Source organism: Sphingobacterium sp. 18053, assembly GCF_902706145.1.
GTDB lineage: Bacteria > Bacteroidota > Bacteroidia > Sphingobacteriales > Sphingobacteriaceae > Sphingobacterium > Sphingobacterium paramultivorum.
Genome location: NZ_CACSJW010000008.1, coordinates 115344 through 230686, shown reverse-complemented (window position 1 = coordinate 230686; position 115343 = coordinate 115344). Strand labels below are relative to the sequence as shown.

At 38.1% G+C, this 115343-nt stretch carries 116 protein-coding genes and 1 pseudogene (2 of these 117 cut by a window edge); 67 read left to right on the top strand and 50 right to left on the bottom strand.

Going from position 1 to position 115343, the window contains the following annotated elements; translation table 11 throughout:
- From GVK91_RS19575 to GVK91_RS19560, 4 genes are all read right to left on the bottom strand, one after another.
- Positions 1-445: the 5' portion of an AMP nucleosidase gene (locus GVK91_RS19575; RefSeq protein ID WP_120332702.1), read on the bottom strand. Its footprint begins 389 nt before the window's first position; only the first 445 of its 834 coding nucleotides appear in the window; it begins with the start codon at positions 443-445; the stop codon falls past the left edge of the window.
- Positions 446-569: 124 nt separating this feature from the next.
- A complete protein-coding gene (clpX, locus tag GVK91_RS19570) occupies positions 570-1820 on the bottom strand; it encodes an ATP-dependent Clp protease ATP-binding subunit ClpX (protein WP_070565518.1) in 1251 nt (416 codons plus the stop codon).
- Between the two features lie 2 nt (positions 1821-1822).
- Positions 1823-2524, bottom strand: coding sequence for an ATP-dependent Clp endopeptidase proteolytic subunit ClpP (gene clpP / locus GVK91_RS19565; RefSeq protein WP_046674530.1), 702 nt, complete (start codon positions 2522-2524; stop codon positions 1823-1825).
- 169 nt (positions 2525-2693) lie between these two features.
- Positions 2694-3155 (bottom strand): type I restriction enzyme HsdR N-terminal domain-containing protein, encoded by a 462-nt coding sequence (locus GVK91_RS19560; protein ID WP_153846354.1) that lies wholly within the window; start codon positions 3153-3155, stop codon positions 2694-2696.
- 415 nt (positions 3156-3570) lie between these two features.
- Between GVK91_RS19560 and holA the strand changes: the two genes are divergently transcribed.
- From holA to GVK91_RS19530, 6 genes are all read left to right on the top strand, one after another.
- Positions 3571-4578: a DNA polymerase III subunit delta gene (gene holA / locus GVK91_RS19555; protein WP_159730962.1), complete on the top strand. Its 1008-nt coding sequence runs from the start codon at positions 3571-3573 to the stop codon at positions 4576-4578.
- Between the two features lie 170 nt (positions 4579-4748).
- Complete coding sequence (locus GVK91_RS19550) at positions 4749-5366, top strand: TetR/AcrR family transcriptional regulator (protein WP_075993267.1); 618 nt, start codon at positions 4749-4751, stop codon at positions 5364-5366.
- On the top strand, positions 5356-6666 hold the full coding sequence (locus GVK91_RS19545) for a TolC family protein (RefSeq protein WP_120332703.1): 1311 nt from the start codon (positions 5356-5358) through the stop codon (positions 6664-6666). Before GVK91_RS19550 ends, GVK91_RS19545 begins: the two co-directional genes overlap by 11 nt.
- Before the next feature lie 14 nt (positions 6667-6680).
- A complete protein-coding gene (locus GVK91_RS19540) occupies positions 6681-7784 on the top strand; it encodes an HlyD family secretion protein (RefSeq protein WP_159730960.1) in 1104 nt (367 codons plus the stop codon).
- 2 nt (positions 7785-7786) lie between these two features.
- The gene (locus tag GVK91_RS19535) at positions 7787-9370 is read left to right on the top strand and encodes an MDR family MFS transporter (protein ID WP_153846350.1); all 1584 of its coding nucleotides are present in this window, start codon (positions 7787-7789) and stop codon (positions 9368-9370) included.
- 357 nt (positions 9371-9727) lie between these two features.
- Complete coding sequence (locus GVK91_RS19530) at positions 9728-10957, top strand: sterol desaturase family protein (protein ID WP_200845666.1); 1230 nt, start codon at positions 9728-9730, stop codon at positions 10955-10957.
- Between the two features lie 74 nt (positions 10958-11031).
- Here GVK91_RS19530 and GVK91_RS19525 read toward each other — a convergent pair whose 3' ends face one another.
- From GVK91_RS19525 to GVK91_RS19515, 3 genes are read right to left on the bottom strand one after another with little or no spacing between them, the layout of a single operon-like run.
- On the bottom strand, positions 11032-12186 hold the full coding sequence (locus GVK91_RS19525) for a glycosyltransferase family 4 protein (RefSeq protein WP_227550200.1): 1155 nt from the start codon (positions 12184-12186) through the stop codon (positions 11032-11034).
- On the bottom strand, positions 12173-13174 hold the full coding sequence (locus tag GVK91_RS19520; protein WP_153846349.1) for a lysylphosphatidylglycerol synthase transmembrane domain-containing protein: 1002 nt from the start codon (positions 13172-13174) through the stop codon (positions 12173-12175). Before GVK91_RS19520 ends, GVK91_RS19525 begins: the two co-directional genes overlap by 14 nt.
- A complete protein-coding gene (locus GVK91_RS19515) occupies positions 13162-14337 on the bottom strand; it encodes a glycosyltransferase family 1 protein (RefSeq protein WP_159730958.1) in 1176 nt (391 codons plus the stop codon). Before GVK91_RS19515 ends, GVK91_RS19520 begins: the two co-directional genes overlap by 13 nt.
- A 203-nt stretch (positions 14338-14540) precedes the next feature.
- Between GVK91_RS19515 and GVK91_RS19510 the strand changes: the two genes are divergently transcribed.
- Positions 14541-15527 carry an endonuclease/exonuclease/phosphatase family protein gene (locus tag GVK91_RS19510; protein ID WP_159730956.1) on the top strand — a complete coding sequence of 329 codons (987 nt, stop codon included), beginning with the start codon at positions 14541-14543 and terminating at the stop codon, positions 15525-15527.
- Positions 15528-15659: 132 nt separating this feature from the next.
- Here the strand turns inward: GVK91_RS19510 and GVK91_RS19505 are convergent, their stop codons facing one another.
- Positions 15660-17285 carry an ABC-F family ATP-binding cassette domain-containing protein gene (locus GVK91_RS19505; RefSeq protein ID WP_153846346.1) on the bottom strand — a complete coding sequence of 542 codons (1626 nt, stop codon included), beginning with the start codon at positions 17283-17285 and terminating at the stop codon, positions 15660-15662.
- 274 nt (positions 17286-17559) lie between these two features.
- On the opposite strand from GVK91_RS19505, the gene GVK91_RS19500 reads away from it, so the two are divergent.
- The 3 genes from GVK91_RS19500 to GVK91_RS19490 all read left to right on the top strand — a co-directional run bounded on the left by GVK91_RS19500 (position 17560) and on the right by GVK91_RS19490 (position 21763).
- The gene (locus tag GVK91_RS19500; RefSeq protein ID WP_153848359.1) at positions 17560-18540 is read left to right on the top strand and encodes a hypothetical protein; all 981 of its coding nucleotides are present in this window, start codon (positions 17560-17562) and stop codon (positions 18538-18540) included.
- A 587-nt stretch (positions 18541-19127) separates the two neighbouring features.
- Positions 19128-20315, top strand: a complete 1188-nt coding sequence (gene nhaA / locus GVK91_RS19495) for a Na+/H+ antiporter NhaA (protein WP_159730954.1) — start codon at positions 19128-19130, stop codon at positions 20313-20315.
- A gap of 221 nt (positions 20316-20536) precedes the next feature.
- Positions 20537-21763 carry a DEAD/DEAH box helicase gene (locus GVK91_RS19490; protein ID WP_159730952.1) on the top strand — a complete coding sequence of 409 codons (1227 nt, stop codon included), beginning with the start codon at positions 20537-20539 and terminating at the stop codon, positions 21761-21763.
- An 81-nt stretch (positions 21764-21844) separates the two neighbouring features.
- Here GVK91_RS19490 and GVK91_RS19485 read toward each other — a convergent pair whose 3' ends face one another.
- The 14 genes from GVK91_RS19485 to GVK91_RS19425 form a co-directional block, all read right to left on the bottom strand.
- Positions 21845-22210, bottom strand: coding sequence for a VOC family protein (locus GVK91_RS19485; RefSeq protein WP_153848362.1), 366 nt, complete (start codon positions 22208-22210; stop codon positions 21845-21847).
- A 173-nt stretch (positions 22211-22383) separates the two neighbouring features.
- Positions 22384-22965, bottom strand: coding sequence for a DMT family transporter (locus GVK91_RS19480; RefSeq protein WP_235032964.1), 582 nt, complete (start codon positions 22963-22965; stop codon positions 22384-22386).
- A gap of 60 nt (positions 22966-23025) precedes the next feature.
- A complete protein-coding gene (locus GVK91_RS27530) occupies positions 23026-23253 on the bottom strand; it encodes a hypothetical protein (RefSeq protein WP_235032963.1) in 228 nt (75 codons plus the stop codon).
- 291 nt (positions 23254-23544) lie between these two features.
- Positions 23545-24981, bottom strand: a complete 1437-nt coding sequence (locus GVK91_RS19475; RefSeq protein WP_159730950.1) for an efflux transporter outer membrane subunit — start codon at positions 24979-24981, stop codon at positions 23545-23547.
- A gap of 1 nt (position 24982) precedes the next feature.
- Complete coding sequence (locus tag GVK91_RS19470; protein WP_153848365.1) at positions 24983-28144, bottom strand: efflux RND transporter permease subunit; 3162 nt, start codon at positions 28142-28144, stop codon at positions 24983-24985.
- Between the two features lie 118 nt (positions 28145-28262).
- Complete coding sequence (locus GVK91_RS19465) at positions 28263-29381, bottom strand: efflux RND transporter periplasmic adaptor subunit (protein ID WP_159730948.1); 1119 nt, start codon at positions 29379-29381, stop codon at positions 28263-28265.
- Positions 29382-29622: 241 nt separating this feature from the next.
- The gene (locus tag GVK91_RS19460) at positions 29623-30384 is read right to left on the bottom strand and encodes a LytTR family DNA-binding domain-containing protein (protein WP_153848367.1); all 762 of its coding nucleotides are present in this window, start codon (positions 30382-30384) and stop codon (positions 29623-29625) included.
- A complete protein-coding gene (locus GVK91_RS19455; protein WP_159730946.1) occupies positions 30384-31487 on the bottom strand; it encodes a sensor histidine kinase in 1104 nt (367 codons plus the stop codon). Before GVK91_RS19455 ends, GVK91_RS19460 begins: the two co-directional genes overlap by 1 nt.
- Before the next feature lie 384 nt (positions 31488-31871).
- A complete protein-coding gene (locus GVK91_RS19450; RefSeq protein ID WP_159730944.1) occupies positions 31872-32354 on the bottom strand; it encodes a DUF4822 domain-containing protein in 483 nt (160 codons plus the stop codon).
- A 286-nt stretch (positions 32355-32640) separates the two neighbouring features.
- On the bottom strand, positions 32641-34068 hold the full coding sequence (locus tag GVK91_RS19445; RefSeq protein ID WP_159730942.1) for an efflux transporter outer membrane subunit: 1428 nt from the start codon (positions 34066-34068) through the stop codon (positions 32641-32643).
- A 24-nt stretch (positions 34069-34092) separates the two neighbouring features.
- Positions 34093-37281 (bottom strand): efflux RND transporter permease subunit, encoded by a 3189-nt coding sequence (locus tag GVK91_RS19440; RefSeq protein WP_159730940.1) that lies wholly within the window; start codon positions 37279-37281, stop codon positions 34093-34095.
- Positions 37282-37295: 14 nt separating this feature from the next.
- Positions 37296-38498: an efflux RND transporter periplasmic adaptor subunit gene (locus GVK91_RS19435; protein ID WP_153848371.1), complete on the bottom strand. Its 1203-nt coding sequence runs from the start codon at positions 38496-38498 to the stop codon at positions 37296-37298.
- Positions 38499-38576: 78 nt separating this feature from the next.
- Positions 38577-39176: a TetR/AcrR family transcriptional regulator gene (locus tag GVK91_RS19430; protein WP_088162102.1), complete on the bottom strand. Its 600-nt coding sequence runs from the start codon at positions 39174-39176 to the stop codon at positions 38577-38579.
- 90 nt (positions 39177-39266) lie between these two features.
- Positions 39267-40580, bottom strand: a complete 1314-nt coding sequence (locus GVK91_RS19425) for an ATP-binding protein (RefSeq protein ID WP_159730938.1) — start codon at positions 40578-40580, stop codon at positions 39267-39269.
- Positions 40581-41081: 501 nt separating this feature from the next.
- Here GVK91_RS19425 and GVK91_RS19420 point away from each other — a divergent pair.
- The 4 genes from GVK91_RS19420 (at position 41082) to GVK91_RS19405 (ending at position 45479) form a co-directional block, all read left to right on the top strand.
- Entirely contained in the window at positions 41082-41537 is a 456-nt protein-coding gene (locus GVK91_RS19420) for a DinB family protein (RefSeq protein ID WP_153848373.1), read from the top strand.
- A 55-nt stretch (positions 41538-41592) separates the two neighbouring features.
- Positions 41593-42018: a GNAT family N-acetyltransferase gene (locus tag GVK91_RS19415; protein WP_153848374.1), complete on the top strand. Its 426-nt coding sequence runs from the start codon at positions 41593-41595 to the stop codon at positions 42016-42018.
- A 90-nt stretch (positions 42019-42108) separates the two neighbouring features.
- Positions 42109-44664 carry a BamA/TamA family outer membrane protein gene (locus tag GVK91_RS19410; RefSeq protein ID WP_159730936.1) on the top strand — a complete coding sequence of 852 codons (2556 nt, stop codon included), beginning with the start codon at positions 42109-42111 and terminating at the stop codon, positions 44662-44664.
- A gap of 35 nt (positions 44665-44699) precedes the next feature.
- Positions 44700-45479, top strand: coding sequence for a helix-turn-helix transcriptional regulator (locus GVK91_RS19405; RefSeq protein WP_159730934.1), 780 nt, complete (start codon positions 44700-44702; stop codon positions 45477-45479).
- 45 nt (positions 45480-45524) lie between these two features.
- On the opposite strand, the gene GVK91_RS19400 is transcribed toward GVK91_RS19405, so the two are convergent.
- A complete protein-coding gene (locus tag GVK91_RS19400; RefSeq protein WP_075993244.1) occupies positions 45525-46187 on the bottom strand; it encodes a DUF1349 domain-containing protein in 663 nt (220 codons plus the stop codon).
- Positions 46188-46453: 266 nt separating this feature from the next.
- On the opposite strand from GVK91_RS19400, the gene GVK91_RS19395 reads away from it, so the two are divergent.
- Both GVK91_RS19395 and GVK91_RS19390 read left to right on the top strand, forming a co-directional pair.
- Positions 46454-47062, top strand: coding sequence for a bifunctional 2-polyprenyl-6-hydroxyphenol methylase/3-demethylubiquinol 3-O-methyltransferase UbiG (locus tag GVK91_RS19395; RefSeq protein WP_159730932.1), 609 nt, complete (start codon positions 46454-46456; stop codon positions 47060-47062).
- Between the two features lie 10 nt (positions 47063-47072).
- Positions 47073-47981, top strand: coding sequence for an NAD(P)/FAD-dependent oxidoreductase (locus GVK91_RS19390; RefSeq protein WP_159730930.1), 909 nt, complete (start codon positions 47073-47075; stop codon positions 47979-47981).
- Positions 47982-48088: 107 nt separating this feature from the next.
- Here GVK91_RS19390 and GVK91_RS19385 read toward each other — a convergent pair whose 3' ends face one another.
- The 3 genes from GVK91_RS19385 to GVK91_RS19375 all read right to left on the bottom strand — a co-directional run bounded on the left by GVK91_RS19385 (position 48089) and on the right by GVK91_RS19375 (position 50145).
- Positions 48089-49174 (bottom strand): DUF418 domain-containing protein, encoded by a 1086-nt coding sequence (locus tag GVK91_RS19385; protein ID WP_159730928.1) that lies wholly within the window; start codon positions 49172-49174, stop codon positions 48089-48091.
- A gap of 73 nt (positions 49175-49247) precedes the next feature.
- On the bottom strand, positions 49248-49814 hold the full coding sequence (locus tag GVK91_RS19380) for a Crp/Fnr family transcriptional regulator (RefSeq protein ID WP_159730926.1): 567 nt from the start codon (positions 49812-49814) through the stop codon (positions 49248-49250).
- Positions 49815-49848: 34 nt separating this feature from the next.
- Positions 49849-50145, bottom strand: coding sequence for a helix-turn-helix domain-containing protein (locus GVK91_RS19375; protein WP_198385931.1), 297 nt, complete (start codon positions 50143-50145; stop codon positions 49849-49851).
- A 142-nt stretch (positions 50146-50287) separates the two neighbouring features.
- Here GVK91_RS19375 and GVK91_RS19370 point away from each other — a divergent pair, with 142 nt between their 5' ends.
- A complete protein-coding gene (locus tag GVK91_RS19370) occupies positions 50288-50887 on the top strand; it encodes a nitroreductase family protein (protein WP_159730924.1) in 600 nt (199 codons plus the stop codon).
- A gap of 42 nt (positions 50888-50929) precedes the next feature.
- Here GVK91_RS19370 and GVK91_RS19365 read toward each other — a convergent pair whose 3' ends face one another.
- The 3 genes from GVK91_RS19365 to GVK91_RS19355 form a co-directional block, all read right to left on the bottom strand.
- A complete protein-coding gene (locus GVK91_RS19365) occupies positions 50930-51874 on the bottom strand; it encodes an MBL fold metallo-hydrolase (protein ID WP_159730922.1) in 945 nt (314 codons plus the stop codon).
- Between the two features lie 63 nt (positions 51875-51937).
- Positions 51938-55204 (bottom strand): TonB-dependent receptor, encoded by a 3267-nt coding sequence (locus tag GVK91_RS19360; RefSeq protein WP_159730920.1) that lies wholly within the window; start codon positions 55202-55204, stop codon positions 51938-51940.
- A 189-nt stretch (positions 55205-55393) separates the two neighbouring features.
- Positions 55394-55762, bottom strand: a complete 369-nt coding sequence (locus tag GVK91_RS19355; RefSeq protein ID WP_120332728.1) for a DUF1801 domain-containing protein — start codon at positions 55760-55762, stop codon at positions 55394-55396.
- Positions 55763-55885: 123 nt separating this feature from the next.
- Between GVK91_RS19355 and GVK91_RS19350 the strand changes: the two genes are divergently transcribed.
- The 4 genes from GVK91_RS19350 (at position 55886) to GVK91_RS19335 (ending at position 58030) form a co-directional block, all read left to right on the top strand.
- Positions 55886-56428, top strand: a complete 543-nt coding sequence (locus GVK91_RS19350) for a DUF4269 domain-containing protein (protein WP_153848384.1) — start codon at positions 55886-55888, stop codon at positions 56426-56428.
- A 17-nt stretch (positions 56429-56445) separates the two neighbouring features.
- Complete coding sequence (locus GVK91_RS19345) at positions 56446-57003, top strand: Crp/Fnr family transcriptional regulator (protein WP_120332730.1); 558 nt, start codon at positions 56446-56448, stop codon at positions 57001-57003.
- A gap of 78 nt (positions 57004-57081) precedes the next feature.
- Positions 57082-57399, top strand: coding sequence for a multidrug efflux SMR transporter (locus tag GVK91_RS19340; protein WP_153848385.1), 318 nt, complete (start codon positions 57082-57084; stop codon positions 57397-57399).
- 160 nt (positions 57400-57559) lie between these two features.
- On the top strand, positions 57560-58030 hold the full coding sequence (locus GVK91_RS19335) for a hypothetical protein (protein ID WP_075993232.1): 471 nt from the start codon (positions 57560-57562) through the stop codon (positions 58028-58030).
- Between the two features lie 75 nt (positions 58031-58105).
- Here the strand turns inward: GVK91_RS19335 and GVK91_RS19330 are convergent, their stop codons facing one another.
- The 3 genes from GVK91_RS19330 to GVK91_RS19320 all read right to left on the bottom strand — a co-directional run bounded on the left by GVK91_RS19330 (position 58106) and on the right by GVK91_RS19320 (position 60293).
- Complete coding sequence (locus GVK91_RS19330; RefSeq protein ID WP_153848386.1) at positions 58106-58564, bottom strand: hypothetical protein; 459 nt, start codon at positions 58562-58564, stop codon at positions 58106-58108.
- A 132-nt stretch (positions 58565-58696) separates the two neighbouring features.
- Entirely contained in the window at positions 58697-59179 is a 483-nt protein-coding gene (locus GVK91_RS19325) for an outer membrane beta-barrel protein (RefSeq protein WP_153848387.1), read from the bottom strand.
- 382 nt (positions 59180-59561) lie between these two features.
- Complete coding sequence (locus GVK91_RS19320; protein WP_075994866.1) at positions 59562-60293, bottom strand: DUF1080 domain-containing protein; 732 nt, start codon at positions 60291-60293, stop codon at positions 59562-59564.
- A gap of 682 nt (positions 60294-60975) precedes the next feature.
- Between GVK91_RS19320 and GVK91_RS27665 the strand changes: the two genes are divergently transcribed.
- The 9 genes from GVK91_RS27665 to GVK91_RS19280 all read left to right on the top strand — a co-directional run bounded on the left by GVK91_RS27665 (position 60976) and on the right by GVK91_RS19280 (position 70113).
- Positions 60976-61098: a hypothetical protein gene (locus GVK91_RS27665; protein WP_259254088.1), complete on the top strand. Its 123-nt coding sequence runs from the start codon at positions 60976-60978 to the stop codon at positions 61096-61098.
- 27 nt (positions 61099-61125) lie between these two features.
- Complete coding sequence (locus GVK91_RS19315; protein WP_153846693.1) at positions 61126-61503, top strand: hypothetical protein; 378 nt, start codon at positions 61126-61128, stop codon at positions 61501-61503.
- A complete protein-coding gene (locus GVK91_RS27775) occupies positions 61504-61581 on the top strand; it encodes a potassium-transporting ATPase subunit F (RefSeq protein ID WP_075994865.1) in 78 nt (25 codons plus the stop codon). It begins immediately after the preceding gene.
- 141 nt (positions 61582-61722) lie between these two features.
- Positions 61723-63408: a potassium-transporting ATPase subunit KdpA gene (gene kdpA / locus GVK91_RS19305; RefSeq protein ID WP_159730918.1), complete on the top strand. Its 1686-nt coding sequence runs from the start codon at positions 61723-61725 to the stop codon at positions 63406-63408.
- Positions 63409-63433: 25 nt separating this feature from the next.
- A complete protein-coding gene (kdpB, locus tag GVK91_RS19300; protein ID WP_153846695.1) occupies positions 63434-65443 on the top strand; it encodes a potassium-transporting ATPase subunit KdpB in 2010 nt (669 codons plus the stop codon).
- 25 nt (positions 65444-65468) lie between these two features.
- A complete protein-coding gene (locus tag GVK91_RS19295; RefSeq protein WP_159730916.1) occupies positions 65469-66035 on the top strand; it encodes a K(+)-transporting ATPase subunit C in 567 nt (188 codons plus the stop codon).
- 47 nt (positions 66036-66082) lie between these two features.
- A complete protein-coding gene (locus GVK91_RS19290) occupies positions 66083-67168 on the top strand; it encodes a porin (protein WP_159730914.1) in 1086 nt (361 codons plus the stop codon).
- 62 nt (positions 67169-67230) lie between these two features.
- On the top strand, positions 67231-68352 hold the full coding sequence (locus GVK91_RS19285) for a histidine kinase (protein WP_075993224.1): 1122 nt from the start codon (positions 67231-67233) through the stop codon (positions 68350-68352).
- A gap of 24 nt (positions 68353-68376) precedes the next feature.
- Entirely contained in the window at positions 68377-70113 is a 1737-nt protein-coding gene (locus GVK91_RS19280) for an ATP-binding protein (RefSeq protein ID WP_159730912.1), read from the top strand.
- A gap of 128 nt (positions 70114-70241) precedes the next feature.
- On the opposite strand, the gene GVK91_RS19275 is transcribed toward GVK91_RS19280, so the two are convergent.
- Together GVK91_RS19275 and GVK91_RS19270 are read right to left on the bottom strand one after the other, a co-directional pair.
- Positions 70242-71243 (bottom strand): aldo/keto reductase, encoded by a 1002-nt coding sequence (locus GVK91_RS19275; RefSeq protein ID WP_159730910.1) that lies wholly within the window; start codon positions 71241-71243, stop codon positions 70242-70244.
- Between the two features lie 82 nt (positions 71244-71325).
- Positions 71326-72234 carry an AraC family transcriptional regulator gene (locus GVK91_RS19270; protein WP_153846701.1) on the bottom strand — a complete coding sequence of 303 codons (909 nt, stop codon included), beginning with the start codon at positions 72232-72234 and terminating at the stop codon, positions 71326-71328.
- A 183-nt stretch (positions 72235-72417) separates the two neighbouring features.
- On the opposite strand from GVK91_RS19270, the gene arsC reads away from it, so the two are divergent.
- Positions 72418-72768 carry an arsenate reductase (glutaredoxin) gene (gene arsC, locus GVK91_RS19265; RefSeq protein WP_159730908.1) on the top strand — a complete coding sequence of 117 codons (351 nt, stop codon included), beginning with the start codon at positions 72418-72420 and terminating at the stop codon, positions 72766-72768.
- 160 nt (positions 72769-72928) lie between these two features.
- Here arsC and GVK91_RS19260 read toward each other — a convergent pair whose 3' ends face one another.
- From GVK91_RS19260 to GVK91_RS19235, 6 genes are all read right to left on the bottom strand, one after another.
- Complete coding sequence (locus GVK91_RS19260; RefSeq protein WP_159730905.1) at positions 72929-73303, bottom strand: hypothetical protein; 375 nt, start codon at positions 73301-73303, stop codon at positions 72929-72931.
- 18 nt (positions 73304-73321) lie between these two features.
- The gene (locus GVK91_RS19255; RefSeq protein WP_159730903.1) at positions 73322-73837 is read right to left on the bottom strand and encodes an alpha/beta fold hydrolase; all 516 of its coding nucleotides are present in this window, start codon (positions 73835-73837) and stop codon (positions 73322-73324) included.
- A 40-nt stretch (positions 73838-73877) separates the two neighbouring features.
- Positions 73878-74504, bottom strand: coding sequence for a hypothetical protein (locus GVK91_RS19250; RefSeq protein ID WP_153846703.1), 627 nt, complete (start codon positions 74502-74504; stop codon positions 73878-73880).
- A 166-nt stretch (positions 74505-74670) separates the two neighbouring features.
- Entirely contained in the window at positions 74671-75063 is a 393-nt protein-coding gene (locus GVK91_RS19245) for a DinB family protein (protein ID WP_159730901.1), read from the bottom strand.
- Positions 75044-75226 (bottom strand): DinB family protein, encoded by a 183-nt coding sequence (locus tag GVK91_RS27660; RefSeq protein WP_159730899.1) that lies wholly within the window; start codon positions 75224-75226, stop codon positions 75044-75046. Before GVK91_RS27660 ends, GVK91_RS19245 begins: the two co-directional genes overlap by 20 nt.
- A gap of 51 nt (positions 75227-75277) precedes the next feature.
- Entirely contained in the window at positions 75278-75802 is a 525-nt protein-coding gene (locus tag GVK91_RS19235) for a Crp/Fnr family transcriptional regulator (protein ID WP_153846705.1), read from the bottom strand.
- Between the two features lie 224 nt (positions 75803-76026).
- Here GVK91_RS19235 and GVK91_RS19230 point away from each other — a divergent pair, with 224 nt between their 5' ends.
- From GVK91_RS19230 to GVK91_RS19210, 5 genes are all read left to right on the top strand, one after another.
- Complete coding sequence (locus GVK91_RS19230; protein ID WP_200845665.1) at positions 76027-76674, top strand: hypothetical protein; 648 nt, start codon at positions 76027-76029, stop codon at positions 76672-76674.
- A gap of 33 nt (positions 76675-76707) precedes the next feature.
- Positions 76708-77466 (top strand): DUF1266 domain-containing protein, encoded by a 759-nt coding sequence (locus GVK91_RS19225; RefSeq protein WP_153846707.1) that lies wholly within the window; start codon positions 76708-76710, stop codon positions 77464-77466.
- 10 nt (positions 77467-77476) lie between these two features.
- Entirely contained in the window at positions 77477-77644 is a 168-nt protein-coding gene (locus GVK91_RS19220) for a hypothetical protein (protein ID WP_159730897.1), read from the top strand.
- A 17-nt stretch (positions 77645-77661) separates the two neighbouring features.
- Complete coding sequence (locus GVK91_RS19215) at positions 77662-78156, top strand: hypothetical protein (RefSeq protein ID WP_159730895.1); 495 nt, start codon at positions 77662-77664, stop codon at positions 78154-78156.
- An 89-nt stretch (positions 78157-78245) separates the two neighbouring features.
- A complete protein-coding gene (locus tag GVK91_RS19210) occupies positions 78246-78686 on the top strand; it encodes a hypothetical protein (RefSeq protein ID WP_153846710.1) in 441 nt (146 codons plus the stop codon).
- A 134-nt stretch (positions 78687-78820) separates the two neighbouring features.
- On the opposite strand, the gene GVK91_RS19205 is transcribed toward GVK91_RS19210, so the two are convergent.
- Entirely contained in the window at positions 78821-79267 is a 447-nt protein-coding gene (locus tag GVK91_RS19205) for a hypothetical protein (protein ID WP_153846711.1), read from the bottom strand.
- Between the two features lie 305 nt (positions 79268-79572).
- Between GVK91_RS19205 and GVK91_RS19200 the strand changes: the two genes are divergently transcribed.
- Positions 79573-80007, top strand: a complete 435-nt coding sequence (locus GVK91_RS19200) for an SRPBCC domain-containing protein (RefSeq protein ID WP_153846712.1) — start codon at positions 79573-79575, stop codon at positions 80005-80007.
- Between the two features lie 45 nt (positions 80008-80052).
- A complete protein-coding gene (locus GVK91_RS19195; protein ID WP_153846713.1) occupies positions 80053-80838 on the top strand; it encodes an alpha/beta fold hydrolase in 786 nt (261 codons plus the stop codon).
- A 34-nt stretch (positions 80839-80872) separates the two neighbouring features.
- On the opposite strand, the gene GVK91_RS19190 is transcribed toward GVK91_RS19195, so the two are convergent.
- Positions 80873-81073: a YqaE/Pmp3 family membrane protein gene (locus GVK91_RS19190; RefSeq protein WP_075994862.1), complete on the bottom strand. Its 201-nt coding sequence runs from the start codon at positions 81071-81073 to the stop codon at positions 80873-80875.
- A 285-nt stretch (positions 81074-81358) separates the two neighbouring features.
- On the opposite strand from GVK91_RS19190, the gene GVK91_RS19185 reads away from it, so the two are divergent.
- Positions 81359-81562 carry a hypothetical protein gene (locus tag GVK91_RS19185; RefSeq protein ID WP_153846714.1) on the top strand — a complete coding sequence of 68 codons (204 nt, stop codon included), beginning with the start codon at positions 81359-81361 and terminating at the stop codon, positions 81560-81562.
- Between the two features lie 111 nt (positions 81563-81673).
- Here GVK91_RS19185 and GVK91_RS19180 read toward each other — a convergent pair whose 3' ends face one another.
- Positions 81674-82219: a hypothetical protein gene (locus tag GVK91_RS19180; protein ID WP_153846715.1), complete on the bottom strand. Its 546-nt coding sequence runs from the start codon at positions 82217-82219 to the stop codon at positions 81674-81676.
- A gap of 248 nt (positions 82220-82467) precedes the next feature.
- Between GVK91_RS19180 and GVK91_RS19175 the strand changes: the two genes are divergently transcribed.
- Positions 82468-82914, top strand: a complete 447-nt coding sequence (locus GVK91_RS19175) for a GNAT family N-acetyltransferase (RefSeq protein WP_075993209.1) — start codon at positions 82468-82470, stop codon at positions 82912-82914.
- Between the two features lie 60 nt (positions 82915-82974).
- Here GVK91_RS19175 and GVK91_RS19170 read toward each other — a convergent pair whose 3' ends face one another.
- Both GVK91_RS19170 and GVK91_RS19165 read right to left on the bottom strand, forming a co-directional pair.
- Entirely contained in the window at positions 82975-83427 is a 453-nt protein-coding gene (locus tag GVK91_RS19170) for a DUF1569 domain-containing protein (protein ID WP_153846716.1), read from the bottom strand.
- A 75-nt stretch (positions 83428-83502) separates the two neighbouring features.
- The gene (locus GVK91_RS19165) at positions 83503-84702 is read right to left on the bottom strand and encodes a transglutaminase family protein (protein ID WP_159730893.1); all 1200 of its coding nucleotides are present in this window, start codon (positions 84700-84702) and stop codon (positions 83503-83505) included.
- 446 nt (positions 84703-85148) lie between these two features.
- On the opposite strand from GVK91_RS19165, the gene GVK91_RS19160 reads away from it, so the two are divergent.
- From GVK91_RS19160 to GVK91_RS19110, 11 genes are all read left to right on the top strand, one after another.
- The gene (locus GVK91_RS19160) at positions 85149-85934 is read left to right on the top strand and encodes a hypothetical protein (protein WP_235032962.1); all 786 of its coding nucleotides are present in this window, start codon (positions 85149-85151) and stop codon (positions 85932-85934) included.
- A 105-nt stretch (positions 85935-86039) separates the two neighbouring features.
- Positions 86040-87179, top strand: a complete 1140-nt coding sequence (locus GVK91_RS19155) for an acyltransferase (RefSeq protein ID WP_159730889.1) — start codon at positions 86040-86042, stop codon at positions 87177-87179.
- A gap of 295 nt (positions 87180-87474) precedes the next feature.
- The gene (locus GVK91_RS19150) at positions 87475-88725 is read left to right on the top strand and encodes a site-specific integrase (protein ID WP_159730887.1); all 1251 of its coding nucleotides are present in this window, start codon (positions 87475-87477) and stop codon (positions 88723-88725) included.
- A gap of 107 nt (positions 88726-88832) precedes the next feature.
- Positions 88833-90008, top strand: coding sequence for an ImmA/IrrE family metallo-endopeptidase (locus GVK91_RS19145; RefSeq protein WP_159730885.1), 1176 nt, complete (start codon positions 88833-88835; stop codon positions 90006-90008).
- A gap of 10 nt (positions 90009-90018) precedes the next feature.
- The gene (locus GVK91_RS19140; RefSeq protein ID WP_159730883.1) at positions 90019-90510 is read left to right on the top strand and encodes a hypothetical protein; all 492 of its coding nucleotides are present in this window, start codon (positions 90019-90021) and stop codon (positions 90508-90510) included.
- 31 nt (positions 90511-90541) lie between these two features.
- Positions 90542-91552, top strand: a complete 1011-nt coding sequence (locus GVK91_RS19135; RefSeq protein WP_159730881.1) for a YhcG family protein — start codon at positions 90542-90544, stop codon at positions 91550-91552.
- 24 nt (positions 91553-91576) lie between these two features.
- Positions 91577-92884 carry an SIR2 family protein gene (locus GVK91_RS19130; RefSeq protein ID WP_159730879.1) on the top strand — a complete coding sequence of 436 codons (1308 nt, stop codon included), beginning with the start codon at positions 91577-91579 and terminating at the stop codon, positions 92882-92884.
- The gene (locus GVK91_RS19125) at positions 92871-94655 is read left to right on the top strand and encodes an ATP-binding protein (RefSeq protein WP_159730877.1); all 1785 of its coding nucleotides are present in this window, start codon (positions 92871-92873) and stop codon (positions 94653-94655) included. Before GVK91_RS19130 ends, GVK91_RS19125 begins: the two co-directional genes overlap by 14 nt.
- Positions 94652-94873: a KTSC domain-containing protein gene (locus GVK91_RS19120; RefSeq protein WP_159730875.1), complete on the top strand. Its 222-nt coding sequence runs from the start codon at positions 94652-94654 to the stop codon at positions 94871-94873. The genes GVK91_RS19125 and GVK91_RS19120 overlap by 4 nt, the downstream gene beginning before the upstream one ends.
- Positions 94874-94875: 2 nt before the next feature.
- Entirely contained in the window at positions 94876-95901 is a 1026-nt protein-coding gene (locus GVK91_RS19115; protein WP_200845664.1) for a hypothetical protein, read from the top strand.
- Between the two features lie 13 nt (positions 95902-95914).
- Positions 95915-98878 carry a DEAD/DEAH box helicase gene (locus GVK91_RS19110; protein ID WP_235032961.1) on the top strand — a complete coding sequence of 988 codons (2964 nt, stop codon included), beginning with the start codon at positions 95915-95917 and terminating at the stop codon, positions 98876-98878.
- A gap of 24 nt (positions 98879-98902) precedes the next feature.
- On the opposite strand, the gene GVK91_RS19105 is transcribed toward GVK91_RS19110, so the two are convergent.
- Both GVK91_RS19105 and GVK91_RS19100 read right to left on the bottom strand, forming a co-directional pair.
- On the bottom strand, positions 98903-99184 hold the full coding sequence (locus GVK91_RS19105; protein ID WP_159730873.1) for a helix-turn-helix domain-containing protein: 282 nt from the start codon (positions 99182-99184) through the stop codon (positions 98903-98905).
- Positions 99181-99477 (bottom strand): helix-turn-helix domain-containing protein, encoded by a 297-nt coding sequence (locus GVK91_RS19100; protein ID WP_056070316.1) that lies wholly within the window; start codon positions 99475-99477, stop codon positions 99181-99183. The genes GVK91_RS19105 and GVK91_RS19100 overlap by 4 nt, the downstream gene beginning before the upstream one ends.
- A 902-nt stretch (positions 99478-100379) precedes the next feature.
- Here GVK91_RS19100 and mobA point away from each other — a divergent pair.
- The 3 genes and pseudogenes from mobA to GVK91_RS27655 all read left to right on the top strand — a co-directional run bounded on the left by mobA (position 100380) and on the right by GVK91_RS27655 (position 101153).
- Positions 100380-100817, top strand: a complete 438-nt coding sequence (mobA, locus tag GVK91_RS19095; protein ID WP_159730871.1) for a conjugal transfer protein MobA — start codon at positions 100380-100382, stop codon at positions 100815-100817.
- Positions 100818-100819: 2 nt separating this feature from the next.
- Positions 100820-100996: pseudogene (locus tag GVK91_RS19090) on the top strand (relaxase); the annotation flags it as partial.
- A gap of 34 nt (positions 100997-101030) precedes the next feature.
- Complete coding sequence (locus GVK91_RS27655) at positions 101031-101153, top strand: hypothetical protein (protein ID WP_262886214.1); 123 nt, start codon at positions 101031-101033, stop codon at positions 101151-101153.
- A gap of 161 nt (positions 101154-101314) precedes the next feature.
- Here GVK91_RS27655 and GVK91_RS19080 read toward each other — a convergent pair whose 3' ends face one another.
- Positions 101315-102433 carry an FAD-dependent monooxygenase gene (locus GVK91_RS19080; protein ID WP_159730869.1) on the bottom strand — a complete coding sequence of 373 codons (1119 nt, stop codon included), beginning with the start codon at positions 102431-102433 and terminating at the stop codon, positions 101315-101317.
- Positions 102434-102540: 107 nt separating this feature from the next.
- Between GVK91_RS19080 and GVK91_RS19075 the strand changes: the two genes are divergently transcribed.
- From GVK91_RS19075 to GVK91_RS19040, 8 genes are all read left to right on the top strand, one after another.
- A complete protein-coding gene (locus tag GVK91_RS19075; RefSeq protein WP_159730867.1) occupies positions 102541-103479 on the top strand; it encodes an AraC family transcriptional regulator in 939 nt (312 codons plus the stop codon).
- Positions 103480-103667: 188 nt separating this feature from the next.
- The gene (locus GVK91_RS19070; protein ID WP_159730865.1) at positions 103668-104240 is read left to right on the top strand and encodes a Crp/Fnr family transcriptional regulator; all 573 of its coding nucleotides are present in this window, start codon (positions 103668-103670) and stop codon (positions 104238-104240) included.
- A 76-nt stretch (positions 104241-104316) separates the two neighbouring features.
- Positions 104317-104985, top strand: coding sequence for a metal-dependent hydrolase (locus GVK91_RS19065; protein ID WP_159730863.1), 669 nt, complete (start codon positions 104317-104319; stop codon positions 104983-104985).
- Positions 104986-105345: a DUF4260 domain-containing protein gene (locus tag GVK91_RS19060; protein WP_159730861.1), complete on the top strand. Its 360-nt coding sequence runs from the start codon at positions 104986-104988 to the stop codon at positions 105343-105345.
- A 2-nt stretch (positions 105346-105347) separates the two neighbouring features.
- The gene (locus GVK91_RS19055; protein ID WP_159730859.1) at positions 105348-105758 is read left to right on the top strand and encodes an ester cyclase; all 411 of its coding nucleotides are present in this window, start codon (positions 105348-105350) and stop codon (positions 105756-105758) included.
- Positions 105755-106606 carry a helix-turn-helix domain-containing protein gene (locus GVK91_RS19050; RefSeq protein WP_159730857.1) on the top strand — a complete coding sequence of 284 codons (852 nt, stop codon included), beginning with the start codon at positions 105755-105757 and terminating at the stop codon, positions 106604-106606. The genes GVK91_RS19055 and GVK91_RS19050 overlap by 4 nt, the downstream gene beginning before the upstream one ends.
- 80 nt (positions 106607-106686) lie before the next feature.
- The gene (locus tag GVK91_RS19045) at positions 106687-107880 is read left to right on the top strand and encodes an NAD(P)/FAD-dependent oxidoreductase (protein WP_159730855.1); all 1194 of its coding nucleotides are present in this window, start codon (positions 106687-106689) and stop codon (positions 107878-107880) included.
- A gap of 305 nt (positions 107881-108185) precedes the next feature.
- Positions 108186-109013 (top strand): RteC domain-containing protein, encoded by an 828-nt coding sequence (locus GVK91_RS19040; protein ID WP_159730853.1) that lies wholly within the window; start codon positions 108186-108188, stop codon positions 109011-109013.
- A gap of 962 nt (positions 109014-109975) precedes the next feature.
- Here GVK91_RS19040 and GVK91_RS19035 read toward each other — a convergent pair.
- Both GVK91_RS19035 and GVK91_RS19030 read right to left on the bottom strand, forming a co-directional pair.
- Positions 109976-110659 (bottom strand): dihydrodipicolinate reductase C-terminal domain-containing protein, encoded by a 684-nt coding sequence (locus tag GVK91_RS19035; RefSeq protein ID WP_159730851.1) that lies wholly within the window; start codon positions 110657-110659, stop codon positions 109976-109978.
- A 140-nt stretch (positions 110660-110799) separates the two neighbouring features.
- Positions 110800-111855: an SDR family oxidoreductase gene (locus GVK91_RS19030; RefSeq protein WP_159730849.1), complete on the bottom strand. Its 1056-nt coding sequence runs from the start codon at positions 111853-111855 to the stop codon at positions 110800-110802.
- Positions 111856-111928: 73 nt separating this feature from the next.
- Between GVK91_RS19030 and GVK91_RS19025 the strand changes: the two genes are divergently transcribed.
- The 5 genes from GVK91_RS19025 to GVK91_RS19005 form a co-directional block, all read left to right on the top strand.
- On the top strand, positions 111929-112732 hold the full coding sequence (locus tag GVK91_RS19025; protein ID WP_159730847.1) for a helix-turn-helix transcriptional regulator: 804 nt from the start codon (positions 111929-111931) through the stop codon (positions 112730-112732).
- Positions 112733-112981: 249 nt separating this feature from the next.
- Complete coding sequence (locus GVK91_RS19020; RefSeq protein WP_153846722.1) at positions 112982-113569, top strand: TetR/AcrR family transcriptional regulator; 588 nt, start codon at positions 112982-112984, stop codon at positions 113567-113569.
- A gap of 152 nt (positions 113570-113721) precedes the next feature.
- Positions 113722-114015: a hypothetical protein gene (locus GVK91_RS19015; protein ID WP_153846723.1), complete on the top strand. Its 294-nt coding sequence runs from the start codon at positions 113722-113724 to the stop codon at positions 114013-114015.
- A 7-nt stretch (positions 114016-114022) separates the two neighbouring features.
- The gene (locus tag GVK91_RS19010; protein WP_046674596.1) at positions 114023-114253 is read left to right on the top strand and encodes a hypothetical protein; all 231 of its coding nucleotides are present in this window, start codon (positions 114023-114025) and stop codon (positions 114251-114253) included.
- A gap of 242 nt (positions 114254-114495) precedes the next feature.
- Positions 114496-115343: the 5' portion of an NAD(P)-dependent alcohol dehydrogenase gene (locus GVK91_RS19005; RefSeq protein WP_153846724.1), read on the top strand. The gene runs 208 nt beyond the window's last position; the window shows 848 of its 1056 coding nt (coding positions 1-848); the start codon lies at positions 114496-114498; its stop codon lies off the right edge, out of view.

Genomic DNA, 115343 nt, shown 5'->3' with positions numbered 1-115343 from the left:
CTTCGGGTGGAAAGTAGTCATTCGATGTTCCCTCGCCGCGGATAGCGGCAATTGGAAGAATCAATTCACCTACAGGAATTTTTTTCTTGATACCCCCGGTCTTACCCAAGAATAGAACGGCTTTTGGTGCAATTGCTGATAATAGATCCATAATGGTTGCGGCCATTGGACTTCCCATTCCGAAATTGATAATGGTGATGCCTCCGGCAGTGACGGATTGCATCGGTTTGTCTTCCCCGTAAATAGGAGCATTATCATGCATTTCAGAAAACAGGTGGATATATTTTGAAAAGTTCGTTAAAAGGATATACTCCCCAAACTCTTCCAAAGGCCTTCCCGTATAACGAGGAAGCCAGTTGTTCACGATTTCTTCTTTGGTTTTTAAACCTGGTGTGATCGGACTATTTACGGTATTCTTTGCACTTTTCTTTGTTGTCATAGTCATTAAATTTAATTTCTTGAATCTCTTATCTTCCTGTCAACATTCCGTTATGGCTATGTTATTATTGTAATATAAGATTTTTAATTCTTTTCTAAAAAAAAATCCCGTTCAGCGAACGGGATTTTTTTTAAGCGACTTTAAGCTTTTTCAAATCGGACTTTTCGAATTTTTTCTTCGCATAGTCCAAGGTAATTTCTAATGCTTTCTGTCCCGTTTGCTCTTTTGTTGACGGAATCTCAAACATGGCGTCCAGCATAATGGCTTCGCAGATACTGCGGAGGCCACGGGCTCCAAGTTTAAATTCGTCAGCTTTATCAACAATAAACGTATATACGTCAGGATCAAATTTTAGTTCGATGCCTTCGTATTCAAACAACTTCTTGTATTGTTTTACCAATGCATTTTTTGGTTCAGTCAAAATGCTCAGTAAAGTTTCCTTATCCAGTGGATTTAAGTAAGTCAATACAGGAAGACGGCCAATTAACTCCGGAATTAAACCAAAGTTCTTTAAGTCTTGAGGTGTAATATACTTGTACAGATTGTTCAAGTCGATTTCCTCTTCGTCTTCGTTCATTTTATAACCTACTGTTTGCGTGCGCAGACGGTTTGCAATTTTCTTTTGAATACCGTCGAATGCACCACCACAGATAAATAGAATATTACTTGTATTGACTGCGATCATTTTTTGATCCGGGTGTTTACGGCCGCCTTGAGGTGGAACGTTTACAACTGTACCTTCGAGAATCTTCAATAAAGCTTGCTGCACACCTTCACCCGATACATCTCTCGTAATGGAAGGATTGTCGCTTTTACGTGCGATTTTATCAATCTCATCGATATAGATGATACCGCGCTCTGCAGAGGCTACATCATAATCCGCCGCTTGCAATAAACGTGTCAATATACTTTCTACATCTTCCCCTACATAACCTGCTTCTGTCAATACAGTTGCATCTACGATACAGAATGGTACATTTAATATCTTAGCAACAGTTTTTGCCAGCAAGGTTTTACCTGTACCCGTTTCACCAACGATAATCAAATTGGATTTTTCGATTTCAATTTCGTCTTTATCCACTTTCTGATTTAAACGTTTATAGTGATTATAAACTGCTACTGAAATTACTTTTTTAGCATCATCCTGACCGATTACATATTGATCCAGGTGAGTTTTAATCTCCAAAGGACGGATCAACTTTAAAGCAGTCTGTAAAGTTTTACTTTTTCGTTGTTTTAATTCTTCTGCCAAGATTTCGCCTGCCTGCTGGATACATCTGTCACAGATGTGTGCTCCATTGCCTGCAATGAGCATCTGAGCTTCATTTTTGCTTATGCCACAAAACGAACAGTGAATGTCTCTATCGTTATTCTTTGCCATTGTTATTTAATAATCTCCTTCTTAGGAAGTAAAATTTCGTCAATCATACCGAATTCTTTGGCTTCATTGGCTCTCATCCAGTAATCGCGATCTGAAGATTTTTCTACCCATTCGTAAGTTTGTCCAGAGTGATCTGAAATAATGGTGTATAATTCTTCTTTCAATTTCATCATCTCACGTAAGTTGATTTCCATATCGGCAGCAACTCCTTGTGCACCACCGGAAGGTTGGTGAATCATGACGCGTGAGTGACGTAAGGCTGCACGTTTGCCTTTTGCACCAGCAACCAAAAGAACAGCTCCCATAGACGCAGCAATACCTGTACAGATCGTCGCTACATCTGGCGTGATATATTGCATGGTATCATAAATTCCTAGTCCAGCGTATACGCTTCCGCCTGGTGAATTGATATAGATTTGGATATCACGTTGTGCATCGGTAGATTGCAGGAACAAGAGCTGTGCCTGAATAATGTTGGCTACCTGATCATCAATACCGCTGCCTAAAAATATGATACGGTCCATCATCAAACGCGAAAACACATCCATCTGTGCAACGTTCAGTTGACGTTCTTCCACGATGTAAGGTGTAAGGTTTGTAGGAATGCTTGTTTCTGTGCGAGCAATGAAGCTATCAACATGTTGACTTCCAATACGGTGATGCTTTACTGCATATTTTCTGAATTCGTTTTTATCTATATTCATCTTTTTATTTTTTTCTATTCTGTAGGACTAATATAAAACTATATTTTAAAAATCAAATAAATTGAAAAGATGTTTTACATCTACTTTACATTTTTTTGGTGATCCCGCTCCAAGAACTCTTGATACCGTATATTTGGGCTATTTTTTTATCTGTTTCATGTATAGCCCCTTAGCTAATTTCGTTATAGTTTGGGAGGTCTTCTAAAAATTCATAGGACTCCGTATTAAAATCAATTTTACAATAGTAATGATTCATGCCGTTGCTCACTAACAAGTATGGTATGCGGTGCACCGTATTATAATTTGCAATTTGCTCAAATACTTGCTGTGTGATTTTTATATGTGGCGCCTTAAACTCGGCTAAAACGACCTTATTTCCGCTGCTATTGTAAATTAACAAATCACTCCGTTTCTGAAGGTTATTTAATTTCAATCCGCCCTCAATATGCATCAGTGATTTGGGGTAATTTTTCATGAGTGACAAATAATTGATCCAATGCTGTCTAACCCATTCCTCCGGTGTTAATACCAAGTCCTTTTTTCTGAGCTCATCAAAGATGTAAATCGCATTGTTCTTTTTGGATATTTTAGCTTTAAATGGCGGTAAGTTCAGTGGAGTCGGTGAAAACATACACAAATATACTAAAATTTTAGCAAAAGAAATAAATTCGTGAAGTCCGAAATACAGTGTTTTTTTTTGACTTGTCTGATTTTTTAGGCTGTGGGGAACCCTATGTCTGCATTTATGACACGATTGCTTAACCAAATTGTGAAAGTTATGTTGCTGAATGTTCAAGGCTTTAAACCAATAGTTTAATGTAATGGCGGTGCAGGAGTCAATTATAAAAGCGTAATTTTATGGAGTTTTACTCGGTTGAATTGCCATTAAAATCGTAATTTTGCTTCTCATAAAATGCCCATGCTCGAGCTCGATAGACATTTTGATGTGCGGTGACATGGGAGGATTTTAGCGCTAGCAGATCGCTTGGATGCCGGAAACAAATAGGGGGCAACTGATCTACAGCCGACGAATAAATAGACTACATATGAACATAAATCCGATCTTATCCGATATTAAGAACAGGTCTTTTAAACCAGTGTATTTATTGCAAGGGGAGGAGAGTTATTTCATTGATACCATTGCCGACGCTTTGGAAGCAACAGTATTGAACGAAGCGCAGAAGGGCTTTGATCAATCGATTTTCTACGGAAAAGATATTGATATGTCTACCGTTGTCAATGCAGCAAAACGGTATCCCATGTTGAGTGATTATCAGGTGATTATTATCAAGGAGGCACAGGAGCTAAAATGGAAATCGGATACGGAAGAACTGTTGACTAAATACCTGGAGCATTTTACACCGACAACCATTCTTGTGTTTTGTTTTAAACATGGGAAATTTGACAAACGCAAAAAGATCTATAAAGTCTTTGAAAAAAAAGGGCTGGTTGTTGATGCGGCTAAACTATACGACGATAAGGTGGGCCCTTGGATTGGAGCGTATGTGAAAGATACCGGCTGGCGCATTCATCCGCAAGCTACGATGATGATTGCGGACTATCTCGGTAATGACCTGTCCAAAGTGTCCAATGAACTTGACAAGCTGATGCTTAATGTTCCAAAGAGCCAAGAGATAAGCATGGAAGATGTTGAACGAAATATTGGTATTTCCAAAGATTATAATGTTTTTGAATTAAATACTGCATTGGCTAAACGTAATGCCCTAAAAGCTTATCAAATAGTCGATTATTTTGTAGCGAACCCCAAAAATAATCCGCTGGTGATGGTTATTGGACAAATTGCTACCTACTTCACGAAGATTCTCAAATACCATTATCTGATCGACAAATCGGTCGCGGCAAAAGAATTGGGCGTACATCCTTTCTTTCTGAAGGAATACGAGCTTGCTGCAAGAAATTACAACCGGCGGAAAACTTTCGATGTGCTCAATGTGTTGAAGGAGACTGATTTAAAATCCAAAGGTGTCAATGTGCCGAGCAATTTCAATAGCGAAGAGATTTTAAAAGAAATGATCTATCGAATACTTAACTAATCCCATCCAACAGCAAGAACACCAGCAGTGGTGTTTTTTTTTACACAAATTTAATAATTAAACACTTGTTTAAATTAAACGTTTGTTTAACTTTGTCGCGCATTTAGCGAGAACGTATTTTATAATCGCTATGAATATGCGATTGTATCTTTAAAAGATCGAGGTTTAAAATGGAATTTAACGAGAAACAGATTGATATTCTGCTTGCAGCAGAGCGTCTTTTTGCAACAAAAGGATTTGATGGGACTTCCGTTCGTGACATCGCCAATGAGGCGAATGTGAATGTTGCGATGATCAACTATTATTTTGGATCTAAGGACAAGCTACTGGATACGTTTTTTGAATGGCGTGTTCCTGATTTTATGATCAATGTGGATGAGTTGGCGCTTGTCGATAATGCGTTGGATAAAATTGACGCTATGGTGGATAAATCGTTTAAGTCCATGAACTCCCATCGCAAACTGTATCATATCATTACCATTGAAAGTTCGTTAAAGCAACGCATGCTGATCTCGGAGGCTTTTCGCAAACTCAAGTTGCACAATCTTGAAGTGATATCGTCTGTCATCAATGCGGGGGTAGAGCAGGGAGTATTCAAAGCGGGTTATGATCCCATCTTGATCCACTCCATGATGATGGGCGTATTTATGAATTTTCAGATGAATCATTGTTTTTTACAGGATCAGTTGCATATCGATAACGATGAGGACTATGCAAATTATATAGAAACAACTTTAACAGAATTTATACAGAAAACAATTAAAGCTTTATTGACATATGAAAAATAAGTTGGCCAATTTGAGTGCTTTATTGCTTTTAAGTCCTATGGGTCTGTTGGCGCAAGACAACAAACACATGACTTTGGAAGAGATAATTCACTTGGCCGCAAATCAAAGCGTGGAAGCAAAGTCTACCGATACCAAGATATTGGGGAGACAGCTCGAAGTCGAAACTGCCAAATCGAAACAGCTTCCTGATGCAAAATTGAGTGGACAATACATGGCTATGACTACTCCAAATGTGAATTTAAAGTTGGCTTTAGGTGAGGGGGGCTCTGCTCCGGATATTGCTGCAAACCAATTGTGGTTAGGACAGGCATCGGTGAGCATGCCAATCTATACAGGTGGACGTATTAAAGGGGGAATTAATATTGCAAAAGATGTATTAAAAGCCGAGGAATACAACGCTGTAGCAAGTAAAGAGCAACTGGCTATACGTGCAGTGAATCTTTATTTAAGCCTTTATAAGGCTCAGCAAACCAACTTGTTGATTGCTGAAAATATCAAGCAGTCTGAGCAGCGTGTTTCGGATTTTAAAGCGATGCTTGACAATGGTTTGATCGCGCGTAACGACCTGTTAAAAGCAGAACTGCAGCTTTCAAATTATCAGGTTTCGCTTCAGGAAGCACAGAAAAATATCAAGGTGCTGAATTATCAATTGGCAAATTTTTTAAAAATTGATGAGGATACGCAGCTGGATCAGATCAATCTGGCTGAGGTGAACGGTGTTGATTTGGGTTTAAAAGCATCTTATGACGCTGCGAAAACCTCACGTTCTGATGTGAAATCTTTGGAGTCACAACGGTTGGTTGCAGAGGACCAGTTGAAGGTAACAAAAGCATCTACATTGCCACAGGTTTCTGCAACGGCAGGTTACAATGCTTTTGGTTTGCAAAAAGTGGTTACCGTAACAAATGCGGCCATGGTAGGTGTAGGTGTATCCTACGACATCGGTTCACTTTATAAAAACAAAAGAGAAGTGAATGTTGCGAAAAATCATATCAGGGAAATTGATGAGCACATTGAATTATTAAACGATAAGGTGAAAGTGCAGGTTCAACAGGCCAATGAAAACTATATGCTGGCACAAAAGCAGGATGTGGTTTACCATCAGGCGGTGGATCAGGCGGTTGAAAATTATCGTATTACAAAAGATAAGTACGATAATGGTATCGCGGATACAGACGATTTGTTAACTGCCGACGTACAGCAGCTTCAAAGCAAAATCAATCTTGCGATCAGCAAAGCAAATACCATTGAAAAATATTATGACCTGCTGTTAGCAAATGGGTCTTTAAACATTAAATAGCAATTAATCTAGACATGGAAAATACAGTAGAAAACGCACCTGAAAAGAAAGGTACAAATAAAAAATTTACAATTGTTTTGGTGGCATTGGTCATCTTCGGAGGAGCGTACGGTGCTTATAAATATATGCATGGTCAGGCGCATGAAACGACAGACGATGCGCAGGTAGAGAAAAACATGAGTCCGATCATTCCACGCGTTGGTGGGTTTATCTCGAAAGTGTACGTAAAGGATAATGATTTGGTTAAAAAGGGGGATACCTTGTTCACTATTGAGAGCCCAGATTATCAGGTTCGTGTGGACGAAGCGCTAGCATCCTTGGCAGCAGCTCAAAGTAGCTTTGATGTTTCAAAGGCAGATGTATCTGCATCTTCGGCTAATGTAGCCATTTCAGATGCAACGATCCAATCTAATTTGGGCAGTATCGATGCGGCACGTATTCGTGCTAAGCAAGCGAACAATGATTATATCCGCTACCAAAACTTATACAACAATCAGTCAATTACGAAACAACAGTATGAGCAGGCATTAACAGCAAAATTGGAAGCTGACAAGCAGGTTGAAATTTTGCAACAACAACGTAACGCCAGTGCATCGCAACGCAATGCAGTCGTAAGTAAGACTACAGTAGCTTCAAAGCAAACTTCTGTTGCAGAGGCGAATATAAAAAGAGCAAATGCGCAACTTGAGGCGGCTAAATTGAACCTTTCTTATACTGCGGTACTTGCTTCTGTGGATGGTCAGGTATCGAATATCAAGGTACAACCGGGGCAGATGGTCAATCCAGGTCAATCTTTGTTCTACATTGTAGATAATATTGAAACCTGGGTCGTTGCTAACTTTAAGGAGACGCAATTGGAAAAAATAAAACCTGGACAAAAAGTTGGTATTAAAGTGGACGCTTATCCTGCTATTGAGTTTGAAGGTGAGGTAAACTCTTTCTCTCCAGCAACTGGTTCACGATTCTCTTTATTGCCTCCAGATAATGCAACTGGTAACTTTGTAAAGACTGTTCAGCGTTTACCTGTAAAGATCAAATTGACAAAAGACAATAAAGCAGAAAATGTGGCTTTGCTCAGACCGGGCATGAATGCTGACGTAGATGTGCATGTTCAATAACTATGGAAAATTTAAATCAACAAGATAGTCTGGTTGAATATGGTTTTCGTCGCGTTGTAATCACGATTACAGCGGTGCTTTGTGCGCTGTTGGAAATTGTGGATACAACCATTGTCAATGTGGCCCTGAACGACATGAAAGGTTCACTGGGGGCGACGTTGACGGATGTCGCATGGGTTATCACAGCTTACGCAATTGCGAATGTAATTGTGATCCCGATGACCAGCTGGTTGTCCCAACAGTTTGGGCGTAGAAATTACTTTGCGGCTTCTATTATCATATTCACAGTATCTTCATTTTTGTGCGGTAATGCAACCAATATGTGGGAGCTTGTTGCATTTCGCTTTATACAAGGGATGGGTGGGGGAGCCTTACTGGTTACAGCCCAGACTATTATCACGGAAAGTTATCCCAAAGAAAAACGTAGTATGGCCCAAGCTATCTACGGGATGGGAGTCATTGTTGGCCCTACATTAGGGCCGCCGTTGGGTGGGTACATCATCGATAACTTCTCTTGGCCGTATATCTTTTATATCAATGTGCCGCTTGGTATTATTGCGACCTTGTTGACCTTATCTTTTGTACGCAGTCCTAAATACAGTCAAAAGCAGTCTGCTAGGGAAGTGGATTGGTTCGGTATGATATTTTTGATCATGTTTATTGGCTCACTTCAGTTTGTATTAGAACACGGACAACAGGATGACTGGTTTGACGACCCCTTGATTTTAGGCTTATCGATTTTATCTGTCTTTGGATTACTGTTTTTTATATGGCGGGAGTTGGTGTACGATAAACCGATTGTTAACCTGCGCGTATTGAAGGATAAGAATTTGCAGGTGGGTGTGGTGATGAGCTTTATTCTTGGTTTTGGCTTGTTCGGATCGACGTTTATTATTCCCATCTATACGCAGTCGATATTGGGATGGACGGCAACAGATGCAGGTTTGCTCTTGTTACCAAGTTCGATTATGACCGGTATCATGATGCCTTTTATCGGTAAGATGATCCAAAATGGTGTTCCTCAGAAGTATATGGTTGCCTTAGGGCTATGTATCTTTTTTGGCTTTTGTTTTTGGATGTATAGCCTCATGACAAACGATACAGGTTCGGAACATATGTTTTGGCCATTGATTCTCCGCGGAGTTGGCCTAGGATTGTTGTTTGTACCTGTTATGACACTGTCTTTATCAACATTACATGGTAAGTCAATCGGTGAAGGGGCTGCTTTTACAGGGATGATGCGTCAATTGGGTGGTTCATTTGGAATTGCTTTGATTACGACATTTATTGCCCGTGATAGCCAAAAACATCGTGTTGATCTGGTAGCTAATTTAGACCCAAGTAAGTTTGATGTGCAACAACGGGTGCAGCAATTGCAAATGAGTTTTCAGGCGAAAGGTTTTTCGCCTAATGAGGCTTTGGCCAAAGCGCATCAAATATTGGACTTGAGTGTGATGAAGCAAGCGACCGTTTTATCTTATATGGATGTGTTTTTGTATCTAGGGATTGTCTTTTTGATTTGTGTCCCTTTTGTATTGATGATCAAACAGGGGAAAACACAGATCGATATGTCCAGTGTGCATTAGTATTGGATTCGTCTGCTGCGCTGTTATCATAGTGCAACATCAGTGAAGAACAATTTATCGTTCAATCAGAAGTCCTCAAAAAGTGTTTAACTTTTTGAGGACTTTTTTTGTGCACGTTCTTTTCTGGTAGAAAATCATGTTGAGTTGGCGTTTCTTTTTGAGTTGGCGCTTCTTATTGTCTGGACATGAGAAAGCATACATTTTTGTCCATTGAAAAACCATAAATTGAAAAACCTGATTTAGAATTGATTGTTTAATAATAAAGAGTTTGGAAGAATTGATCTTTTGGCATCAGAAAAGACGGTTCTTGTTGAATTGCGATTAAGGTAGATTTTTTGTCTTCAAAATAGCGACTGCATGTATACAGAAAAACTTAATTTTTTGGCGTTTATCATTCCCTTATTTTTAATCTTGATGGTGTTGGAATATTGGTATAGCCTCAAAAAACAGAAACGTTTTTATTCTTTTGATGAATCGATCTCAAATCTCAATGTTGGTATCGTCGAGCGTATGTGTGATATGTTTTCTGTTAGTTTATTTTACTTTTTTTTCGTTTGGGTGTATCAAAACTTTGCGATATTTCACATTGAAGCTAATTTTTGGACCTGGATTATCCTTTTCCTATTTACAGATTTTCTCTGGTATTGGTATCATCGCTATAGCCATGAAATAAACTTGTTGTGGGCGGCTCATGTTGTACATCACCAAAGTGAAGATTATAACTTTACCGTAGCAGCCCGGATCACCATATTTCAAGCCGTTTTCCGTTCGTTATTTTGGGCTTTTATTCCCCTTTTGGGATTCCCTCCCTTTATGATGACCGCTATTCTGTTGATTCATGGCGTATATCCATTTTTCTCCCATACGCAGACCGTAGGAAATTTGGGGATTTTAGAGCGTGTATTTGTAACGCCATCTCACCACCGGGTGCATCATAGCAGTAATGAAATCTATTTGGATAAGAATTATGGAGATATCCTGATTATTTGGGATAAGCTATTTGGAACATTTATCCCAGAGCAAAAAGAAGAACCTTGTGTCTATGGACTCACAAAACCCATTCACCGCTACACTTTTCTATGGCAGCATTTTCATTATTTATTTGAAATTGGTTTGTCATTTAAGCGGGCGGAAGGATTTAGGAACAAAATGCGGACTATATTTGGTAGGCCCGACGATATACAGCCTGAAATTCGCGAAGAACTGGAAGAGCGCATATTTGCAGGAGCTAGGCCGCAAGCTCATGCACAGGTGTTAAGCCGCTATATCTTTTTTCAGTCGATGTTGACGATGCTCCTGCTTTTCTTTTTTTTGCTTTACGGTAATTATCAGCAACTCATACAACTCCTTATTGGCGGAGGATTTATTCTCTGTAGCGTCATTTGTATTGGGGGGCTTCTAGAACATGAAGATTGGGTTTTTCCACTTGAGATGCTTCGGTTATTCTTATTACTGCTGTATATCGGTCTAACTTTTTATTCAACATTGGGGCTTGTTTTGGTAGGATGTTTCGCTTTGACTCAATTGATTTTTTATAAAACGTTAGCAGGTCACTATAAAAAAGTTTTGCGTCTTGAAAGATGTTGAAAATTGACTTCTGAAGAGCCATTCCCTGTGAATGGTAGACGCAGTCAAATTTGTGAGGGCGTTGTTACTGTCAATTATTTGCCTGCTGCTGTAACTAAGTCCGCAAATGATTGACAATAGGATCTGGCCATAATATCCCAGCTATATTGTTTTAGGGTATTTTGTTTAAATTGTAGGCTTAGGTTTTTATAGTGGACTGGATTTTCTAAAATGGCTTGAAGTTGTTCAATCCATTCGTTTTGGTTTTTGCTTGTCAGGAGCAGGCCATTGCAATTATGTGTCACGGCGCTTGTAATTCCTTCTAATTCGGCGGCCACAACAATGGTGCCTGCTGTGGAAGCCTCCAAACAAACGAGCCCAAAGCCTTCCATATCTCCCGCCACTTCAATATTGGGCATCAAGAAGGCCTGTGCGTTGGTCAAGAGGCTTTGCAGTTGTTGGAATGGGACTTTTCCAAGATGTTCAATTTTTTCGGGATATGCTTTCAGTAATTTTCGGATCTCCCCTTGATCGGTCGGAAATCCGAGGAATAAGGTGATTAAATGATTTATCTTTTTTGGTATAAGCTGCAATAGGCGTTCTTTCCATGTAGGTTCGTGATCGAATGGACCCACCATCAGTAATTTGAAATCACCCTGAATAGCGGGAATGACATGTTTCATCAACCACGAGAAACCCTTCCGTTTAACAGGGCGTCCCAAAGTGATGAAATAGGGCTTGTTTTCGCAGGCTGGTTCATTGTTTTGAGTGGAGTGGTGTATCGGATCTACACCGTTGGGTATAACAATAATTTTGGATGGATCGATACCACGTAACTGTGCGGCGTCGGCAGTAGCTTGGCTAACCGCAATAAGCTGATCAAATGTATTAAACCGCGGTATAATCTTACGTTGAAAATAGCTAAAGGGAAATACGATATCCAGTCCGTGAAGCGTGGCAACACGTTTTAAATGGGGATAACCTTTGTGAAAAGAGGCTAAAGACGCAATTAACCCATCATTAAAGTGAATAAGCTTGATGCCAGGGTTATCGTTAATTTTGGCTAGAATTCGGCGATTCAGCTGGAAGAAGAAGGCTAAAAGAGGTTCCCTGTTGTCATAGACTAAGGTGTGTACCTTCAAGTAAAGAGCCGCAGTATTGATCAGTTCAAAGCTTTGTTTTTCCATACCGCCAACACTTGGTGGATATTTGTGGCTGACAAATAGTATTTCTATTTCAGATGGGTACATGAACTGGTTTCTTTTTGATGCATAGATAAAATATAAAACCCAGCGCTACCCAGGTGAGCTGTCGACCGCGACGTAATAATGAAGCACTGAGCCAAATACTACCCCCTGTAATACCGATCATATGGAGAAGGAGCTTATTGGCGATTTCTTCAATACCCAGTTGCCCTGGAATAAAAGCACCGATGCTTTTCAGCACAATGACACTCATGTCCACTATTAAACCATGTATTGGTTGTACTGCAACACCCAAAAATTTTAGAATATAATAGAATTCAAGGCTGCCAATAATCCAATGTAGTGCAAAAAGTAAGTAAGAATACCAAAAAACCTTATTTTGATGTCGATAAAAGTCTTTTACACTCCAAAGTAGTGACTGAGAATGCGCTTTTGCTTTTCCAAAAAATGTTGCTGTCGAAGCCTTGGTTTGTGAGGGACTTTTTGCAGCTATTAACCAATAAAGTATCAGGATCATCAGAAGGAACAGAAATAGACAGATAATATAAATTACAGGCCCTGCGTAGTGTATAATTTCATTTTTTAAAGGAGAAAATATCAACCAAAGCATAGCAATCAAAAAGAGAGTCAATTGAGATAGTACGGCGGTAATACGGGATATAGCAACTGAATTCAATCCTTCTTTTAACGGAATGTCATAACGGGTTATCAATTGTGCCTTTAATAAGTCACCACCTATAATGCTTGTAGGATTGAATAGTCCAACGGTTTCCCCGATTTGACGGATGGCAAAGAGTTCGATCAGATTGACCTTCTTTTTTGCGGAGCCCAAGCATATCCACCAAGCTAATGTGCCTACAAAATAGGCCGCGCAAGTCGTAAACAAAATAACAATGAAGCGATAACCAACTGAGGAGAGCTCTTTTTTCAAGGCATTTAAGTCGCTTTTCGCTAAAAAGACAGTGATGGACGCCAGAATCAAAAATAGAAAAATACCTTTGATGAGTTGGCTTGGGTTTGTTAGTTTGCCCATGCCAAATCGACTTCCTGTGTTTTGTCAATCAATAGTTCAATGTCATTAAAATAGCATCCAGATAGTCTATTCCAATCCAGTTGTCCGACATAGGATAGACCTTCAGTAATGAGATTCTTTTTTAAGCTCACGTCAGAGAGAATTTTTTTGAGGTAGTAAACATATCCAGCTGCATTTTCAGGTTGACACTTAAATCCATTTTTCCCGTGCTGAATCAAGGAAGCCGAACCCCCACCATCGGCGATAACACAAGGAAGTCCGGATGCCAATGCTTCGACAACAACATTTCCGTACGTTTCTGAGACCGACGGAAAAACAAAAGCATCTGCCGAAGCATATAGAATTGCAAGCTCATCATGGCTTTTCTTTCCTAAGAAAATGGCATTAGGCATCTCTTGCATTGCAATTATTTTGGCTGTTCCTTCACCGACAACAATGAAATTATAGTCAAGATTCTGAGCTTGTATCTGTTGATAGATTTCAATAAGCGTTTTAATATTTTTTTCCCAGACGATACGACTGACAAAGAGGATTGTTGGTTTGTCATTCTTTGTGATAGTCTGCAGCTGAGATAGATTCTTTTTATTGGGATTAAACAAGGCTGTGTCTATTCCTCTTTGCCACAGTTTTAATCCTTCTTGTTGTAAGCCGATCTGCTGTAATTCGTTTAGAATAGATTTGGTGGGTACATAGACAATATCACATTTGTTATAAAAGTTATTCATTGCTTTTTTCATCCATTGTTCAGTTGGCTTGACCAAGGGGAGTATGTTTTTGAAATAATAGGCAATGTATGAAATGAAGTGTGTATGATAGATCGTAAGGACAGGAATACCTTTCCGTTTGGCATAATTTAATGCGAAAAAACCTAAAAGGGAAGGCGTAGCAATGTGGATCATGTCGGGAGCAAATTTATCTAAGGCGAGCTCAAGTTTCTTTTTAATAAGCTGTGGAATAGCGAGACAATAATCGTCGTTGACCGGTATTTTGAATGTGGGTACCTTGTAAGAATGAAAATTGCGAAATTGCGTAGGGCCGCCACCATAAATAAAAAAATAGTTGAATTTCTGCTGGTCTATACGGTTTATCAGCTGAAACATTGTCCGTGATGCACCGTCAAAATCCTCGACGAGTATCTCTGTAAAGAAGGCTACCTTTCTCATGTTATTCTTATTAGGGGTTGTATAAAAATAGCTGAAAGCTGTAACTCCTATGCTATGCAGGTATTAACCTTTTGTCATTATAGTGTTTATAAATTATTAGTTTTTAATAATTTGTGCATAATTATTAAAAATAGAATTAATTGAATATGATAACAGAGCTAATGTTGGCGCAGTAGCTTTGGAGTGAACGAAATATTCAATCCATGCTATTAGATCTATTGTTCGAAAAAAAAATTAGACCTAAGGGTTTTCGAAAGATTGTCATCTTATTTATTTGTGCGTCTGCCGGTGTTATGTTGGGTTTTAAGTTGAAGCCAAAACAACAACCGAAGCTCAGTAATGCTGTGTATGCAGCTATGCCGGAAGCGACTTACGGAAAGCTAAATTTGTTAACGTACAATATAGCAGGTCTCCCTGAATTGATTTCCAGTGCTGTAACCGAGCGGGCTTCTAGTATTACGTCGATCGGCAATCGGATCAATGGGTTTGATATTGTCAATGTACAGGAAGACTTTAACTACAACAAGTTTCTTTACAGCGAAAATACGCATAGCTACCGAACGGCAAATATGGGTGGGGTACCTTTTGGGGACGGGCTGAGTACACTTTCAAAATATCCTATTGTTGAGTTTGAGCGGATAGGGTGGACTGATTGCAATGGCGCAGATTGTCTGACTCCTAAAGGCTTTTCTTATGCTCGAATTCAATTGGCCAAAGAGGTATTTATTGATGTTTATAATGTACATGCGACAGCTCAGGATGATCAGAATGCAACGATTGCCCGGCAGAAGAATATAAATCAGCTGAAATCCTATATCAAAAAGTATTCGGCTGGCAGACCACTTTTGATTATGGGCGACTTTAATGCACATTATGCTTACGAGCTGGATAACATCGGTTCTTTTCAGAAGGACTTAGGTTTGGTAGATGCATGGGTAAGTTTACGCAACAAAGGTGATATTCCTGGGCCTCAAGTGAATTTTGAAGCGAAAACAGCATTGGAGTTGACAGAGGATTGCGAAGGTATTGATAAAATTTACTATCGCAATGATCATCATTTGCTATTTGAGGCAAAGAATTATCAGGTTCAAAAAAAGCTTTTTCAAAACGAAGAGGGACAGGATTTATCCGACCATTGTGCAGTGTCCTTACAATTAGGCTGGCGTGTTGTCAAATCTTCGGTTCAGTAAAATAAAAATAAAACTTTCTCAATTCTTTCATATCAATCGCGATTAGCACTGAACCCCTCAGTGCTTTTTTGCGTATTAAAAAAGCCCCATAAAATGAATTATGGAGCCTTTATTAAATTGGGATAAATTATCTTATTTATACATTTCTTCACGTTGTGCTTTAACCACATCGCTATTAATGTATTCATCGTAAGTCATCAATTTGTCGATGATACCTTTCGGAGTCAATTCGATGATTCTATTGGCAACAGTTTCAGTCAATTCGTGGTCACGGGATGTGAACAACATTGATCCTTTAAAATCAGACATACCGTTATTTAAAGCAGTGATAGATTCCAAATCCAAGTGATTGGTGGGCTCATCGAAAACTAGGAAATTGGCACCCTGAAGCATCATGCGAGAAAACATACAACGCATTTTTTCTCCCCCTGAAAGCACAGATACCTTTTTCATAACCTCTTCACCGGAAAACAACATTTTCCCTAAAAATCCGCGTATAAATTGTTCGTCTGCTTCTGGGTTAGTTGTATAGTCTCTCAACCAATCGACTAAATTATCATTTTTTCCTTCGAAGAATGCGGCATTTTCAATCGGCATATCGGCAGGAGTGATGGTAATACCCCATTTGAATTCCCCGCCGAAATCGGTGTCTCTACCAGTGATAATATCGTAAAATGCTGTGGTCACTAATGAATTTGGACCTAGAACAGCGATTTTGTCACCTTTATTAATCATAAACGTGATATCCTTGAAGAATACCTCGCCATTGACCGTTTTGCTTAATCCTTCGACTTGTAGCGTTTGATCTCCCGGTTCACGATTCATGGTATTGAACATGATGGCCGGATATTTACGGTTGGATGGTTTAATTTCGTCAATATTAATCTTATCCAATGCTTTCTTACGAGAAGTAGCTTGTTTGGATTTGGAAGCGTTGGCAGAGAACCGACGGATAAATTCCTGGAGTTCTTTCACTTTATCTTCCATTTTCTTATTTTGATCAGAACGTTGCTTTAACGCTAATTGAGAAGATTCGTACCAGAACGAGTAGTTACCCGTATAGATTGTCATCTTACCAAAATCAATATCCACCGTGTGCGTACATACAGCATCCAGGAAGTGACGGTCGTGGGATACAACTAAAACGATTGCTTCATAACTTGCTAAAAAATCTTCTAACCATGCAATGGTGTTGATATCCAAATCATTGGTAGGCTCATCGAGAATCAAAATATCTGGTTTGCCAAATAATGCTTGAGCCAAGAGTACACGGACTTTTTGGTTACCGTCGATTTCAGAAACTAATTTATAGTGCAGATCTTCTTTGATACCCAAACTGCTCAATAAAGTTGCGGCATTAGATTCGGCATTCCAGCCATCCATTTCAGCAAAAAGACTTTCCAGTTCGCCGGCGCGTTCGCCGTCGGCATCAGAGAAATCCTCTTTCATGTAAATGGCATCTTTCTCTTTCATGATTTTGTAAAGCTCTTGGTTACCCATCATGACAGTTTCAAGAACAGTAAACTCATCGAAAGCATAGTGATCCTGACTTAAAACAGACATGCGTTCGCCTGGCGTGAATGCCACTGAACCTGTCGAAGGATCAACTTCCCCTGAGATAATTTTTAAGAAAGTAGATTTACCTGCTCCATTAGCACCGATAATACCGTAACAGTTTCCAGGTGTGAATTTTAAATTGACATCTTCGAATAGTATACGTTTACCAAAACGAAGGGAGAGATTGGACACATTAATCATGCTGCAAAGATACGTTTTAATCTTGGATTTTTAACTATTTACGGTGATCAGTTACGTGGAGAAATTGAAGGTAGCAATGTTGCGGAATTCAGCAGTTTTCAGCACCTGTGGCAAAACAGTATTCTGTGAAATTTCAATGGGCGGAAATGATCTTTGCAATGAAGTGTGAAATGCAGTTATGTTTTGCAGATATTGGATTAATAAATTATAAATATTGTGTCAGTGATTTAAATTGGCTTCTTTTTTGTGGACAAGAGCTGAAATGAAATCAATTATGAAAAGAAATAGAATAACGGGTGTCGTTATACTTGCTGTTGCTTTTTTGTTTAATATTCAAGGAGCCTCAGCCCAGTTTGGAGGACTTTTGGATAAAGCAAGCAAAGCCGTTGCTTCCAAAGGGAGTAAGGTACTGGGATTGGATAAGTTGCTAAAGGAACCTGAAGCAATCAGTACAAGTTTTGAAGATGTAAATAGAAAAGGGGAGCAAATGCCCGATTTTCAAAATACGGCGGTTTATAAACCTTTAGAAAATTTACAAAAGAATGGTAGTGATGGTTATGTATTGGAAGCCGGTCATTTTGAAATAACCAACAAGAGCTATTGCCTGAAAGCGGGTACCTATGCACCTTCAAAAGGCGATGGATATATGTATGCGCCTACTCTTGGTAAAAAAAGAGAAGTGGTCATTGCAATTTTAAAAAGTGCTGAAAAGCACCCAGAAGTAGCACAATCTGACATACAGATGCTATTGTGGACGATCATTGCGAAGACAAAATTTATTGATTATTCGGGCCCGGTGAAAGAGACAGCCTTAAAATTGCTTACAGCTGAACAAATTTTGCATTTGGAAGGTGGTGCGCTCGGCGTTTTGCCATTTGACGTTGTCCAAAAAGCAAAAGACCAGATGCCACCGGCAGTACAGACAATCTTCGAAGCGGAAAATAATATTCGGCAGCTAGTTTCCTCAGGAAACTATTCGTACGCTGATTTTGAACAATATGCAATCTTAGCTGGTATGGCTGAGCCTCGTACAGACGTGCCAAGTGGTATTTGGACGCTTCATCCCGATGGCTACTATGTTCGCTATTTCCCAAGTGGTTATGCGATTACCAAAGTTCAGGTGTATGTCCCTCAAGAATTGATTACAAAATTGAATGGTAAGAAGCTTGTATACGATGCAACAGATGATATTGCCTGTCCGGCAAATACGGGGTCGCAACGGTTAGCGCAAACAAATGAACCGGTGCGTCATTAAGATGTGAGGTATTGAAAGTTCGATAGGAAGTGAAGGGGGGGGAGGAAATTTAATGAATAAGGGAGATCTACTGATCTCCCTTATTCATTAAATTTCCTCTTTTGCCTCCTGTATAATATATAAACAATGACAATGATAGCGATGATTGCTAAAATAATGTAATGGGAACCTGAATGTTGGGTTTTATCCTCTGTCGTCTGCGCATATGTAAAATTTGCTACGAAAAGAAGCACCATGAAAATCCACTTCTTGCACATAATAAACGGTTTATTAACTATAGTAGCAAGCTAAGTATTTTTTGCAACAAAGTCAAATTAATTCGGTAAAAAATAACTAAGATTTTTATAAAATTTTAATGCATAACCTCTGTTTCTCACATTTGATTCGTTATGTTCGAAAAATAAAAGGATAGCAGAAGAGCTTTTGTCTTTTTTATTCGCTTTTTGGTTCTTTTACCACTAATAAAACACAGCTAAATCGGCTGTCTCCCATTGGATATCGCTCGGGATATTGTCCCTGGAATTCGGTAAATGGTCCTAAAAATCGTATCTTGTGAACCTTTGTAAGCGTTTTTAGATATTCAAATCATGTCAAAACTTATCAATTTAACTGTCTTTAGAGAATTCTTAAAATCCAGCTTTGCTGGCGGAATTATACTTTTTTCCTGCGTTATTCTGGCATTGATCGTAGCAAACACGTCATTGTATGCCAGTGTAATGGAATTTTTGAACCGGGAAGTAGGCTTTGAGAGCGGTCATATTCATTTAAAATATTCGTGGTTGTTGTGGCTCAACGATGGTTTGATGGCTATTTTCTTTTTACTGGTGGGACTCGAGATAAAACGTGAAATTGTAGAGGGTGAACTCTCATCGCCAAGTAAAGCAATCCTGCCCATTTTGGCTGCGGTTGGTGGGGCGCTTTTGCCTGCCATCATTTATTTTGTATTAAATCAGGGAACCAATACTGCGAACGGCTGGGGAATCCCTATGGCAACAGATATTGCATTTGCTTTAGCGGTTATCACGCTTCTGGGAAATAAGGTACCTGCCAGTCTTAAGATCTTTTTGGCTGCACTGGCCATTGTTGACGACCTACTTGCCATATTGGTTATTGCGATCTTTTATAGCAATGGTATTCATGCGACCTATTTATTTATTGCTTTAGGTATCTTTTTGTTTTTGATCGTGTTAAATAAATTGGGCGTTAAAGCGATATGGGCTTACCTGATTCCGGGACTATTTATTTGGTACTTTGTTCACCACTCGGGTATTCATGCAACAATAGCAGGCGTGCTGGTGGCCATGACGCTACCGACAACACCGGACGCGAAAGAATCTCCCCTAGAAAAACTTGAGCATCTTTTGACCAAACCTGTCAATTTCATTATCATTCCTCTGTTTGCATTTGCGAATACACTTATTCCAATCCATGGTGAAATGATTGGAGGTTTGACTTCAAAATTGGGGATCGGTATTATCCTTGGTCTAATCGCTGGTAAATCAATTGGGATATTTTTGATCTGTTTTATTGCTAAAAAATTGAAGATTGCGCAATTACCGGAAGGGGCTGGCTGGAAACAGATTTTTGGTGTCGGCTTATTGGGCGGAATCGGTTTCACGATGTCAATCTTCATCTCGATACTGTCATTTGATGATAGCATGTTGATTGAAGAAGCAAAGTTCGCAGTTCTGATCGCGTCTTTATGCGCCGGCTTGCTAGGCTATATCGTTTTGAATGCAGTGTCAGCCACAAAGAAAACACAGGTTATTGATTAAATTTTGCATAGTTAGCAGTCGTACGTTTGGCTTACAATGTCGTACGTTTGACATACAATAATGTGTAGGACCGTTTTTTTGGTCAAATTCAGTCCTGATTCCTTCATGGATTAATCCTATCTGAGGGTTAATTTGGAAGAGGATAACGAGCTATAGGTATTAATTTTAGACTTTTATGAATTAGATTTAGTAATTTAGGGCACAACAATAAAAACAATACGTTGAGATTTGATGAATTTGGCTTTGTTCCAGCTTTGGAAGAAGGTTTAGAAAGTATGATGTTTGAGGAGGCTACGCCGATCCAAGAACAGACCATCCCGATTATTAAAGAGGGAAAAGATATGATTGCCTGCGCACAGACAGGTACAGGTAAAACAGCAGCCTATATGTTGCCCATCCTCGATGCAATAGCACGGAATTCAAGGGAATCTATTCTTGCAATTATCCTTGTCCCAACCCGGGAACTTGCCATGCAAATTGATCAGCAGATTATGGGCATGTCTTATTACACGGGTGCAACATCCATAGCCATTTATGGTGGGGGCGACGGTATGGGCTACGAACAGCAAAAACGGGCTATACGAGAGGGGGTAAATATCATTGTAGCTACGCCGGGAAGGTTGATAAGCCATCTTACCTCCATGAAGATTGATCTCTCTCATTTAAAGCACTTTGTTTTGGATGAAGCTGATAGTATGCTGGATATGGGGTTTCAAGACGATATTTTACGTATTGTAAGTTATTTACCGAAGAAAAAGCAGATGCTTTTGTTTTCGGCTACGATGCCGATGAAGATCAGATCTTTTGCCCGAAAAATTCTGCAGGAGCCTGTGGAGGTCAATATTGCCATTTCTAAACCTTCGGAAGGGATAGATCAACGTGTATATCTTGCCTATGATCAACAGAAAATGGAGCTCCTGAAGAATATACTGAAGGATCCCAATTATGTATCTGTTATTATTTTTGCATCCCAAAAAACTACGGTCAAACTTCTCGCTCAGGAATTACAGAAGCAGGGGATTGATGCGGAGGGTTTCCATTCGGATCTCGAACAGTCGAAACGGGAAGATATTATGGCCAGATTCCGGTCTCGTCAGGTGCGGGTACTGGTAGGGACAGATGTGATATCTCGCGGTATCGATGTGGTGGGGATCAGTTTGGTCGTTAATTATGATGTTCCACCGGATCCGGAAGACTACGTACACCGTATTGGACGTACTGCGCGGGCAGCAACTACAGGAACGGCCATTACCTTTGTCAATGAGAAAGACCAAAACCGTTTTGCTCAGATTGAGAATTTAATAGGTTATACGATTGAACAACTTCCATTGCCAGAGGGGTTTGAAGCAGGGCCCATTTACAATCCTGCCAAAAAGAATCCACAGCATAAGAAGAAGCGTTTCAATAGGAATAAAAATAAAAACTATCAGAAAGCTAAAAGAGCCTGATTTTAAAATGCAAAGCCCCCATATGAGAAAAATGTGGGGGCTTTGCATTTGAGTATATATTTTATTCAACAGTCCACTATTTTATTCAACAGTCCACACGGCCAATTCATATCCATCAGGATCCTGGAACTGAAATCTCTTTCCACCGGGAAAGCTAAAAATATCTTTTAATATAGTCCCGCCAGCGCGGATAACCTGATCACGCGTAGCCTGCAGATCGTCGGCATAGATAACGACGAGAATACTGCCATTTATTGGGTTGCCAAGTGTGAAACCACCATCCACATATTTCCCACCAAAAGCTGTATATGCTGGCCCGTAGTCCGTAAACTCCCAGCCAAAACTCGTTGTGTAGAATGCTTTGGCACGATCAAGGTCGCTTGATACAAACTCAAGGTATTGGATCTGCTGGTTGACAAATTTGTTTTCTGTACTGCTATTGCTCATAACGGAACTATCTATTTAATGTATGTATAATAAATTGCTTGATCGGTTGTGTCGGTTTTGGAATTAAAACCCAAACCGTTTTATAAATATAAGGCTTTGTTGAAAATGACACGCATTTTCTTTTCAACATTCATTTCCCAATCTTAGTTGGACTGGGAAATGAATGGAGGTTGTTAAGCGCTCTTTTTACTGCTGATCCAATATTGTAATAGCACAGATGAAACAACCAAAAACAGTCCTACATAGAAGGATAGGTTTAATTCTCTTGCTTCATTAAGAAATAAAAATGCAATCAAAATAGCATATACTGGCTCAAGATTTAAGCTTAAGTTCAATGTAAATGCCGATATCTTCTTTAAGATTTCTGTAAATGCGAGATAGACAGCAACTGTGCAACATAAGGATAGAATAAGCAGGTAAAAAATATCCAGGGCATTGGGAATGAAAGTGCTGATTGGATAATGCTGAATGTAAAAAGGAAGTAGACATGCCAGCCCTATTGTTCCACCGATCATTTGATAATAGTTGATGCATATTGCGTTGTACTTTTTGGTCAATTTTTCATTGTGAACCGCATAGAGTGAGGCAAAAGCCGGAGAAATTATCCCTAAGACTATGCCAAGCTGGTGTGAGGTATCGAAGTGAAATATCAGTGCAATACCGCACAACGTAAGTCCACTCAACAGAAGTTCAGACAATCTGAATTTCGTTTTATTGATCATCGGTGCAAAAATAGCGGTGAAAAAACTTGCCATACAGTAGCAGATCACGCCGATGGAAATGTTTGAATATTTGATGCTAGCATAGAATAATAGCTAGGATGCTGTCAATAGTAGCCCATTTTTTGCAATATGCAGTTTCTCTTTGAACGTAAAATCTGTAGGTATTTTATACCATTTTAGAATAAAAAATAGGATAACGGCAGCTAAAAATACACGGTACCATGTGAGTATCCCCTCGTTGAGTGAAATCACTTTTCCAAATACACCAGATAGTCCCAGGCACAACACAGCAAGGTGCAGCATGAAATATGAATGTTTCATAAGAAATTGTCTTCCAGTTCCGTCCATTAAGGACGAAAGGTGTTAAATAATAAAATTGATAGTAAATAAGAAGCACAGCAAATCAGTCCATTTCTGGCATTGTGCTTCAGTAATATTTGAGAAAAATATTACGCTACTGGAGGAGGAAGACAACTCGTTCTATTCATCATATTTGTATTTACCCGAAGATAGGGAATTTTGGGCGCAGCTGCAAAAAAGGAATGAAAAAGCCCCCAGAAAGTCTTTGCTTCTAGGGGCATATATTTAGTCCGTTGCCTTTATTTTGTGATTCTATGGCGTATTTGGCGGTAAAGCATCTGTTCCGCCACCCAATGCACGGTAAAGATCTATGGCTGCATTGAGCTTTTCCCGTTTTACTGTAATACGTTCCAAATCATTTTGGAGCGCATTGTTTTGGGCAGTTATCACCTCCAGATAGTTTGCCATCCCACTTTTGTAAAGTAAGGCGGCATCAGCGGTGGCTTTGGCGAGGGCATTTGATTTGGCATGGATAAGTTGCAGGCGCTGTTCCGTATGTTTGATTTTTGCCAAGGCATCCGAAACTTCTGAAACTGCGACCATAACCGACTGTTTAAACTGCAAAGCTATCTTCTCACGTTCGATGACCGATATTTCATAGTTTGTTTTTAAAGCACCTTTCTGGAAAATTGGCTGTGCAATATTCCCCGCTATTGTTTTTACGATCGATCCCGGTAGATCAAACCATTTGTTAAATTGAATGGAGTTTGTACCAATGGATGGTGTCAAGCTTATGGAAGGGTACATCGCTGCTTTGGCGAGTCCCATTCTGCTTGTCGCTGCCACAACCGCGTATTCAGCTGCTCTGACATCTGGTCTGCGGCTCAAGAGTTCGGCCGGCACCCCTGTGGCAAGTCCGTCTCCAACAATTGTATCATCTAAACTTGCTGTACGTTGAATGTCCTCGGGGAAACCTCCGCAAAGAATGCTTAGTGCATTTTCTTCTACAGCCATGTTTTGATGGGCTAGGGGAATCAACAATTCAGCAGTTTTCTTCTGAGCTTCGGCTTGCTCCACGGCAAGCGAACTGACCAGTGATGAGTTGTATTGCAGACGTATCATATTCAGTGTGCTGTCGCTCAATTGAACATTTCTTTGTGCGATCTTAAGCTGCTCATCCAAAGCAATCAGGTTATAATAGGACTGGATGACCTGTACAATAACCCGGGTTTTCAGAGCCGATAAATTTTCCTTTTGGCCAAAAAAATTGGCCAAGGATTCCTCTTTTTGCATTTTTACCTTTCCCCAGATATCGGCTTCCCAAGATAACCTGAGCGTGGCACTATAATCGTCCATATAAGGTGTCCCGATAAATTGGTCACTCAGCGATCCATTCAAGGAATTGCTCGATAACCAGGTTCTATTCGCTCCAATGCTTAAATCAGCTGTCGGCAGTAACCCTTTCTTAGACTGCTTGTACGCGAGTTCCAATTGTTGCATGTTGAGGAGTGCAACATTGACGTCTGTATTGTTGGATAATGCCTTCTCAATGAGTGATGTCAACAAGGGATCCTGTACAAATTTACGCCAGGATAGCTGTAGCGTATCAGACGTCAGGACAACCGCGCTGTTTTTAAAATTTTCGGGCATTGCTATCTCCTGACGTGTGTATTTTTTTCCCACACTGCATGCGGACAATAACAGGGTAGTGCTTGCGAAAATTGTTATATAGTGATGAAATCTTTTCATTTTAATCGTTTGTATTGTGTACTGTATTGTCCGTAAGTTTTTTACCCGAAACTTTTTCTTGCAAATATTGGAACACCAGGTATAGCAACGGTATGATGATTACGCCGAGGATAACACCACTTAACATACCCATTGCTGCTCCCGTACTGATTGAATGGTTACCTGTAGCTGTTCCGCCGGTCGCAAACATCAAAGGTACCATGCCGGCAATGAAAGCCAATGAAGTCATCAAGATTGGGCGTAGACGAGCTCTTGCTCCTTCTAAAGCCGAATCAATGAGTGAGGAGCCTGCTCTTCTCCGCTGTAAAGCAAATTCAACAATCAAAATGGCATTTTTTGCCAAAAGACCGATGAGCATGATCAAGCCGACCTGGACGTAGATATTGTTGTCCAATCCAATGGCACGTGTTCCTAAGAAAGAACCGATCATACCTGTTGGGATTGATAACAGGACGGCAAGGGGCAATAAATAACTTTCGTACTGTGCTGATAGTAAGAAGTATACAAATAGCAAGCTTAATGCTAGGATAAGTACGGTTTGATTGCCCGAAGACTTCTCTTCCAAGCTAAGTCCCGTCCATTCGTAGCTATAGTCTCCCGGTAACTTAGTCAATACATTTTTCTCCAATGTTTCCATGATCGCACCATTACTGATGCCAGGCGTACTAACAACGTTTATTGTGAGCGAATTGTATAAATTATAACGGGTTACCGATTCAGGACCATACACTTTACGAAGTGTGACCAAGGTATTCACCGGAACCATTTGGCCAAGATTATTCTTGACAAATATTTCGTTGAAGGCTTCTTTATCGGTTCTATAGATGCCATCTGCTTTAACTGCTATCCGATAGAATTTTCCGAAACGATTGAAATTCAATGATTGGTCACCCGCAAAGTAAGTTTGAACGGACGAAAGCATTTCACTGACATCTACGCCAAGTTGGGCAGCTTTGTCTTCATCTACTTCTAACTCCATCTGTGGATAATCTGCTCTGAACATGGTATAGGCAAACTGTACCCCTGGTTGTTTCATAATCTGCGCAATAACGGAGTCGGACATTGCTTTGAGCTCTACCGGCGATTTACCAGCTCTGTCCTGCAATACGAGTTCCGCTCCATTCATCATACCATAGCCATCAACAGGAGGGGAGCGAAAAGCCATTGCATTACCTTCTTTGACACTGGATAATTTTTGTGAGATAACTTGGTGAATCTGATCGATATCGTTCATCTCACCACGTTTCTTTTTATCTTTCAGGCGTATGAATCCTGTTGCATAGGCTGCGCTGGAGTTGTTACCGATCATATTGAATCCAGTAATACTTGTATGGCTTTCAATAGAAGGGATATCGGCAAGTAGTTTTTCGATTTTTTCTACTGCTTTTGTGGTTCGATCAAGTCCCGTTCCTGGGGGCATTTCCAAACTGTATACAACAAAGTTATCATCTTCCATTGGTACAAAACTTTTGGAAGTGCTTGTCATGAGGTATCCGGCAACGCCAATTGTCGCTAGGATCAAAAGTGCCGAAATCCATTTTTTCTTTGCCAGGAATTTTAATGAACCAACGTATCGGTTGGTCATGTTTTCGAAGCCAGCGTTAAACGCTTTGAAAAAACGTTGAGAAAATCCTGTTTTTGGGGTCTGCCCATCGTGATTTTCGGCGTGCGTATTTTTAAGCAATAATGCGCAGAGTGCCGGTGTTAAAGTCAAGGCATTAATCGCAGAGATCACAATGGCAATAACAAGGGTATAGGCAAACTGTTTATAAAACATGCCCGATGAACCTGTCATAAATCCAATGGGAATAAAAACTGCACACATAACCAAGGTAATGGAGATTACAGCCCCTGTGATTTCACTCATGGCACTATGGGTAGCCTGCTTACCGGTTAAGTTGGAAGTCTCCATCTTTCCGTGTACTGCTTCGACAACGACAATTGCATCATCGACAACAATACCAATGGCGAGTACTAGGGCAAATAACGTCAATATATTGATTGTAAAGCCAAACACCAGCAGGAAGAAGAACGTACCTACGATAGCTACTGGTACTGCGATTGCTGGAATAATAGTCGATCGTATGTCCTGCAGGAACAAAAATACAACTAAGAAAACCAATATGAAGGCTTCAATCAATGTCGAACGTACTTGAGCCGTACTTTCATCCAAGCGTTCTTTGGTACTGATCAATTTAAAAATCTTGATTCCAGGAGGGAAAGAGCGTTGCGCTATTTCAATCTGTTTGTCGATTCCGATTTCAATTTCATTGGCGTTGGAGCCTGATGTCTGGAATATACCAATGGTAACGGTATTGAGGCCGTTATTTTGCGAATTACCACTATAACTGATCGAGCCAAACTCAATACGTGCGACATCCTTTAAGCGTACGATCTGAACGTCATTGTTTTTGACGATAATGTTTTCATACTGTTCTGGAAGGTTCTTTTTCCCTTTATAGCGTATGACATATTCCAGTGGTGCTTTTGATTCTTCCCCTAATTTTCCAGGTGCAGATTCCAGACTTTGTTTGGAAATTGCAGCAATGACTTCTTGTGGCACAAGTCCATAACTCGCCATTTTTTGCGGATTCAACCATACACGCATCGAATAGTCTTTGGAACCGAATACCATGGCCTGACCAACCCCAGGTACACGCTTGATCTGTGGGATCAAGTTGATGTTCACATAATTCTGTAAAAATAGTTCATCATATTTTTTATTATCTTCTGTATAGATATTAAATATCATGATCATACTATTTTGTTGCTTGGAAGTCGTTAATCCCATTCGCACAACTTCCTGTGGCAGGATAGGAGTAGCCTGTTGTACTCTGTTTTGCACATTTACGGCCGCCTGATCTGGATTTACACCTGCTTTAAAGACAATACGCACAGAGAATGTACCATCGTTACTTGCAGTAGATGTAATGTATTCCATGTCCTCCACACCATTGATTTGCTCTTCGAGGGGTGTAACAACTGACCTCAATACTGTTTCGCTATTTCCTCCGGGATAGCTTCCGGTAACTTGGACCGTGGGCGGGGCGATATCCGGGAATCGCGTTTGAGGCAGCCTAAAAAGACCGATAACCCCCAGTATGACAAATATGATAGATATAACAGTTGCCAAAACTGGCCTGTCAATAAATTTCTTTAACATTTTAGTTTAAATTTTATAAAGCTTTTAGTACCGTTTTTTTTTCAAAAGTGAATACTGAATGTATAGGCTTGTTGCCTTTCTTTGAGCAGTTCAGCTTTTGCTATACCTGCTATCCTTGTTACATGGTGGATTTTTTAGTCGGTTGAACTTGCATTCCATCATTAAGCATGTCAATTCTATTCATAACGATTTTTTCACCAGCCGTGAGTCCCGATTTTAGTAAATAGGCGTTAGCGGTATTTCCTGCAATTTCAATCTGTTTCATGGAAATTTTATTTTTCTCACCAATAACATAAACGAAATAGCGGTCTTGAATATCCTTTACAGCGGCCATAGGTACCAACAATACGTTTTCATGCGCTTTTTTCAAGATTACTTTTGCTGAGCCACCCGAACGGAGAATTTTTTCGGGATTGATGAAACTTGCTTTAAGTGCCATGCTTCCTGTTGTTCTGTCGATGTTACCACTAGCTAACTCTACTTTCCCCGAATGGTTGTATGCTGTTCCATCAGCCAGTAATAGCGTTGCTTGTTGATTGGATGTTTTGTTATTCTGATCTTTGATAAAGGCTATAAAATCGGCCTCACTCAATGAAAAATACACATTTACGGTATTGATTTCAGATAGCGTCGTTAAAGGTGTTGCATCTGCTGCGGTAATTAAATTTCCGATCCGATTAGGGATACGGCCGATATAACCACTCACTGGTGCATTGATCAACGTAAATTTGGCATTTATTTGAGAAGAGCCGAGTGCGGCTTGTGCTTGCGCTACCTGTGCTTTAGCTGCGGCATAATTGGCCTCTGCAGTTTTTAACTGTAATTCGGTATACACTTTACCTTCGACAAGTGGTTTGATTTTTTCAATCTCCAATTTAGCGTTTTGTTCTGCCGATAAAGCAGCTTGGTAAGCTGCCTTGCTGTTGTTTACTTGTTCGTTGTAGACATCAGCTTTTATTTTGAAAAGGGGTTGACCCTGGGATACATAGTCTCCTTCTTTGACATAAATCTGATCAAGATAACCAGTTACCTGCGCTTTGACATCGACGTTGACGGTCCCCTCTAATGTACCAGGATATTTTTTTTCGGTCTCCGCGTGGGTAGGAGATAATTCGATAAAGTCAACAGTAACTGCCTGCTCTTGCGGTTGTTCTTGGTTGCCTCCACAGGACGATAATAATGCTGCTGCTGTAATAAGTGTAAGGAAAGGTTTTAAAGTCATCGTTCTTTGTGCCATTTTATCATTTTATAATGAAACAAAGAAAAGAATTCTTTTAAGCCATAAGGCAAAGAAATCTACCGAGACGTTACAATTGCTTACTGAAACGTATCAGTGATGATCTGAATTTTACGATATTAAATGGTACGATCCAATTGTGTTGAAGATATTGGTCTTATCGATTGACATTCCCTTGTTCATCGCGAAAAACTTATTTTACATTTCTGACGTAAAAGGAGCAAGCGGATCAGTTTTAACATCAATAGTCTAACCAAGTTTTCAGCAATTGAGCCTTTTCTCTGCTCACAAGGATTTCCACTTGATCGTTATTTTTAATTTCTATTTTTAGTTTTCCGTTGAAGTGGTTATGTAATCTTTTGATCGCATCTATATGTACAATGAATTGCCTGTTGGCGCGAAAAAATACTTTTGGATTTAATTGCTGTTCGAGTTCTTCCATTGTTTGAGGGACAATTTCGACAGTACCACATTTGAGTTGCGCATGGGTAAGTTTAAATTCGGAGTAGAAGTATAATATCTCTTCAACAAGAACGGTTTTATAGCCGTCTTTGAATGGAATTAGAAAGCGTGAGCGAAAATCTTTCGGATAAATAAAATCCAATAAACCTTGAAGCGGTTGTTGGTTGATCTGGATATCTTTTTGATAGTCAAGTTTTTGGATGGCATTTTCCAGCTCTGTTTTTTCTACAGGCTTAAGCAAATAATCTATGCTATTGAATTTAAAGGCCCTCACAGCGTATTCGTCAAATGCTGTTGTAAATATGATTGGGCAATCTATTTTTATAGTCTCTAATATTTCAAAGCTTAAACCATCGGATAGACGAATATCCATCATCACCAGGTCGGGAAGTTCATTGCTATTGAACCAGTTGATGCTATCAGCGATATTATCCAGGACATCTAAAATAACGATGGATGGCTTTATTTCCTTCAAAAGTCGTTTTAAACGATCGGCATTGAGTTTTTCGTCCTCGATGATTAATACTTTGGTTATATTCATTATGCTTGCGCTAAAAGTGGGAGGATAACGTTAAATGTTTTTCCATCATTCTTTATTTGCAGTTTTAAGTTGGATAGCAAATCGTATCTTTTAATGATGTTTGAAATCCCGATTCCCGATGATTCGGATACATTCTCAATAGGGATTAATATATTTTCAATAACAAGTTGATTCTGGGAGTTGGTGTATACCTTTATTTTCAGCGGTTTTTTCTTATTTGTCTGATTATGCTTTAATGCATTTTCTACCAATAATTGTAAGGTAAGGGGTGGTAATTGACAATTGCGTTTAGCGGGATTGACGTTTATTTCGAAGTTTACCCCATCGCCAAATCGGTTTTTGATGAGAAATATGTATGAATTTAGAAAGTTGAGTTCTTCTTCGAGTGAGATAATGTCCTTTTTAGAATTGACAAGAAGGTAGCGATATATTTTGGAGAAGTTTTCTGCATATTCATAGCCTAATTGTTGGTCTTCGAGGATGATTTCTGAGAGCACGCTCAGGTTATTAAAGACAAAATGGGGGTCGATCTGTAATTTTAACGATTGAAGTTCTGTTTCAAGAATGACTTGATCGAGCTTTGCCGCACGCATGGACTCATTTTTCCAGTTAGTGATCAAATGACTACCAATATTGATTCCCATTATCATGAGCGCAATCAATACACTGATTGTAATGTTTTGAATCATCCCCCTTTTTTCCTCCAAAGATGGGGCTATAGTAACATTTTGAGGTCCAAAATAATATTTTGAAATCAGGTACTCCAGCAGTAAATTGATAAAGAGTACTGCAAAAAGGTTGATGACGGTTTCAAGTAGAAGTCGCTCTGTCGGACTATCTTTCCAGGTTAAGAACTTATTAAGCTTGTCATGGACAATGATACTAAATTCGGAAATGATAAAGCTGTAAATGATTGTAAATGTCCATTCACCGAGTATTTCGAACATATTCCGTTTAAAATAGCCATCCCAGCAACTCGAGAAAGGATCAATAATATAGGCGACGAGATAAATAAGCAGAAAGGACAGAAAGGTAAATATCAGCCTTTTTTTATTTGTACTAATTAGAGTCTTATCGTTTTTATAGATCGCTATATCCTGCATTCTTTTAACTTATATGTATCGGTGAAATCTATGCAAATTTCGTAATTCCTTTTAGTATTGGACGACAAATTTCTGCTGAAGCGTATAAAGCCCCGACTGAAATATCAATTTGATACACTCAGGCGTATATTGACGAAGATCGGTAGATTATCTAGTATTGACATATCAGAATAGAATTCTTTATGAAATTCGTGTGCCCTGTTTTTTAATTGGTTGTAAATCTTGTTGTTATTTGTTTTTTGTGATCGATTGATATAACAGTTTCAAAGAATGACTCTGGATATGGGGTTCGTTTTTAGCTATAAACAGAAAGGCTTGACATCATTTCGTCAAGCCTTTCTGTTTTATTGAGGTAACTATTGTATCGATGTATTATCCTTTAAATTATTTTGGCTCTTGATGCGTTGTTGGCGTATGGATAATATCGAAATAGATCGTTTTGTCATTAGCGTTTGGATAAACTCTATACGTGAATTCTTTCGTCGTTAATACAGTAATATCAACCACACGAGTAAACAATGTTTCACCAGCAGCATTTTTAGCAACAATTGTTCTCGTTTTACCATCTGCAGATACGGTCCAGTCGCCGTGCATTTTGGGAGAATTGTCAAGATTGAACATTGTAAATGTACCGTCAGATTTGAAATAAGCAAATCCTACAAAATTTGACACGTTAGCATCTGTTAACACTACACTTTCTCCTTTATTATTCTTTGCGTTTGTTGTTTCCCAGGGGGTATTGGCCAATATTTCGCTTGGTGTAAGCTGTGGTTCAACAACAGTTTCGTCATCTTTACTGCAACTCACCGCTACTAGTGTGCTTAAGGCGATACATACCGCTAATGCAATTTTTTTTAAATCTCTCATTTTATAAAATTTATATGATCTCACAAAAGTAATCGCATTGTTTCAGCTGTATTTGTCTCTTTTATTCCAAGGTTTGAAGGATTTATAAATTGAATGAGATCGCGCTGTAGAAGAAGGTTAAACAAAAGAAAAAGCTTGCTATTAGTTTGCTTTGAAGTCTGCTTTACATGGAAACAATTAAAGGTGATGGAAGAATGGGCTTCGGATAAAAATAAAACAGGGGACCCTAAAGCCCCCCATCTACCAGATATGTATAATAAAATTAGAAAATTGCTTTTTTACAGCATTAATTGTTGCTCCATCCACCACCTAATGAACGATACAGGTCAACAACTGCAGAAAGCTCCGCTTTCTTTACCTGAGCAAGTTCGAGCTCACTTTGCAAGATATTGCTTTGTGCCGTAATTACTTCCAAGTAAGTGGCCATTCCTGTTTCAAATAAAAGATTGGCGTGCTTCGTTGCTTCCTTTAGACGCGTCGTTCTATCTGAAGTAATCTTTTGTTTTTCTTTCAATTTTTGAATTGAAATTAAAGCATCGGAAACTTCTCCAGCTGCTGAGATTACTTTTTGCTTGAAGATCAATACGTTCTTTTCTTGTTCGACACGTGCCAGTTCATATTGAGTTTTCAATTCCTTCCGCTGTAAAATAGGCTGCGTAATACTTCCTGTAATTGCCCCAAATAATGAAGCTGGTAAGTTGAACCAATTGCTTGCCTTGAATGCATTTACTCCTGCTTCGGCGCTAATAACCAAGGAAGGATACATACGTGCCTTTGCGTATTGTTGATAAGCTTGTGAAGCTGTAATAGCCAGTTCAGCTTGTTTTACATCCGGACGATGACTTAGCAAATCGGCTGGGACGCCAGTTGCTAATTCTTCGGGGAATTGAATATTCGACAATTTCTTGGCTATTTTAATCTCCTGCGGGAGTTTTCCGCTAAGAATCTGAATGGCATTTTCCTGAATACGGATCTGTTGTTCAAAGTCGGGGATCAAGGCAGCTGCAGACAATCGCTGCGCATCGACCTGTTCCAATGCAAGCAGCGTAATGTCACCAACTTCATATTGTTGCTGGACAATACGTAAAGTTGTATCGCTTAATTGCAAGTTTTGTTTGGCGATATCACGCAATTGATAAAGCATCAGTAGTTGATAATAGCCTTGCGCAACTTGTGCAATTAATTGGGTTTGAATTACTTTTTTCGCTTCTTCTGTCTGTAAATAGGAAGCTAAAGCAGCGATATTTTGATTTTTGATTTTACCCCATATGTCGGCCTCCCAGGATAAACCTAAGGATGCCGTATAATCTTCCACATGGTGTTGGCCTAAAAACTGCCCCAGGCTCAATCCATTCATGCTGTTATTGGATGGGTTGGTGCTATTTCCGCGGATCTGTAGTTGGGCCGTGGGAAGATAGTTAGCTTTTGCTTGTTTCAGGCTCAGTTGAGACGCTTCTATATTTTTTAGTGCCAGTTGCATATCTAAGTTATGTTGTATAGCACTATCGATCAAGGTTTGTAAGACTTGATCCTTAAAAAAATCACGCCATGGAATAGAACCTATGCTAGTTTCCTGCGGAGCTTTAGCCTGGTCGCGGTACTGTTCGGGTAAGTTGGGGGCAAGGTGTTGATTGCTGACCAACTTATCTGTTTTGCAAGACCATGCGACAAAAGATAAGATGAAAACCGTCAGTAATTTTGATTTACTATTCATATATTTAAATGCTGTCATGATATACTAATTGTTTGTATGCACGGGTATTTCCAACGAAACGGCATTGTTTTCATGTTGTTTTTGCTTTGGAGCACCTCCTATTTTCTCTTGGATAAATTGGAAGAAAATAAAGAGAATAGGGATAATAAAGAGCCCTAAAACTACTCCAGTAAACATCCCTCCCGCAGCGGCAATACTGATTGAGTGATTTCCTTGCGCTGATGGACCTACTGCTGTCATCATTGGAATCATACCAACGATAAAAGCTAAAGAAGTCATAATAATAGGTCTCAAACGTAATCTCGCTGCTTTAAGTGCGGCACTAGGAATTGATAGTCCCTGTTTGCGTCCTTGGATGGCAAATTCTACGATCAGAATGGCATTTTTGGCCAATAATCCAATCAACATAACGAGTGCGACTTGTACATAGATGTTGTTGGCAATATCAGTGAAGCTAATTGCTGCAAAGACCCCAAATATACCTGTAGGAATAGAGAGAATAACCGCCAATGGAATGATATAGCTTTCATATTGTGCCGCAAGCAGAAAATAAACGAATATCAGACAGAGAATAAAAATTAATGTGGATTGGCCTCCGGAGACAATTTCTTCTTTAGTCATACCTGAGAACTCATAAGTGAATCCAGTCGGCAATTGTTGTTTTGCAACTTTTTCAACTGCACGGATAGCATCTCCGGAACTATATCCTGGTTTTGGGATCGCATTTATTCCAATCGAATTGAATAAGTTGTAACGAGATGCTGTTTCCGGACCATATACACGTTCTAATTTGACTAATGTATTGATGGGAACCATGTCTCCCAATCTGTTTTTTACAAAAATACCGTCCATCGAAGTTGGTTCACTTCTATCCTTGGCATCAGCTTGGACCATCACACGATAATACTTTCCAAAACGATTAAAATCTGAGGCTTGGGCACTACCAAAATAGGCTTGCATGGTCTGTAAAATGCTTTTTGTGCTTACGCCAAGTTGTTCTGCTTTGATATCATCTACTTGAAGTTCATATTGTGGATAGTCCGCTTTAAAGGTTGTGAAAGCCATCATAATTTCTGGACGTTTCATCAATTCGCCAATAAACTTTTGGCCTATGCCACTGAATTTTCCGAGTTGTCCACCGGTCCGGTCCTGCAGTACCATATCCAGACCATCCACGTTACTGAATCCTGGTACAGTAGGGAAGGTAAAGACAAAGAAATTTGCGCCTTTGATATTTGCCAATCGCTGATTGACATCGGCCATAATTGCATTGATGTCTTTTATCTTACCACGTTCTTCATGTGGCTTAAGGAGGATAAATGCAACACCTGCTGATGGACTTGTGGATTGTGTCAAAATATTGAAACCAGCAAGTACATTTAAAGTTTTGGTAAAATCAGCATGTTGAAGTTGCTTCTCTGCTTCGGCTAATGCTCCAGAGGTACGATCCAAAGAAGCACCTGCTGGCATAGATAAGGATACAGCAATGAATCCTTGATCCTCTGATGGGATGAATCCAGTAGGTGTTTTACGGATCATAAATACAGTCAAAAGTAGGGTAATTCCCAATCCTGCAAATGCAACCCACTTATAACGGATCAAGAAGCGTAAACTACCTAAATAATTCTTCGTCAACCGATCAAATCCGACATTGAATCCAGCGAAGAAACGCTCTTTGAAATTAAGTTTCTTGGCATCAGCATGACCATGATGCGTTGGTTTTAAGAAGAGCGCACATAACGCAGGACTTAGTGTCAAGGCATTGATTGCTGAAATAACGATTGCAATCGCCAAGGTGAAAGCAAATTGTCTATAAAATACCCCGGTTGAACCTTCCATAAAGCCGATGGGAAGGAATACGGCAGACATCACCAATGTAATCGAGATGATGGCGCCTGTGATTTCACTCATGGCAGATGTCGTAGCAAGCTTAGGCGGGAGATTTTCATGCTCCATCTTGGCATGAACAGCCTCCACAACCACAATCGCGTCATCGACGACAATCCCAATGGCTAGCACCAGAGCAAACAAAGTCAGTAGGTTGATTGAAAAGCCGAAGAGCTGCATGAAGAAAAATGTTCCCACGATGGCTACCGGTACCGCAATCGCTGGTATCAATGTCGATCTAAAATCTTGAAGGAATAGAAAGACAACTAAAAATACCAGTATAAATGCTTCAACTAGTGTATGTTTTACTTGGTCAATAGATTGATCAAGTGCATCTTTTGTGTTGTATAAAACGAGATATTTGACACCTTTTGGAAAGCTTAAAGAGGCTTTCTCCATGAATTTTTGAATGGCAATCTGAATTTCATTTGCATTCGAACCTGCAAGCTGCATGACCCCAATATTCAATCCTGCTTTACCGTTGATGCGCGTATGACTCGCATAGGTATAAGATCCCAGTTCGACACGAGCGACGTCTTTGAGTTTTAGTACAGAACCGTCTGTATTGGAGCGGATAATAATGTTTTCGTAATCACTTGGCTGGTTGAGTTTACCTTTATATTTGATTACAAATTCAAAAGCTTCACTGCTGCTCTCTCCGAATTTACCCGGAGCAGCTTCGACGTTTTTATCTTGAATGGCGGCCATTACTTCCTCAGGCGTTAATTTATAGGTAGCCATTTGATTTGGATTGAGCCATACACGCATGGAGTAGTCTTTGCTACCACCAAATGGCAATGCTTGTCCAACCCCAGGTATCCGTTTCAGTTCAGGAATAATATTGATCTGGGCGTAATTGGTAATAAAGGTCTGATCGTATTTACTCTGATCTTCCGTATAAAGATCCAATACCATGATCAAGCTGTTTTGCTGTTTTGCCGTGGTGATCCCGGCTTGTACAACCTCAGCCGGCAATTGGCTGGTTGCTTGAGCCACACGATTTTGGACGTTTACAGCAGCTTGGTCAGGGTCTGTACCAAGTTTAAAATATACCGTAATCATTAACGAACCGTCGTTGCTGGCGGTAGAGCTCATGTAGCTCATATTTTCAACACCGTTGATTGACTCTTCGAGTGAGGGGGCTACGGCACGAAGCACCGTTTCGGCATTTGCCCCAGGATATAATGCCGTTACTTGCACTGCGGGCGGTGCAATATCGGGAAACTGCTGCAATGGCAGTTTGAGGATACCAATCACCCCCAATATGACAAGTAATATGGAGATAACGGTAGCAAGTACAGGTCTTTCTATAAATTTCTTAAGCATGTGATTTTCTAATATTATAATGAATTGATGCTATCTCTTGATAAGGCTTGTGGTGTAATTTTCTGACCATCCTGAAGCAAGTCAATGCCTTTGTAGACAATTCGGTCTCCCGCATTCAGCCCTTTACTTACCAGGTAATTTGCACCACTTTTTCCAATGACAGTAATAGGTTGTTGAACAACTTTATTTTCTTTACCAACGGTATAAACGAAGATTTTATCCTGCATTTCAAGGGTAGCAAGCTGCGGTACCAATAATGCTTGTGCATACTTCTTCTGTAGTCTTACACGACCGGTGTTTCCGTTGCGCAAAACTCCCTCCGGATTGTTGAATGTTGCACGAAGTGTAATCGCACCGGTATTTTTATCAAACTGCCCATCCACCATATCTATTTTTCCTTTCTGATCATAAATTGTCTGATCCGAAAGAACTAAGCTGATCGGAGGGAGGTTGTGAAGCTTTTGTTGTAAATTACTCCCTTCTGTATTGTTTTTGAATGCAATAAAGTCATTTTCTCCCAGTGAGAAATAAACATGAAGATCTCTTACATTTGACAATGCGGTAAGTGGTTGTGCGTCTGTGGGACCAACCAAACTCCCTTGTTTGCGTTGTAATCTACCGATGTATCCTTCGGCTGAAGCCCGTATTAGCGTATATCCGACATTGATTTTTGCGGTTTCAACGGCCGATAGTGCCAATTGTACATTTGCTTTAGCGGCATTACGTGCGCTAATAGCTGTTTTTAGCTGGAAGTCTGTCAGTACTTTGGTATTCACCAGCTTTGTTTTCTTTTCGACTTCTAACTCCGCATTTTCCAGACTAGCTTTTGCTGCCAGTAAATTTGCCTTCGCTTGGTTTAATTGTTCCTGATAGGGGCGGTCGTTGATCTTGAAAAGTGCCTGACCTTTAGTTACTTTGGCTCCTTCATCGACATAGATGTTTTCCAAAATTCCCTCTACCTGAGGTCTGATCTCAATATTGGCGGAAGCTTCAATAGTCGCTGGATATTCCTGGTAAACTGTCTCGCTACCATTCTCGATGGTAACGACCGGAAGGTTAACTGGTGGTGGATCAATGGGTTTACTTGTTCCGGTTGAGCAACTGTATAGAAAGATTGCACTCAACACATATGCAGTCTTTACGATATTAATTCGTTTAACACTGTTAAGTGCTGGAACGTAAATCTTTTTAAGACTTGGTGATAAATTTGTTTTCATGTGATATTAAAAATTGAAGTTTTGGTGTATTTAACGGTGTTAGATTTTTTAACGTTGTATTTTTTGTTGTAAAAAAATTTAGTCAGTCAGGGAGCGTGTGATGCCGTAAATAGCATCCTTTAATACTTCTTGATTGGTATTTTCGCCATTACCTTGGTTTACCAGATTGATCGAAATCAATCCATGTATAATAGACCAGTAGGTGAAATACTTTCTACAGATCAATTCTTCGGATGGATTTTTCTCTTTCATGATTTCACGGATGACATCACTTATCAATTTTCCGTGGGATTCTGCACATTTATATGTTTTTTCAAATCCACAACAGGCTGTTCCAACGCCGAACATTAACTGATATAATTCACGTTCTTCGAAGGCGAAATCCCAATAGCTAAACCACATTGCTTCCAATTGTTTCTCCAGATCGGTTTCAGTTGATTTCGCTTGCTTTACTTTTTTGGCAAGCAGGAGATAGCCTTGGTTGGCAAGTTCCATCAAGATGGCATCTTTATTGGCGAAATACTCGTATATCATGGGGGCAGTATATTCAATGATATCTGCAATTTTGCGCATACTCAGGGCCTGCCATCCTTCTTCTTTGACGATTTGGAGCGCAGCATCTAGAATATTGGTTCTATTCTCATCTTTGAGCCGTTGTATGCGTTCTTTACTACCCATGCTAATGCGTAAATAATTTAACAGTGTTAGGCAAAAGTGATACTTTTAATTTTATTTATTGACATCTAAAAGTCATTAAATAAAAAGGCCTTATTTTTTCGGTTCGGAAGAAGCATTTTCAGGGCTTGCAGCAAGGGTTACAATCTGTTTTATGCGATTTTTTTCTTTCTCAGTTAGGGGAAGTGCCTGTTCGATGATAGGGAGAATTTCAGTACTTTTTTCCGATTGCAATAACAGGTCGATGAAACCAAGATAGGTGCGGATAAGGTCTGTTTTAATGCCGAAGAAAATGCGTGGATCTACAATATATAATTCCTGTACTAATGCTAACAATAGGGTTTTTCTTTTTTTATCCTTTTCCGAGTTGTTGTATGCGGGTAGTAGGCCCTTTCTTTCAAGATCTGTTAATTTTACCGCGACAGCGTGCTCTAGTACATATTTTTTTTGTTTTCTATCGAGTAAATCACGTAACTCGGCAAGTAAATTTCGATAAATAACTTGTTTGGCTTTCCCCGAGAAAAGATTATCTTCTGTAGATAGGAGGATATCTTGTTGTTCGAAATGATCAAAGAAGGTAGATTCCACATAGACGGAGTGGTGGAAATTGATCGCGTTATTATTGAAACTGCTAAGTACTTTGGCAATTTCCTTTTTATCACTATTAAGAAAATAATAATAATATCGATCACCAATTTGCTGGTTCCAGCGAATGTAATTGATGGTGAAACTATAGGAAGTATCCTGGTCGGGGCTATAGCCAGTCCACGATAGTTGATCAGCTTCCTGGATTAAATGATCATAAGCCAACAGCTTTCCATTGACGCGTATGGCATAATTCCTTTCCTTATTCAAGTAGAGAAACCAACCGAATTCTTGTGCGAGGAAATTGTTAAAGTCATCGCTTTCAAAAAATGTAGCATTAAGTCCAAAAATGCCTTCAAGAGTAACTTGTGTTTCTGTATTTTTATGTACTACTGGCGTGCTTTCACTGATATCGTATTGCTCTTTACTTTCGCGATCGATTTGAATTCGGTAGTTTGAGAAATATTCATCCTTTTGAAAAACAGTATTCCAAATTGCACGTGTTGCAAAAAGCGAGAAAGAAAATCGGCCCTTTCCCTTTTTTCCTCTTGTATAGGAACTGCGTTTGAGGCTGTTCTTTTTTATAGAATCCAAAAAGTTTCCAAATGTGGAAGAAAGCGTCTCTAGGGGTATGCCTTCGCCATTGTCCTGTATGCTTATACGATTAATGTAGCCTAATTCATTACTGTCTATGAAGAGTTCGATCTGTGTGGCTTTTGCATCAAATCCATTCCAGATATATTCAGCAATGGCATGTTTGGGGTCTTTGGGAAGTCCTGCAGATTCGATACTTTGGTTGGTTATTTTTGTGCTCTTCTTCATCGTAAAGACGGTTTAGCTTAAAACTTGTAAAAAAAGATGGAAATAATTTGGTCGATTAATTCCATTTCAATGTACACTATTTTTTAGATCTCTTGATTAAAAATGTGAAAAAATAAGCAAGTCCAAAATAGATAATAAGATCGAAAAGAAGATAAATAAAATTGAAACTACTTCGATTCTCAGGTTCAAATGAGTGTTTGCCGCCAATATATTCATAAAAAGGAAATGGAAAGCCCAATCTGTTATTTCCATCGGATGGGCTATCGCATTTAGCGAAGAGAATGGTGGCCGCAACTGTTATTACACTAAAAATTACCCAGGTTTTCTTTGGGAAATTTGAAACTATCTTCATGGTTATTGGGCTTTAAGTAGTTTAAAATTACAAAATATCATATGGAGATGTATACGTCTCATTTGTGTCCATATGGCCATTGACGGCTAAAGTTGATGTGTTGATATAGAAGTTGCTTTTTTGGTAGAAAATATACCTAAATTTAGTCTATGCTTATAGAAACTTTAAAAAGCCTTTTCCGACGGGACTTAAACAGGCTGCGTGATGAAATTTCTTTGTACAAACAGGAAGGAAATATATGGCTTATTGAACGTAATATTTCCAATTCAGCTGGCAACCTATGTTTACACCTGATCGGAAATCTTCAAACATATATTGGTGCTGAAATAGGCAAGACTGGGTATATCAGAGATCGAGCGGCCGAGTTTTCGTTAAAAGACATTCCTCGAACACGATTAATAGATCAGATAGATGATACGATTGATGTGGTTACACGCTCTTTGGATCTGTTGTCAGAGGAGAACCTTCTTGAGATATATCCTATACGCGTGTTTGAGGAAAAAACAACAACGCAGTATTTGCTTGTTCATCTGACCACCCACCTAACTTATCACCTTGGCCAAATAAACTATCACCGCCGACTGCTGGATCAACCTGAGGTGTAGTTAATGTATTGGTAAACCTATTCTTATTCTAAAACATAGGAAACAAATTTATAGTATGGATGTAAGAAAAGCGGTATTATCTGATGCCCCGGAGCTCGCAACCTTGACCGAACAGCTGGGGTATCCAGCCGATATTGAAGGAATGAAAACTATTTTGGAGGATCTGTTGCGGAAGCAGGAGTATGCTGTATTTGTGGGGATTATTGATAATAAAACAGTTGGCTGGATTCAACTTCATCAGGTCATCAGTATGGAGACTGGTGTTTATGTAGAAATCATTGGCTTGGTTGTCGATGAAGAATATCGAGGTCGGGGGATAGGTCGATTATTATTGCATACGGCATCTGATTGGTCTAGGTCTCTCGATTGTTACCGTTTGCGTGTCAGATGCAATATCATTCGGACCGAGAGCCATAAGTTTTATCAAAATAGCGGTTTTATACTAAAAAAGGAGCAGAAAGTTTTTGATTCTTTGCTTTAAAAGGTGAACTTTAGCCCAATTAGATATCGAGACCATCAAACATTCTACCTGTATCGACTGTTGATTTCTCGAAGACCCGACTTAGATAAAATGAGAAGAATCTTTACATTAATTGCCTGTTGCTGTGTTTTTAATTCGCATGCACAACGTATGGACAGTATTACCACGGTGATCGCACCTGAATATGACCGAGTGGGTTTATTGCATCGATTTTGGCTTGGAGATAGTTACCGTAAACTATACAATACTCCTGTTAAGATGCGTGTGATGGATCTCGCTACTGAGCGGGGCGGGCTTCAGATTGTTAAGTTGGGTGGTGGTATGCAGACACAGTCACTTCGACTGGTAGATTCTATGGGTAGGGAGTGGGTTCTCAGGTCTATTCAGAAATACCCTGAACGTAGTCTACCAGAAAGCCTTCGAAAGACATTTGCAAAAGATATAGTACAAGATCAGATTTCGATACATCATCCATTTGGTGCATTGACCGTTCCGCCATTTAATAAAGCCTTAGGTATTCCTTCAGCTTCGCCAGAACTGGTTTTTGTAGGAGATGACCCTAGGTTCGGCGAGTATCGTGAGGTATTTAAAAATAGGGCCTATATGTTTGAGGCGCGCACCCCTTTTGAGGATCAAAAAACAGATAATAGCGCAAAAGTCATGCGTAAAGTGTTGGAAGACAACGATACGCAAATTGATCAGAAGCTCACGCTACGTGCGCGGATGCTCGACTTTACGCTTGGGGACTGGGATCGTCATCAAGATAATTGGCGTTGGGATCCCGAAAAAGAAAAAGGTAAAAAGATCTATACCCCCGTCCCAAGGGATCGGGATAAGGTATATTATAAAACTTCGGGTGTATTTCCCACATTACTTTCCTATCAATGGCTGAAGGCTCATTTGCAACCCTTTAGTCCGCATATCCGAAATGTGCCCCATTGGAATTTTAATGCGAGTACTTTTGATCATTTTTTTCTCACTCATCTTACAGAGGATGAATGGATTGACGAAATACAGTTTGTTCAGAAAACACTGACGGATTTATTGATTCATCAAGCGATGTTAACGATGCCTGATACAATTGTGAAAATGAGTGCGAATGAATTGGAAACAAATATTCGTTCAAGAAGGGACGAGCTGATGGAAAGCGGACTGACCTACTATCGATTTCTTGCGCGTGTCGTTGAACTACCATTGTCCGCCAAATCTGAATTTGTGGATGTCGATTACAATAAGGATGGCTCGGTCACTATCAATATCCACAACAAGAAAAAAGATGGTACCGAAGGGCGAAAACTGCTAAAACGCACCTTTGTACCTGATCAGACCAAAGAAGTTCGTATATATGGCATATCGGGCACTGACGAATATAAGTTACATGGATCGGGCAAATCGCCCATAAAGATCCGGCTAATTGGGGGGGATGGACAGAATCTATATCGTACAACTGATAAATTTGCCAATGGCAGCAAAGTTTATATCTATGATGGTAAAAATCAGGTGCCGGGTGCTATGCAGGTTGATGATGCTATTCATCTGAAGTTGAGCAAAGACAGCGCTGTCCATAAGTTTGACTATGAAAATTTTATCTATGATCGTAAAGGGGTCGTTTTTAACCTAGATTATGGGGTTGATCGTGGACTTATTTTTGGACTGGGGTATATGATCGAGAATCAGGGGTTCAGAAAGAAGCCTTATGCCTATCGGCATCAGTTTCTTGGCAGTTATTTGACCGGCCGCGAATCATTTATGTTTGATTACAAAGGTAATTACAAAGATCTCGTTGCAGGACATGATCTTTATATTCATCTTTCGTCCCTTGGTCCCAAAAACCTGAGTAATTTCTTTGGATATGGAAACAATACTATTTTCGATAAGTCGGATTCAAAGCGCATTTCGTATTACCGAAATCGATTTGATCTTGTGAGCGGTGACATTTTTCTGGAAAAGTACCTGGAACCTAAATTCAAGGTGTTCTATGGATCTTCTTCCGAATATTATACGAGTAGAGAATCGAATAATGTTGGACGTTATTTTGAGGAATTCCATCAAAAATATCCATCGGAACCTATCTATGGGAGTAATTTCTTTACTGGCCTTACTGGCGGGATAGATTATGATACACGTGATAATATGGCCAATCCTAAATCTGGAATATACGTACATACCAGGCTGGGCTGGAATGCTGAAATTGGAGGGGAGGGCCGCAATTATACAAAATTGCAGCATTCCATGAGTTTTTATAAAACGGTTGCCGATAACTATATTACTTTCGCCAACCGTGTGGGATTTGATGCGGTATGGGGAGATCCCTATTTTTATCAGCATGCGCAAATTGGAGGGGAAATGAGCTTAAGAGGGTATAATTCCCGACGGTTCACTGGGAAAACAGCGCTATATAATAATTTTGACATGCGATTAAAATTATTTAGCTACTCTTCTTATATCGTTCCTGGAACAGTCGGGGCAATTGGTTTTTATGATGTCGGAAGGGTATGGATGAGTCATGAAAATTCCAATGACTGGCATATGGGGTACGGTGGCGGAATTTATTTTATGCCTGGAGATCTGCTCACGATTCAGGGGGTAGTCGGTTTTAGTAAAGAAGCAACCTTGCCTTATCTTCGCGTTGGACTTTCTTTTTAAAGACCTAAAATGAAGCTTTTTAAGTGTGAAATGAAATGAAATCGGAGATCAAAAAAAAATTAGATAAGAATTTTTCGGAGCGTAGACTACGAAATAGCAGCATTGATTTATCTGTGCTAAAACACTATAAGAGTTACGCAAAAACTTTTGCCGACATTCATAATGGTATAGCTGTACTGAGTGACCTGACAGCGAACTGGAGTTATACATATTTAGGGACAATTGCGGAGCGACTTCATCTTCCTGCAGATGAAAAGAAACTGGAAATAAACGGTATTTGGGAAGATTTTCTTCTCGAACGTGTTTACCCCGATGATTTGGCCATCAAACATGCTTTGGAGCTTCAATTTCTCAACTTGGTCAAAAAAATGGATCCGGCGGAGCGATTCAATTATCGAGCAAACAGCATCCTGCGGGTTGAAGGGAGAGAGGGGCAAATCATGCAGCTGTCCCATCAAATTTTTTACTTGGACACCCCGGGACCGGAATTCCCACAGTTGGCTTTATGCTGTTATACCCTATTACCAGAAACTGAAACGTCAATCAATCTCCGAAATTATATCCTCAATCAGGTAACAGGTGTAGTTCATCACTTGGATGGTTATGGTGCGAAAACTTCAATTAGTACACGAGAGAAAGAAATTTTAAGCTGTATCAAGGAGGGGATGATTAGTAAACGAATTGCCGAAAAACTAGGCCTGAGCATAAATACAGTTAATCGGCATCGGCAAAATATACTCCAAAAGCTTCGTGTACGAAATTCATATGAAGCAGTGAGTGTGTTTAACAAGATGCAGCAGGATATACTGACTTAAGATAACGCCCACCTATGCGACTGTCTTAGGCGGGCGTCGGTATTTTTAGTTTGAATTATTCTCTTTCAGCCATTTGCTTCGACGTTGATCTGCAAGGTGTTTGATCGTAAAATAATCAAATTTGGCCTGAAAGCCATTGCCGTCTGGTGAAGCTGCCATTAGACCGACCATAACAGGGTGATTATCCTGTAGCCAGGCATTTCTCATCATGATATACTCCTTGTCATCAAAGGAATAGAAAAATTCTACAGCATCTAATCGACGTATCGCCTTGATCCAGATGTAGGGGATTTCCTTATCGATCGGAACAATGCTCCAATCACTTGTTTTATGTGTAACGACCGTACTTAAATTGTATTTTCCGTCGACAAATTCGATTCCTGCTTTTATATAGTTTTCATGATCAATGCGCAGCATAATACCTGCTTGATCGAACCGGGTTTGATAGTTCGCCGAGATCTTCGCCTTGACTTCAAACTCTCCCCCGCGTAGCGTATAGAAAAAGGGGGCGTCATCTACTGTAAATCCATAATGAGAGATACGCCAATAATCGCTTTTAGGCGTAACGAACATCGAAAGCGAATTGTCTTTGATGTTCCATTCTGTTGGCTCGTTAAACCAAAGCATCTTATCCAATTTTTGTGCGCTGGCCTGTATCGTAAGCAATGGAAATAATGAAGCTGCTAAAAATGTCTTTATAGTTTTCATGTTTTTGTTTTTGTGATGATATTCATTTTCATCAGCAAAGATATTTAAGCATAGCACAGATTTTCAATACTGATAAATAACCATGATTTCAATAATTCATCCTATTGTAATTTATTTGCAATTTAATTGCATTTAGTGTTTTTGCTACATAGTTGCAATAGTGAAAAATACTATCTTCGCTGAGTTGACTTTTAATCCATTGTAGTACCGTATTGGTATAGCCAACAGGATCGATTTCAATTTTAAACAATATAAGCAACAGCAGTATGGAATTTTGGGAACGTAATTTTATAGAGAAGCAAGAAATGTGGGGGGATGAAGCCGCAAAGTCTACAATTTTTGCATTAGGCTTTTTTTTGGAGCATAACATCAAAAATATATTGATTCCTGGGTTCGGCTACGGTCGCAATGGTCGCACTTTTTCGGAAAACGGAATAAAAATTACAGGTATTGAGATCTCGAAAACGGCAATAGAGCTCGCCCGGAAATCCTTTGGGGCAGATACGGTTATCCATCATGGTTCGGTTAATGAAATGCCTTTTGATCAGGATATATATGATGGTATATTTTGTTACGGGCTTATTCATCTATTGGATGCTGATGAACGTAATGCGTTAATCCAGCATTGTTTTGACCAATTAGCTGAAGGAGGTTATATGATTTTTACGACCGTATCAAAGCAAGCAAGCATCTACGGAAAGGGAGAGGCTATAGGCACTGATCGATTTGCAATGTTTGGTGGAGTACATATGTTCTTTTACGATGTTGATTCCATTCATGCCGAATTCGATCCCTATGGATTAATGGAAATTAGGGAAGTGGAGGAAAATTTTCCATTCTACTTCATCATTTGTCAGAAGAGGATTAATATTTAATAATGTATATATGAAAGATGATAGAAGCTATGAGGTAATTATTGTTGGGGGAAGTTATTCGGGGCTTTCTGCAGCGATGGCATTGGGACGTTCCTTGCGGAATGTGTTGATTATCGATAGTGGGCTACCATGTAATCGACAGACGCCGCACTCCCATAATTTCATCACGCATGATGGTGAAAAGCCGCTCAGTATAGCGAAAAAAGCAAGGGAAGAAGTCCTGAACTACCCGAGTGTCAAGTTCCAGAAAGGGCTTGCTGTGAGCGGCACGAAGACAGCTAGAGGGTATGAAATAACCACCGAAAATGGGGACGTCTTTCAGGCTAAAAAGCTCATTTTTGCGACCGGTGTGGAAGATATGATGCCTAGCATACAGGGATTTTCAGCCTGTTGGGGAATTTCGGTTATCCATTGCCCATATTGTCACGGTTATGAATTTCGAAAAGGAAAAACTGCTATTATGGCCAATGGTGAAAGAGCTCTTCACCTTGCAGGTTTGGTTCACAATCTGTCATCTGACTTAACGCTATTGACTTTGGGTAAGGCTAGTTTTGATATTAAGCAGAAAGCAAAACTGAAGTTACACGGTATTTCGATTATTGAAGAAGAAATAAGTAAAATCCAGCACAAGAATGGATGGGTTCAGCAGGTACAATTAAAAGACGGTCGTGAACTTGCCTTTGATGCTGTTTATGCTGCCATTCCTTTCAGGCAACATTCGCTTATTCCTGCCATGTTAGGTTGCGAATTGACCGATCAGGGACATATAAAAGCAGACAATTTCCAGAAAACAACAGTTGCGGGTGTTTTTGCCTGTGGAGATAATTCTAGTATGATGCGTTCGGTGGCGAATGCTGTTGCGACAGGAAACCTAGCTGGAGCAATGGTTAATAAAGAACTTGTCGACGAGGTTTTTTAGTGGCCGCATTGATCTGTTTTCCGGATGTGATCGCACTTTGTTAATTCATCAGGAAGTTTATATCACAAAAACTTCCTGATGCGTAAATGCTGTCTTTAAGTGTGTCCCTAGTTCGATGCTTGTCTTAAAAGAAATTCAAATGGACCGTTCTTAAATTTTTTTGTCCAAATTTTGCTGAAATAATAGCTTCCGATAAAATAGGTCGATGATAGGAAGAGAATCATCCCTGGTGATAAGGTTGCTTGCTGGTCGATTACTTGATTAAACACCCCCTTGCTAGCCAAAAAAGAAAATAATAGGATGCCCAATGTTAAATGGGATATATAATGCGTTAATGTCATCTGGCCAGTTTTCGCGAGACAGTTGACAAATGTATTGGGAGTAATAAAGCGGCTAATATACATGAAGCTGCTAATAAGTAGCAGGCTAAAACCTATTGTACTTATTAAAAATGGAAGTACCGGAGGAAGATAATCCGCGTTTAGAAAAGAGTAGGCTGTTATGCCAATGAGGTTTTGAGGAATACATTGTGCAACTTGTACTGCCAGGTATAATACCAATCCTATGAAAAACAGTTTTTTTTGAACAATGGCGTTGGTCCAGTCTAATTTACCCAGGTGCATACCGATCATGAAATAAGACATCCACGGAAAAATAGAATTCCAGCCATTATATAAAGAGTTCCTGATAAAACCCTTTAGGCTCCAGTTGTCGGTATAAGTTAGTGTATCGAAATTCCATCCGGTTTCATAAGGAATTAAAATGAGCAAAAGGTGAAAAACGATCGTGAAGAAAACTGCTCCATATATGTAGTATTGTTTATCAACGAATAGCAAGAAGGAGGCGATAAACATGTAAAATCCATAAAAGTGAAGGATATCTGCAGGCCACCAAATAGATAATAATAATCCGAGAACAAATAGAAAACCTGCTTTTTTCTGCACAATAGTCTTTAGTTTAACTTGTTCTTGCGGAGAAGCGTAAATAGATTTTTCTGTTCGCAAGGTAAGTCCCATGCCTGATAGGACAACAAATATTGTACTCGAATTGCCGCTAAAGAGCGTGAGAAACTGGCCTAGCCAACTGGTATGTTGTGGATCTCCAAGAACGAGATTAAAATTGACGATATACATCCCAAAGATTGCGTAAGCTCTCAGGATATCAAATCCTATAAATCTGATTTTTTCTGCCATGATAGTTGATTTTCAAAATGTACTGCAAATTTTGAAAGATGTACTGGTTTGGCATTTGACTTAAATCAAATAATTAGATTTTTGTGCGGACCCTGCTTAATGTTTCTAGGGAAATTCCCAGATAAGAAGCAATATAGGTAAGCGGTATATGGCGTATGAAATCTGGCTGTTCCTTAAGGAGTAGCTTATACTTTTCCATGGCGCTGAGGGTGTGAAATTCGAACAGACGTTTTTCTAACCACATTGTATAGTATTCTGTCATTAAAAGATCGAGTTGAATGAGTTGTGGATGATTTATTCTGAGATGCTGAAAAGCGTTTTTATCCATGCACGAGACAGTAACGTCTGTAATTGCCTGAATAAACTCCCTGCTAGGCTGATTCGAAACATAACTGCTAAAGGCGACTGCGACATCATGTTTAAAAAGTAGCTCAGTCGTTACTTCTTTTTTCTCATTCATATAGTATTTCCTCGTAATACCTTCCTCTATCCAAAAGCTAGACTTACAGACCTCACCTTGATATAAAAGAAATTCGCCCTTTTTGTATTTTTTGGTTTTGGAAATGGCCTGTAATGCTGAGTCTGTTTCCGCATCAAAACCGTCAATTAAAGCATTGATTTTTTTTAGATGCTCATTCATTATAGCTGATTTGAGTGATCGAAAGTTGCTGATGTTACATTTGTTGAATCCGTTCGGTCCGACCCGCCGTTTCTCTTCCCCACTCAGCAATCGACTCGAGTAGTGGAACAAGTGTTTTTCCGAATTCTGTCAGTTCGTAATCTACTTTCAAAGGAGCTTTGTCGGTATGTACAGTACGTTTTACTAAACCATCAGCCTCAAGTTCCTTTAATTGTAAGCTTAATGTACGCTCTGTAATTAGGGCGCATTCTTTTCTCAGCTCATTATAGCGTTTTTTTTCAATTAAATGAATCAAAATTACTGCCTTCCACTTGCCTCCTATGTATTTCATAGTCAGGCTGGTACTGCATGGATATTGTTTGTTGTCTATCAAATACATCTGTTACTATCAAGTTTGACCGTTATTGCAAATATATAACACTATATTTAAGTTTGCAACTATAAAAAATATAGTTAATTTAATCTTGTATATTATGGATTTTTTAGAAACTGCAAAGCAACGTTACACAACGAAAAAGTATAATTCAGAAGCGCTAATTCCGGAGGAGAAAATCGCTGAATTAAAGGAAATAATCCGATTGAGTCCATCTTCCATCAATAGCCAGCCATGGAAGTTTTTCTTTGTTTCTTCTGGGGACATGAAACAAAAACTCGCTGCCGCATCCTATTGGAACGCACAGAAGATAAATGAGGCAAGCCATCTGGTTGTCTTTAGTGCACTTACTGATGTAGATCGCTTTGAAGAGCAAATCGCAAACACGCTTCCAGAGGGATCGATTAATTACTATAAGCAATTTTTGCAGTCGAAAGGGGAGGTCCATGTTCAATCCTGGATGAAGCAACAAGTGTATCTTTCTTTGGGATTTTTCCTTGCAGCCTGTGCTGCAAATCATATTGACGCAACCCCAATGGAAGGAATTGAAAATTCGGTCTACGATGAAATACTGGAACTCGATGGCTATCAGACGCTGTTTGCAGTTGCTATTGGCTATCGACATGTGGAGGATGCAAATCAGCCTGCTATTACCGCAAAATCACGCTTGGTAATTGCAGATATAATTGAAGAATTCTAGGTAAAAAAAGATGAAACCACTATCGGTTTCATCTTTTTTACATTAGTTTAAACTTATCTTTTTGCCCTGTTCGGGGAAAATATAATTTACTTTAAGTGGATTATTCTTGAGCAATTCGTTTTTAATGATTTCAGGGTTGTTACCAGTTGGTTTTCGGTGTGTGACCACTATGCTTAGCCCTTCCAAGTTTTTCAGTCCCGTTTTTTCTTTGAGCTTTAGCAGTTCTTCTAGCAACAAATTGGGGGTTAGGTGACCAAAGAGTAAATTTTCCGGTTGATTATTTGGAAAGGAGACTTCAATCAATATACTGTTTAATTGTTTGTTTTTAATCAGTGGGGCAATGTTATTCCAGAGCTTATCTAGCTGATCGGATTTTTCCACCCGATCGGCACCGGTATCACCAAGGTAAAGGAGATAGTGGTTGTCGTAGTGGACGAGGGCAGCACTACTTTTATATGGATTTACATGGCTCAGCTCGTATGCCGTCAAAGATAATGTCGTATTTGGTACTTGCGTTTCCAGTCCCTCTTGTAAACTGTTGTAATGATACTTTCCTAGTATGGGTTTTTGGCCCTGATCCCCAAAATTGATCCAGGTATCCGTGATAAAATAGTGATTTTGTAGAATTTGAAGGACGGGATCAATAGCAAAAATGTTCTTTTTGCTATCGGCAGGAGAATTAATAATAAGACCCGATAAATGATCGAGATGTCCATGGGAAATGAAATATCCCTTTATTTGGTTATGTAAAATTGTTTCGACCGACCCATTTAGACTTTTCAATGCAATGGCTTTTCTGATGCCTGTATTTATGGTTCCGGCATCGAGGCAAAGGAAGGCCGTGTCTTTTGGAGTTCCTACTAAATAAGCAGAAAGATTGTCTTCTTGTTCGCCACCATATATTCCCAGCGGGACAAGGTCAAAATGCTGTGCCTGACAGGTCATGGTCACAAGAAATGTAAAAATGGAAAGCGCTAGTTTTTTCATGATTATTAAACTAAAAACCCATCCTTTGTTATAGGATGGGTTCAAATTTACACTATTTTTTGTTTATTGGTTGAATCGGTAACGTACACCCAGCTGAATTCTCCAGCGTGAAGTTTCATCCACACTGTTCGAGAAAGTGTTGGTTAAAGGAATCTGATTTGTTGCATCTAAATAAGGGAATGAGAATGTTGGTTGTCCCTGAGCATTCAATCCTTTGTAATTTAAGATACCGTTTGCTTTGTTGGCAAATTGGGCAACTCCCCAGCTTTTGTTGATCATATTACCGAAATTAAATACATCAAAAGTAATCTGCAATTGATGTTTCTTTCCGCTGGTATTTAAAAACACATCTTGCGCGATACGAATATCCAGTGTTCCGATCATTTTTCCTACCAATGCGTTACGTTTCGCGTATTGGCCTCTGTGTGCATTCAGGTAATTGTCCTGATTAATGTATCCGTTCAATTGAGACCATAATTGATCAGCTGTCCGGGTGTCTTGCGCATTGTCGCCAACAAGAGCAATTTCAGCTTTACTATTCGGGATATAAATCAAGTCATTGCCCGACAAACCATCATTATTCAGGTCACCGCCATAGGTATAGGAGTAACGAGGCCCATCCTGCAGTTGATAAAATAAGGAGAATGTCGTTCCTAAATGATCCAGGTATTCTTTACGGTAACAGAAGTTGGCAATAAATCTATTTTTAACCAGATAAGTCGAATAAGAAAGATCAGCACTATTTGGATTGCCCGAAACATAACGATCACGCCACATCGACTGTGCAATAGATCCCCCATCGTTCACAGATCTTGAATCTGTATAGGTATAACCGATATTTGCAAAGAAACCACCTTTGAATTCTTTCGATAATGTTCCCGTCAGGGTGTAGCTATAGCCTTTTGATGTATTGGACATCACAATAGCGTCCGAAATGTTAGGATTTTCAGGAGTCGGTTGTGCGGCGCCATAGATACGTGGTGTTGTATAACGCATACGGTTATCGGCACCAGCTAAAGCTTTTCCATCCGTTGTATTTAGATTGACGTTACGGAAATAAACCGAATTGATATCTTTCGAATACATGGCTTCAAAAGTACCAATAACACCGCCCGGTAATTTTTGGTCAACGGCAAGGTTCGTTCTCCAAAGCTGCATAAATTTGAAGTTATTATCCGTTACCGCCAAGTTATAACTCGAGTTGTTGGCTGCAGTTTGGTGGTTCACGTTGCGATAAGCATCCACATCAGGTGTAAACGGTCTATTTGTTGGATTATTGATGGATTCAGAACCAAACATGACACCATTATTGCCGGCCTGATTAGAAATCCATACTAATGGCGGACGACCTGTAAAGATCCCCGATCCACCACGTACCTGTGTTTGATTTGTTCCATTGACATTCCAATTAAATCCAATTCGTGGCGACCAAAGAATTGCACTCTTTGGATATTTTGATACATCGATCTTTTCACCTTGATCAAAATTCAACTTGGTTACATTATCATTTTTCAGTTCATTGGGAGATGATATGTTCGTCAAATCGGCTCTCAATCCAGCAGTCAATTTAAAATGATCATTTACAGCATAGGCATCCTGCGCATATAAACCAAACATACGTGCTGAAATCTCTGCGTAAGGAAATGATCCATCAGGTAAAACAGAATACTGGATTTGGTATTTGGTTGCGTTAGAAACATTATTTTTTGCAGAGTTGTAGAAATCATCTAAACTGGCAAATGTATAGGCACCATAATAGTTCGGTGCAAATCCATTGGTGGTTTTGTAGTTTTCAAAATTGGCACCCAATGTAATCTCATGTTTTCCGGCATAAATATTAAAGTTGTTGGTAGCTTGAAATACCTTCGTCTTTAAACTATTAAATGCTGTAAATGGCTCGTAACCAAATGCTGTCATGCTACTACCGTCGGGGTTCATGATGTCTACCAAAGGAAATGGCTGACCACCTTTGGATTCCCTAAAATCGTTCATGACATTGTAACCTACGGTCAATGAATTTGAATATTTGCTACTGATACGTGTGCGTAATTCTAAATTCACATTGTCCATATTGTTGTGTATACCGTAGCCTGCTGAGCTGAAAGGTAGGCCAAGGTTGGACGGTTGCCGATTATTTTTGGGCGCACCACTATTGGACGGTAGGATGTCGCGATAGGAACGAAAGTAGAAATATTTGGCGCTTAAAGTATTTTTTTGATCGATATTGTAATCTAATTTAACGGAAAATTTGTCACTGCGTGTATCTAAAGGATAATCTTGATATGATCCAGGATTATAGCCGATCGATTTTAGGTAGTTGGCTAGATCATCAAGTTTTTCCGCAGATACGGTTGAAACATTCGGCCCCGTATTTCCTCCACGTGAAGCTATAAAATTTGTTCCTGGGTCTGTTCTTCGCTCAAGCTCACCGCTTGCAAAAAAGAAAAGCTTGTTTTTGATAATTGGTCCCCCCACGGTAAAACCATAGCCTTTTAAGCTGAAGTTGTTGACTGGTGCTCTTAACCCGGCCGAATTGTATTTGTTGACTAAATTCTGATTTCTGAAATAATAATTTAACGAACCTTGTACTTCGTTTGTACCGCTTCTTGTTACAGCATTGATTGCAGCACCGGTAAAACCATTTTGTCTGACGTCATAAGGAGCGATGTTTACTGAAATCTCCTCAAAGGCGTCCATATTGATGGGTTGCGAGTTTGTTTGACTTCCGATAGTTCCCTGTAATCCAAAAGCATTATTAAATAGCGCTCCGTCGATCGTAAAGTTATTTGCAAGGTTGCTTCTTCCCGCAAAAGAAGGATTACCGTATTGCATCGAAAATTGAGGGGTCAGTTTGACAAAATCCGTAAAGCTTCGATTGAGTGTAGGTAGATTTTGAATCGCTGTTCGGGAAATGTTTTGTGCTGCACCTGTTCGGCCGGAGTTGAAGACTTTTCCCTGTCTCGTTCCTACAACGACAGCTTCATCCAACACCTGTGATGCGGACTGCATCTGAATATCCAATGTTGAGCTTTGTCCCAAAGCTAGTTTCTCTATCTGCTTGATATTGGGTGAATGGCCCAGATAAGTTACGGTGATTTGATAAGGGCCACCAATTCTCATATTGGGGAGATTGTAGCGACCGTCATTTCGTGATGAAGTAACGTACTTTGTCCCAGAAGGTAAATGTATGGCTTCGATTGTCGCCCCATTGATTGGCGAATTTCCCTCTCTGACGGTTCCATTCAGAGCAGAGGTGGTTTCATTTTGCGCATAGGTAAGTGATGTACCAATTGTGCTTAGCAAAATGCTGGTAATCAAATGTTTTCTCATTTGTTTCGTAGCTGTTTAAATGACTAGGTGATTTTTAAACCGCGATAAAGGTAGGAGAGTATTATTGATTTTGTGTTAAGTAAATATTATTTAAATATTTCCACAATCGCTGCTATATGAAGCCTTCATTTGGTAATTATATAGGTTATCGTTTGATGGTTGATGATAGGTTATTTCACTGGTTGGTGGCTATTTTTTAATTTTAATTGTGCCATTGCGATAGAGGTTTAAGGCGGCCGTCAGAATACTTTCGATTGTGTCTATCGGAAGATCTTCCTGTGGATCAATAGGCAATGTTTTCATCCGAAGACGCTGACCTGCTTCCAGCTGTACCTGGTCCAAATGTTTACCTTCAACCATCAGTAGGTACGGAAATGTAGTCCGTTTGTCGGTCCAAAGGTAACAGAATGCTTTTTTTCTATAGCAAAAGCAAGGCATACCGTATTTTATGGTCTCACTCACATCCGCATCCTGTTGAAGGATAATATGTCTTAATGCTAAAAGACAGCTTTTATTTGGTTCTTTCTGGTTCAGATAGAAATGTTGGATCTCCTGCATATGAATGATGTGTTGCAAATAAAGATACAAGACTTATCCTTTTTTATATGATATAGTTACAATTTTCTTTTGTTGTTTAGTATATTCAGACCTATTTTATGCGATCGAATTATCTATTTGCTTATGACCATAAATTTTAGAAATATAGACTATTTGAATAGTGGAAATGAAGTGCAAAAAAAAGCCTATCGGTTACTGATGGATTATCAGATTATTAACCGTCTTGAGGATTACAGTCCGATTGTAGTTGGTACAATACCGATTCAGATAGATGTTGATGGGAGTGATATAGACATTATTCTGCGTGTAGATGATTTTGATGCTCTTGAAGAAAAGCTGTCTCTTAATTTTTCGCAGCATGCACATTTTCGGTTACAGCGGGCTGCCGGTCATGTAATCGTGTGCAGTTTCTCTATTGAGGAACAGCTTTTTGAAATTTATGCAACAGATAAAGCAACTGAAATTCAGAATGGATATTTACATATGCTTAAAGAGCATGAAATCATTCAATTGAGGGGGAAAGAATTCGCTGAGCAGGTCAGGCAGCTCAAAAGGAGCGGGGTAAAAACTGAGCCTGCATTTTGTCAGCTATTGGGAATTGAAGGCGATGCATATACAGAACTTCTAAAGTATAATCCAGCAGATAATTCGATAAACTATGAATGATTTTAATCTAAAATAGTATGAATCCCCTAATTGAACAATTTAAAAAATATGGCTATCTCAATGAAGCAATTGAGAAAGCGGTAGAAAATAGAACTCGTTATTTTTTTAAGAAAAAGGGTGAGCATTTTTTGAGGGAAGGGCAGCATTTATCAAGCTATTTTGTTTTGCGTAGAGGACTGATTCGTGCTTATTTCTTTAAAAATGGACGTGAAATGAACAGTTGGTTTGGTGAGGAAAACCAGATTTTTGGATCGATTTTGCCCGTTTATACTGAAAAGCCCTCTTTTGAAAATATTCAGTTTCTGGAAGACTCCGAGATCTATGCAATTTCTGTGGACGATTTGAATGAATTGTATAGGATTTATCCTGAACTAAATCTTATAGGCCGAAAGATTGCTGAGGAGGTTTGTATTATTCTTGAAGAACGGATTATGTCCCTGCATACCGAATCTGCAGTAGAACGATATCAATCTCTCATCCGCCTACAGCCAAATTTGTTAAATAGAATTAATCTTGGCCATATTGCATCATATTTAGGGATTACACAGGAAACGCTCAGCCGGATACGACGGTAAGTACACGATTTTGATATAAGTCAAAAAATGCCCCTTATATAGCGATTATCTTTGCTTTAGAAATTTAAACTATTGAAAATGAATTGGATTGCATTGATTATTGCTGGCATTTTTGAAATTGGCTGGCCGCTCGGATTAAAAATGGCTCAACAGCCAGATTCCAATAAATTTGGTTGGATTCTATTAGCTATTGTCTCCATGAGCATTAGTGGCGGATTATTATTTTATGCTCAAAAAACTATTCCTATAGGTACAGCATATGCTGTATGGACAGGTTTAGGGGCAGTGGGCACATTAATGGTCGGAATCTTTTTTTTCGGAGATTCGGCCAATGTATTTAGACTCCTGTCTGCAACATTGATCGTCGCAGGAATTATTGGCTTAAAGATTTTTTAAAAATACCGGAAATATTATTTATCTCAGTGTACATAAAAAAATAGAATATGCGCTCAATTTTCTTCAATTGGATTGTTAAAAATATATAAAATCTATTTTTTTTAGTCTAAACTCCCTAGAAGAGAGTAGGTTGGGATGATTTTTGCTACGCAATTACATTATGAGGCAAGAACTAGCTGAAAAAATAGAATTGTATAGTAAAAGGTACGGCCTATTTATGCGACCGGAGTATATTAGCTTTGCTCGGGATACAACAAGGCTGTTGCTTCGCAACGAATGTCTCCGTGAAGGTGATATAAAAGCTTATCAAGACTATATTGCCTCACATTATCCCGAAGATCTTCCCTGGGAAATGAAACAATTTCAGGAAGCGACCAAAGCATTGGAGCGCATGAGTAAGGAGACGGCTATTGCATGGGTGAATGCGCATCGAATCAATATTTTTGAATCCGACATTTTTATCGATGATGAAGATTCAATTCTGCGCCCCATTCAATCAAAAGATGAAGACATGTTTCGCTATAATTTTAACGCCTTGGAAGAACTTATCTACAATCACCAAAGACCGGACGACTTATTTCGGCGGAATAGAGATTGTTTTTGGATAGATACAAGAATTGACTGGCGGTAGTTTACTGCTAATTGAAGTGTGGTTTCCCAAGAGCTATCTCGTTCTCCGACGAATACCTCTTGGGACACTTTTTTGTTATTTGGATTCTGCGACAAAAATTTCATTTTCTTGTCCAAGGACCACGGTAGGAAACTTTTTGTTGAAGTCAATCGAAATATCTCCTTTTCCCTTTTCGCCGTCTCCGTTGGAATCCCAATCTAATGTTACGTAGTATTTTATGGGCTCAGCGTCACTGACTTTAGGCTGGATGAGCTTAAGGTGATTTTTAGGTAAATCGAGTTTGAGATCAAAAGGTATTTGGTTCGCTGTAAAACTCTTTTCCAGGATCATTGTAGCTGGTACATCTGCTATCTGGGCCGAAACTGCAGATAGGCGAATCTTGCCCGTTGGATTTTTAACTGCAATAGCATTTGTTGATTGAATTTTTACGGAAAGACCAGTTGTATTCGTATGCATTTTTTTCGTATTTAATGTTGTTGAACAACTGCTTGCAGCGAGTGCGACAGCAAGTAATGATATCGTAAGTTTTAACATAATGATTTTTTATTTGTATTGTTTTAACTGTTATTGAAGCACCAAAATTGGATAATTTACAATTTGAGAGATATCCCGACATTTGCAATCCCGAGGTAGCCGAAACCAAATTCGCCATAGATACCTATTTTATTACCGTAACGAATGGCTATCGGCGTAAATTGATAGGATAGCGCACCGAAGCTCTCTATCTTCTTTTTGTCTATTGTTAAATTTTGCATAGCCCAAACCTCCTTTTCCATATAGTTTAAGTTTAGTTTTATTCAAATAGCTATATTGCATATTCAGAAGTCCCCCAAAAACATTCCATTTTGAATCCCCAAGATCATCTTTGTAAGAAACCGTATTTTTACCATAAAACCCGTCGATGCCCATAGACAGTCTTTTGTTTAAATTATGTGAATACCCGGCAGTAAATGTGCCAGTTCCGCTGGAATGTTCTACTTCTCTTCCGAGTAAACCCATAAATATTCCCTCACCGAGCATTGTACCGATCTCTTGGACCGGAATAAGGCCATACCCCACTCGAATTTCTGATTTTTTTTGCATGTTTTCTTGCCCATATCCTTCCAACGAAATCAGGGAGACTAGGACGATGAATATAATTTTCTTCATTAATATAGTTAAGTCAGGATTTTATGTGACTTACTCTAGGTGACGTTTTTGAAATTTAATTCGCTACAATTTATTTTACATAGTATTTTATTTCTTATTTAATTTATATTTTGATTTTAAATTCTTTTTAACTTACTAAAGGCTTGTGAAGTTTTTGGGGTGTATAAGGCATCTTTTTCAAATCAAGGTGCAGATCCTTTATTAAGGACTGAATGTCTAGCGATGGGAGAGCTTAACTCCTGACGGATTTCATTGGCTAAGGCAGTGGATAAAAGGCGGGGAATGAAAGCGGAACAGGAAGATATAGGAGGGCTAAAGTGGGAAGATGGGGCTGAGGCTATTGCATAAAAAAAGTCCTTAGCATTTGCTAAGGACTTTTTTATTATAAGGTCTTTATTTTTAGGTTTCTAAATGAAACACCTCTGGACCAATCCTGTAGTGCTAATTTCCCACTAATATGTTTACCAAACTCTGGATAATCTTTGAAATTACTATGTTTTACCAAATCTTTCCATTTAGCGGAATTAAAATCCATTTCAGCAGTGATTTTACCATTCAGGTAGAACGTTACCTTTCCGTCTTTCTGAATAATACTCGATTCATTCCAATCATCCTGTGCTTTAATATTGACAAAGTTTTGCTGCGGTAGAAATGTATAAAGACAGCCGGAACGCTTCAGTGGCTTATCAAAATCAGGATGGGAATCTGCCAACAATTGGTATTCTGGTCCTGAATGATAGGTCGCATTGATATCCGGTCTTTCCTGTACATTGACAAAAACGCCACTATTTCCCTCTTTTTCGAGCTTCCATTCAAACTTAAACTCATAATTTTTATACTCTTTGTCCGATACTAAGTCATATTTTTGGCTTTCACTGTTTGGATTGCAGTAAATAGTCCCATTTTTAACGACCCAGGCTGTAGGAGCATTTTTACTATTATTGTAGGTATGCCAATTGTTAAGCGTGGTACCATCAAATAGAAGTTGCCAGCCGTTACTTTGCTCTTCTTCTGTCAATGTATTCGGACTGCTTTTTTCATTTTGACAGGAGAGTAAAATACAGCCCATAAAGACCGATAAGATGATTTTTTTGAAAAGGTTTAAGTTTATCATTGTTTTTATTTGTATAAGTGTCTCTTTAATAAGTTTTCCCATTTAATATGTATCCCCTAAAATAATTTTTAATATGAACTTTTGGCGATAATTTCATGTTCCTTTGCAAATTTGTTACATAGTACTTCTGCTAATACTCATCCGGAGGTTCACCTATTCTCCTATTCATTTATGAATTTTTAAAACATTCTTTTCCGTCATTTTATAGAATAGACCAGTTCAAACCGCCTATGTTTTTTGGTCACCTCTCAAGTATACATGACAAGTTACACATTATAATGATTTGATCACATTTTCAGCATAGTCATTCTCATTTTGATAAAATAACCTTATCAAAATGATAGGATTATCCAATGCTGTTTTGTGGTTTATTTTTTTATAACACCTGATTAATAGTGTGTTATGTTGTTTTTTGGCATAGTGGAACGCTGTTTGGCTTATTGGGACAAATGAATGTAAATATGAAAACAGGACGGAAAAGAAAAGTATGTGGCAAGAGCCCTCCGAAGGAGACGATCGGCAATGCTGCTGGCATGTAATTGAAGTTAACAAAATGAAATCGCGATTCACTAATAAAATTTAACAATGGCAATAACAATCATACTCGTCATAACTGGAATTTTGTTCTTCTGGTTATTCTATAAAATGGTCGACTTCTTCGGCAAAATATAAAAGAAATAATATGAAAGAGAAGCAAGAAAATAAAGGCAGCAGTTCCGCACATAATTTATCGGGAGACCGTATAGCGAAGATCATAGTAGTGGTATTGATTATTGCAATGATTTTTCAACTCTATATCGGTTAGATTTTGAAGTATAGTTTTACACACAACATGAAAAAATTAAATCAATACGGTGCAGGTTTGTATATGGCGCTCCATTATAAGGAAATCCGATCAGAGATTAATTTCTTATTGCGAAAGCACAATTTTGCAGGAGCCTTACAGGCTGTTATTAATCATCTTCGGAGCTTAATTGTATTGCAAAGTACGGACAAAATTTGCCAGCATATTCATTTCCTCGGAATGATTTATGGACGAGGAAACCATTATGTCAAATACATTCTGGAAAATCTCTTTGTAAGATCTTTAGGAGGTCTTCGGCGCATCAGTTCGGTCAATGCATGGGCGGTAATCGAAGCTCAGCTACCAACACCATTTTTAGAGGTCCTTAAAGGACAACAAATTCATAACCTATTAATATCAAAGTAAATGACAGCTTTATTTATTGTAGCACTACTGGTTTTTGCATATATCTGTTATGTACTTCTAAAGCCAGAAAAATTTTAATAACAAGATTACTCATTCTCTATCGTCGGCGATGAAATCCCGCTTTCAGTCAGTTCTTTTCGTGTTACATAGTGAAAAGAAGAGCTTGAGGTTAGATGACGATCGGTCATGATACACTTTTTATACAAATCAACTAAAGAAATGAATACAGAGATTCTTGGAATCATAGTGATGTTCATCGTAACATTACTACTCGGACTTCCCCTTGGGAAATATATGGCTAAGGTATATGGCAATGAAAAGACCTGGTTAGATCCATTGTTTCAACCATTGGAACGATTTTTTTATCGGGTGACAGGAATTAATCCTAGCCTCCAGATGACCTGGAAACAGCACCTCGTTGCTCTTTTGACAATTAATCTACTGTGGTTCCTGTTGAGCATGGTTATCCTGATGAATATGGGACATTTGCCTTTAAATCCAGATGGGAATCCTGGAATGACTGCTGATTTGGCCTTTAATACCAGTATCTCTTTTTTGGTCAACTGTAATCTCCAGCACTATTCCGGTGAATCAGGAGTGAGCTATCTAGGACAAATTTGGCTCATGTTTCTTCAATTCGTGACGGCAGGCGTGGGAATGGCTGCTGCAGTGGTTATTTTCAAAGCTTTTAGGGATAAGACAACAACACAATTGGGCAATTTTTACGATTTCTTTGTGAAGTCTTGCACCCGGATTTTACTGCCTATCTCCGTCTTGGTTGCTGCCATCTTCGTATTCCAAGGCATGCCGATGACTTTCGAAGGTAAGGACAGCATGATTACTGTCGCTGGAGATACCGTACAGGTAAGCCGAGGACCAGTAGCTGCCTTTGTCCCAATTAAACATCTTGGTACAAATGGAGGTGGTTTTTTCGGAGCAAACAGTGCACATCCATTTGAAAATCCCAATTATTTGACCAATATGGTGGAAATGATTGCCCAGTTTATTATCCCGATGGCGATGATATTTGCATTCGGCTTTTTTATTCGCAAGCGTAAATTTTCATGGATGATGTTTGGTGTGATGACCATTGGGTTTATCATCCTGACAATACCAAATATAAAAATGGAGATGGCTGGAAATCCAGCGATTGCACAGATGGGTATTGACACGTCTATGGGCGCCATGGAGGGAAAGGAAATACGTATTGGTGCAGCGGCATCGGGGTTTTGGAGTATTGTTACAACGATGATTTCGACGGGTTCTGTCAATTCTATGCATGATAGTTACATGCCCTTATCTGGTATGAACGAACTTATAGCGATGATGGTGAATGCTTTTTATGGTGGTGTAGGCGCGGGGATACTCAATTTCTTCATTTTTATTATACTCACTGTTTTCATTAGTGGCTTGATGGTGGGGCGCACACCAGAGTTTATGGGTAAGAAAGTTGAAGCGCGGGAAATGAAAATCGCTATGATTGTTGCTCTTGCCCATCCTTTTCTAATCCTTGTCGGTACAGCACTTGCTACAGCGTTTCCAGCCCAAGGTGCTTCTACATTGAATAACCCTGGATTCCATGGTTTTAGTGAAATATTGTACGAATATACTTCATCCGCAGCTAACAATGGTAGTGGGTTTGAAGGTCTTGGAGATAATACAATTTGGTGGAACATTTCGACAGGTATCGTATTGTTACTCGGCCGCTTTATACCGATTATAGGCCCAATTGCTATTGCGGGATTATTGGCTGAGAAAAAATTTATACCTGAGGGTGAGGGAACGCTAAAAACAGATACAAGTACATTCGGTTTAATGGTATTCGCTGTAATAGCGATTATTGCAGCACTCTCTTTCTTCCCTGCGTTGGCATTGGGTCCAATTGCGGAATATTTTTCCATGTAGTACTTAAAATTAAAGAATTCTAAAAATGAGCAATCAACAAACATTGTTTCAGAAAGAACTTGTACAACAGGCGTTAAAGCAATCTTTCGTGAAGCTAAATCCTAAAATAATGTTCCGTAATCCAGTGATGTTTACTGTGGAAATCGGGACGCTGATTATGGCCGTCGTTTGTCTTTGGATAATGACTGGGGAAAAATCACAAGGTACACTTGGTTATAATTTTACGGTATTTCTTATTCTATTTTTAACCTTATTGTTTGGAAATTTTGCTGAGGCAATTGCCGAAGCCCGCGGTAAGGCGCAAGCAGATAGTCTTCGGAAAACTCGGGAGGAAACTCCAGCAACTCTGCGTGATGGTCGGGTAGTTTCGTCCGCTCAACTGAAAAAAGATGATGTTTTTGTTTGCCAGGCTGGTGATGTAATTCCATTGGATGGGGAGATTATTGAGGGATTGGCAACCATAGATGAGAGTGCAATTACCGGAGAATCAGCACCGGTGATCCGCGAGTCTGGGGGTGATAAAAGTTCAGTTACCGGTGGTACCAAGGTTTTGTCCGATCGAATTGTCGTGCAGGTAACGACAGAACCAGGGGAGAGCTTTTTGGATAAGATGATCGCATTGGTTGAAGGGGCAAGCCGCCAAAAAACACCTAATGAGATTGCATTAACAATCCTTCTGGCAGGTTTTACACTTGTATTTATTATCGTAACGGTGACCTTAAAACCATTTGCGGATTATGCCAATGTTGGTATCACCATTGCGTCGTTTATTTCACTTTTTGTCTGTCTGATTCCAACAACAATAGGTGGTCTTTTATCGGCAATTGGTATCGCGGGAATGGATCGTGCACTTCGTGCAAATGTTATAACAAAAAGTGGCAAGGCAGTTGAAACGGCAGGAGATATTGATGTCTTGTTGCTTGATAAAACTGGAACTATTACGATCGGAAATCGTAAGGCGACAAATTTTTACCCCGCAGATGGCGTCCTGAAGGAAGTTCTGGTACGTGCGGCCACATTGAGCTCCATGGCGGATGAAACACCGGAAGGGAAATCAATTGTCGAATTGGCTGGTGTCAATCCATCGAGCTATAAGGTCGAAAATCCTGCATTCATTAAGTTTACCGCGGAGACCCGTAGCTCGGGAATAGACTTTGCGCAGACACGTATTCGTAAAGGTGCAACAGATGCTATTCGGAATATCATTGTAAAGGCTGGAAATCTGTTTCCTCAGGAAATAGATGAACGCGTAAAGCTTATCTCTCAAAATGGGGGAACCCCATTGGTCGTTGCAGAGAATGAACAGGTTCTCGGTGTCATAGAATTGCAGGATGTGATAAAACCCGGAATTCATGAACGCTTTGAAAGGTTACGAAAAATGGGTATCAAAACTGTTATGGTGACGGGAGATAATCCGTTGACGGCCAAATATATTGCGGAAAAAGCTGGAGTGGATGATTTCATAGCCGAAGCGAAACCTGAAGACAAGATGAACTATATCAAAAAAGAACAGCTTGATGGACGATTGGTCGCCATGATGGGGGATGGTACAAACGATGCTCCGGCACTTGCACAAGCCGATGTTGGTGTAGCGATGAACAGCGGTACACAAGCTGCAAAAGAGGCCGGAAATATGGTCGATCTCGACAATGATCCAACCAAACTGATTGAGGTTGTGGAGATAGGCAAACAATTGTTGATGACCAGAGGTACGCTAACAACGTTTAGTATTGCAAACGATGTCGCCAAATATTTTGCTATCATTCCGGCCTTGTTTATTGCAGCAATACCCGCACTTCAAGGTTTAAACATTATGCAGCTCAGTAGTCCACAAAGTGCCATACTATCAGCTGTCATCTTTAACGCAATTATTATCCCATTACTGATTCCTTTGGCATTGAAAGGAGTCGCATACAAACCTATAGGTGCAAGCGCACTGTTACGGAGAAATCTGCTCGTTTTTGGACTTGGTGGAGTACTCGTTCCATTTATTGGTATCAAGGTCATAGACCTACTGGTTTCCCTATTTATCTAATACATTTTTAATAATAAAAGCAAAGATGAAAACACATATATATCCGGCAATAAAGATTACAATTATCTTATTGCTCCTGCTCTCAGTGGTATATCCAGTCCTCGTATGGGCAATAGCTCAAATAGCACCCAATCATGGAAAAGGGGAAATGCTTGAGTACAATGGGCAAAAGTATTACAGAAATATTGGGCAGGCCTTTACGCGTGATGATTACTTCTCGTCGCGTCCTTCAGCTGTTGGTTATAATGCTGCTGGATCGGGTGGAAGTAACAAAGGACCCTCTAATGGGGAATATCTTTCGGAAGTTAGGGCCCGTATCGATACTTTCTTAGTTCACAATCCTACTGTAAAACGCGAACAGGTACCGGTAGACATTGTTACAGCCAGTGGTAGTGGTTTGGATCCAGATATCTCCATAGAGGCCGCAAAAATACAAATTGATCGTGTTGCGAAAGCGAGAGGTATATCGGTAAATAGCCTACAGTCTCTTGTTGATGCCCACGTTCAGACGCCTTTATGGAATATGTTTGGACCTCGCAAAATCAATGTCCTTGAACTAAATATTGCTTTGGACAAGATGGCTGAAAAATAAAATTGACCTAAAGGGTCATCGATATACATTTTATAAGAACAATTTACATGAAAAAACTAGCGATGTTGGCCTGTTTACTCGCAGGGGCAACACAATTATTTGCACAGCAAGATACTACTCAAAATACCCGATTGTCTATCAGTGGTTACCTTGAAGCATATTACCTCCGGGACTTTAACAATCCACTTGGAAATACACGCCCAGGCTTTGTATATAGTCACAATAGGACGAATGAAGTAAACATAAACTTGGCACTTTTAAAAGCTGCATACGAAACAACAAATACCCGTGCAAATCTTGCTTTAGGTGTCGGTACATATATGAATGCCAACTACGGTGCGGAACCCGGAGTCTTAAAAAATATTTACGAAGCGAACGCCGGTATACGTATCTCAAAAAAACATAATTTATGGATCGATGCTGGCATATTTTCTTCCCATTTGGGCTTTGAAAGCGCTATAGGAAAGGATAATTGGACTTTAACAAGAAGTATTTTTGCGGATAATTCCCCTTATTTTGAAACAGGAGCAAAAATATCCTATACATCCGCATCGGGAAAACTATTTTTAAGTGGGCTGATTTTAAACGGATGGCAGCGGATTCAACGGGTGGATGGTAGCAGTTTGCCGGCATTTGGGCATCAACTGGTCTATAAACCGACAGATAAATGGACCATCAATAGTGGTTCTTTTATAGGCAGTGATAAAGCGGATAGTGTCAGACAAATGCGTTATTTTCATAATCTATATGCAATTTATCAAATGAACGAAAAGCTGGGAATCACATTCGGATTTGATATTGGCGCGGAACAAAAAGCAAAAGGTAGCTCAAAGTACAATGCATGGTACACCCCCGTGTTAATTGCACGATACGCGACGACCGAAAAATTTAGCTTAACAGCAAGAGGAGAATATTACAACGATAAGCATGGTGTGATCGTTTCTACGACTACAGATCAAGGTTTTCAAACGTTTGGCTATTCTTTAAATGCAGATTATGCCATTCTTCCCAATGTTCTTTGGCGTACGGAACTACGTAATCTCACGAATAAAGATGCTATTTTCCTTGATCGGACAAATAAGTTGGTGAAAAATAGTGTGACGGCTGTAACAGCACTTACCGTTAGTTTTTAAAAACAATCGTTCCTGCCGTGTGTTGGATCGGCAGGAACCTTCTGAAATGAAAGGCAATAAAAATGGAAGAAAGGAAAAGCGCTGAACACTTTTTGGACCTTATCCGGAAATCGAGAAGAGGTCGCTTCAAACTTTATATTGGTATGAGTGCAGGGGTTGGAAAAACATACCGCATGTTACAGGATGCACATACCCTTTTACAGGGAGGAATCGATGTGCGTATTGGCTATATTGAGACACATAATCGGAAGGAAACACATCAATTGCTCGACGGTCTACCCCTTATCGCCCGACGCCATCTTTTTTACAAAGGCAAACAGTTGGAGGAACTGGACCTTTATGCTGTCTTGAATTCACATCCCGAGGTTGTCATTATCGATGAGCTGGCACATACCAATATTGAAGGCAGTAAAAATACCAAAAGGTGGCAGGATGTTATGGAGATTCTTGAAGCGGGGATTAATGTGATCAGCGCTGTTAATATCCAGCATATTGAGAGTTTAAACGAGGAGGTCAAAGCGATTACAGGTGTTGAAGTGCAAGAACGTGTTCCCGACAGTGTTATTGATTCCGCAGATGAAGTCGTTAATATTGATCTTACTGCAGAAGAGCTTATCATTCGCCTAAAAGAGGGCAAGATCTATGACGCGTCAAAAATTCAGGCAGCGCTTCAAAACTTCTTTAAAAGCGAACATATCTTACAATTGCGTGAAATGGCGTTGAAAGAAGTTGCCTCCCAGGTTCAACGCAAAGTAGAGATTGAAGTTCAACCCCAACGATGGGTGCGAAAGGAGCGTTTCCTGGCTTGTATAAGTTCTAATGAAATAAAAGCAAAAAACGTCATCCGAAAAACAGCACGCTTAGCAGGATATTACAATAGCAGTTGGTTTTTGCTCTATGTACAGTTGCCAAAAGAGCGCGGAGATCGGATAGCTTTAAATAAACAACGGCACCTGATCAATAACTTTAAACTGGCGACAGAACTTGGTGGAGAAATTATCAAAGTAGAAAGTCATAGTGTGGCAAAAGAGATCATCGCTTTGTGCGAGCTCCGCAAGATCACCACAGTTTGCATTGGAAAACCACGATTATCTCTTTTAAGGATGTTACTTGCTAAGGATACATTTAGCAAACTGCTGGCACAACTGTCGACGGAAGACATCGATCTGATTATATTGTCTTAATGATAAAGACAAATTGTGAATAAGATGAAAATAAAAACGAAACTTACCTTTGGTGTAGGATCACTTTTTCTCATGATCTTTCTACTTGCCGCGCTAAGTGGTTGGTATGTAAACCGATTAAAAAAGGATACCGCAAATATACTGACAGCGAACTACAATACGCTGCTGTACGCCAAGAATATGTTATTGGCATTAGAGGAAATTCCTGTTGCAAAAGCTGCTTTTAACAACTTCCAGATCAATCTTGACAAACAACGGAAAAATGTTACCGAAGTCGGAGAGCAGCAAACAACAAACGCAATTGCCAAACATTTTTTAAAACTGAAAGATAAGCCCTTAGATGTTACTATTGTCTCGTCTATCAGAAAGGATATTGCCTTGTTAATGGAACAAAATATGACGGCAATTTCTCGGAAGAGTATTATTGCGGATCGCACCGCCGAACATGCAATTTTGGTCATTTCATTTGCCGGGGCACTCTGTTTTATCATTGCTTTTATATTACTGGTCAATTTGCCGTCCAATATAGCTAACCCCATTGCGAAATTGACAGCGAGTATTCGACAAATTGCAGGACAGAACTACAAAGAGCGTATTCAGGTACAGAGCGGAGGTGAGTTTGCGGAACTCGTCGCTTCATTTAATTCCATGGCAGAGAAACTTGAAGAATATGCTGAAAGTAAACTTGAAAAAATTTTAAAGGAAAAAAGACGAATAGAGTCTCTTGTTGATCATATGCATGATCCGGTGATAGGCTTCGACGAAGAGCGACGTGTCATTTTTGTCAACGAGGAAGCACTTCGCATCACAAATCTACATAAAGATCAACTTCTCGGAAGATCTGCTTTAGCGGTTTCAGATGAAAATGATCTTGCTAAGGATATTTTTAAAGATCTTTTTCTTCCTGTAGAAAAACGTAAAAAAAATGCGGTTAAAATTTATGCAGACGATAGAGAAAGCTATTTTGAAAAAGATGTTATCGATATCAATGTTTTGCCTACGGGTGAACTTGAATCAAAGTTTATCGGGCAGGTGGTTATCCTAAAGAATATTACGCCATTTAAGGAACTTGATCTTGCAAAAACAAATTTCATCGGTACCGTTTCGCACGAGTTCAAAACACCTATTGCGGCGATTCAGATGGGGGTTCAATTGTTGGAAAACGAACAAATAGGATATCTAAATACCGAGCAGCTTACATTGTTAAACGGAATAAAAGATGATTCTAACCGCCTGCTTCAAATAACCGGTGAACTGTTAAATATGACGCAGGTTGAAAGTGGTTCCATTCAAATTAACTTACATACGACGGAAATACAGCCAATTATTGAATATGCCATCATGGCAAATCAATTTGCTGCGAATCAAAAAAATATCCACTTTGTTATCGAGGTAGACCCCAATGTGAAAGCTATATTTGCTGACAATGAGAAAACTGCCTGGGTTCTTACAAATTTTCTTTCCAATGCGATACGTTACTCCCATGAAGATTCGGTTATTCGCATAGTAGTGGAAAACAGCGAACTTAAAACAAAATTTATCGTTACCGACAGTGGGCAAGGGATCGAGCCGAAATATCTGGATAAAATATTTGCGCGTTACTTCCGTGTGCCAGGGTCCAAAAAAGGTGGAACAGGACTTGGTTTAAGTATTAGTAAAGAGTTTATAGAGGCGCAAGGTGGCGAAATTGGTGTTGAAAGTGATTATGGCGCAGGAAGTTCTTTCTATTTTTCATTGCGTACCGCAATTTCCGATAATTAATACCATATTAAACGATTCGTATCTGTTCATACAGCACATCATGACAATAGAACAAGGACGGATGGGAGGAGAACAATTTTTGAGATTATAAGTGGCGCCGGCAAGCCACTTATAATCTCAAAAATCGATTAATGGTTGACTAAAGCCATAGCGCCTTCGCTGTATCGTGCTCCGATATTGGGGTATTTGTGGAGTATTTCATCTATTTTTTTTAAATCATCATGCGATAATTGTACATCAAGGGCACCAACATTTTCCTCCAGGTATTTTCTTTTTTTAGTTCCTGGAATAGGAATGATGTCATTTCCCTGTGCCAGCACCCAGGCTAAAGCGAGTTGTATTGGACTACAGTTTTTATCTTTTGCCAGTAGGGAGAAGTCGGTGACTAATTGTGCATTGTTCAATGCATGTTCACCTTGATTTCGAGGTAAGGTTCTTCTAAAGTCGTCCGAAGCAAGATCTTCTAAATTTAAAGAATTGGAAAATAATCCACGCGCTAGAGGCGCATAAGGAATTAAACTTATCCCCAATTGCCGTACGGTCTGTAAGATTTCTTTTTCTACATCACGTGTAAGGAGCGAATATTCGCTCTGTAAAGCAGCTATAGGGTGTACGGCATTAGCTTTAATGATTGATGCGGGAGATGCTTCGCTTAAACCCAAATACCTCACTTTTCCTTCTTTAACCGATTCTGCCATAGCGCCTACGGTCTCTTCGATAGGAATACTGGGATCTACGCGGTGCGCATAATAAAGATCTATAGTATCGATTCTAAGGCGTTTTAAACTTTTTTCTACCGCTAATTTTATCCATTCGGGCGAGCCATCGAAATAGGTGTTTGCCGTACCACTTGGACCTGCTATTTCATCTTTAAAGCGAAACCCAAATTTTGTTGCAATAAAAACTTTGTCACGGTTGGGAACAAGCACTTTTGAAATAAGTTCCTCATTGGCACCGTTGCCGTACATATCTGCGGTATCCCAAAAATTAATGCCGAGGTCCAATGCTCTTTCCAATGTCGCAATACTCTCTTTTTCGTCAGTAGGTCCGTATGCAAAGCTCATTCCCATACAGCCTAATCCAATCGCAGAGAGTTTTTCATTTGTTGTTCCAAGATTTCTATATTTCATAATGATTACATTTTGTTCAATACAAAAGTACATATGGAACAAACGAAGCGAGTTAAGACAATCAAACAGATTGTTATACAATTCAAACAGTACTGCTTCGGACTTGGTTTGGAGACATCCCGGTTTGCTTTTTGAAGAAATTGGTGAAATAGGATGGATATTCAAATCCCAGGCTGTAGGCAATATCCGATACATTCCAATTGGTATGCAACAACAAAGCTTTGGCTTCTTGGGCCACACGGTTTGCAATGTGTGTACTGGTGGTTTTGCCTGTGGTTTCTTTTACCGACCTATTGAGGTGATTGATATGAACCGAAAGCGCATGCGCATAATCTGCAGGGCTTTTCAATTGCAGGCTAAGTTGAAGGGTATTGATTGGAAATTGTCTTTCTAACAGCTCAAGAAATAGTCCCGATACCCTGGTCGAGGCATTGGTATAAGATCCAAAACTCGCTGCGGGACTCGATTTCATCGTTTCATGAATTAGAAGATGTAGATAACTTCGCAACATATCATCTTTATGAATATAGCTCGAGTTCATTTCAACCATCATCTTTTGGAAGATTGTAGAAATTTCTGCTAATTGTGTTTCATCCGGAAAATAAATCGGGTTGCTACCTATCTTGAACAGGGGAGAGTCTTTTAGACTTTCTATCCGTTCACTATGCTGTATAAATTCCTCTGTAAATACACAATACCATCCGGATTGTTCTGAGGATTCGGGTTCCCAAGCATATGGAACAACCGGATTCGCAAATAACATGGCAGGTCTATCGATTTGTATCCACTTATCTGCGTAATATAGTTTTCCACGCCCTATGATAAGGGAGGTTTTATAAAAATCGCGGCGATTGTACGGAGAGACGACAGTACAGGATTCCCTGCTGAAAACATTGAAATGCCCAATTCCCGTATTATTTAGCGGCAAATCCAAATTAGTTAAACCTGGTTGCCTTTTGTAAAAATCTGTTACACTTTCGGCTGATTTCATATTACTAAATTAAAAAAAGAGAAACAATCCTACGTCATAAACGGATCAGTTTCTCGAAAATGAATTCGAATATTTGGTTAGCCTGTGGCATTTTATTTGAACTGTTTGTGATTTTGTTCCTATTTTTGAGGGTATCCAATAATTGATTTTTTATCACAAGGATATCCTTTACATATTGTGACCATGATTAAAATTTATCATAATAAAAATTGCAGTAAGAGTTGTAATGCATTGGAGCTGCTACAGCATCAAGCTGTGGATATAGAAGTACAGGAGTACTTAAACGATGTTCCGACGAGAGGCCAATTGATTGAATTATTGGGTCAACTTGCTTTAAAACCTTTGGAACTTATCAGAAAAGGAGAATCGGTCTTTCAGGAAAAATTCCAAAATCTTCACTTGACAGATGAGCAATGGATCGATGTGATGCAGGAGTATCCGATCTTGATTGAGCGCCCTATCGTTGTAAAGGACGGTGTAGCAGTAATTGGTCGACCTATTGAAAAAGTTTTAGCACTCATTGGTGCTAAGTGACGATGCTGGCTTGATTGTTATATTTCTTGATTGTATGAAACATTTTTTGAATATAGCTGCAGCCGTGTTGGATGTACTAAAATTTTTTTTCTAATCACTAATTTTGGCTTTTTTTGAACGGTTAAAGATATCTCCTATGATATTATTTTATCGACATGATTTAGTGGGTTATTCTTTTAAAGAGGACATTTATACTTGTACCGACTTTATCAGGGTCTTGTTGGTGTATCCCATGGCTGTATCCTGGTAAAAGAATCAGTTCACAATTGTTATTTTGTTTGATTAGATTTGCATAATGTTTGATTCGAAGCTGATCATAGGCATCAAACCAAAATCTATCATTTATTCCCAATTTACTGTTCATTTCTTTTTCATATCGCTCGATAGGTCGATTGTAGGCGATGAATACGGTAACAGGGACATTTTTTAGAAGCGGTAAATCGGCATAATCTTTAAAAAAATGTTTTTCGCTGACTGCCAGTTCTCTTTTCATTTCCAATTTTACACCTTCACCAAGGTTTTTGTCGCTTATCATATCTGAAAGCATTTTTACTCAGAGTTGTTGGTAACCTATCTGGCTATTTGATGTTTTAGTAGCAATTGCATCTTCTGTTTTTGTTAACATAAAATCGGTAGGATCGATGAGGACTAAGCCGGCAATTTCATCCGGATATTTAGCTGCAAACAGCCTAACAAAAGCTCCACCCAATGAATGCCCGACGAGTAAATAGGGCGGTTTAATTTCTAAACTGGATAGGATTAAATGTAATTTGTCCACAACATCTTGGTCAGATTTTAAGAATGGATCAGGATCCGAATTTCCTAAGCCATTTCTGTCATAACTGAAATACGGTATATTACTCATTAATTTGGGGAAAAGGACGGAAAAATTGTTCCCGCTCATGCCGATGCCACTTTCAAAAATGACGATTGGCTCGTTGGCTTTTCTTTTTTCCAACCCCTTTACCCAATAGGATGTTCGTATACCTTTAATATTAACCGTTTCCTGTGCATACGTTTGTATGACCCCAATGGAAACGAAGAATAGCATGATCGTCCAGGTTTTCATATTTCTTTTAAAGCTCAAATGAAAGGATGAATTTTTGCATTTACCGTTTATTTATTAGTGCTGCAATATGTTCTTTAAGGCCATTGGTTGATTGTAGTCCAATGTCCGAAAATTGATAATCATTTAGCATAAATTGGTGGAAGGTATCTTGTTCCAACAATATGGTTCTACCTTTTGAAAGGTTGTAAATTTTAGTGTTAATTACGCTAATATCATGGTTTTCTTGCGTAAATGCAATAAAATCAATACGATAATCATCCCGTATTAAGGTGCCCTGGCCAAAATAGTCGGGGTGGTTTCTAGAGACATTTCCCGCGTAAATTTTATTCGTTTGAGCTAAAGTCATCATAGACTCCTGCGAGGTTAATTTAACAACAATATTGCAGAAAGAATAATATTCCTTGTCATGAGGAGATTTGGTTACGCTAAATGTATAAATGATATAATTATCTACTCCGAGCGATAATGAGTCTACGATCACTTTGGTTCCTACAGCCTGATAGGGTTTGACGTGGAAGTTGAAATTTTGTAGGGGTAAAATGTTGGCCTGCGGAGGTACCTTAGTATTATCTTTTTCGAGAAAATAGTTTGAATCTTTTACTTGTCCAATACTATTTTGAGAAAAGCAAATCAAGAAGACGATCCATATTCCTATAATTCTATGCATTGTTTTTATTTTATTGGTTATCTGATCCTGTCAAAATAAACACATAATCTATATCATGATAGGGCTATTCGGTCAATATGGGGTTTACCTCGGTTAGTCAATATTATTTATCGGTAAGCCCACATGCTTTTGGTGTATATGCTGTGGGCTTCTTTAGGACCCTATTTTAATGTGTTGTAGGTAACGATAAGATATTCTTTATTTGTACAATATGCCTGGTATTGTGATGAATAATAAAACGAAATATATCTCCTAAACGGAGCTGTATCCAGTTGCTGAAAGATAGCCTAATGCGAATTTTAGTTAAATCTTTTGACCTTGCCTTATCGAGTAGATGAAGTAGTCTATTTTGCTGTTCTAAAAAAACTGGAATCGGTTCGGCGCTCTGCATAAGATTTCTGGGATCCATTTTTCGAAAAGTTTTCATCTTTTTTTCCTTATCATTTGGTAAAATAGAATTAGCAAAATAGTTCCCTAAAAAACCACTTTTGAAATCAACATTGTAGCCAAGATTGCTTTCGGATATTTTTTTTGTGATTTTAGGTAAAGAAACTTCCATACAGATTCAGGTGCTGTATGCATTCGAGGATATTCCAGGACCCTTCATGAGGTCTTTTATGTAATGTCTCCTGAGAAAGGGCTTCTAGGGAATTGACAAATGATATATGTTCCTGTACTTGCTTTTCCAGTTGATCAAGTAGTTCTAATGATTTATATTTCATCTTTTTTTTGATAAAATACTCGAAAATAAATTGGAAAAAAATTGATTTAACTCAAGATTTACTGATTCTTGATAAAGTTTCGGGACTCATTCTAAGATAATTGGCGATATGCTTATTAGGAATTAGTTGAAATAATCTAGGATTTCGTTTAATGAGTCTTTCATACCTGTTTTTTGGAGAGTCCAGCAATAGATCTCGTTCTCTTTCAAGCTGCTGTAATACCAACTGTTCCAAGATAGTGATATATAATTTTGTGTTTTCTGAAGTGGAATAGATAAAATTCATAAAATCTTCCTTCTCGGCGATTAGCATATCTGTTTTCTTTATTGCCTGAATTGTATAATCCGAGTAGCTACCATGAATAAAAGAATCCATAGCTACAATGAGATCTCCATCATATCCAAAGCGAATAATCTGTTCATGATCTTCCTGAAAAATAGAAATTTTGATGCTGCCTTTTTTTATGAAATAAATCTTTGAATCAATCGAACCATTCATTTTGATGTATTCGTTCCTCCTAAAAGAAATTTCTTTTTTAAAGATTCGAGGTGATATGAGATCTAACAGCTTATGCATATACGTTGGATTTAATTGAATCATTAAAGGTCTTCGAAATTAGCGATTGTATTGCTGTTTTCAAATATTGATTATTGAGCTACAAATATCGCCAAGTTTTGACCTAATATGGGTTCCAGATTTACCGGTTGAATAATTATGTGCAGATTTACGGTATTAAATGAAAACATGGAATATGTTTTCACGATTTTACAGATTTAAATACTTCATTAAATAATTTTAGTTTGAAAAGAGTCCTCGTTATCCTGTTCATTTTGCTGGTTTCATTTTTAATGGCGGCGTTTTTTATCAAAGTCAATAAGAGGGAAACCTTGCTCTATAAGATACAGCAGTGGGTTACCTACGATACAGCAGATTGGGAAAATTATGAAAACAATAAACAGCTACTTGCCGCTGGGGCTACCGAAGTAACGACGACTGAAGTGGTAGGTGTAGAAGATGATCTATACCCGGTTGATACAAATCGCATATCGCCAGAATTTAGGGCTTTAGAAATCGAAAAAATTAGAAAGACAGATTTTGGACGATTAGTAATAGCGAAGTTACCACCGGATCATGAGGATGCACAAATCGCATTAATTCATCTCACGGATCGTAAATTGACCGATGTGATAATCAATCAGAAGATTAATATTAAAGTTGGAACTTGTTTTGAAAACCCAAAAACAGCAGGTAATTATCGTTGCGTGAGTTGTATGATTTTACTTTACAATCGAGAGAAGAAAAGTTGGGTGGAGGCTCCAAACGGTGAAAATTTCTTGAAAAATGCCTATGATTTTTACCAGGCGTCTGAAGGAGATATTTGGCAAGCACGCGAGTTGTCCATGAGAATCCCTTATGATTATGCGCTTATAGCAAAATATAGTAAGTAAAATTTCTTTTAAGTAGTTAATATCAATACCGTTATGTTTAAATTTTTAAGAGAATTATTGAATGCGGCAAAGGAAGGTATGCATGAAGCCAAAGATGAACTTACTTTTAAAGCCGAAGAGGAAAAAAGGGAGGAGAGTTTAGCAATTGATAACAATATACTTCTGGATATTCCTTATGAAGAACAGTTTGGTAATGCATTGGGAGCCGCATTTAGAGTCATTGTTTTTGGGGACTGGTTTACGGTATTCGGAAGTACGGGAGATGATGGAAATTATCCGATTCACTTATATCAATTTGGAAATTATCCCAAAATTGATCAATATAGAAGTGATTTTATCAAATTGTTAAAAAGAGATTTTGGTATAACAGATACAGACAGCTGTCTTGAAATGTTGAGTTCATATTTTACATTACTTGGAATAGAAAAGACCGGGACCGCATTGGAAGAAAAAAACGGCAAAATCGATACAGCCGTTTGGGATATCTCCAAAGTAGGGGTGAATGCCTTTGTTGTTGCTGTAGCAAGTCATATTACGACATCCGCAACGGACGTTGGATATCTATCAAAACCTGTGGCATTAGATGTTCTCAAAAAGTTGTCAGTATATGCGAAAAAGCATTTTAGTGATTGGTTGTTATTTTCCGATCATTTTATGGAAGGAGAAGATCAAGTTGGGTTAAATAGTAAAATTGGGAAATCTTATTTGAAAAGGTATATTGGGTATCTTAAAGAAAAGAAAGGAAGTCCCTGGAATAATGTCGCATGGTGGAATGGTAATCATTCCGTCTGAGTGTTGTCTCATGTGGCCTCCACATCCACTACATTTTACGGCTTTGGATTTGCTCTATCAATTGGAACAACAAATCGCTCAGAAAGAACTCGGCGACCATAGCTATCTCGAAAGATTAGATGCTATCGAGAAAGATAAAGGGGGAATTCCTATGTTTTATCTGACTTGTGGAAGTTAATTTTTTTTGTGGAATAAATGAATTTTAAAGGCATTTTTTTGGTTATCAGTTGTATGTTGATCGTTGTCGTGTTGACAGAAGTCTATAAGAAAAATGTAGCTAAAAATTATTTATACGGTGTTAAAAAAAGCTATGAGATGAATGATCATTTTGAAACAGATAAATTAAGAAAACTGTCGTCACGACCCTTTCTATTTGGTATAGAAGATAATCTGTTAAGTGACGAAGATTATTTTTTTGATGAAAATTATTTCTACGCTGTCGGTCGAAAAGGTGGGGCAGGTAGATCCTTTAGGTTAGTGGATATCATTGAACTTCGTAGGACATCGACTCAAATTAATAATCACTATATCTGGCAAGTTGTCGTTCAATTGGATAGTAAGGGACAGTCCATTTTCAGTTTTACGCATAACTATTCCCTCTGGAATAGAAATTTCTATGTTTTTTATCAAAAAATACGAGAACTCAATCCACATGCAATCAAATCAAAATGGAGTTTGTGGACGATGTAACAAATTCAATTTCAACACTTGGATGTATAGAAAAAGAAAAGTGGCTAAAACTGTAATCTAATTGCTTTTGTTATCCTAAGTAAAACGTTATGGGTAAATTACGATTATTGATCATGAATGTGTTGGTAGTTTTTCTTTATGGAGCTTGTCAATTACCTCAACGCCCGCCACAGTCCAGTACAAATGAATCTAAGCACAAGGCACAGGAATTACCTTCTAACATAACGTTTTTTGGTGGTGGAAGATCTAAGGAAATGAATATGGTATCAGGGAAAACGGATACTATTTTCATTTCAGTCCATCAGGCGGATTCGGTTCTTATCAAAATAAAAACTCCCGCGGATACAGCCAATGTACGAATTAGTCAGCTTTTTCTGCCCAATGGTTCGGCTGATGGCCCCTTTGGCCAAGAGCTTGCCTATAGATTTAAAGATGTTGGCCAATATCATATTACGGTGAATGAGAATAAAATGATAGGGAATCATTACTCAGGGCCTTATGTAGTACAAATTGTGCCAATAGTTCAATAGTACACTTGAAATAATAGAATAGAACAATAGTTATTCCGAGTAAAATGGATTCATAATAACTATTGTCGCATTCAGGAATTTATTACAGCAGGCCTTCTGCTAATATAGGATTAAAATAAGATCTTCTTTCCAGGCTACTCAACATCACCTGTGTACTTGATCGTATTATTCACGTAAAGCGTTGATTTTTTAGCATCATATTTATAGTTATCCTTTTGGTAAATTTCGTTTTCGACTTTATCCAGGATAATGTTTTTTTTACTGTCATCAGGTAAAAATAATTCTAGCTTTGATTTATCCTCGCTAAGGACAACAAAGGCACTAATGACAGCTTTTCCTTCTTCTTTCTCCGTTGGATTTAGGCGTAAGCCCACATTGAAGACCTGGATACATCCTTGTTTGATCTCACTCCAAGTTTGTCCTGCCGCGACTAAACAACCGTGCTCATCCTTGCTGCCGCCGACCGACGGAGTTGCTTCCTTACTTTGGCCAGCTGTTTCTTTTGATTCGCTGTTCTTGGGAGCATTGTTACAGGCTGTAAAAGTAAAAAGGCTCATGACTATAAATGCTAGTTTTCTCATTTGAATCGGTTTTTATATGTTTTCTCATGTTCACACAATAAATATACCATACTCTTCTGTTTATTCAGCAATCGACTTATTACGGTAGGCTTTCATCCTTTCCTTAGCTATAAGGTGCAGCTCCGCGGTATCGCAGAAAAATGTGTGTAGCGTAAGTCAATATTGTCATAGGACAAGTCGAATTTCTGTGTAGTTTATTAATATTGTGGTGCCGCGCAATGTGATCTTTTGTATCAGAACATTGGACGGAATGATTTTAAACCAATGTAGATAGACAAAAGTATTCTTATCATTTAAAACATCCTATGAAACATAAAGATCATCCTGTCAAAAATTTGGTTTCGGTTATTTTAGTTGAAAAGCAACTAGCCGATGTTTGGAAATATTGGAATGATGCTGATGCAATTATGCAATGGAATATTCCATTTGACGATTGGCACTGCCCTGCTGTTCATATTGACTTTAGGGAGGGCGGGATGTTTAATTTTAGAATGGAACAAAAAAATAGTCGAGAGGGATTTGATTATGTAGGATTATACAATGAGATTATTTTGATGGAGTACATTGGAAGTACCAGTGGAGGGAGAACCTGTGTTGTTGAATTTCAGGCGATTGATAACAATACGATTATCCGGGAAACTTTCGAACCTGATACATTTACACCTTTGGACCTACAACAGTCTTTTACCGATGGCGTCTTGCTAAGTTTTAAAAAATTTATAGAAAACAAATCGTTGTAGAAGCGTGTTGCTACTGACAGAAATATAGACTTTATAGAATAAATTATGCGTGAAATAAAATCGAAAAGCGGTTATGCACCTGCAAATGGAATAAAACTTTACTACGAAATATTCGGCACAGGAAAGCCTTTAGTATTGATTCATGGCGGAGGTTCCTCTGGGTTCTCTGATTTTGAAGAAACAGTAAAAAGATTGCATGATCAGTACCAGTTGATTGTGATAGACCTGCAAAATCATGGAAGATCCGAACACAGAACCACTCCCGAAACCTTCGAGCAGGATGCGAAAGATATTTCGGCTGTTCTTGACTTCTTTTCTATCGAAAAAGCTTCATTTTTCGGTTTTAGTAATGGAGCGACAACACTTTTGAAATTTGCGATAATGTATCCGGACAAGGTGGAAAAGTTGATTGCTGCATCGGGAAATACGAAAAGAGAGGGGCTTTTAGATGGTTTTTTTGAAAGTATGGAAGCTTCAACGATTAACGATATACCACCTTTTCTCAAAGAAAATTTTATGAAGCTGAACCCAGATCCGGAGAAATTTCGAAATATGTATGAAAAAGATAGCCAGCGCATGATAAACTTTAAAGACTTCGAACCGGAATCCTTAAGCCTTTTGACCTGCCCGGTATTTTTGATAGGTGGAGACCAAGATGTTGTAAAAACGACACATCTAGCTGCCATGCAACAGCAGATTCCTCATGCCCGACTGCTTATTTTACCGGCTAATCATGGGAACTATATGATGGCTGATTTTAATGGCGATGTAAATGACCAATTGATCGATTTTACACTAGGGCAAATACAGCATTTTTTGGCACCCAATTGATACCTGTTCAATCGAATAAGTTCGCGCCAAAGGTTTATCGATAATTACGCATATTACGTTCCATCTTACGTATGCGCTGTTCGTTTTTTCCGTCAACACGAGATGCCACCGCCCAAATGGCTGCGGGTATCCAACCCAGTATGGTCATCTGTAGGATCAAACAGAGAATGCCACTTAGAATCTTACCGCGTAAAAAAAACGATAACCAAGGAAGTAAGACTGCTATTAATATCATAAATAATAGGGTTATAAACATTAAAATACAAAAGTACGGTATTCACCATTAAAAATCACGAATAATATCAATTAAAGCAATTTAAGTTATTTTTTGCTTGTTTGTAATGTATTGATGCTTAATGTGTAATGGTTTTGCGTTGCTAGAATAGGTAAATGTTAAGAAAACTTAAAATATGCTTTCTGACAGATGAATTTTAGAATTTTAAGGAGGTGTGGCACCAAAGTTGATGTTTCCCTGTCGAATATTTTAGATGCAGATTACATATAATAAATGACGGAAAACATGGGAAACAATAATAACATTATTGAGAATTTAGATAGCAAATATCATGGATATCTAGAAGATGAGGGGAAATGGCTCAATGATGGATTTAAGAATATTTTCATCGATGGGGAACCAAGTAAAGCAAATCTGAAAACCTCGGTTTATCTTATGTTACCCCAAGAGATCAGAGAATATGTTGATCAATTGTTACTCAACGATTGATTATAAATTATACCAGCAAATCGTTCAAAGTAAAAGTTTACTAGAATCAGTTTTTTCTGATTTTAGTAAACTTTTACTTGTTTAAACAGGGGAGAGCAGACCACATCTCCATTAAATACCATATTCTTTCACGGTTTGGCAAATTTGCTCTTTTTGTTTTCGGCTTAATACGTTCAACATGTTAAGGATTTCTTTACCTTGAAAAGTCTCAAGCTCAAGTCTAGAACCCAACCAATTGCTTTCAATAATACGGATATTAACGATTTGAATGTAGGGCACGAATACCAGCGCATCCAAATCTGCTAAAGCCCACATACTACCGGTCTTCTTTTTAATCCGTTTAAAATACAATCCTTTTTTATCTGTTCGGGCTCGGATGATCTTCCTGCTGCTCTTTAAAAGAAGGCAGCCGCCGATAATAAAAGATAAATGGAGCAACAGCATAAATAATGAGACTAAAAAGCGAAATACATCTTTAAAGTCAAGTACCATGGCACTGAAATTCTCTTTAAATGAATCATTCGGATGATAACCGATGAGACATGTAGATATCCCCATTAAAATCAAGATACTACCGATGATAATGGATCGCCAATTAGGTAGGTAATAATTAATAAAGGTTTCACTGTCTGTGGCTGCTAATTTTCTCCTTTTCATATCTAAATATAGGGACCTTATAAATTGACCGTACAGAAGACTTACAATTCGTTCAGAAGCATTTATAATTCGACAACTATTGTTATAAAGGCATGAAGTCTGTTTTTGAAATTATTATGAACTTGTTTATTGGTCGCATCGAAATCCATGTTACGGAAGATTGGACCACTGTACATCTGCTATCTGGATGAGGTGGATACGAAAGAGTTGCGATACATTTGCACTATAAATCAAAATATTTAATGAAAATGAATTATAACATTAGAAAGGCAAGTCTTGAGGATCTTGATCAAGCAGCAGCGTTATTCAATCTTTATCGGATTTTCTACAGACAAGAATCGGATTTGGAAAAAGCCAAAGAATTTTTGAGGGACCGATTTTTGTACGGAGAGTCAGAAATCTTTTTGGCAATTCAGGGCGAACAAGCTGTTGGTTTTGTTCAGCTTTATAAATTGTTTCATTATACTAAATTGCAGCGACAGTGGTTGTTGAGTGATCTATTTGTGCATCCTGATCACCGGAGTAAAGGTCTTTCGGTTCGGCTTATAGATCGTAGTAAAGTCTGGTGTGAAGAGACTGGAGCTTGTGGTCTGATGCTTGAGACCGAGAAAACAAATGTTATCGGTAATAGTCTTTATCCGAGGTGTGGATTTGAATACGACGGCATGCATAACTATTATCATTGGTGGCGATAACCTTAACTGGATCGTCAGGGCACTTCTGCGTCTGGCGATCCAGTTGGCAACTGAGATTAATTAGACGGCAAATTGTGTCAAATGATGATCCAGGTGTTTATAAAACATGTTGTTCCACTCCCAGCTTTTAAGCTTGCCGAAAGAATGGGACTCCTTCCCATCAAAATAGTTTTCGCCCAATTCCAGCGTTTTTTTAATGTAATCGATTAACCTACGTTGCTCGATCTCGAAATCACGTCTGGATGTTACCAGAAACTCTGTAGCAGTAGGGTTATTTCTCTTATAAGGTTTTTCATTGACCACCAGATTCTTTACAAACCATTTTAGTAGTAGTTTCTTTAATCCAGTAGGCTTAGGATACTTGTCTTCATAGATCAATTCATAGATCACATTGCAGTGGGCTAACATTTGATCGACAGTCATTTTACCCCATTGGGCACTGCTGTCTGGATTAAGATTTTGAATCCGTGCTATCACTTCATCACTCACTGTTTTGTCAAAAATATTTTTCATTATTTAAATGCTAATTGGTTTTCAGGTTGCTGGAACTTTGGTTGGGGATGATAACGTACGAAATAATAGTCTATATTAATTGAAGTATAATATCACATTTAAAGGTTCATCTTTTACAGTTACTTTCTTTTCGGTAGGCCCATTTTTATTGCTGTACCTCAATGTATAAGACTGATTTTTTTTCACGATAAATGTTAAATAGTCATTCGCATCCTGCAGTTTAGTTGCGGTCGAACCACCGCCAATTTGATCATTTCCTTGAAAGATATCTACATTGCATTTTGTTCTGCCTTCCGGTTGACATTGATCGTTACTGAGATACATGGTTACGTTTAGACGGGTGTAAGATTTGTCGTTCAATTGTTGGCTATATTGCTGATTGAATAGATCAATATAGCGCTGGGAAACATTATCTGCATATACTTCTGTTTCGCTCCATGCTGGGAATGAGGTAGCTGCCGGTTTGTAGGAAGCCGCATAAATGGAATGTTCCTTGCTATTCGGATCGGCTTTCCCTGCGTCGGCCAAAAACCAGCTATAATTTAGGTCTTTGTCCGGATAATATTCAGTAAAATACCATTTACCATTAATCCATACCTCGACCCAACTGTGGTTACCACGATTGTCATGCCAGTTTGGTGTACCGGCAATCCGGGCCGGTATACCTACTGATCGCAATGCATCGATCAGTAAAATGGATAATCCGGTACAAGATGCCATTCCTTGGCTTATCGATTCAGATGGATTTTGATCTGCTTTTTTTCGTTGGGTATTGTAATCGACTTTTACTTCATCTCTGATATTCTTATTTATGGCTACAATGGCATCTTTCATCGTGTTGCTATTTGTTACATATTTTGAGAAACGATCGTAGAAATCAGCACGCCAGTCGTCTAGATCTTCAGAAAATACACGATAGGGCAATACCTCATTTAGAAAAATAGAATCTGGAATTTCCTTAGCCCAGGAAAATGTTGATTTTGCCTGGTAAGCCTTTTCAATATTATGGATAAGATGATCACTCTTAATCGTCGTTAAATCATTCTTAGGCATATAAGCTATGAGAAAAGCCGCGCCTTCACGCATTTCTTTGGGCAGTTTCTCTAGTACTTTTTCCAATTCATTACGATTCGTGCCGGCAGCTTTTAGTGCATTTTTCACCGGTTTTTGATACTGACTTGGTAAAGAGGAAAGCTTGAAATCTTGTGCAGATGCTTTGAAAAAAATGGCTGTAGATAAACAGCAGAAAACTAAAGAAAATACCTTTTTTAACATAATATACGCTTGCTTGTTCTTTATCTATTTAAATTAACACAATTTGTATATTTCAAACATAGATAAATTGATTTTTATATGCAAAAATACGTTTTATAGTCTGACTCGTAACTTAGAAGCCCAATTTACATAATATCTTCTTTGACAGCCCGTGAGCCTCTGTTCTAGCCCGATAGCTACCTGCATTGGGACAGAGCCGTATCACAGTCCCTGTGAATCCAAGATGAATCCGACATTCTCTTGGAGTGACAGCCCTTTATTAAGGTGGACTCAACGCGAACGAAGTACGTCGATGTACTTTTGGATTGCGCTGCACTTCTAAAAAGTCAAAAGGTGTTAATCCCGCACAATTTCATTTGCAAATGAATACAAATTTATTTTAGTTTGAAGATCTTTAAGGCAAAGTAAAGATCATAACCCAAAAAATAATTTGAATGACAATTCCGATGAAGCCGTTTCATTTTCTATATTATAGTGTATGCTGTCTGATCCTTTTATCTGGTATGCTGTATTCCTGTCAATCGCAAAATCCGGATCGGGTGATACTTGAAAAATTGGATAGAACTTTTAATGCATCCAAATTTTATGGCCCCAAAATAAAAAGGAGCGAAGAGTTGCTGCATGCGGACGTTAAAAGTATGGATAAGAAAGAGTTGAAAAAAGTCTTTGAAACCGCCATATTTAAAAAGGATACGCTTGCTATTTTTAATTCAGAAGGGAGTCTGCCAACGTTATTTTATATCGAGTCTACCGCAGCTTGGGGAACACGGAAATTAAAGCCAGTTAAAGATTTCGGTTATCGTTATACAACTGTTTCATACAATGAAGAAAAGGATACCGTAGCGATATTAAACGGAGTTTCTTTTCCAGCCTTGACTATGGCAGAAGATAAAAATGGTGAATTTGCATATCTATATGCACTGAAGACTTCAAAAAATAAAGATGATTTTCAAAATATTTACAACTATCTACAGAACGCGTTTACAAAATTGACGCTTCAAGATGATGCGGGAAGTGGTATAAAAGGTTGGGAAAATAAAGACTTTTACTATTTTCTACATAAAAAAAATAGAAGGGAAGAACAGATTTTTTCGTTTGGAGAAGATGAAGACGACAAGCCGACGACTACAGACATCACCGATATCCGTTTGGAAATTTATTCTAAAATTTACATCCAAAATATGCAACAAGAGCAGGTTTACTTACCGGATTATATTCCCATTATCAAATGACAGATGTAGATAATTGGTAACCGTCAAACTTGTTACAAACCTGCATAAGCGAATTTGTTTATATTTACTTCCTTGTAAAAAAATCAATCAAATCGTTTTATTTTTATGTCAGATACTCAAATACCGACTTCCGCTTATGCAGATACCAAACCACATTATGCTGTACTTGATGGGTTACGTGGGGTCGCAGCTATTACCGTGGTTTGCTTTCATATTTTTGAAGCCTTTGCAACGAGCCATTTAGATCAGCGAATTAATCATGGTTATTTGGCGGTCGACTTTTTCTTTATGCTTTCAGGATTTGTCGTGGGCTATGCTTATGATGATCGCTGGAAGACGATGACAACAAAAGAATTTATAAAACGAAGAATAATACGTTTACATCCGATGGTTGTTATGGGAGCGATCATTGGAGCGGTTATGTTCTATTTTCAGGGTTGTTCTGTTTGGGATGTGACCAAAGTGACATTTTCTTCGCTGGCAATCGCGACCCTATTGAATGCCTTGTTAATTCCTGCGATTCCGGGGCATGAGGTGAGAGGGCTTGGGGAGATGTTTCCATTAAATGGACCAAGCTGGTCGTTGTTTTTTGAATACATCGGTAATATCCTGTATGCATTGGTCATTCGAAGATTTTCGACCAAAGCGTTAGCCGGACTCGTTATTTTATTCGGAATAGGTTTGGCTGCATTTGCGATATTGGGACCCTTGGGAGATATCTGTGCCGGTTTTTCACTCACAGGAACAGAATTTACGGCAGGTTCACTTCGACTTTTATTTTCTTTTACAGCGGGTCTATTTCTATCGAGGATATTTAAATCTTTACAGATCAAGGGAGCATTTTGGATTTGTAGTTTAATCTTAGTGCCACTTTTGGCCATGCCGCGCATTGGTGGGGCCGAGCATTTATGGATGAATGGTCTGTACGACACGTTATGTTGTGTTGTTGTTTTCCCTTTGCTTGTTGTTTTAGGAGCATCTGGCAAGGGAGAAAGCGGTATTACAAGTTGGCTTTGCAAGTTTTTAGGCGATATATCCTATCCTTTATATATGGTACATTATCCCTTTATTTATCTATACTATGCTTGGGTCAAGAATGAAAATCTGAGTTTTGAAGAATCTCTGCCGGGAGTAGCAGCTGTTGTGATCGGAAGTATTGTGCTTGCATACGGCTGTTTGAAGTTATACGATATACCCGTACGGCGATATCTGTCAAAACGATTTCTAAGATCAAAAGGGAAATAGCCGCCGGCAAACTAATCCTATATTTATTATAAAATAAATTTTCAGTAAATATACATCAAAGACTAAAAACAGGTAAAACGGCTGTAAATAAAGGCTTTACAGCCGTTTTATGATTTTTTGGTAATGAGATAAAAAGCAGTAAAAAGCGAGGTTTGGCAAAAGTAAGGTTACTAAAACGTTACTTTTAAATATCGAAAATGATTATTTTAAAATACTGTATTTCAGCTTTTTGCACAGTTTTTCATATTGTTCCGTGGCTCACATAAGTTTAATTTTATCATTAAGAATTGTGAGTATGGAAACGACAAAAAAATCAACATTCAAGGTGCTTTTTTACCTTAAAAAGAATGCCCCGAAAAAAAACGGAAAGGTTACGGTAATGTGCAGGATTACCGTAAACGGCAAACAGTCTGCATTCAGCACCAAGCTTGATATTTCCGCAACAAATTGGGATTTGAAGTACGGCAGGGTTTTAGGAAAAAGCCGGGAAGCTCAGGACGTAAATGGTAAACTTGACAAGATACGTTTGGGTATTGAAGATTGCTATTCCAAAATCCTGAAAAACGAGGGAGCGGTAAACAGTGCGAAACTAAAAAATGCCCTTCTCGGTATGGAAAGCGGAGAACTGACCTTTTTCAAATTCTACGAACAGTTCCTGTCGGACTATGAGAAAAAGGTAAATAGCGGAATTCGGGTTATCGGAACCCGCAGGAAGTACAAAACACTTTTAATGCACCTACGCAATTTTGCATTTACAAAATACGGCTACTCCGATGTGCCGTTTAACGACCTTACCCCTGATTTTGTGCAGGACTTTGATTACTACCTTCGTGATGACCAGAGTTTAACCCACAACACCATTTGGCTGTATATGATTGGCTTTACCACGCTTTGCCGATTGGCAATGAGCAGAAAGCATCTTGCTTTTAATCCGTTCAGCGAGTACAAGAATACCAAAAAGGACAAGGATAGAGGTTATCTGTTGCGGAACGAGTTGGAACAACTTGTAACATTCAACTGCGAGAAAAAGAAAGACGAATTGGTTAAAGACCTGTTTGTTTTCAGTTGCTTTACAGGTCTTTCCTATTCCGATATAAAAGGACTTAGAAACAGTAATATTCAGGATTTCTTTGACGGCAACCAATGGATTATTGTACGCAGGAAAAAGACAGCAACATCGTCAAACGTGATGCTCTTGGATATACCGAAAATGATTATCGAAAAATATGCAGGATTCGCAAAGGACGGCAAGGTATTTCCTGTACCATCAAATACGGTCTGTAATGACAGCCTAAAGAGAATATCCCAACTGATTGACTGCCTTAAAGAAAGGAAAGTAACCTTTCATTTGGCACGGCACACTTTCGCTACGCTCTTTTTAAGCGAGGGCGTTCCGCTTGAAAGTTTGAGTAAGATGTTAGGACATAAAAATATTGCCACAACGCAAATTTACGCCAAGATACTCAACGAGAAAGTCGGAAAGGATATGCAAAAGGTTTCTCATAAATTTAAGGATATGGAGAGGTCTTTTGTTTCTGAACTATAATCTACATTATCAAAATAATTTATTTAAAAACAGAGGTAAATTTACCTCTGTTTTGTTTTTTATTCAAAATATTTTATTATTTTTGAGGTAAATTTACCTTTAGAGGAATGATAGATAATTTATTACATAAAAGTTTTGAGTATAACGGACCTTCTATTGAAGATTTGTTTACAGAGAAATTAGAGCAGTCGGGCTTAACAAAAACCCAATTTGAGAAGCTGTCTGGAATGGAGAGAAGAAGTTTGGATGCTATTTTAGATAAGACTTCTAAGCAAACTGATATTATTAAACTATTAAAGCTCGCTGAGTTTTTAGAAGTCGATTTAAGTGAATTACTCATTATTTATTTCAAAGATAGACCTGTTGAAGAAATCAGAGAGCTTCAATCATCAATGGATATTACATTCATCAATAAATATTTTGATTTAAAAACATTAGCGGGATTAGGATTTATTCAAAAGAATGATTCTTTGGAAACTCTGAAAGACCGCATTTGTAGTTTTTTTGACTTAGATTCCATTTACGATTACGATAGAGAGTTAAGTGATGCTCTTTATAGTAGAACTAAAAAATCTTTCAGTGATAAAATGAAAGACTTTTGGATAAAATCCAGCTATAAATATTTCGAGCTTATTGACAATCCAAATGAATATAGCAGAAAGGAATTAGTGGAACTGATTCCTAAAATCAAACCTTACACTCAAAATATAGAAAATGGCCTGCTAACTGTTTTTCAAGCATTATATAATATCGGCGTTACAGTAGTTTTTCAGCCATTATTACCTAAAACACAGATTAGAGGCGCAACTTTTTTCATAAATGATAAACCGTGTATTGTCATCACTGATTTTAATAAGAACTATGCTACCATTTGGTTTGCGTTAATTCACGAATTACATCACGTGTTATTTGATTTAGAAACAATACAGAAAACAAGTTACCATTTATCAGGAGAGCCGGATTTGTTTTTGATTCAGGAGGACAAAGCAAATGAATTTGCTTCTGAATACTTGTTGTCCTCAGAAAAAATGAGATACATTGAAAAATTGATTCATAATAAGTTTATGGTAGAGAAATTTGCTAAAGAGTGTCAAATACATCCTTGTATTATTTATTCTCAATATCAATGGAGGCAATCTGAATTAGGAAACGATTATTGGGCAGCATTTAAAGATGCTTTTCCGAACATAAAAAATATAACCAAAAAATTGAATGTTGCTAATTGGGATGTGGAATCAATCAAAGAAGCATCATTGAAAATAAGAGAATTATTAACAGTATAAAGCCATCAAAATGAGCGATAATAATTTAAACAAAAACAAAGTAGAACGTAATCTCTCGAAAGAGGATTTAGAAAGATTAGAGATTTTACAAAAATCAGAAGAAGTAAAAGGCGAACAGCTTTTTATAAATTATGATTCAGAAGTAGTAATTGAAAACGAAGCAGAACAGTTACTCGGGCAAAAAATAGATGACCCGGTTCAAAAATTCCAGTTATACTATCACGGACTTACCAAGTTATTAAAAGATAATTTACCAAAAGGTAAAGAGTTTGAGGATGTTCGCAGAATAGTATATGATGAAAAGAATGTACTAATTAACAGAGGTGCCAAAAAAGATGAAAAAGGAATTAGAGGAAGTGATGGCAGAATGGCATATACCGAAGATTTGGAAGAAGCAATAAAAATTGTTGCAGAATGGACAAGTAGAAAAGGAACGCCGGCAGAACTTTTTATGTCTTTTTGGGATAAGAATGAAGAGCTTGGTTACGGGCATCAAGATTAATGATTAAGATTACTATATTTTTAACTAAATAATGCTTGTAAACCAATCCATTATAACAGATATAAAAGCCATTATAGCCCAGTCAAAAGACAAAGCTATACGTGCCGTTGACCATCAGCGAACGCTAATGTATTGGCATATTGGCAAACGTATCTTTGAAGAAGAACAAGAGGGAAAAGAACGTGCAGATTATGGAACGTTTCTTATCAAATATCTTTCAGAACAACTGCAACCCGAGTTCGGAAGTGGTTTTTCCACAAGACAAATAAACCTTTATAGACAGTTTTACCGCACATTTGAGAATGTGCATACACTGTATGCACAATTGAGTTGGAGCCAATACAAGCTACTTTTAAGCGTTGACAGTCAGGATAAAAGAGAGTTTTATATTGCTGAAACCATAAAAAACAATTGGACGGTAAGGCAGTTGGAACGGCAGATTTACAGTAGTTTGTACGAACGACTTTTGTTGAGCAATGATAAAGAAAGTGTTTTAGCGGTTGCCAAAAATGAGAAACAGCCGTCTGATGCCAAAGAAATCATTAAAGACCCGATGTATTTGGAGTTTTTGGGCTTGAAAAGAGAAGCATCTTATTACGAAAGAGATTTGGAAAGTGCCATTATCACACACTTACAGGAGTTCTTGTTGGAGTTAGGCAATGGATTTTCCTTTGTAGCAAGGCAAAAAAGAATACATATTGAGGGAGATGAGTTCTTTGTGGACTTGGTATTTTACAACCGCATTTTGCAATGTTTTGTCATTATTGAAATCAAAACCACTAAACTAACGCATCAGGACATCGGGCAATTGCAGATGTACGTCAATTATTATGACCGTATAGAAAAACTGTCACACGAAAACCCGACCATTGGTATTTTGCTTTGTGCTAATAAAAATGATGCTGTTGTTCGCTTTACATTACCCGAAAATCAAAAGCAAATTATCGCAAGCCAATACGAATTATATCTACCAACCGAACAGCAATTATTGGAAGAAGTAAACAAAGAGTTGGAGAATTTTGAGGAGAAGGATAACGATTAAAATGAATTAAAGACAGTTAGAAATATGAATATTAATACTCACGACCCATCAGAATATATAAGGGGAATCCAACAAATACTAATTTCTGACAAAAAGAAAATAGGCTTTCTTTTTGGAGCAGGAAGTTCTTTGGCTGAGAAGAATGAAAACTCTCTTACCGTTCCCGCGATTGGTAAAATGACATCTGAAATTGTTGAAGAAGTAGGAGAAGGCAACCCCATATTTAAAGCAGCTTTGGAAGCAATAAAGGAAAGTCTTGGAGAAAAGAATTTTAATATTGAAACCATATTGTCAAATCTTGAACAGAAGTTTTCTTTTATAGGAACAGAAAAACTTCATTCTCTTGATAAAAATGGTTTTGCAGATTTAATAAAAGAAATAAAGAAAGGGGTTAGAGAAAAGGTAAGTGTTCACCATATACATTTATGTGATGTTACTTCAAAAAAGGAATTCCGTCAAATAGTAACAAAAGACATAGTCTCGGAATTAGTGCAGACAGATTTTGCCAATTGGATTGGTCAGGCTGAGAGAAAATATCCTATTGAAATATTCACAACTAATTACGACTTTCTATTTGAACTTGGTTTAGAACATAGAGAAATTCCTTATTACGATGGATTTTGTGGTAGCCTTAGAGCCTTTTTTAATCCCGAATCTGTCGAAGACTTTTCGTTTTTATCAAAGCAAACAAAACTTTGGAAAATACACGGTTCTTTAGGTTGGCATTATGATAAGGATACAGAAAAGATATTAAGAGTTAGCCCCGATGACGATGATATTCTGATTTATCCTTCTACTCTAAAATATAAAGAATCAAAAAAGCAACCTTATGAAAGTTTGATAGACAGATTGTCTAATTTCTTAAAGCAAGATGATGCAATACTAATTACCTGTGGTTATTCTTGGGGAGATGAACATATCAATTCCCGTATTATTTCAGCATTGAAAACAAATACAACATCACACGTAATAGGGCTGATATTTGATAAATATGATAAAATTGATGAGAAATCCAATGTTTCAAAGATAGGTTTGGACAATCCTAAAGTTTCTGTTTATGCTTCACGTAGTGCAGTTATTGGTTGTAATTATGGCGAATGGAAATTAAAATCAGAGCCATCAAAAGATGACACAGTAAATCTTAATCTCTATTTTGATGAAGATGGAGCTATAGATTTAAATGAAGAAAAAAATAAAGAAACAAAAGGCGAAGAAGTTTGGACAGGCAAAGGAGAATTTATATTGCCGGATTTTGGTAAACTCGTTATATTTCTAAATTCAATGGTAAACGATAACGAAATCAAAAAGCTCGGAGAAAATGTCAAAAAATAGAATAACAGAAATTGGCGAAATAGATAGCATTAGCGGGAATAGTATTTCTGTTAAACTGTTTGACAATATTAAATCTAATATGCCTATCATAGATGGCGTTGTTTATCGTGTAGGACAAATAGGTTCATTCGTAAGAATCCCTTTGGGCTATGCAAACCTTTACGGAATTGTAACACAAATAGGTTCTGCTGCAATTCCTGAAAGTTTAAGAGAAGCCGTAGCTAAGGATTATGATATTTTGAAAAATACAAGATGGATAAACATAGTATTGGCAGGAGAACAGGTAGGAAAAAAGTTTGAGAGGGGTGTTACGCAATACCCGACAACAGGAGATAAAGTCCATTTGGTAACAATCAATGACCTTAATGTAATCTATGGTGGGTACGAGGAAGCTAATTCAATTACTGTTGGAAATATTAGTGTATCGGAAAGTTTAGATGCTAAGATTGACTTAGATAAACTCATTTCAAGGCATTGTGCCATTGTAGGTTCAACAGGTAGTGGTAAATCAAATTCTGTTTCGGTATTGCTTCAATCCATAGCTAATAGGGAATTTCCAAGTTCAAGAATTTTGGTAATTGATCCTCACGGGGAATATAATGATGCCCTTTCAAAACATTCAAAAGTAATAGAAGTAAATTCATCAGATGATGAGAACAAATTACAAATTCCTTTTTGGGCATTGCCTTTTAATGAATTGATGAAAATATTCTCAGGAAATTTGACAGACCCCAATAGAGAATATATAAGGGAAAAAGTTGTAGAAGCCAAAATAAAAAGTGCAGTAGATAATAAAATAGAAGTTGCGAAGGAATCCATTACAGCCGATTCTCCAATTCCTTTTAGTATAAAACGTCTATGGTTTGAATTAACTGATTTTGAGAAACAAACATTTACCGACACAACACGAACTTCATTAAGTGCATTAGTAGTTACGGGAGATGCTGATAAGTTAATCTCCAATGAATATACTCCTGCAGGAATGGGTAATAGTGCACCATTCTTAAATCAAAAAGCTAAAGGCTTGTTGAGCTTTTTGGATAGTATGAGAAATAAACTAAACGACAGCAGTTATAGCTTTTTATTTTCTCCAGGCAAACTATCTCCCGACAAGGATGGTAAAACAGAAGATGATTTAGATGCTATGTTTTTGAAATGGCTTGGTAACGAATTACCAATAACCATTTTGGATTTATCAGGTATTCCAAGTGAAATAACATCTTCCATATCGGGTACACTTCTGAAAATTATTTATGATGGTTTATTTTGGGGTGTCAATACCAAAGTTGGAGGAAAAAACCAACCTTTGTTAATTGTTTTAGAAGAAGCTCACAGTTACTTAAAAGCAGGAGAACATTCAATATCTTCACGAACAGTTCAAATGATTGCAAAAGAGGGACGGAAATATGGCGTAGGATTATTACTCGTTACACAAAGACCGTCGGAATTAGACGAAACTGTACTAAGTCAATGCGGGACTATGATTGCGTTGCGTATGAATAACTCTAAAGACAGAGGGCATATTCGTTCCGCTGTTCAAGACGAATTACAAAGTATGGTAGATTTATTACCAAGTTTGAGAACTGGTGAAGCCCTGATTTCGGGAGAAGCAGTGAAGATACCATCACGGGTAAAATTCTTTAAGATTGCAAACGCTCCTAAAAGTTCAGACCCTAAAGCATCAGAAAAGTGGTTAGAAAAAATTGATGATGCACAAAAAGAATACAAACAATTATTAAAATCTTGGCGTAATAAAAATTATAAAATATGAGTTTACCAGAAATGACCCCAGTAAGTTCGTCAAACATTGGCAGTATTGGTTATGACGAACAGAATCAAGAAGTTTATGTTAGATTTCTGAACGGAAGCCTTTATGTTTATAAAGGTGTTCCTGCACACGAATATCAAAATCTGTTGGAAGCACCTTCTCACGGTTCCTACCTGAATAGGAGTTTTAAAAACGTTTATCCTTACGAAAGAATAGAATAATAATGCTAAACTTAAATCAACAGTTAAAAAGAGTAGAAATAAAAGAGTTCGAAATTGAGAACCAAATCGTTTTTAACTATTTCGATAATCTTCCTGCATCAGAAAGAGATGAGAAATTATTACGGGCTATATACATTGGTGTTTTAGCATTGATGGAAGACCGTATTTCCGCATTCCTTTCCAAAACAACCAACGAATTGGGTACAGAACTCGAAAGTCTGAAAATGATTTTTGAGATGAAGAAAGAACTCTTTTATAAATCTACAATCAAAGGAGTATTGGCTGAAGACGAAATAGCCAATTTTCTAAACCATTATTTCCAAGAAAAAAAGTTAAAAGACAAAGCGTTTTTAACAGGAAATATAGCGGGGAGTATTCCAAAAAATAAAACTGGAGATATTATTTGTGAAATAGACGGTAAGCCCAATCTTAAAATTGCGATTGAATGTAAGTTTGATAAAAGCATCCGTTTTGGGGAAATTGAGAACAAAGAAATTTTTACACGAAAAACAGATACAGCTTGGAGTCAGTTGATAGAAGCTCAGGCAAACCGAGAGGCAAAAGTTAGTTTAATCGTTTTTGATATTTCGTTGGTTGATAATTCTATTCTAAGGAATTTTGAAAATGTCGGATATATACCAGGAGTTGGTTTTGTTGCAATCATCAATTCTCAAAAAGGAGATTATTCCAATTTGGCAATAGCCTATATGCTTGCAAGAGATATTGCTTTAAATGCCAAAGAAGTTGAATTGGATAAAGATTTACTGGCAATACTCGTGAATAGAATTATCAAAGATATTAACGAAATTACATCAATAAAAAGTTTGGTTCAAAACAATATTGAAAACAATAAATCCATTCTGAAACATTTAGAAAAATCTATTCTTTTAATGGAGTTTAACCAACAGTATCTTAAGAAGTTTTTAGAAGACGGAACACTTACCAAAAAGGATTTATTGGATTATTATTATGGAGAGGACGTTAAGGTTAAATATCGAATAGTCGAAAAAGACATCTCTGATTTGTAATATTTTTCAAAAAATGGGTGAAATCCTTCCTGAAAATAAAAGCACTTTCCGCTCCTTATTCAAAGGCAGAGAAGACGTGTTTGCCGTTCGTTGGGAGAAATCAGGAAAATCCGGCTATATGCCAGCCTATCAATATGACCCATACCATTATCGGGCTCATAAAATGAATGGCGGAACATTTGCAAATTATCCTCACAAAACCCATCTGCCATTTACCGATAACGAAATTCAAAAACATTTAAACGGCATCCAACAAATTGGAATTTATCCATTACTACCAGATAATACTTCTTGGTTTTTGGTGGCTGACTTTGACAAACAAAACTGGAAAGACGAAGCCATCAATTTCTTAAACGCTTGCAAAGAGAAAAATATTCCTGCCTATTTGGAGCGTTCCCGTTCTGGAAATGGCGGACACGTTTGGGTATTTTTTGATAAGCCTTACCTCGCAATCCGAAGCAGAAAAATTTTCATTTCCATATTAGAAAAATCAGGTGCGTTTTCGATGTTTGACAAAAGTTCCAGTTTTGACAGATTATTTCCCAATCAGGATTTTCTTTCGGGAAAAGGTTTGGGAAATTTGATTGCTTTGCCATTTTTCAAACCTGCAATAGAAAATGGCAATAGTTGTTTTATCAATCCCGAAACTCTTGAACCATATCCAAATCAATGGCAATTTTTGAATAAAATTGAACGGGTTTCAATTGAAGTATTGGACAAATTATTTCAGGAAATTTCAACAACACAAAATCTTCCAATTCCTAAAATCCATAATGGAAAACTAACTATCACACTTCAACAAAGCATCCGTATTCAAAGGGACGGATTAACAACTCCGCTAATCAACTTTCTGAAAGAAGAATTGAATTTTGCCAATTCAGAATTTTTTATCAAGAAGAAATCGGGCAAAAACACTTTTGGGAAAGAACGGTATTTTAAACTCGTGGAAGAAACGGAAAATGAAGTCATTATTCCAAGAGGCTTTATCGGTAAACTTTTGCGATTTTGCAAAGAACAAAATCTGGAATTTGATTTTCAAGACAACCGAAAACTTAAAGAAGAAATCTCATATTCGTTCAATGCCATATTGAGAAATCATCAGGATAAAGTCATTGAATCAGCTTCAAAAAAGGATTTTGGCGTTATCGTTGCTCCGCCCGGTTCGGGTAAAACGATAATTGGGTTAAAGATTATTGCAGAGAAAAAACAACCTGCACTAATCGTTGTGCATCGCAAACAATTATTGGAACAATGGCAGGAACGTGTTCAGGCATTTCTTGGAATTTCAAAACACGAAATCGGCATCATCGGTCAAGGAAAAGCGAAGACTGGAAAGCAAATTACCATTGCAACCATTCAAAGTTTACCGAAACAAATAGAACAAATCAACAATCAATTCGGAACCATCTTTGTAGATGAATGTCATCATATTCCTGCCGAAACATTTCGCAATACCATTGAGAAATTAGAAACCTTTTATCTGTATGGATTGACGGCAACTCCTTTCCGAAAATACAATGATGACAAACTGATTTTTGCTTTTATTGGAGATGTAATTTCGGAAGTTACAAACAACGAAATTGAAAATTTCAAACACGCCCAAATCATTGTAAGGAATACAGATTTGGATGTTCCTTTCAGTTCTAAAACGGATAATTTTGAAACGCTTTCAAAGATTTTGGTTCACGATTCGGAACGGAACAAACTCATTCTTAACGACATCAAAAACGAACTTTCCAAAGGAAAAAGAATTACCATTATTACAGAAAGAAAAGAACATATTGATACACTTTACCTTTTTCTGAAACAATCTTACGAAGTCATTACGTTAAGCGGGGATGATACTGAAAGCAACAGAAAATCCAAATGGCAAACTTTACAGCAAGGTAATTTTCAGATACTGATTACCACGGGACAATACTTTGGCGAAGGCTCGGATTTGTCAAATATTAGCTCTCTGTTTTTGGTATATCCGTTTTCTTTTAAGGGTAAACTAATTCAATACATTGGTCGAGTACAACGTTCGGAAATCAACCCAACTATTTACGATTATCGGGATATTAAAATTGACTACCTGAACAAGTTATTTTTAAAACGGAACACGTATTATCGTCAAATAGCCAAACAAGCAAGTCTATTTGACGAACCAACTGAATTTACTCCTGAAAGACAAAGTTTGGTCATTGAAAAACAAATCAAAATTGCCATAGACGATTTGGATTTCAGATACGGCAATGTTGGCTTTGAATACATTGATAAAGAAAGTAACCAACGCTTTGATTTTGAAATTGAAAACGAAGAATTCAGACCCGAATTTGAAGTGTTGAAACGTTATTTTATCAAGGTTTTGAAATCAAAATCTGTTATGATTGAGATTTATGTTGAAATAGAAAATGGAGTGATTTTATCGCAATTAGCAATATCAACCGACATTGAAAATATCAATAAAGAAATTGTTGAAAGCGTAAAATTTCAATTCTTGAAAAAAAGTTTTATCGGCCAGATTCCGACATCAAAACAAAATATTCTTACAACGAATGAACTTCCAAAGAATCAAGATATTTATGCCGATGCCGAAAGCATTTTAGAAGATTTGCTAAAAGGAAAACAGTACAAACATTCACAGCACATTCAGTTTTTAGCCGAAAGACACGAACGAAATGTAATGAAACTACGGTTTGTTTTACAGCCGTTTTCTTTTGTTTTTTTGATAACAGGAGAACAAAACTATCATATCATTTTAGAAACGTTAGATACCGAAGAAGCAACTTACATTTGGCATACCGACAAAAGCAAATCGGTTTTGATGGAAACTGTCAAGCAAATTGATAAGGAACTGAATATCATCCGAGAAAAAGGAAGACAAGCCTATTTGGAAACCAATCCACAAAATTTTTCAAGAATTGTTCACGACTATTCTGATAATAAGAAAGGATTTATCATTTGGAAAGGGCAATTGGAAGAACGTTTGATTTAGGTAATTATTACCACCACAAAAAAATTACGGCTGATAGTTATCTTCCAATACTTTTACAATATCGCTTTCACGAAACAAGATTTTCCGTTCGAGCTTGATAAAAGGTATCAGTCCGTCATCTCTGTACTGTTGCAACGTTCGTTTGCTGATGTGAAGCATCTCGCAAACCTGCTCGCCTGACAGGTAGATTTCCCCTTTTAAGAGTGGGTGGAAATATTCCCTGATATACAGCAGTTCATTTTTGATGCCTACCACAGCTTCGAGCAAGGCAAGCATATCCTCGTTTGAATTTCCAATCTGGTTCATTTCTTTTGCTTTTTTAATGGTCGCTCTCCCTGCATCAGTAATTCCACTTCGGATAATCTGAAGTAAGTCTTCCGATTGATTTGTGTTGCCCCAAGAATACCCTTTGCCCTATACGTCTGTAAAGTTCTTTTGCTGATATTGAGTAATTGGCAGGCTTCCTGTTGGTCGAGCCATTTCGTTGCCTGTTGTAATGCCTTGTAGGGTGCAGTTATTTCCTCAATCAATAGAGAAACTTCCTTTACTTCCCTGTGCAATGCTTTCAAAATCTGAATGTCTAAAACCGTTATTTCCATATCTGCATCATTTGAACCTCAAAAGTATAAGATACTTATACTAGACTTTCCAATGTTGCTTTCATAGGTAGTATTTGGCATTCAGTTGCCAAATTTAATAGTTGAAAATGTACCCAAAAAAGAATAAAAAAGGTAGCAAAGGTAAGGCGGACACCCTCCGCACCGCCCAACCAAAAGACTACGGCATAATGGCAGGGCAAATAAGGTGGCTTCGCCGAGTTATTGTGTTGCCCTGCCACCCTTCGGGACTTATTCCGTTTCCTTTTGGTTTTTACACTTGTCCGCCTTAATTGAACGGCTTTCTTTTTTTTCTGTTTTTTTCTTTTGGAAACAATTTTAAGGGGAAGGATACATTGACTTTGAGTGTTGGTACGTATCTACCTATGTATGCTTTTAAAAGAATACAACTATAAAAGCGTAAAAGCATATTTATTTGCAGGTGTGCAAAGAACCCTATATAAGTAAATCTGTATGCAGTTCTGTACAATTGTTTTCTTTCAAAATGCTTTCCTGTTTGCAAAGGTTTATTCGTGTTTGCCTCTTCATCTTACTCATTTGGATTTTATCAGTCTTTTATTCTTGAATGGCATCATTTGGCGTTCAGTGGCAGTGTTTGGCTAAGTGCCGAACGACATCCGTTCCTTTACTTTGTAAAGGAACTACGGAGATGTTTCTAATACAAAAACAAAAGTATTTATGGACAAAATGGTAAGCAGTTTCAGACTGCTTTTTTTGCTAACTCCAATCCGTTCCGCAGGACGGATTATTGTGTTCACCGGAACACGGCAAGTTGTGTTTTGAGGCACTCGAAATTAAAATAGTGCCTCAAAACAACTTGCCCTTACGCAGGGAGCTAAACCATTTCTCCGAAGTCGAATGGTTGAAAAATTAAATGGATTGTTATGGACGAAAATCAGAAGAAAAAATGGAACAAAGGAGGTAGAAAACCCAAACTAAAACCTGCAACCCATCGGTATGTTTTCAGGCTTACAGATGAAGAAAACGTCAGGTTTCTGACAATGTTCGAGAAATCTGGTATGCATACCAAGGCTAAATTTATCACTTCCGTTTTGTTTGGAAAGGAAATCAAAACGGTACAAATAAATATGGCGGCAATGGATTATTATACCCGATTGACCAATTTTTACAGTCAGTTCCGGAACATTGGTGTGAATTACAACCAAGTCGTAAAGATGTTATACCGTAATTTTTCAGAGAGAAAAGCCGCAGCTTTCCTTTATAAGTTAGAAAAGCAAACGGCAGAAATGGCGTTATTGTGCCAAAAAATTATTCAGATAACCGAAGAATTTGAAGCAAAATATCTGAAAAAACAGTCTTAGAAATGATAGCGAAAATTGGCAGAAGCGGAAATTTATACGGAGCATTAGCATACAATCAGCTCAAAGTGGAGAATGAAAACGGCCAGATTTTGTTTGCCAATAAGATGACTGAAACCGCTAACGGTCATTATTCCGTTGCACAATTAGCCCAATCTTTTGCGCCTTATTTGATAGCCAATCCTATCCTTTGTTGATGAACACGGAGAAGATAAAATGAAACAGCAAATTGAAAGCAATTACCGTCAGATAAAACAAGACATTGTACTGATTATTGAAAGAGAATTGGAGCGGATTAAAAATTACCCTAACCTACAACATTTGGTGCAAGACGGATAATCGCTGACGAACGTTTATCGGACTTTACGCTTAATTTTACCGGCAGTTCTTCTATCAACTTTTGGTATGGGGCAGTCCTCCGCTGACTTTTAGAAAATTTAACGGACAGACAATTATTCAGACTTACAGCCAACGGCTAAAAAGGCAACTTTTTAAGGCTTTTAACCTTTTGCTCTTTGCTTAAAAAAATCGATAGATGCTTGTAATTCTTCTTCTGTTTCCGGTAATTGAGCTTTTAATCCCCGTGTAAGTCGTGCTTGAATACTTTCAACAAAAGGTCTATATGTTTCATTGTATTTCGTAAAAGCCGCATTGTAATCTTCCTTTGAAGAAAGAAGAGCATCTACCAAATTTTTTGCTCCCAAAATTGCCAACGTTGTTCCCATTCCCGTGAAAAAACTTGGTGCGTATGCAGCATCGCCAACTAACGCAACACGTCCTTTTGTCCAGGTCGGCATATGAATTTGGCACACTTCATCGAAAAACAAATTGTCCGAATGCAGCAATGTATCTAACATTTCAGGAATTTTCCAATTCGTATCATTGCCGAAAGTTTCTTTCAAAATTTGTTTATGTTGTTCCTGATTTCGGTAATCCCAATTCAGTTTGGGCGAAAGAAACATCAATAGGGCATTCACGGAATTTTGAAACTGATAAAGCACCGCTTGTTTGCCTACTTCCCGATAAATTATTCCTGTGTCTTTGGTTCTACCAGTTTGTATATTATTGGCTTCTGCAAACACAAAATACACACCAAAAAACTTCGAGAAATTTTCTTCTGCACCAAACGCTAATTTTCTCACAGTAGAATGTGTGCCGTCTGCACCAAACACGAAATCAAAATTTCTTTTCCCTCCTTTTTCAAACGTTATTTCAACGCTATCTACGTTCTGCGTAAGTGTTTTAATGCTGTTGTCAAACAAAATTTCTACTTCGTTTTTCGGAACAATTTCATAAAGTATTTCCGCCAAATCAAAACGGTTAATCTCAATATCTCCACGATATTCATCGAACTCATTGATTGAAAAATTAACCAGCGTTTCGTTTTCTGCGTTCACGATTTCGGTGTCGTGTACAAATTCTTTCGCTTTAATTTTTTCAAAGATGCCCATTTCTTTTACCACATTTAGTGCTTCGCCACGAACATCAATAGGCGAGCCGCCTTTACGCAATTCTTTGCCAAGTTCTACGACTGTCACTTCATATCCGTATTTGTTTAACCAATATGCCAAAGTCAATCCTGCAAAACTTGCACCTGAAATTAATATCTGTTTTTTCACCGCTTATAAAATGTTAGTGTTATAATAATCCTTGTTTACGATGCAAAAGTATTTGTACTTTTACAAATAAAATAACCAGATAAATACTAAAAATAGTCGTAAAAGTTATGAAAAAGAAAGTTACCAAAGTAGCCCAATATGGAACAAGGTTTGAAAAAATAATCGGAAACGACATCCAAAACTTTGAAATCAAGTATTTGAAATCGTATGATTTCCTACCCGAACTGATGTTGCATTTTGGCTCGTTTATTGTCAAAAAAACATTTATTCGGCAAACAGCAACCGCCAACGGAATTGAGGATGGCATTAGTTTTCACTTTTACAACGTATTTGAAGATACCACACAAGGCAAAAAGAAAATAAAAAAATCTATCGAAACGCCCTATGTACGTGTATTTCCCATTGCTATATCTCAAAAAGTTCCAATGACGAAAAATACACAAGCGACACATCTTTCAATAGCGATTAGTATAGATTATTTGAAAAGTTTTTTGAACGAAGAAGTCAAACATTTTCAGTTTTTGTTTGACAGTAGTAATAATTTTTTGATTGAAGAAATTATGACAGACGATATTCTGCGTACCGTAAATGACATTGTAAAACAAGATGAGCCAAGCACTTTAAAAAGTTATCACTACAAGCTAAAAGCAATGGAACTGCTTTTTCATTTGTTCGAGAGTTTGCGGAAACGAGAAAAATCTGTTCATCAAAAACTCAATGACAGAGAATTAAAATCCATTTACAAAGTACGCGACAAAATCGTTTCGTCATTGAGCAAACCAAGCACCATAGCGGATTTAACGAAGATTGCCGGGATGAACGAATTGAAGATGCGGAAAATCTTTACACAAATTTTTGGTATGGGAATTTACGATTATTATCAACACTTGCGAATGAAAGAAGCCGCAAGACTTTTACGTGATGAAAAACTATCGGTATCAGAAGCAGGCTATCTAATGGGCTTTGAAAATCTAAGCCATTTCACGAGAGTATTTGAAAAACATATCGGTAAAAAACCGAAAAAATACAGTAGTGAATTTATGTAAAAACAGACACCGCCGAAAAACTACGTTAGACAAAAGGCTAGTGCTGGTGATAGTCATTTTGCATCAGGTGGATGAACAACTTTTCATTAAAATTTGTACTATATTTGAGGTGTGGCATTACTATACTAAAAAACCCGAACTACACTAAACCTAGAGACTTAGTGGTAATGTTCCAAACTCCATACACAATGACAGAACTTGAACAATACATTAAATCTAATTTTGAAATTATTCAGCCAAATGAATTGACTGAAGTAAGTGCTTTGTTTAATCAAATCACTTTAAAAAAGGGGGACTATTTTTTAAAAGAAGGAATACGTTGCGACAAATTTTGTTTTATTAAAACAGGATATCTGAGAGTTTTTGCAATTTCCGGTGAAAAAGAAATAACACAATGGATTGCAACCAAAGGGCATTTCGGGACAGACTTCCAAAGTTTTTTCTTTAATCTTCCCTCACGTTGGACTATTCAAGCATTAGAAAATTCAGAACTATTTACAATCACAAAAGAAAATTACAATAAAATAGACAACATTGTTCCGCAATGGAGCAACCTTGAAAGAACATTTTTAATTAAATGTTTTACGCAAGTTGAAAGCAGGGTTTTCAATCATTTATCAATGTCAGCAGAAGAAAGGTATAAATTCTTTTTTGAAAATAATAAAGAACTGTTCAATCAAGTGCCACTACAATACATTGCTTCTATGCTTGGAATGACACCCGAAACTTTTAGTCGCATTCGACAAAAACAACTTTCATAAATTTCTTGATTTTTGTCAAGAGATGGGGCGGCAGGTTAATTTATTTTTGTGGCAGAATTAACTAACAAATATTATTATGTTTATAGGACACTTCGGTTTATCATTTGCAGCTAAAAAAGTAGCCCCTAAGGTTTCTTTGGCTGCACTCTTCATCGCAACTCAATTTGTAGACATACTTTGGCCTGTTTTAGTTTTGTCTAAGATTGAAACTGTAACCATAACGCCAGGCTACACTAAAATGAATGCCTTTGAATTTCTTCACTTTCCATATACACATAGCCTTTTTATGGGTTTGGTATGGGGCGTTATTACAGCTCTTTTGTATGCTTTTTTCAAAAAAGATACACGAGGAGCTATTGTAATCGGATTATGTGTGCTTAGTCATTGGTTTTTTGACTTGATAGTACATACAACAGACTTGCCAATTACGCCTTTTGGCGAAAGTAAAGTAGGGTTTGGATTATGGAATCATTTAGTTGCAACTGTCTTAATTGAAACAATTATTTTCTTTGGAGGTCTGTTTATTTATACTTCAATAACAAAAGCCAAAAATAAAAAAGGCACTTGGGGATTATGGTCGTTAGTCGTATTCCTTTTATTAATTTCTTTAAACAATGCTTTTGGTCCTACTCCTACACAGGCTGATACGACTTTATTTATTTCTCTCATCATACTTATGGCAATTATCATCGTTCTTGCAGGTTGGGTAGATAAAAACAGAGAAGTATCATTAAATCAAAAGTAGATGAACGCAATATTAAAGTTAGAAGAATTATTCATTTTTTCACTTTGCATATTCCTATTTAGCAATTTAGATTTTGCTTGGTGGTGGTTTCCTGCATTATTGTTTTTACCTGATATTGGAATGTTGGGTTATATTTTCAACTCCAAAGTAGGAGCATTTACATACAATCTTTTTCACTATCGTTTTGTAGCTGCATTAATTGCCATAATTGCACTTACATACGACAACGATAATTGGAAATTAGCTGCAATAATTATGTTTGCACATATTTCATTTGACAGAACATTTGGTTATGGTTTGAAATATAATGACGGCTTTCATAATACACATTTGGGCGTAATCGGCAAAGACAAAAAATGACAATGGATAATTTAGAAACAAATAAAAAGATTGTTAGACGCTTCAATAAAGAAGTAATTGAGCAATGCAATTCCAATTCATTTGCTCAATTAATAGATGAGAATTTTGTCAATAAAACTGCACCACTTAATTCAAATGGTGCTAACGGAATGTGGCATACTTTCAACAATATTTTGAAACCTGCGTTTCCAGACTTAGTTGTTGAGATATACGACCAAATTGCCGAAGGCGACAAAGTAACAACAAGAAAAGCAATCATTGGAACACATAAAGGAAAACTATTTGACATTGACCCGACAGGAAAACAAATTAAAATTGACGTAATTGATATAGTTCGACTAAAAGACGGAAAATATATTGAGCATTGGGGAATTAACTCTTTGCAATCGGTTTTAGCAGAATTGAAAAAATGAAACAAAAATCAATTCCAACAAATACGCTACCTGCCAATTTTGGCGAATTGATTTTCATTTCAAGAAAAACATTTAAGGGATTCAAAACTATCGAAGAATTTGAGCATTCTCATCGAGATGATTGGCATTTATTTTTATTGCAAGAACAAGGAACTACCTCCATTGAAATTGACTTTCAGAAACACAAAATAAAATCGCTTTCCGTTGTTCATATACACCCCAATCAAGTACACAGATTGATAGCATTTGAAAATGCAACCATTTGTAGTATGGCAATTAACAATGCAAACATAACGCCTGAATATCTGAAACTATTAGAAGACATAACACCCGCAAAACCGTTATCATTAAAAAAAGAGACTTTTTCAATCATTAAAGAAACGGCATCGCTTTCCATTAAACTTTCAAAAAGGAAACACGAAAAATTATATCCCTCTTTATTGAAAGACAGTTGCAATACTTTAATCGCATTAGTTACTTCACAGTATTTAGACAAAGAGAAATCACACGACACGTTTTCCCGATTTGAAATTGTTACGAAGTCCTTTAAAGCAATGTTGGAAAGTAACTTTACTACAATAAAACGTCCAACAGATTACGCTAAAAAGTTAAACCTATCTACACCTTACTTAAATGAATGTGTTAGGAACACAACAGGCTTTTCGGTTTCTCATCACATACAACAACGTATAATTTTGGAAGCCAAACGCTTATTATATCATTCCGATAAAGCAGTAAAGGAAATTGCTTTTGAATTGGGTTATGATGACTATTCCTATTTTGTAAGATTATTTACAAAAATAGCAGGAGTAACACCATTGACCTTTCGGAATAAAAACCTCGTTTAGTCCTATACCTACTTCGTATTGACATTGCCCGCCTTTTTTATTCACTGTTACTTTGCACCGTCAAATAAACAGATATAAAAATGGAAGCATTGAAAGAAACAAATTTACTGCAAAATAAAAAAATAGCAGTAGTAGGTGGTGGTCCGGGCGGACTGACGTTAGCAAGACTTTTACAGCTTAAAGGTGCAGACGTAAAAGTTTACGAACGTGATTTTAGCCAAGAAGCACGAGTGCAGGGTGCAATCGTTGATTTGCATTTTGATTCAGGACTGAAAGTGATTGAAGTCGCAGGTTTAACCGAAGTATTTAAGGCAAACTATATGCGAGGTGCTGATAAATATCGTAATGTTGATAAAGACCTTAGCATTTGTGTTGATGAAGATAATAAAAACGGCACTCTTGATTTTGGCAACGAACACTTTCGTCCTGAAATTGACAGAGGAAAATTAAGAGATTTATTTATAGATGCTCTTTTGCCAGATACCGTTGTTTGGGATAGTCAATTTGTGAGTATGCAACAATTAAATAATGGTTGGCAAATACAATTTAAAAATGGCACAACAGCAACAGCAGACATTGTAATTGGTGCAGACGGCTATCGCTCAAAAATTCGCCCTTATGTAACCGACATCAAAGAATTATATTCAGGTGCAACGTTTATTCAAGGCGAAGTAGATTATCCAAAAAGAGATTGTCCCGAAATGTACGAGTTAGTTAATAACGCCAGCCTTATTGCAATGGGCGTGGGTAAAACTATCGGAGTGCAACCAAGCGGAGACGGTAGCAGATTAACGTTTTATACAGCGGCTCTGTATGAAGAAGATTGGTTTAAAAACAGCGGAATAGATTTTAATAACAGCGAAGAAGTGTGTGCCTATTTGATGAAATTTTATGATGATTGGAATCTGACTTTTTTTACACTTTTTAAATCGTGCACCCATTTTATTCACCGCCCTATAAATTATTTTCCTTTAGACCAAAAATGGGAAACGAAATCAAATATCACATTAATTGGCGATGCGGCTCATTTAATGCCGCCTTCTGGAGAAGGAGTAAATACTGCAATGCTCGATGCTTTAGATATATGTGAGTGCCTTACCAATGGAGAGTTTGAAAATATACAAACTGCCATTGCGACTTACGAAAAACAAATGTTGGAAAGGGCTAAAAAACTTGGGGAAGAAGCACTCGAACTAATAAAAGATTTTGCTTCTCCTTCCGAAGAATATATCAAGAAATTTATAGAACAACTTAATGAGCCAAAAAATGTGTAATAGTTAAATTTAAACACAAGTAGGACAAGCAGATTTTGACAAAAAGCTTGCCCCTTTACTGGCAGACAAAAATTTTTCCTTCCCCTTTTTATTTTGTTTTAGCAGACGCACGACCTGACAACGACACACAATGGACAACAAGAAGCCACATACCGCCAACAGCTTGGCCCAAACCGTTAATGGTAACCTGACCTTCAGAAAGGAAGTAAAAAACTCGGAGTTAGTTCAAAAACATAAAATTTTAAGATTATTGGGTCGAAGGAAGTATAGACTTCTAAAATGTACATTTTAATTCAACATAATTGATGGATAAATTTTATAATGAAACACTACATAAGCTGGAAATAGCAATCAACGAATTAGAGATTGAAGCCGATTACTCTATACAACGGATAGAAGCCATTATAAATACCATCCTTAAATACTTGTCTGAAGTAAAGGAGTACGTTTTAAATAGGGGATTTAAGAATATTGATGAGGAAATCCATTTTTTTAAATATCAGAAACCTGCTATCGTTTCAAAACTAATTTACTATAATGCGATTTATAAAATTGAAACAAAAAAACCTTACGGTGCAAAACCTATTAAGAAATACCTTAATGATGAATTGAAAAAACTCAAAAGGTATTTTGACAACAACCTTGAATTTTATAAATATTACCGAACCAATAATTTTTTCATTGACGACAAGCTCTTTGTACGGGGCAAGTACGATATTAAGCTAAGTTTAGACACGTTTTATTTTGAGGCAGACCGCAACTTTTCCACTTCCCACGATTACAAAGTGGCAAAGATTATAGCCAATGACCTGATACAAGTTTATCTTGAAGACCAGCTTCACAACACTGCGTATAGAGAGAAATCAACAGACCTGCCGAATTTAAATTGGACAGGGAGCAAAACAGCACTCATAGAATTGATATATGCACTGCATTCGCAGGCTGTGCTTGACAATGGAAATGCAGACATTAAAGTTATTGCCAAAACATTTGAACGTGCTTTTAATGTTGATTTGGGCGACTTTTATCACACATTTATGGAACTTAAATCCCGAAAAATAAACCGAACTAAATTCCTTGATAGCTTACGGGATGCTTTGATTAGAAAAATGGATGAACAGGACGAAAGATAGGGTTTTGCTGTGTTTCACTATGCGAAAAGCAGTTTAACCCTTTTTCTTTACCTCCCTATATGCAAAGCAGTACTCGTCGCATTAAAATCTTGCTGTGATTTACAGAAATAATTTTTTGTATATTTGCTATTGAGCTAACGGAAACACGTTGAAAAGCAAAGCAATAAGCACCGTTACCAAATCGTTACCTGACTTCTTTGATTATCTCTATAAAAGCTTAGTATTCAACCGATACAGCTTTTTCCTGAAAACTTTAAAATAAAAAAACACCAATTTATGGTGTTTTTTATGCATATTACGTAGGACAGTGACCTGTACATAGAGAAAATATCTTGTCATGTTAAATAACGCTTGAATGTCAGTCTTTTTCAAAAAAACGTTGTTATATTTCGACGAATAAAATACCAAATAGAAGCCTAAAGGACTTCGGTACACCGTTGGATCTGACGCAAGAATATGATGAGTGGGAGCGTCCATCCACAGCTTTAAGCGTGCGGATTCATAAGGACTAACTGTTTCGATCTTGCCCTTGTAAACTTTGGATACTTTACCTGCATTTACGACGTTGAAATAAATCGAATCGTTATCCTTTATGACAAAATTGTACCTATCGTATTGCCAGTCAGTTTGTTTTCCTGGGAATATGTCACGTTTTATATGATAAGTCCCATAATAATCTTCTTTTTTTAAGATTTTTGGGCTAGCGATCCATTGAAAAAGTTGAGACAAAGAAAAAAGTAGAATTGCGCCACCGATGAGAGATAAAATTGCGTAACCAAAGAAGCGTCTTTCTGTGAAAATTCCGCATAACATTAAAATTACCAGCAGTGGTAGAAAAATAAATATAATGAAAAAATTAGCCCCAAATCCCATTTTATAAATTGTTGTGGCTTCGAAGAAAACCAAATGGATTTTCTTTTACTCCTCTTTTAGAAACCTACTTTCTAAATTGAAAGTTTTAACTAAAGTAGCCCCATAGCTACCAAATCCAACACAGTATGCCTTCTATTGTCCAATTTATTCTTGACACATGCTTCAAGGATTTTTTTGACACCATTTGAATAAGAATCATGTCCGAGAACCTTGGTCTCAATTTTAATTTCATCATTTTTATCTTTGATCACAATCTGATGGTAGGCATGCTTTTCTAAGTAGGCAACGGGAATATTGATTTTATAAGCCTGCGTTTTCGCATCGCGAATAGAGACAACACGCTCATGAGCGACCTGTAAAGAGTTGGCGATATGATAAGCTGTACCTGGTTCAGTATTCTTGGAGGCCTGATGAGACTCTATAATAGATATTTCATAGTCTTTGAAATTATGACCAAATTGTTGAAGCATATGGAGCGTTTTTAGCAAAAGTATGGAGGTATTCGGGCAAATGACAAGTGGAAAAGCAGTCTCGAGTTTTTCGGTCTCTAGGCCCGTCGACAGTTCAATTAATACCGAACCCGTACGTGCACAAAAATCAAGACAATCTTGTAACTCCCGGCCCGATCCGGCATGTATAACAATAGATGGAGATGTCGTTGTAATGGATGGTTGCCAAGGTGAAATTTCTACATTGGGAATGGAATAATCGGCTTCCAGTATTGCGTTTGCCAGTTTTCCTGATCCTACTACAAAGGCTTTTTTTGTATTCATATTGCTTGTTTTATCAAAATATCCGCTATCCTTTTGACTATGAATCGATAAAATGATACCGGATGAATTTGTAATGAAGTAAAGGTTGTGCTTGAGTGAGGTAAGTTACAAAAATAGACGGTAAAATTTAATCTTTGCTATTATGGAATTATTCTTTTTTCACGCATTTCGTCAAAGAGCTGATAAAACATTGGTTCAGTATCGATAAATTCATGGAAACCGAGCCGCCTTGCCTTTGTGCCGTCGGCAAAAAAATCATAATCCCAAGAAAAGACAAAGTCGCCAAAAGGCCAAGCTGAAACCTGCGCATAGTTATAGCTTAATGCATGCTTTTCTTTTAATTTTTGCCATACAGGCTCCTTATCTGCCATCATTGTTTCGAGCGATAGCGGGATCGGGTCAGCACTTTGCATACCAAAATAGGCCGCTAATTTGGGCCATAGCTCCTTCCAGCGGAAGAGATCGCCATTGTTAATGTTGAAGGCTTGATTGGCCGCTTGTGGATTGGTCGAGGCCCATACCGTTGCTTTGGCTAATAGTGTTGAATCGGTCATTTCCATCAATGTCTGAAAAGCGCCAATTTTTCCTGGAAACCGAAGCGGAATACCGAGTTCTTTTGAGATAGAAGCATATACAGCAATGAGCAACGCTAGATTCATCGGATTATTGGGAGCCGTTCCACCAACAACTGACGGACGGATCGCTGACCAATTCCATTTCTTACCTTTTTGCAGTTGTTCGAGGTATTGCTGTTGGCTGGTATTGAATTCAGGCGGCATATGTCCGGCATCTGATTCTTTGGCCGGTGTCTTGAAAGGACCCAAATGAGCACCGTATACTTTATAACCTTGCATTAAGCTGATGTGCTGAAGATCACCTGCTATTGGCTCAACGACAGTTAAAACATTACGCAGCATTTTCATATTGGGCTCCACCAGCTCAGTCCAGGTCGGCCTATCCTGATATGCAACATAGTAAATATGAGTCACTGAATCCAAGTTGCCTAGTTTTTTGATACAATCGGCTATATCTAATAAATCTACAGCGATAAAACGAACCTTATTCCGATCGGCATTTGTTCGTCGTGATAAACCTATAATTTCCCATTCTTCCGTCTTTTCAAGGTAGTCTATGAGATTGTTGCCTATAACGCCATTGGCGCCAACAACTAAAGCGGTGTTTTTTCTAGTCTTCATCTTTGTCTAATACTTATAAGGCCAAAGTTAGTTGGAAGCTTAGTGGGTTTTAATGTAAAAATCCAACATAATTATGTATATTTCTGAAATGAAACGTTATCGTCAGTTTGAACCGGTGCTTATTTCAGGATTTAAGATGCTTGAATGGAACCATCCCGAACACAATCACAATCATTACGAGTTCATTTTTATTCGGGAGGGTTCAGGACGACATATCGTTAATGGGCATTCATTTCCTTACGAGGAAGGAGCGATCTTTCTACTGGGGCCAGATGATCAGCATTATTTTGAAATCGAACAACTCACACATTTTGTTTATCTTAAATTTACAGACGCCTACCTTGGTCGTGACACTTCGGGTGCTACGCCCGCAATACAACAGCTGGAATATATCATAAAAAGTAGAGAAACCCATCAGATGGGATTTCAATTAGCGGGGGAAGATAAGCTGGTGATAGAACAGATCTTTGATATACTCCTTTTATTTAAGAAAGATCAAATCGGAAATCAGGAGCTTATTTGGTTGCAATTATTCAGCATTGCACATGTTCTGCAGCGAAATATGCCTGAATTGCGTAGTAGTAGTACCAAAAGTCGCGATCTGCAGGCTATGTTTTGTTATATTCATAAAAATATTTACGATCCCAACTGTCTGCGGATACAAATGATGGCGGAGCACTTTAATATTGCCAACGATTATCTTGGTATTTACTTTAAACGTCAGGCAGGGATTACCTTACGGGACTATATTCAAAACTACCGCAGTACATTGATACGTCAACGAATAGCAGTAGGAAGAGTTACCTTAAAGGAAATTGCTGCTGAATTTGGGCTGACCGATGTAAGTCACCTGACTAAGATTATACATAAAACGTAGTCCATTCCCATTGAAAAGCATTGAAATCAAATTTAATCTATAATATTTATCCCGTAGAAGATAAAAATGCAATAAAAATATGGAGAAACGGGATAAACCTTTTACCACCTAACCCTACAGAAATGAATAAAATTGAACCTGTGGAGCACATTCTATTGCTGGATTAGGAAAATGGCGCCTATAACGCCTAGCGAAAAAATTTGGCTGGGGTAGTTGATTTTTCGACATTTTTTGTAGATTTGTCGAGTAATGACAGGTCAACAGGAAAATATTAAAGAGGAAATTATCTTATCATCCATGAAAGTGTTTGAAACATATGGATTTGCAAGGGTTTCTATGCAGGATATTTCAAAAGCTTGTGGAAAGGGTCGGAGCACGTTATATTACTATTTTACCAGTAAAATGGATGTCTTTGATGCGATTGCGGAGTATCTATGTCAGGAAGTGTTTGAGGTCGCGAGTAGAACTTATAACAGGGACGCTTCACTGGAAGATAATTTAGTCGGTTTTTTACAAGCAAAACTACGTCAGATTAATTTAATTACGAAACGTTTTCATCTCGCATTCGAAGATATGAAATCCGATCCAGCCTTGATGGTTTCGAAAACACGTTACATGCTGGACGACGAGATTAAGTTGATTCGTGAAATGATTGAATTAGCCGTTAGGAAAAAAGAAATTCAGGCCTTAGAGGAAAAGGATATCCTGTTTTTATCCGAAATGTTAGTGACAACATCACGTTGTTTTGAGCAGGAAGTTTTACTTTTTGATCGTTTTCCAGATTTTGAAGCTAGGCTTTCCTGGTTGACAAGTATATGTGTTAAGGGACTACGCTAGCAATTCGGAGTGTAGCGCGAAGTAATTATTTTGAACAGTAAGGATGTATATTTATTGTTCTTTTTTTTGAAACTGGTTTCGACAAAAATACAAAATATGTCTATTTTGATTGATCGATTCTTTTTATACAGACAATAAACAGGATTACAACTATGGTGTTAAATGCGAAAGTAGGAAAGTCGGTAGATAGCTTTGCATCAGAAAGATGCGTTTTGGTCATGGTGGAGACAGAGGAAACGATCCGTCCTGAAATGATGGGGGTGTTGGATCCAGATATTGATTGTTATTTATTGATACACAATGATGTGGAGCGCTTGGATAGCCTAGCTCTTGCACTGGAAAATGAAAATAAAAAGGTTCGACTAGCCCGTGATTTTGAGGAACTGAAACAGATGCGTTTTTTGAACCACCAATTACAACAAATTGCCGTTAAAATTTTGAAATAATCTAAATATGTATAAAGTTGTTTATTCTTTATCTCGTAAGCTGAAGTGGAAAGCGAGCGAGATTTATCATTTTCTCTATCAGAGTTTTCCGGAGATAAAAAATATTGATTTATTGTTGGATGACCAGCAATTTTTGCTTGTTCTGCGGATTAGTACCCGACTGGAATTTTCTATTCTGAATATATGCCAGAAACAGGGCTTGGCAATGCAATTTGTACAAGTCGAGGATACTGATTAGTCTGTCTGCTTTACAAAGCTAGCCTATTAGAGATGTTCAGGCATGATGCGATGAGCCGTAAAGAAATATCAATTTGAGCTTTATAGCAAAATCATTCTGAAAGTTACTTTTTACTTTTGATATCGTTCCTTCAAAACATTTTTCACATCCATTGGTTAATTTTATCGTGCGGATGGAATCTGTGTTGTATCATGGGAATTTTATGCATTTATTTAAAACAGAAAACAACAATTTTATCAAGTATGAGTACATTTTCAATTAGAGCTTTTGGAACAAGCGCACCAACGGCTGATCTAAAACAGATGGATATTGAACGCCGTGAAGTGACGGATAAAGATGTCGAGATTGATATCTTATTTTGTGGAGTTTGCCATTCGGATTTACATACAGCGCGAAATGAATGGGGCGGAACCGTTTATCCGAATGTACCCGGTCATGAAATTGTGGGTCGAATTACTAAAGTTGGATCCGCTGTAACCAAGTTTAAAGTTGGCGATTTGGCCGGTGTAGGCTGTATGGTAGATAGTTGTCGCGAATGTGATAGTTGTAAGGAAGGACTGGAACAGTATTGTGAAAATGGAAATATCCAAACATACAACGGACACGATAAGCACCTTAATAAACAGACATTTGGTGGTTATTCTGAACGTGTTGTAGTAGATCAGGATTTTGTGCTCCACATTCCTGAAAATTTGGATCTCGCAGCGACAGCACCTTTATTATGTGCTGGAATTACCACTTATTCACCTTTGAGGCATTGGAATGTGGGACCAGGAAAAAAGGTTGGCATAGTGGGTATCGGTGGCTTGGGACACATGGGAGTCAAAATAGCGAAAGCAATGGGAGCGCACGTCGTTGTCATTACAACGTCTGCTTCTAAAGTTGATGACGCTAAACGTTTAGGTGCCGATGAGGTGATCTTGTCAACTGATGCAGAACAAATGAAGGAACATGCAGGAACATTACATTTCATTTTGGACTGTGTTTCGGCACAACATGACATCAATGCCTATTTAAGTTTATTGAAACGAGATGGTTCCTTGACGCTTGTTGGCGCTCCGGAGCATCCACTTCCTGTTGCTCCTTTTAG

Excerpts from the sequence above, each read along its gene's own strand:
- GVK91_RS19450 (WP_159730944.1), bottom strand. The coding sequence starts at position 32,354 with ATGAGAGATTTAAAAAAAATTGCATTAGCGGTATGTATCGCCTTAAGC.
- GVK91_RS19270 (WP_153846701.1), bottom strand. The coding sequence starts at position 72,234 with ATGAAATCAGCCGAAAGTGTAACAGATTTTTACAAAAGGCAACCAGGT.
- GVK91_RS27530 (WP_235032963.1), bottom strand. The coding sequence starts at position 23,253 with ATGAAACATTCATATTTCATGCTGCACCTTGCTGTGTTGTGCCTGGGA.
- GVK91_RS19345 (WP_120332730.1), top strand. The coding sequence starts at position 56,446 with ATGAATCCCCTAATTGAACAATTTAAAAAATATGGCTATCTCAATGAA.
- GVK91_RS19255 (WP_159730903.1), bottom strand. The coding sequence starts at position 73,837 with ATGAAAACCTGGACGATCATGCTATTCTTCGTTTCCATTGGGGTCATA.
- GVK91_RS19145 (WP_159730885.1), top strand. The coding sequence starts at position 88,833 with ATGATAGATAATTTATTACATAAAAGTTTTGAGTATAACGGACCTTCT.
- GVK91_RS19485 (WP_153848362.1), bottom strand. The coding sequence starts at position 22,210 with ATGAGCAATAGCAGTACAGAAAACAAATTTGTCAACCAGCAGATCCAA.
- GVK91_RS19210 (WP_153846710.1), top strand. The coding sequence starts at position 78,246 with ATGGGTAAATTACGATTATTGATCATGAATGTGTTGGTAGTTTTTCTT.
- GVK91_RS19150 (WP_159730887.1), top strand. The coding sequence starts at position 87,475 with ATGGAAACGACAAAAAAATCAACATTCAAGGTGCTTTTTTACCTTAAA.
- GVK91_RS19480 (WP_235032964.1), bottom strand. The coding sequence starts at position 22,965 with ATGGCAAGTTTTTTCACCGCTATTTTTGCACCGATGATCAATAAAACG.
- clpP (WP_046674530.1), bottom strand. The coding sequence starts at position 2,524 with ATGAATATAGATAAAAACGAATTCAGAAAATATGCAGTAAAGCATCAC.
- GVK91_RS27665 (WP_259254088.1), top strand. The coding sequence starts at position 60,976 with ATGAAAGAGAAGCAAGAAAATAAAGGCAGCAGTTCCGCACATAATTTA.
- GVK91_RS19280 (WP_159730912.1), top strand. The coding sequence starts at position 68,377 with ATGAAAATAAAAACGAAACTTACCTTTGGTGTAGGATCACTTTTTCTC.
- GVK91_RS19525 (WP_227550200.1), bottom strand. The coding sequence starts at position 12,186 with ATGTACCCATCTGAAATAGAAATACTATTTGTCAGCCACAAATATCCA.
- GVK91_RS19380 (WP_159730926.1), bottom strand. The coding sequence starts at position 49,814 with ATGAATGAGCATCTAAAAAAAATCAATGCTTTAATTGACGGTTTTGAT.
- GVK91_RS19025 (WP_159730847.1), top strand. The coding sequence starts at position 111,929 with ATGTATATTTCTGAAATGAAACGTTATCGTCAGTTTGAACCGGTGCTT.
- GVK91_RS19410 (WP_159730936.1), top strand. The coding sequence starts at position 42,109 with ATGAGAAGAATCTTTACATTAATTGCCTGTTGCTGTGTTTTTAATTCG.
- GVK91_RS19330 (WP_153848386.1), bottom strand. The coding sequence starts at position 58,564 with ATGTTAAAACTTACGATATCATTACTTGCTGTCGCACTCGCTGCAAGC.
- GVK91_RS19320 (WP_075994866.1), bottom strand. The coding sequence starts at position 60,293 with ATGATAAACTTAAACCTTTTCAAAAAAATCATCTTATCGGTCTTTATG.
- GVK91_RS19200 (WP_153846712.1), top strand. The coding sequence starts at position 79,573 with ATGAAACATAAAGATCATCCTGTCAAAAATTTGGTTTCGGTTATTTTA.
- GVK91_RS19390 (WP_159730930.1), top strand. The coding sequence starts at position 47,073 with ATGAAAGATGATAGAAGCTATGAGGTAATTATTGTTGGGGGAAGTTAT.
- GVK91_RS19130 (WP_159730879.1), top strand. The coding sequence starts at position 91,577 with ATGAATATTAATACTCACGACCCATCAGAATATATAAGGGGAATCCAA.
- GVK91_RS19550 (WP_075993267.1), top strand. The coding sequence starts at position 4,749 with ATGGAATTTAACGAGAAACAGATTGATATTCTGCTTGCAGCAGAGCGT.
- GVK91_RS27775 (WP_075994865.1), top strand. The coding sequence starts at position 61,504 with ATGACAGCTTTATTTATTGTAGCACTACTGGTTTTTGCATATATCTGT.
- GVK91_RS19340 (WP_153848385.1), top strand. The coding sequence starts at position 57,082 with ATGAATTGGATTGCATTGATTATTGCTGGCATTTTTGAAATTGGCTGG.
- GVK91_RS19185 (WP_153846714.1), top strand. The coding sequence starts at position 81,359 with ATGGGAAACAATAATAACATTATTGAGAATTTAGATAGCAAATATCAT.
- GVK91_RS19370 (WP_159730924.1), top strand. The coding sequence starts at position 50,288 with ATGGATTTTTTAGAAACTGCAAAGCAACGTTACACAACGAAAAAGTAT.
- GVK91_RS19075 (WP_159730867.1), top strand. The coding sequence starts at position 102,541 with ATGAAAAAGAAAGTTACCAAAGTAGCCCAATATGGAACAAGGTTTGAA.
- GVK91_RS19395 (WP_159730932.1), top strand. The coding sequence starts at position 46,454 with ATGGAATTTTGGGAACGTAATTTTATAGAGAAGCAAGAAATGTGGGGG.
- arsC (WP_159730908.1), top strand. The coding sequence starts at position 72,418 with ATGATTAAAATTTATCATAATAAAAATTGCAGTAAGAGTTGTAATGCA.
- GVK91_RS27660 (WP_159730899.1), bottom strand. The coding sequence starts at position 75,226 with ATGAAATATAAATCATTAGAACTACTTGATCAACTGGAAAAGCAAGTA.
- GVK91_RS19140 (WP_159730883.1), top strand. The coding sequence starts at position 90,019 with ATGAGCGATAATAATTTAAACAAAAACAAAGTAGAACGTAATCTCTCG.
- GVK91_RS19115 (WP_200845664.1), top strand. The coding sequence starts at position 94,876 with ATGCTAAACTTAAATCAACAGTTAAAAAGAGTAGAAATAAAAGAGTTC.
- GVK91_RS19020 (WP_153846722.1), top strand. The coding sequence starts at position 112,982 with ATGACAGGTCAACAGGAAAATATTAAAGAGGAAATTATCTTATCATCC.
- GVK91_RS19070 (WP_159730865.1), top strand. The coding sequence starts at position 103,668 with ATGACAGAACTTGAACAATACATTAAATCTAATTTTGAAATTATTCAG.
- GVK91_RS19220 (WP_159730897.1), top strand. The coding sequence starts at position 77,477 with ATGTGGCCTCCACATCCACTACATTTTACGGCTTTGGATTTGCTCTAT.
- GVK91_RS19225 (WP_153846707.1), top strand. The coding sequence starts at position 76,708 with ATGTTTAAATTTTTAAGAGAATTATTGAATGCGGCAAAGGAAGGTATG.
- GVK91_RS19065 (WP_159730863.1), top strand. The coding sequence starts at position 104,317 with ATGTTTATAGGACACTTCGGTTTATCATTTGCAGCTAAAAAAGTAGCC.
- GVK91_RS19155 (WP_159730889.1), top strand. The coding sequence starts at position 86,040 with ATGTCAGATACTCAAATACCGACTTCCGCTTATGCAGATACCAAACCA.
- GVK91_RS19540 (WP_159730960.1), top strand. The coding sequence starts at position 6,681 with ATGGAAAATACAGTAGAAAACGCACCTGAAAAGAAAGGTACAAATAAA.
- GVK91_RS19160 (WP_235032962.1), top strand. The coding sequence starts at position 85,149 with ATGAAGCCGTTTCATTTTCTATATTATAGTGTATGCTGTCTGATCCTT.
- GVK91_RS19365 (WP_159730922.1), bottom strand. The coding sequence starts at position 51,874 with ATGAAAAAACTAGCGCTTTCCATTTTTACATTTCTTGTGACCATGACC.
- GVK91_RS19445 (WP_159730942.1), bottom strand. The coding sequence starts at position 34,068 with ATGAATAGTAAATCAAAATTACTGACGGTTTTCATCTTATCTTTTGTC.
- GVK91_RS19515 (WP_159730958.1), bottom strand. The coding sequence starts at position 14,337 with ATGAGAAAGGTAGCCTTCTTTACAGAGATACTCGTCGAGGATTTTGAC.
- GVK91_RS19125 (WP_159730877.1), top strand. The coding sequence starts at position 92,871 with ATGTCAAAAAATAGAATAACAGAAATTGGCGAAATAGATAGCATTAGC.
- GVK91_RS19375 (WP_198385931.1), bottom strand. The coding sequence starts at position 50,145 with ATGAAATACATAGGAGGCAAGTGGAAGGCAGTAATTTTGATTCATTTA.
- GVK91_RS19355 (WP_120332728.1), bottom strand. The coding sequence starts at position 55,762 with ATGCAGGAGATCCAACATTTCTATCTGAACCAGAAAGAACCAAATAAA.
- GVK91_RS19425 (WP_159730938.1), bottom strand. The coding sequence starts at position 40,580 with ATGAAGAAGAGCACAAAAATAACCAACCAAAGTATCGAATCTGCAGGA.
- GVK91_RS19245 (WP_159730901.1), bottom strand. The coding sequence starts at position 75,063 with ATGGAAGTTTCTTTACCTAAAATCACAAAAAAAATATCCGAAAGCAAT.
- GVK91_RS19510 (WP_159730956.1), top strand. The coding sequence starts at position 14,541 with ATGCTATTAGATCTATTGTTCGAAAAAAAAATTAGACCTAAGGGTTTT.
- GVK91_RS19285 (WP_075993224.1), top strand. The coding sequence starts at position 67,231 with ATGGAAGAAAGGAAAAGCGCTGAACACTTTTTGGACCTTATCCGGAAA.
- GVK91_RS19055 (WP_159730859.1), top strand. The coding sequence starts at position 105,348 with ATGGATAATTTAGAAACAAATAAAAAGATTGTTAGACGCTTCAATAAA.
- GVK91_RS19050 (WP_159730857.1), top strand. The coding sequence starts at position 105,755 with ATGAAACAAAAATCAATTCCAACAAATACGCTACCTGCCAATTTTGGC.
- GVK91_RS19010 (WP_046674596.1), top strand. The coding sequence starts at position 114,023 with ATGTATAAAGTTGTTTATTCTTTATCTCGTAAGCTGAAGTGGAAAGCG.
- GVK91_RS19205 (WP_153846711.1), bottom strand. The coding sequence starts at position 79,267 with ATGAGAAAACTAGCATTTATAGTCATGAGCCTTTTTACTTTTACAGCC.
- GVK91_RS19350 (WP_153848384.1), top strand. The coding sequence starts at position 55,886 with ATGACCATAAATTTTAGAAATATAGACTATTTGAATAGTGGAAATGAA.
- GVK91_RS19235 (WP_153846705.1), bottom strand. The coding sequence starts at position 75,802 with ATGCATAAGCTGTTAGATCTCATATCACCTCGAATCTTTAAAAAAGAA.
- GVK91_RS19120 (WP_159730875.1), top strand. The coding sequence starts at position 94,652 with ATGAGTTTACCAGAAATGACCCCAGTAAGTTCGTCAAACATTGGCAGT.
- GVK91_RS19530 (WP_200845666.1), top strand. The coding sequence starts at position 9,728 with ATGTATACAGAAAAACTTAATTTTTTGGCGTTTATCATTCCCTTATTT.
- GVK91_RS19215 (WP_159730895.1), top strand. The coding sequence starts at position 77,662 with ATGAATTTTAAAGGCATTTTTTTGGTTATCAGTTGTATGTTGATCGTT.
- GVK91_RS19290 (WP_159730914.1), top strand. The coding sequence starts at position 66,083 with ATGAAAAAACTAGCGATGTTGGCCTGTTTACTCGCAGGGGCAACACAA.
- GVK91_RS19385 (WP_159730928.1), bottom strand. The coding sequence starts at position 49,174 with ATGGCAGAAAAAATCAGATTTATAGGATTTGATATCCTGAGAGCTTAC.
- GVK91_RS19045 (WP_159730855.1), top strand. The coding sequence starts at position 106,687 with ATGGAAGCATTGAAAGAAACAAATTTACTGCAAAATAAAAAAATAGCA.
- GVK91_RS19190 (WP_075994862.1), bottom strand. The coding sequence starts at position 81,073 with ATGATATTAATAGCAGTCTTACTTCCTTGGTTATCGTTTTTTTTACGC.
- GVK91_RS19105 (WP_159730873.1), bottom strand. The coding sequence starts at position 99,184 with ATGAACCAGATTGGAAATTCAAACGAGGATATGCTTGCCTTGCTCGAA.
- GVK91_RS19430 (WP_088162102.1), bottom strand. The coding sequence starts at position 39,176 with ATGGGTAGTAAAGAACGCATACAACGGCTCAAAGATGAGAATAGAACC.
- GVK91_RS19420 (WP_153848373.1), top strand. The coding sequence starts at position 41,082 with ATGCTTATAGAAACTTTAAAAAGCCTTTTCCGACGGGACTTAAACAGG.
- GVK91_RS19455 (WP_159730946.1), bottom strand. The coding sequence starts at position 31,487 with ATGCAGGATATAGCGATCTATAAAAACGATAAGACTCTAATTAGTACA.
- GVK91_RS19505 (WP_153846346.1), bottom strand. The coding sequence starts at position 17,285 with ATGATTAATGTGTCCAATCTCTCCCTTCGTTTTGGTAAACGTATACTA.
- GVK91_RS19470 (WP_153848365.1), bottom strand. The coding sequence starts at position 28,144 with ATGTTAAAGAAATTTATTGACAGGCCAGTTTTGGCAACTGTTATATCT.
- GVK91_RS19520 (WP_153846349.1), bottom strand. The coding sequence starts at position 13,174 with ATGGGCAAACTAACAAACCCAAGCCAACTCATCAAAGGTATTTTTCTA.
- mobA (WP_159730871.1), top strand. The coding sequence starts at position 100,380 with ATGGACGAAAATCAGAAGAAAAAATGGAACAAAGGAGGTAGAAAACCC.
- GVK91_RS19400 (WP_075993244.1), bottom strand. The coding sequence starts at position 46,187 with ATGAAAACTATAAAGACATTTTTAGCAGCTTCATTATTTCCATTGCTT.
- clpX (WP_070565518.1), bottom strand. The coding sequence starts at position 1,820 with ATGGCAAAGAATAACGATAGAGACATTCACTGTTCGTTTTGTGGCATA.
- GVK91_RS19040 (WP_159730853.1), top strand. The coding sequence starts at position 108,186 with ATGGATAAATTTTATAATGAAACACTACATAAGCTGGAAATAGCAATC.
- GVK91_RS19060 (WP_159730861.1), top strand. The coding sequence starts at position 104,986 with ATGAACGCAATATTAAAGTTAGAAGAATTATTCATTTTTTCACTTTGC.
- GVK91_RS19405 (WP_159730934.1), top strand. The coding sequence starts at position 44,700 with ATGAAATCGGAGATCAAAAAAAAATTAGATAAGAATTTTTCGGAGCGT.
- GVK91_RS19360 (WP_159730920.1), bottom strand. The coding sequence starts at position 55,204 with ATGAGAAAACATTTGATTACCAGCATTTTGCTAAGCACAATTGGTACA.
- GVK91_RS19165 (WP_159730893.1), bottom strand. The coding sequence starts at position 84,702 with ATGTTAAAAAAGGTATTTTCTTTAGTTTTCTGCTGTTTATCTACAGCC.
- GVK91_RS19325 (WP_153848387.1), bottom strand. The coding sequence starts at position 59,179 with ATGAAGAAAATTATATTCATCGTCCTAGTCTCCCTGATTTCGTTGGAA.
- GVK91_RS19175 (WP_075993209.1), top strand. The coding sequence starts at position 82,468 with ATGAATTATAACATTAGAAAGGCAAGTCTTGAGGATCTTGATCAAGCA.
- GVK91_RS19015 (WP_153846723.1), top strand. The coding sequence starts at position 113,722 with ATGGTGTTAAATGCGAAAGTAGGAAAGTCGGTAGATAGCTTTGCATCA.
- GVK91_RS19545 (WP_120332703.1), top strand. The coding sequence starts at position 5,356 with ATGAAAAATAAGTTGGCCAATTTGAGTGCTTTATTGCTTTTAAGTCCT.
- GVK91_RS19465 (WP_159730948.1), bottom strand. The coding sequence starts at position 29,381 with ATGGCACAAAGAACGATGACTTTAAAACCTTTCCTTACACTTATTACA.
- GVK91_RS19100 (WP_056070316.1), bottom strand. The coding sequence starts at position 99,477 with ATGGAAATAACGGTTTTAGACATTCAGATTTTGAAAGCATTGCACAGG.
- GVK91_RS19535 (WP_153846350.1), top strand. The coding sequence starts at position 7,787 with ATGGAAAATTTAAATCAACAAGATAGTCTGGTTGAATATGGTTTTCGT.
- GVK91_RS19295 (WP_159730916.1), top strand. The coding sequence starts at position 65,469 with ATGAAAACACATATATATCCGGCAATAAAGATTACAATTATCTTATTG.
- nhaA (WP_159730954.1), top strand. The coding sequence starts at position 19,128 with ATGTCAAAACTTATCAATTTAACTGTCTTTAGAGAATTCTTAAAATCC.
- GVK91_RS19415 (WP_153848374.1), top strand. The coding sequence starts at position 41,593 with ATGGATGTAAGAAAAGCGGTATTATCTGATGCCCCGGAGCTCGCAACC.
- GVK91_RS19035 (WP_159730851.1), bottom strand. The coding sequence starts at position 110,659 with ATGAATACAAAAAAAGCCTTTGTAGTAGGATCAGGAAAACTGGCAAAC.
- GVK91_RS19110 (WP_235032961.1), top strand. The coding sequence starts at position 95,915 with ATGGGTGAAATCCTTCCTGAAAATAAAAGCACTTTCCGCTCCTTATTC.
- kdpA (WP_159730918.1), top strand. The coding sequence starts at position 61,723 with ATGAATACAGAGATTCTTGGAATCATAGTGATGTTCATCGTAACATTA.
- holA (WP_159730962.1), top strand. The coding sequence starts at position 3,571 with ATGAACATAAATCCGATCTTATCCGATATTAAGAACAGGTCTTTTAAA.
- GVK91_RS19250 (WP_153846703.1), bottom strand. The coding sequence starts at position 74,504 with ATGCATAGAATTATAGGAATATGGATCGTCTTCTTGATTTGCTTTTCT.
- GVK91_RS19030 (WP_159730849.1), bottom strand. The coding sequence starts at position 111,855 with ATGAAGACTAGAAAAAACACCGCTTTAGTTGTTGGCGCCAATGGCGTT.
- GVK91_RS19180 (WP_153846715.1), bottom strand. The coding sequence starts at position 82,219 with ATGAAAAGGAGAAAATTAGCAGCCACAGACAGTGAAACCTTTATTAAT.
- GVK91_RS19435 (WP_153848371.1), bottom strand. The coding sequence starts at position 38,498 with ATGAAAACAAATTTATCACCAAGTCTTAAAAAGATTTACGTTCCAGCA.
- GVK91_RS19170 (WP_153846716.1), bottom strand. The coding sequence starts at position 83,427 with ATGAAAAATATTTTTGACAAAACAGTGAGTGATGAAGTGATAGCACGG.
- GVK91_RS19275 (WP_159730910.1), bottom strand. The coding sequence starts at position 71,243 with ATGAAATATAGAAATCTTGGAACAACAAATGAAAAACTCTCTGCGATT.
- GVK91_RS19560 (WP_153846354.1), bottom strand. The coding sequence starts at position 3,155 with ATGTTTTCACCGACTCCACTGAACTTACCGCCATTTAAAGCTAAAATA.
- GVK91_RS19335 (WP_075993232.1), top strand. The coding sequence starts at position 57,560 with ATGAGGCAAGAACTAGCTGAAAAAATAGAATTGTATAGTAAAAGGTAC.
- GVK91_RS19500 (WP_153848359.1), top strand. The coding sequence starts at position 17,560 with ATGAAAAGAAATAGAATAACGGGTGTCGTTATACTTGCTGTTGCTTTT.
- GVK91_RS27655 (WP_262886214.1), top strand. The coding sequence starts at position 101,031 with ATGAAACAGCAAATTGAAAGCAATTACCGTCAGATAAAACAAGACATT.
- GVK91_RS19440 (WP_159730940.1), bottom strand. The coding sequence starts at position 37,281 with ATGCTTAAGAAATTTATAGAAAGACCTGTACTTGCTACCGTTATCTCC.
- GVK91_RS19475 (WP_159730950.1), bottom strand. The coding sequence starts at position 24,981 with ATGAAAAGATTTCATCACTATATAACAATTTTCGCAAGCACTACCCTG.
- GVK91_RS19195 (WP_153846713.1), top strand. The coding sequence starts at position 80,053 with ATGCGTGAAATAAAATCGAAAAGCGGTTATGCACCTGCAAATGGAATA.
- GVK91_RS19315 (WP_153846693.1), top strand. The coding sequence starts at position 61,126 with ATGAAAAAATTAAATCAATACGGTGCAGGTTTGTATATGGCGCTCCAT.
- GVK91_RS19135 (WP_159730881.1), top strand. The coding sequence starts at position 90,542 with ATGCTTGTAAACCAATCCATTATAACAGATATAAAAGCCATTATAGCC.
- GVK91_RS19260 (WP_159730905.1), bottom strand. The coding sequence starts at position 73,303 with ATGATAAGCGACAAAAACCTTGGTGAAGGTGTAAAATTGGAAATGAAA.
- kdpB (WP_153846695.1), top strand. The coding sequence starts at position 63,434 with ATGAGCAATCAACAAACATTGTTTCAGAAAGAACTTGTACAACAGGCG.
- GVK91_RS19460 (WP_153848367.1), bottom strand. The coding sequence starts at position 30,384 with ATGAATATAACCAAAGTATTAATCATCGAGGACGAAAAACTCAATGCC.